The 115343-nt window shown below is 71.1% G+C and carries 104 protein-coding genes and 1 tRNA gene (1 of these 105 running past the window's edge); 60 read left to right on the top strand and 45 right to left on the bottom strand.

All coding sequences use genetic code 11. The features are described 5' to 3' along the window. From Vse01_RS07595 to Vse01_RS07585, 3 genes are all read left to right on the top strand, one after another. Positions 1–2207, top strand: partial view of a DUF4132 domain-containing protein gene (locus Vse01_RS07595; RefSeq protein WP_093408273.1) — the 3' portion only. Its footprint begins 217 nt before the window's first position; 2207 of the gene's 2424 nt are visible here — the last part of the coding sequence; the start codon falls outside the window, past its left edge; its stop codon occupies positions 2205–2207. 48 nt (positions 2208–2255) lie between these two features. Beyond that, on the top strand, positions 2256–2681 hold the full coding sequence (locus Vse01_RS07590) for a DUF6153 family protein (protein ID WP_093408270.1): 426 nt from the start codon (positions 2256–2258) through the stop codon (positions 2679–2681). Positions 2682–2759: 78 nt separating this feature from the next. Beyond that, the gene (locus Vse01_RS07585) at positions 2760–3389 is read left to right on the top strand and encodes a DUF305 domain-containing protein (RefSeq protein ID WP_093408267.1); all 630 of its coding nucleotides are present in this window, start codon (positions 2760–2762) and stop codon (positions 3387–3389) included. 130 nt (positions 3390–3519) lie between these two features. On the opposite strand, the gene Vse01_RS07580 is transcribed toward Vse01_RS07585, so the two are convergent. From Vse01_RS07580 to Vse01_RS07570, 3 genes are all read right to left on the bottom strand, one after another. Next, complete coding sequence (locus Vse01_RS07580) at positions 3520–4311, bottom strand: peptidase (protein ID WP_093408265.1); 792 nt, start codon at positions 4309–4311, stop codon at positions 3520–3522. Positions 4312–4314: 3 nt separating this feature from the next. Further along, complete coding sequence (locus Vse01_RS07575; protein ID WP_093408262.1) at positions 4315–5607, bottom strand: vWA domain-containing protein; 1293 nt, start codon at positions 5605–5607, stop codon at positions 4315–4317. A 95-nt stretch (positions 5608–5702) separates the two neighbouring features. After that, the gene (locus tag Vse01_RS07570) at positions 5703–6359 is read right to left on the bottom strand and encodes a 4'-phosphopantetheinyl transferase family protein (RefSeq protein ID WP_093408260.1); all 657 of its coding nucleotides are present in this window, start codon (positions 6357–6359) and stop codon (positions 5703–5705) included. 233 nt (positions 6360–6592) lie between these two features. On the opposite strand from Vse01_RS07570, the gene Vse01_RS07565 reads away from it, so the two are divergent. Beyond that, positions 6593–6898, top strand: a complete 306-nt coding sequence (locus tag Vse01_RS07565; RefSeq protein ID WP_232511366.1) for a hypothetical protein — start codon at positions 6593–6595, stop codon at positions 6896–6898. A 346-nt stretch (positions 6899–7244) separates the two neighbouring features. Here the strand turns inward: Vse01_RS07565 and Vse01_RS07560 are convergent, their stop codons facing one another. Next, positions 7245–8933: a dolichyl-phosphate-mannose--protein mannosyltransferase gene (locus Vse01_RS07560; protein WP_093408257.1), complete on the bottom strand. Its 1689-nt coding sequence runs from the start codon at positions 8931–8933 to the stop codon at positions 7245–7247. A 66-nt stretch (positions 8934–8999) separates the two neighbouring features. On the opposite strand from Vse01_RS07560, the gene rsmI reads away from it, so the two are divergent. Next, positions 9000–9866, top strand: a complete 867-nt coding sequence (gene rsmI, locus Vse01_RS07555; protein WP_373870655.1) for a 16S rRNA (cytidine(1402)-2'-O)-methyltransferase — start codon at positions 9000–9002, stop codon at positions 9864–9866. Positions 9867–9875: 9 nt separating this feature from the next. Here the strand turns inward: rsmI and Vse01_RS07550 are convergent, their stop codons facing one another. Then, complete coding sequence (locus Vse01_RS07550; RefSeq protein WP_373870654.1) at positions 9876–10814, bottom strand: hypothetical protein; 939 nt, start codon at positions 10812–10814, stop codon at positions 9876–9878. A 159-nt stretch (positions 10815–10973) separates the two neighbouring features. Between Vse01_RS07550 and metG the strand changes: the two genes are divergently transcribed. Beyond that, positions 10974–12776: a methionine--tRNA ligase gene (metG, locus tag Vse01_RS07545; RefSeq protein ID WP_093408253.1), complete on the top strand. Its 1803-nt coding sequence runs from the start codon at positions 10974–10976 to the stop codon at positions 12774–12776. Positions 12777–12885: 109 nt separating this feature from the next. Here the strand turns inward: metG and Vse01_RS07540 are convergent, their stop codons facing one another. Together Vse01_RS07540 and Vse01_RS07535 are read right to left on the bottom strand one after the other, a co-directional pair. Beyond that, a complete protein-coding gene (locus tag Vse01_RS07540; protein ID WP_093408251.1) occupies positions 12886–13737 on the bottom strand; it encodes an alpha/beta fold hydrolase in 852 nt (283 codons plus the stop codon). Positions 13738–13821: 84 nt separating this feature from the next. Beyond that, entirely contained in the window at positions 13822–15078 is a 1257-nt protein-coding gene (locus Vse01_RS07535) for a hypothetical protein (RefSeq protein ID WP_093408249.1), read from the bottom strand. A gap of 89 nt (positions 15079–15167) precedes the next feature. Between Vse01_RS07535 and Vse01_RS07530 the strand changes: the two genes are divergently transcribed. The 4 genes from Vse01_RS07530 to Vse01_RS07515 are packed head-to-tail and all read left to right on the top strand — an operon-like array spanning position 15168 to position 18168. Continuing rightward, the gene (locus Vse01_RS07530) at positions 15168–16076 is read left to right on the top strand and encodes a TatD family hydrolase (RefSeq protein ID WP_093408246.1); all 909 of its coding nucleotides are present in this window, start codon (positions 15168–15170) and stop codon (positions 16074–16076) included. Between the two features lie 18 nt (positions 16077–16094). Beyond that, positions 16095–16967, top strand: coding sequence for a 16S rRNA (adenine(1518)-N(6)/adenine(1519)-N(6))-dimethyltransferase RsmA (gene rsmA, locus Vse01_RS07525; RefSeq protein ID WP_093408243.1), 873 nt, complete (start codon positions 16095–16097; stop codon positions 16965–16967). Between the two features lie 32 nt (positions 16968–16999). Further along, a complete protein-coding gene (locus tag Vse01_RS29270; RefSeq protein ID WP_093408240.1) occupies positions 17000–17224 on the top strand; it encodes a hypothetical protein in 225 nt (74 codons plus the stop codon). Further along, positions 17221–18168 carry a 4-(cytidine 5'-diphospho)-2-C-methyl-D-erythritol kinase gene (locus Vse01_RS07515; RefSeq protein ID WP_093408237.1) on the top strand — a complete coding sequence of 316 codons (948 nt, stop codon included), beginning with the start codon at positions 17221–17223 and terminating at the stop codon, positions 18166–18168. Before Vse01_RS29270 ends, Vse01_RS07515 begins: the two co-directional genes overlap by 4 nt. A gap of 24 nt (positions 18169–18192) precedes the next feature. Here the strand turns inward: Vse01_RS07515 and Vse01_RS07510 are convergent, their stop codons facing one another. Beyond that, the gene (locus Vse01_RS07510) at positions 18193–19152 is read right to left on the bottom strand and encodes an NAD-dependent epimerase/dehydratase family protein (RefSeq protein WP_093408235.1); all 960 of its coding nucleotides are present in this window, start codon (positions 19150–19152) and stop codon (positions 18193–18195) included. A gap of 108 nt (positions 19153–19260) precedes the next feature. On the opposite strand from Vse01_RS07510, the gene Vse01_RS07505 reads away from it, so the two are divergent. The 4 genes from Vse01_RS07505 (at position 19261) to Vse01_RS07490 (ending at position 23182) form a co-directional block, all read left to right on the top strand. After that, on the top strand, positions 19261–19962 hold the full coding sequence (locus Vse01_RS07505; RefSeq protein WP_093408232.1) for a TetR/AcrR family transcriptional regulator: 702 nt from the start codon (positions 19261–19263) through the stop codon (positions 19960–19962). A gap of 100 nt (positions 19963–20062) precedes the next feature. Then, positions 20063–21865: an ABC-F family ATP-binding cassette domain-containing protein gene (locus Vse01_RS07500; protein WP_093408230.1), complete on the top strand. Its 1803-nt coding sequence runs from the start codon at positions 20063–20065 to the stop codon at positions 21863–21865. Positions 21866–21989: 124 nt separating this feature from the next. Then, on the top strand, positions 21990–22445 hold the full coding sequence (locus Vse01_RS07495) for a DUF4383 domain-containing protein (protein WP_093408227.1): 456 nt from the start codon (positions 21990–21992) through the stop codon (positions 22443–22445). A gap of 260 nt (positions 22446–22705) precedes the next feature. Continuing rightward, a complete protein-coding gene (locus tag Vse01_RS07490) occupies positions 22706–23182 on the top strand; it encodes a DUF4383 domain-containing protein (protein WP_093408571.1) in 477 nt (158 codons plus the stop codon). Positions 23183–23197: 15 nt separating this feature from the next. Here Vse01_RS07490 and Vse01_RS07485 read toward each other — a convergent pair whose 3' ends face one another. Further along, the gene (locus Vse01_RS07485) at positions 23198–23884 is read right to left on the bottom strand and encodes a TetR/AcrR family transcriptional regulator (RefSeq protein WP_093408225.1); all 687 of its coding nucleotides are present in this window, start codon (positions 23882–23884) and stop codon (positions 23198–23200) included. Between the two features lie 169 nt (positions 23885–24053). Then, positions 24054–25007: an acyl-CoA desaturase gene (locus tag Vse01_RS07480; RefSeq protein ID WP_093408223.1), complete on the bottom strand. Its 954-nt coding sequence runs from the start codon at positions 25005–25007 to the stop codon at positions 24054–24056. Between the two features lie 132 nt (positions 25008–25139). Here Vse01_RS07480 and Vse01_RS07475 point away from each other — a divergent pair, with 132 nt between their 5' ends. The 9 genes from Vse01_RS07475 to cysN all read left to right on the top strand — a co-directional run bounded on the left by Vse01_RS07475 (position 25140) and on the right by cysN (position 33710). Continuing rightward, positions 25140–25991 (top strand): helix-turn-helix domain-containing protein, encoded by an 852-nt coding sequence (locus tag Vse01_RS07475; RefSeq protein WP_093408221.1) that lies wholly within the window; start codon positions 25140–25142, stop codon positions 25989–25991. A gap of 45 nt (positions 25992–26036) precedes the next feature. Further along, positions 26037–26107: transfer RNA gene (locus tag Vse01_RS07470), tRNA-Gln, on the top strand. 73 nt (positions 26108–26180) lie between these two features. After that, entirely contained in the window at positions 26181–27716 is a 1536-nt protein-coding gene (gene glmU / locus Vse01_RS07465; protein WP_093408217.1) for a bifunctional UDP-N-acetylglucosamine diphosphorylase/glucosamine-1-phosphate N-acetyltransferase GlmU, read from the top strand. A gap of 62 nt (positions 27717–27778) precedes the next feature. After that, on the top strand, positions 27779–28759 hold the full coding sequence (locus Vse01_RS07460; protein WP_093408215.1) for a ribose-phosphate diphosphokinase: 981 nt from the start codon (positions 27779–27781) through the stop codon (positions 28757–28759). A gap of 257 nt (positions 28760–29016) precedes the next feature. Further along, positions 29017–29706, top strand: a complete 690-nt coding sequence (locus Vse01_RS07455; RefSeq protein ID WP_093408212.1) for a 50S ribosomal protein L25/general stress protein Ctc — start codon at positions 29017–29019, stop codon at positions 29704–29706. Between the two features lie 117 nt (positions 29707–29823). After that, on the top strand, positions 29824–30414 hold the full coding sequence (gene pth / locus Vse01_RS07450) for an aminoacyl-tRNA hydrolase (protein ID WP_093408210.1): 591 nt from the start codon (positions 29824–29826) through the stop codon (positions 30412–30414). A 178-nt stretch (positions 30415–30592) separates the two neighbouring features. Next, a complete protein-coding gene (locus Vse01_RS07445) occupies positions 30593–31426 on the top strand; it encodes an inositol monophosphatase family protein (RefSeq protein ID WP_093408207.1) in 834 nt (277 codons plus the stop codon). 74 nt (positions 31427–31500) lie between these two features. After that, complete coding sequence (gene cysD, locus Vse01_RS07440) at positions 31501–32409, top strand: sulfate adenylyltransferase subunit CysD (RefSeq protein ID WP_093408204.1); 909 nt, start codon at positions 31501–31503, stop codon at positions 32407–32409. After that, positions 32409–33710 (top strand): sulfate adenylyltransferase subunit CysN, encoded by a 1302-nt coding sequence (gene cysN / locus Vse01_RS07435; protein ID WP_093408202.1) that lies wholly within the window; start codon positions 32409–32411, stop codon positions 33708–33710. Before cysD ends, cysN begins: the two co-directional genes overlap by 1 nt. A 92-nt stretch (positions 33711–33802) precedes the next feature. Here cysN and galK read toward each other — a convergent pair whose 3' ends face one another. Together galK and galE are read right to left on the bottom strand one after the other, a co-directional pair. After that, positions 33803–34972 carry a galactokinase gene (galK, locus tag Vse01_RS07430; RefSeq protein WP_093408199.1) on the bottom strand — a complete coding sequence of 390 codons (1170 nt, stop codon included), beginning with the start codon at positions 34970–34972 and terminating at the stop codon, positions 33803–33805. After that, on the bottom strand, positions 34969–35952 hold the full coding sequence (gene galE, locus Vse01_RS07425; RefSeq protein ID WP_093408197.1) for a UDP-glucose 4-epimerase GalE: 984 nt from the start codon (positions 35950–35952) through the stop codon (positions 34969–34971). The genes galK and galE overlap by 4 nt, the downstream gene beginning before the upstream one ends. Positions 35953–36030: 78 nt before the next feature. Between galE and Vse01_RS07420 the strand changes: the two genes are divergently transcribed. The 5 genes from Vse01_RS07420 (at position 36031) to Vse01_RS07400 (ending at position 40192) form a co-directional block, all read left to right on the top strand. After that, positions 36031–37029 (top strand): hemolysin family protein, encoded by a 999-nt coding sequence (locus Vse01_RS07420; RefSeq protein WP_093408194.1) that lies wholly within the window; start codon positions 36031–36033, stop codon positions 37027–37029. 32 nt (positions 37030–37061) lie between these two features. Beyond that, on the top strand, positions 37062–38087 hold the full coding sequence (gene trpS / locus Vse01_RS07415; RefSeq protein ID WP_093408192.1) for a tryptophan--tRNA ligase: 1026 nt from the start codon (positions 37062–37064) through the stop codon (positions 38085–38087). Between the two features lie 36 nt (positions 38088–38123). Continuing rightward, the gene (locus Vse01_RS07410; protein ID WP_093408189.1) at positions 38124–38693 is read left to right on the top strand and encodes a 2'-5' RNA ligase family protein; all 570 of its coding nucleotides are present in this window, start codon (positions 38124–38126) and stop codon (positions 38691–38693) included. 63 nt (positions 38694–38756) lie between these two features. Beyond that, complete coding sequence (locus Vse01_RS07405) at positions 38757–39680, top strand: YihY/virulence factor BrkB family protein (RefSeq protein ID WP_093408187.1); 924 nt, start codon at positions 38757–38759, stop codon at positions 39678–39680. Between the two features lie 74 nt (positions 39681–39754). After that, on the top strand, positions 39755–40192 hold the full coding sequence (locus Vse01_RS07400) for a hypothetical protein (RefSeq protein ID WP_093408568.1): 438 nt from the start codon (positions 39755–39757) through the stop codon (positions 40190–40192). 156 nt (positions 40193–40348) lie between these two features. Here Vse01_RS07400 and Vse01_RS07395 read toward each other — a convergent pair whose 3' ends face one another. Beyond that, entirely contained in the window at positions 40349–41980 is a 1632-nt protein-coding gene (locus Vse01_RS07395; RefSeq protein WP_093408184.1) for a glycoside hydrolase family 13 protein, read from the bottom strand. Positions 41981–42134: 154 nt separating this feature from the next. Further along, a complete protein-coding gene (locus Vse01_RS07390) occupies positions 42135–43220 on the bottom strand; it encodes a LacI family DNA-binding transcriptional regulator (RefSeq protein WP_170863543.1) in 1086 nt (361 codons plus the stop codon). 329 nt (positions 43221–43549) lie between these two features. On the opposite strand from Vse01_RS07390, the gene Vse01_RS07385 reads away from it, so the two are divergent. From Vse01_RS07385 to Vse01_RS07375, 3 genes are all read left to right on the top strand, one after another. Beyond that, entirely contained in the window at positions 43550–44854 is a 1305-nt protein-coding gene (locus tag Vse01_RS07385; protein WP_093408182.1) for an extracellular solute-binding protein, read from the top strand. 105 nt (positions 44855–44959) lie between these two features. Beyond that, on the top strand, positions 44960–45976 hold the full coding sequence (locus Vse01_RS07380) for a carbohydrate ABC transporter permease (protein ID WP_093408179.1): 1017 nt from the start codon (positions 44960–44962) through the stop codon (positions 45974–45976). Between the two features lies 1 nt (position 45977). Beyond that, positions 45978–46892 carry a sugar ABC transporter permease gene (locus Vse01_RS07375; protein ID WP_093408177.1) on the top strand — a complete coding sequence of 305 codons (915 nt, stop codon included), beginning with the start codon at positions 45978–45980 and terminating at the stop codon, positions 46890–46892. A 56-nt stretch (positions 46893–46948) separates the two neighbouring features. Here Vse01_RS07375 and Vse01_RS07370 read toward each other — a convergent pair whose 3' ends face one another. Then, a complete protein-coding gene (locus Vse01_RS07370; RefSeq protein ID WP_198413224.1) occupies positions 46949–47545 on the bottom strand; it encodes a TetR/AcrR family transcriptional regulator in 597 nt (198 codons plus the stop codon). A gap of 102 nt (positions 47546–47647) precedes the next feature. Here Vse01_RS07370 and Vse01_RS07365 point away from each other — a divergent pair, with 102 nt between their 5' ends. The 9 genes from Vse01_RS07365 (at position 47648) to Vse01_RS07325 (ending at position 58150) form a co-directional block, all read left to right on the top strand. Then, the gene (locus tag Vse01_RS07365) at positions 47648–48619 is read left to right on the top strand and encodes a hypothetical protein (protein WP_093408174.1); all 972 of its coding nucleotides are present in this window, start codon (positions 47648–47650) and stop codon (positions 48617–48619) included. An 18-nt stretch (positions 48620–48637) separates the two neighbouring features. Then, positions 48638–48979 (top strand): hypothetical protein, encoded by a 342-nt coding sequence (locus Vse01_RS07360; RefSeq protein ID WP_093408563.1) that lies wholly within the window; start codon positions 48638–48640, stop codon positions 48977–48979. A gap of 276 nt (positions 48980–49255) precedes the next feature. After that, positions 49256–50320: a BMP family lipoprotein gene (locus Vse01_RS07355; RefSeq protein WP_093408172.1), complete on the top strand. Its 1065-nt coding sequence runs from the start codon at positions 49256–49258 to the stop codon at positions 50318–50320. 161 nt (positions 50321–50481) lie between these two features. After that, positions 50482–52212 carry an ABC transporter ATP-binding protein gene (locus Vse01_RS07350; RefSeq protein ID WP_307818564.1) on the top strand — a complete coding sequence of 577 codons (1731 nt, stop codon included), beginning with the start codon at positions 50482–50484 and terminating at the stop codon, positions 52210–52212. 61 nt (positions 52213–52273) lie between these two features. Beyond that, positions 52274–53599, top strand: coding sequence for an ABC transporter permease (locus Vse01_RS07345; RefSeq protein WP_093408165.1), 1326 nt, complete (start codon positions 52274–52276; stop codon positions 53597–53599). Between the two features lie 3 nt (positions 53600–53602). Continuing rightward, the gene (locus Vse01_RS07340; protein WP_093408163.1) at positions 53603–54883 is read left to right on the top strand and encodes an ABC transporter permease; all 1281 of its coding nucleotides are present in this window, start codon (positions 53603–53605) and stop codon (positions 54881–54883) included. 264 nt (positions 54884–55147) lie between these two features. After that, positions 55148–55852: a cytidine deaminase gene (locus Vse01_RS07335; protein WP_093408160.1), complete on the top strand. Its 705-nt coding sequence runs from the start codon at positions 55148–55150 to the stop codon at positions 55850–55852. 230 nt (positions 55853–56082) lie between these two features. After that, positions 56083–57363, top strand: a complete 1281-nt coding sequence (locus tag Vse01_RS07330; RefSeq protein ID WP_093408159.1) for a thymidine phosphorylase — start codon at positions 56083–56085, stop codon at positions 57361–57363. A gap of 106 nt (positions 57364–57469) precedes the next feature. Next, a complete protein-coding gene (locus Vse01_RS07325; RefSeq protein WP_093408157.1) occupies positions 57470–58150 on the top strand; it encodes a DUF4272 domain-containing protein in 681 nt (226 codons plus the stop codon). Here Vse01_RS07325 and Vse01_RS07320 read toward each other — a convergent pair. Further along, positions 58147–59076, bottom strand: coding sequence for a putative RNA methyltransferase (locus tag Vse01_RS07320; RefSeq protein ID WP_093408561.1), 930 nt, complete (start codon positions 59074–59076; stop codon positions 58147–58149). The two genes, Vse01_RS07325 and Vse01_RS07320, sit on opposite strands and share 4 nt — an antisense overlap. Before the next feature lie 144 nt (positions 59077–59220). Here Vse01_RS07320 and Vse01_RS07315 point away from each other — a divergent pair, with 144 nt between their 5' ends. Next, a complete protein-coding gene (locus tag Vse01_RS07315; protein WP_093408154.1) occupies positions 59221–60300 on the top strand; it encodes an adenosine deaminase in 1080 nt (359 codons plus the stop codon). Positions 60301–60318: 18 nt separating this feature from the next. Here the strand turns inward: Vse01_RS07315 and Vse01_RS29265 are convergent, their stop codons facing one another. Next, positions 60319–60690, bottom strand: a complete 372-nt coding sequence (locus Vse01_RS29265; RefSeq protein ID WP_232511365.1) for a hypothetical protein — start codon at positions 60688–60690, stop codon at positions 60319–60321. A gap of 433 nt (positions 60691–61123) precedes the next feature. On the opposite strand from Vse01_RS29265, the gene Vse01_RS07305 reads away from it, so the two are divergent. The 4 genes from Vse01_RS07305 (at position 61124) to Vse01_RS07290 (ending at position 66083) form a co-directional block, all read left to right on the top strand. Then, entirely contained in the window at positions 61124–64609 is a 3486-nt protein-coding gene (locus Vse01_RS07305; RefSeq protein ID WP_093408149.1) for a sensor histidine kinase, read from the top strand. Further along, positions 64606–65010: a roadblock/LC7 domain-containing protein gene (locus tag Vse01_RS07300; protein ID WP_013731521.1), complete on the top strand. Its 405-nt coding sequence runs from the start codon at positions 64606–64608 to the stop codon at positions 65008–65010. The genes Vse01_RS07305 and Vse01_RS07300 overlap by 4 nt, the downstream gene beginning before the upstream one ends. Positions 65011–65110: 100 nt before the next feature. Further along, on the top strand, positions 65111–65488 hold the full coding sequence (locus Vse01_RS07295; RefSeq protein ID WP_091634396.1) for a DUF742 domain-containing protein: 378 nt from the start codon (positions 65111–65113) through the stop codon (positions 65486–65488). A gap of 1 nt (position 65489) precedes the next feature. Continuing rightward, positions 65490–66083 (top strand): GTP-binding protein, encoded by a 594-nt coding sequence (locus Vse01_RS07290; RefSeq protein ID WP_091260490.1) that lies wholly within the window; start codon positions 65490–65492, stop codon positions 66081–66083. A 96-nt stretch (positions 66084–66179) separates the two neighbouring features. Here the strand turns inward: Vse01_RS07290 and Vse01_RS07285 are convergent, their stop codons facing one another. The 3 genes from Vse01_RS07285 to Vse01_RS07275 all read right to left on the bottom strand — a co-directional run bounded on the left by Vse01_RS07285 (position 66180) and on the right by Vse01_RS07275 (position 70946). Continuing rightward, positions 66180–67397: an ABC transporter substrate-binding protein gene (locus Vse01_RS07285; protein ID WP_093406171.1), complete on the bottom strand. Its 1218-nt coding sequence runs from the start codon at positions 67395–67397 to the stop codon at positions 66180–66182. A 149-nt stretch (positions 67398–67546) separates the two neighbouring features. After that, the gene (locus tag Vse01_RS29920; protein ID WP_093406174.1) at positions 67547–69892 is read right to left on the bottom strand and encodes a transposase; all 2346 of its coding nucleotides are present in this window, start codon (positions 69890–69892) and stop codon (positions 67547–67549) included. 40 nt (positions 69893–69932) lie between these two features. Then, complete coding sequence (locus tag Vse01_RS07275; protein ID WP_093406176.1) at positions 69933–70946, bottom strand: SatS C-terminal domain-containing protein; 1014 nt, start codon at positions 70944–70946, stop codon at positions 69933–69935. A 79-nt stretch (positions 70947–71025) separates the two neighbouring features. On the opposite strand from Vse01_RS07275, the gene Vse01_RS07270 reads away from it, so the two are divergent. Continuing rightward, positions 71026–71367: a PadR family transcriptional regulator gene (locus Vse01_RS07270; RefSeq protein WP_093406179.1), complete on the top strand. Its 342-nt coding sequence runs from the start codon at positions 71026–71028 to the stop codon at positions 71365–71367. Positions 71368–71370: 3 nt separating this feature from the next. On the opposite strand, the gene Vse01_RS07265 is transcribed toward Vse01_RS07270, so the two are convergent. From Vse01_RS07265 to deoC, 10 genes are all read right to left on the bottom strand, one after another. After that, on the bottom strand, positions 71371–72042 hold the full coding sequence (locus Vse01_RS07265; RefSeq protein WP_093406181.1) for a permease prefix domain 1-containing protein: 672 nt from the start codon (positions 72040–72042) through the stop codon (positions 71371–71373). A gap of 65 nt (positions 72043–72107) precedes the next feature. Further along, a complete protein-coding gene (gene cydC, locus Vse01_RS07260; RefSeq protein WP_093406184.1) occupies positions 72108–73877 on the bottom strand; it encodes a thiol reductant ABC exporter subunit CydC in 1770 nt (589 codons plus the stop codon). Continuing rightward, the gene (gene cydD, locus Vse01_RS07255) at positions 73874–75547 is read right to left on the bottom strand and encodes a thiol reductant ABC exporter subunit CydD (RefSeq protein ID WP_093406186.1); all 1674 of its coding nucleotides are present in this window, start codon (positions 75545–75547) and stop codon (positions 73874–73876) included. Before cydD ends, cydC begins: the two co-directional genes overlap by 4 nt. Next, the gene (gene cydB / locus Vse01_RS07250; RefSeq protein WP_093406640.1) at positions 75544–76551 is read right to left on the bottom strand and encodes a cytochrome d ubiquinol oxidase subunit II; all 1008 of its coding nucleotides are present in this window, start codon (positions 76549–76551) and stop codon (positions 75544–75546) included. Before cydB ends, cydD begins: the two co-directional genes overlap by 4 nt. Positions 76552–76561: 10 nt before the next feature. Continuing rightward, positions 76562–77815 carry a cytochrome ubiquinol oxidase subunit I gene (locus Vse01_RS07245; RefSeq protein ID WP_093406189.1) on the bottom strand — a complete coding sequence of 418 codons (1254 nt, stop codon included), beginning with the start codon at positions 77813–77815 and terminating at the stop codon, positions 76562–76564. A gap of 113 nt (positions 77816–77928) precedes the next feature. After that, positions 77929–78834 (bottom strand): M56 family metallopeptidase, encoded by a 906-nt coding sequence (locus tag Vse01_RS07240; RefSeq protein ID WP_093406191.1) that lies wholly within the window; start codon positions 78832–78834, stop codon positions 77929–77931. A 9-nt stretch (positions 78835–78843) separates the two neighbouring features. Then, a complete protein-coding gene (locus Vse01_RS07235) occupies positions 78844–79329 on the bottom strand; it encodes a BlaI/MecI/CopY family transcriptional regulator (protein ID WP_093406193.1) in 486 nt (161 codons plus the stop codon). A gap of 556 nt (positions 79330–79885) precedes the next feature. After that, the gene (locus Vse01_RS07230) at positions 79886–80710 is read right to left on the bottom strand and encodes an aldehyde dehydrogenase family protein (protein ID WP_093406195.1); all 825 of its coding nucleotides are present in this window, start codon (positions 80708–80710) and stop codon (positions 79886–79888) included. Beyond that, positions 80703–82160, bottom strand: coding sequence for an aldehyde dehydrogenase family protein (locus tag Vse01_RS07225; protein WP_093406198.1), 1458 nt, complete (start codon positions 82158–82160; stop codon positions 80703–80705). Before Vse01_RS07225 ends, Vse01_RS07230 begins: the two co-directional genes overlap by 8 nt. Before the next feature lie 5 nt (positions 82161–82165). Continuing rightward, complete coding sequence (gene deoC, locus Vse01_RS07220) at positions 82166–83155, bottom strand: deoxyribose-phosphate aldolase (protein WP_093406201.1); 990 nt, start codon at positions 83153–83155, stop codon at positions 82166–82168. A gap of 133 nt (positions 83156–83288) precedes the next feature. Between deoC and upp the strand changes: the two genes are divergently transcribed. Further along, positions 83289–83921 carry a uracil phosphoribosyltransferase gene (gene upp / locus Vse01_RS07215; RefSeq protein ID WP_093406203.1) on the top strand — a complete coding sequence of 211 codons (633 nt, stop codon included), beginning with the start codon at positions 83289–83291 and terminating at the stop codon, positions 83919–83921. A 75-nt stretch (positions 83922–83996) separates the two neighbouring features. After that, positions 83997–84686: a GOLPH3/VPS74 family protein gene (locus Vse01_RS07210; RefSeq protein ID WP_093406206.1), complete on the top strand. Its 690-nt coding sequence runs from the start codon at positions 83997–83999 to the stop codon at positions 84684–84686. 50 nt (positions 84687–84736) lie between these two features. On the opposite strand, the gene Vse01_RS07205 is transcribed toward Vse01_RS07210, so the two are convergent. After that, entirely contained in the window at positions 84737–86428 is a 1692-nt protein-coding gene (locus Vse01_RS07205; RefSeq protein WP_093406210.1) for a phospho-sugar mutase, read from the bottom strand. Between the two features lie 47 nt (positions 86429–86475). Next, positions 86476–88611 carry a serine/threonine-protein kinase gene (locus Vse01_RS07200; protein ID WP_093406213.1) on the bottom strand — a complete coding sequence of 712 codons (2136 nt, stop codon included), beginning with the start codon at positions 88609–88611 and terminating at the stop codon, positions 86476–86478. A gap of 215 nt (positions 88612–88826) precedes the next feature. Between Vse01_RS07200 and Vse01_RS07195 the strand changes: the two genes are divergently transcribed. Together Vse01_RS07195 and Vse01_RS07190 are read left to right on the top strand one after the other, a co-directional pair. Next, positions 88827–90410, top strand: a complete 1584-nt coding sequence (locus tag Vse01_RS07195) for an acyl-CoA mutase large subunit family protein (RefSeq protein ID WP_093406216.1) — start codon at positions 88827–88829, stop codon at positions 90408–90410. 522 nt (positions 90411–90932) lie between these two features. Next, positions 90933–92192 (top strand): amidohydrolase, encoded by a 1260-nt coding sequence (locus Vse01_RS07190; protein ID WP_093406218.1) that lies wholly within the window; start codon positions 90933–90935, stop codon positions 92190–92192. Here Vse01_RS07190 and Vse01_RS07185 read toward each other — a convergent pair. Next, the gene (locus Vse01_RS07185) at positions 92149–93135 is read right to left on the bottom strand and encodes a DUF4349 domain-containing protein (RefSeq protein ID WP_093406221.1); all 987 of its coding nucleotides are present in this window, start codon (positions 93133–93135) and stop codon (positions 92149–92151) included. The genes Vse01_RS07190 and Vse01_RS07185 overlap by 44 nt on opposite strands. 114 nt (positions 93136–93249) lie before the next feature. On the opposite strand from Vse01_RS07185, the gene Vse01_RS07180 reads away from it, so the two are divergent. The 3 genes from Vse01_RS07180 (at position 93250) to Vse01_RS07170 (ending at position 95634) form a co-directional block, all read left to right on the top strand. Continuing rightward, positions 93250–93882, top strand: a complete 633-nt coding sequence (locus tag Vse01_RS07180) for an MBL fold metallo-hydrolase (RefSeq protein ID WP_093406642.1) — start codon at positions 93250–93252, stop codon at positions 93880–93882. A 4-nt stretch (positions 93883–93886) separates the two neighbouring features. Next, positions 93887–94810: a hypothetical protein gene (locus Vse01_RS07175; RefSeq protein ID WP_093406223.1), complete on the top strand. Its 924-nt coding sequence runs from the start codon at positions 93887–93889 to the stop codon at positions 94808–94810. 86 nt (positions 94811–94896) lie between these two features. Next, a complete protein-coding gene (locus Vse01_RS07170) occupies positions 94897–95634 on the top strand; it encodes an SCO6745 family protein (protein WP_093406225.1) in 738 nt (245 codons plus the stop codon). Positions 95635–95726: 92 nt separating this feature from the next. Here the strand turns inward: Vse01_RS07170 and Vse01_RS07165 are convergent, their stop codons facing one another. Then, complete coding sequence (locus tag Vse01_RS07165) at positions 95727–96182, bottom strand: gamma-glutamylcyclotransferase (protein WP_093406228.1); 456 nt, start codon at positions 96180–96182, stop codon at positions 95727–95729. A gap of 106 nt (positions 96183–96288) precedes the next feature. Here Vse01_RS07165 and Vse01_RS07160 point away from each other — a divergent pair, with 106 nt between their 5' ends. Then, positions 96289–97692 carry an NAD(P)H-quinone dehydrogenase gene (locus Vse01_RS07160; protein ID WP_093406644.1) on the top strand — a complete coding sequence of 468 codons (1404 nt, stop codon included), beginning with the start codon at positions 96289–96291 and terminating at the stop codon, positions 97690–97692. Here the strand turns inward: Vse01_RS07160 and Vse01_RS07155 are convergent. Both Vse01_RS07155 and Vse01_RS07150 read right to left on the bottom strand, forming a co-directional pair. Continuing rightward, the gene (locus Vse01_RS07155) at positions 97626–98351 is read right to left on the bottom strand and encodes a DUF998 domain-containing protein (protein ID WP_093406230.1); all 726 of its coding nucleotides are present in this window, start codon (positions 98349–98351) and stop codon (positions 97626–97628) included. The two genes, Vse01_RS07160 and Vse01_RS07155, sit on opposite strands and share 67 nt — an antisense overlap. A 106-nt stretch (positions 98352–98457) precedes the next feature. Beyond that, on the bottom strand, positions 98458–99072 hold the full coding sequence (locus tag Vse01_RS07150) for a DedA family protein (RefSeq protein WP_093406233.1): 615 nt from the start codon (positions 99070–99072) through the stop codon (positions 98458–98460). A gap of 485 nt (positions 99073–99557) precedes the next feature. Between Vse01_RS07150 and thrS the strand changes: the two genes are divergently transcribed. Then, on the top strand, positions 99558–100778 hold the full coding sequence (thrS, locus tag Vse01_RS07145) for a threonine--tRNA ligase (RefSeq protein ID WP_093406235.1): 1221 nt from the start codon (positions 99558–99560) through the stop codon (positions 100776–100778). 132 nt (positions 100779–100910) lie between these two features. On the opposite strand, the gene Vse01_RS07140 is transcribed toward thrS, so the two are convergent. Continuing rightward, positions 100911–101357, bottom strand: coding sequence for a DoxX family protein (locus Vse01_RS07140; RefSeq protein WP_093406238.1), 447 nt, complete (start codon positions 101355–101357; stop codon positions 100911–100913). An 86-nt stretch (positions 101358–101443) separates the two neighbouring features. Between Vse01_RS07140 and Vse01_RS07135 the strand changes: the two genes are divergently transcribed. Then, positions 101444–102028 (top strand): TetR/AcrR family transcriptional regulator, encoded by a 585-nt coding sequence (locus Vse01_RS07135; protein WP_093406240.1) that lies wholly within the window; start codon positions 101444–101446, stop codon positions 102026–102028. Between the two features lie 28 nt (positions 102029–102056). On the opposite strand, the gene Vse01_RS07130 is transcribed toward Vse01_RS07135, so the two are convergent. Further along, positions 102057–103496, bottom strand: coding sequence for a GuaB1 family IMP dehydrogenase-related protein (locus Vse01_RS07130; protein ID WP_093406243.1), 1440 nt, complete (start codon positions 103494–103496; stop codon positions 102057–102059). A gap of 14 nt (positions 103497–103510) precedes the next feature. Beyond that, a complete protein-coding gene (locus tag Vse01_RS07125) occupies positions 103511–104107 on the bottom strand; it encodes a LysE/ArgO family amino acid transporter (protein WP_093406245.1) in 597 nt (198 codons plus the stop codon). Between the two features lie 71 nt (positions 104108–104178). On the opposite strand from Vse01_RS07125, the gene Vse01_RS07120 reads away from it, so the two are divergent. After that, the gene (locus tag Vse01_RS07120) at positions 104179–105075 is read left to right on the top strand and encodes a LysR family transcriptional regulator ArgP (RefSeq protein WP_093406248.1); all 897 of its coding nucleotides are present in this window, start codon (positions 104179–104181) and stop codon (positions 105073–105075) included. A gap of 17 nt (positions 105076–105092) precedes the next feature. On the opposite strand, the gene Vse01_RS07115 is transcribed toward Vse01_RS07120, so the two are convergent. Further along, entirely contained in the window at positions 105093–106844 is a 1752-nt protein-coding gene (locus Vse01_RS07115; RefSeq protein ID WP_093406250.1) for an acetyl/propionyl/methylcrotonyl-CoA carboxylase subunit alpha, read from the bottom strand. A gap of 185 nt (positions 106845–107029) precedes the next feature. On the opposite strand from Vse01_RS07115, the gene Vse01_RS07110 reads away from it, so the two are divergent. Then, on the top strand, positions 107030–107989 hold the full coding sequence (locus tag Vse01_RS07110; protein WP_093406253.1) for an ATP-binding cassette domain-containing protein: 960 nt from the start codon (positions 107030–107032) through the stop codon (positions 107987–107989). 17 nt (positions 107990–108006) lie between these two features. Then, positions 108007–108762 carry an ABC transporter permease gene (locus tag Vse01_RS07105; protein ID WP_093406255.1) on the top strand — a complete coding sequence of 252 codons (756 nt, stop codon included), beginning with the start codon at positions 108007–108009 and terminating at the stop codon, positions 108760–108762. Between the two features lie 182 nt (positions 108763–108944). On the opposite strand, the gene Vse01_RS07100 is transcribed toward Vse01_RS07105, so the two are convergent. The 5 genes from Vse01_RS07100 to Vse01_RS07080 form a co-directional block, all read right to left on the bottom strand. Further along, positions 108945–109598, bottom strand: a complete 654-nt coding sequence (locus tag Vse01_RS07100) for an O-methyltransferase (RefSeq protein WP_093406257.1) — start codon at positions 109596–109598, stop codon at positions 108945–108947. A 9-nt stretch (positions 109599–109607) separates the two neighbouring features. Continuing rightward, complete coding sequence (locus Vse01_RS07095) at positions 109608–110264, bottom strand: Maf family protein (RefSeq protein ID WP_093406259.1); 657 nt, start codon at positions 110262–110264, stop codon at positions 109608–109610. 104 nt (positions 110265–110368) lie between these two features. Then, a complete protein-coding gene (locus Vse01_RS07090; protein WP_232511301.1) occupies positions 110369–111547 on the bottom strand; it encodes a S8 family serine peptidase in 1179 nt (392 codons plus the stop codon). Positions 111548–112898: 1351 nt separating this feature from the next. Continuing rightward, positions 112899–113405 carry a hypothetical protein gene (locus Vse01_RS07085; RefSeq protein WP_093406264.1) on the bottom strand — a complete coding sequence of 169 codons (507 nt, stop codon included), beginning with the start codon at positions 113403–113405 and terminating at the stop codon, positions 112899–112901. A gap of 110 nt (positions 113406–113515) precedes the next feature. Further along, positions 113516–113728 (bottom strand): acyl-CoA carboxylase subunit epsilon, encoded by a 213-nt coding sequence (locus Vse01_RS07080; protein WP_093406267.1) that lies wholly within the window; start codon positions 113726–113728, stop codon positions 113516–113518. Positions 113729–113819: 91 nt separating this feature from the next. On the opposite strand from Vse01_RS07080, the gene Vse01_RS07075 reads away from it, so the two are divergent. After that, on the top strand, positions 113820–115343 hold a 1524-nt coding region (locus tag Vse01_RS07075; RefSeq protein WP_239104270.1), incomplete at its 3' end, for a serine/threonine-protein kinase.

Below are 115343 nucleotides of genomic sequence, written 5' to 3'. Positions count from 1 at the left end.
TCTGGCCGCCGCGCGACCTGATCGGGCAGCTGGCCCGCCGGCTGCCCACCGAGCTGGCGCCGGGGCAACTTCAGGAGCTCGCCGCGTTCGCCGTCGAGGAGCCGTACGCGTTGTCACCGACCGCGCTGGAGACGGTGGCCCGGGGCCTGGCCGCCACCGGCCCGATCTCCGCCGACCTGATGGAGGTGCTCGTCGACCGCTCCGACGAGAGCCAGCGGCTGCGGCAGTTCATCGCCGAGGTGGCCGGGCCACGTCTCGACCCGGACGATCCCTGGGCCCGGCAGATTCTCAGCGAGCTACCCACCCTCGACACCTCGTGGCGGCAGCTGGTCGCCCACGCCAGCACCGCCACCACGCCCCGTCCGTCGGCCGGCTGGTCGGCCGAGGCGACCCGACTGCTCGCCGAGGTCGACCTGAGGGCGGCCGGGCAGCTCTTCGACCGGTGGCTGGCCACCGCCGCCCGCGCCCCGCACCAACAGCCGACCTCGGTCAACGCCGACCTGCTGCGCGGCCTGCTCTGGCTGGTCGAGCGGACCGGACCGACACCGGAACAGGTACGCCGCGTCGGCGGTCTGGTCGAGGCGATGCTGCGTCGCCTGCCCGGCGTCGGGCCGGCCTGCCCGAAGGTGGCAAACGCGGCGGTCGGGGTGCTCGGCCGGCTCGACGGCGAGCCAGCGCTGGCGCAGCTCGCCCGGCTCTCGGCCCGGGTCACCTACAAGGGCACCCGCAAGGAGATCGACAAGGCGCTCGACGCTCGTGCCGCAGCCCTCGGCATCAGCCGGGACGAGATCGAGGAACTGGCCGTTCCGGACTACGGCCTGACCGGGGTGGGGCGGCACGAGGTGCTCCTGGGCGGTTGCCGGGCCGAACTGTCGATCGCGTCCACAAGCGTCGCTCTGGTCTGGCACACGGAGGCCGGCCGGCAGGTGAAGAGCCCACCGGCGGCGGTACGCCGGGACCACGCGGCGGAGTTGGCCGACCTGAAGGGCCTGGCCAAGGAGATCACCGGCATGCTGACCGCCCAGGTGGCCCGGCTGGACCGGCTCTTCCTGGCCCAGCGCAGCTGGACGCTGGCCGTATGGCGGCAGCGCTACCTCGATCATCCGTTGGTCGGCGCACTGGCCCGTCGGTTGCTCTGGCAGGTCGACGGAGTGCCCTGCGGTTGGGCTGACAGTGCGCTGCGCACCGTGGACGACACTCCGGTGTCCGCTGGCGACGACGCCGAGGTGCGGATCTGGCACCCGATCGGTCGGCCGGTGCCGGAGGTGGTCGGTTGGCGGGAGTGGTTGGAACGGCACCGGATCGTCCAGCCGTTCAAGCAGGCACATCGGGAGGTCTACCTGCTGACGCCGGCCGAGGAGACCGCCGGCACGTACTCGAACCGGTTCGCCGGGCACATCCTGCGTCAGCACCAGTTCCACGCCCTGGCCGCGGTCCGGGGCTGGACGGACCGGCTGCGGTTGATGGTCGACGACTCCTACCCGCCGACCTCGCGGGAGTTGCCCGGGTGGGGGCTGCGGGCCGAGTACTGGGTGGAGGGGATCGGCGACGACTGGACGGCCGACACCACCGACAGCGGGTCGTACCTGCGGCTCGTCACCGACCAGGTGCGCTTCTATCCGATCGCCGCCGCGCAGAACTGGTCGCATGCCTCCGGCGGCGGCTACTCGGCGCAGCGGTGGACGGACGCGCGACCCGGGGACCCGCTGCCGCTCGACCGGATTCCGCCACTGGTGTTCAGCGAGATCATGCGAGACGTCGATCTCTTCGTCGGGGTGGCCAGTGTCGGCAACGACCCGACCTGGTCGGACGGCGGCCCGCAGGGCCGTTTCCGGGACTACTGGTCGTCGTACAGCTTCGGGGAGTTGTCCGCCACCGCCGAGACCCGGCGCGAGTTGCTGGCCCGGCTGCTGCCCCGACTGGCGGTGGGCCGGCGGGCCCGCATCGACGGCCGCTTCCTGGTGGTCGACGGTGACCTGCGCACGTACCGGATCCACCTGGGGTCGGGCAACATCCTGATGAGCCCGAACGACGAGTACCTCTGCATCGTGCCGGACCGGGGCGCGGGCCGGACCGGGGAGCAGCAGTTCCTGCCGTTCGAGGGGGACGGCCTGCTCGCGGTCATCCTCAGCAAGGCGATGCTGCTGGCCAGGGACGCCGAGATCACGGACGTGTCGATCACCCGCCAGATCAGACCGGCCGGGTAGCCGCCGGGAAAGCGGTGCTGGTGGTTTGCCGCGCGATATCGTGATCGAGTGCGCGGCGAGGCGGCAACCAACGGGCGATGGCTCCGGTTCGTGCTGCTGGCGTGCACCCTGTTCGGGCTGGCCGTGATGCACAGCCTGGGCCACGATCCCGCCCTCGGCGCGCCCGGCCACGGCAGCCATGCCGCACCGACCTTGCCAAGTCACGTCGATGGCTGCCACACCGAGCAGTGCGTGGCACCGGCCGCTCACCCCATCGAGGAGCCGGGGCACGGTCACCCCTCAGGCTGGGCGGTCTGCGTGGCGCTCGTCGCCGGCTTCGCGCTCGCCGTCGCGCTCGCTGTCCGCCTCCTCCGGCGAACGCGGAGCGTGCTGCCACGGGATCGTCGGCTCACCCGAGCCCTGGGCGGCCGTGCCCCGCCCGCCTTTCGCCTGATCGGCCTGACCACGGCCGCTGTGTCGGTACTGCGGATATAGGAGCGACCAGCGGTCACCCCTGGTGGGTGGCCGCGCCGACCCGCTTCTGTCCACCGACTCCGAAAGGCCCTGTCAACCATGAATCGCACCCGTACACGCCGTGCCGTCTGGGCCGGCGTGAGCCTCAGCGTGGCGATCGTTCTTGCCGGCTGCGGCTCCGACCATCCGGCCGGCGCTGGCCACGACATGCCGGGTAACCCGTCCGCCAGCGCGATCAGCGGCGAATCCGCCACCAGCAACGCGGCCGACGTGATGTTCGCGCAGATGATGATTCCGCACCACGAGCAGGCGGTCGAAATGTCCGACCTGGCCACCACCCGCGCGTCCGACCCGGAGGTGAAGCAGCTCGCCACGCAGATCAAGGACGCTCAGGCGCCCGAGATAGCCCAACTGCGGGCCTGGCTCACGTCCTGGGGGGCGCCGATGCCGATGGCCAACGGCGACGGCCACGGCATGCCCGAGATGGACCACGAGATGCCGGGCATGATGTCCGAGGCCGACATGACCCGCCTCGCGGCAGCCTCCGGCACCGAGTTCGATCGACAGTTCCTCACCATGATGATCGATCATCACGAGGGGGCCGTCACGATGGCCGAGGAGGAGACAGCCCAGGGTGTCAACCCGGACGCCAGAGCGTTGGCGCAGCGGATCGTCACCACGCAGCAGGCCGAGATCGACACCATGAGGAAGATCCTCGCCCGGCTCTGACACCGACCGGTGCCCGGGCGCTCCCGCCGCCCGGGCACCCGGTGGCGCTGATCGGCTGCCGCCAACGGCCGCATGCGCGGGGACCGCCGGCAGGTCGGGTGGGCACCTCAGCACGACCTGCCGGCGGGGCTCATCTGGTGGCGGGACGCCGAGTGAGGGCGAATCCGACCACGCCCGCGACCGCGGCCAGCATTCCGCCGCCGGTGGTCCAGATCCAGCGGGAGCCGGCCTCGGGCAGCCAGCCGGTGAGGCTCAGGTCCCAGCCGTCGTCCCCGTCGCCCTCCGGTGCGACCGTCGGTTCGGCGTCCAGAACGGTGCCGGCGTTTGTCGGTGGCACCAGTGCCGCCTCCAGTCTGCCGTCGTCGGCGGAGCTGCCGGCGTCGTCGGTGGTCGAGACCAGCAGGTCCACGTCGATCGGCAGGCCGAGGTCGGGCTCGGGCACGTCGACCACGGCCAGTCGCACGTAGTAGGTGCCGGGCAGCGGGTCGCCGGACCATGGTTCGGCCCAGGGACGCACCCGCCGCATCGTGCAGCTGATGCCGACGGTACGCGCCGCGGCGTCGGCGGTCGGCGTCTGCGCGCCGGCCGTGCACGCCTGCCGGCGGCGCAGCCCGTCGAAGACCTCCACGGTCCAGGTGGATCGGCCGTTGCGGTTCTGCGCGAGGGTGACCGCCGCGGTGATCTCGTGGACCTCACCCGCGGCGGCTGGGAACGACCAGTAGAGGTGTTCACCCGTCGAGGCGGCGACCCGGACGGGTTGGCCGGCGGCGACCGGGGTGGCGGTGAGGTACGAGGTGCCGGCCCTGGTGACGGTGACGGCACCGGGGGAAGGGGTGGGGGTGGGCGCGGCGAGCGCCGTGCCGGGGGTCAGGGCGACACCGGCGGCGATCAGGGCGGCGGCGGTTGCCCAACGGATACGCATCTGTCAGTTCCTCCAGGTGGCTACCCACCAACGGGTGAGCAGGCCGGTGACGAGCCCGGTGAGCAGGCCGGCCAGGGTCAGCAGGAGCAGCAGCACCCAGCCGCGGCCCAGGTCCGGCCCGTCCGGAGCGGACGATGCGGCGACCACGTCGATGGTCAACTCGACGGGCATGCCCGGGTCCGCGGCGGTATCCGCTCGGGGTGAGAACATGTTGCTGACCACCAGGCAGACGGTGGTGACGGCCGAGGACGCGCTGGCTTCCGGCGTCGGGTCGCTGGCCTCGGGCCGCTCGACGTCGTCCCCGGCCGACCAACGCAGGCCGGTGGAGACCACGTCGGTACGTCCGCTGCCGGCGTCCACCCCGCGGACCAGTTCCCGGCCGTCCGCCGTGGTGGCCCGCAGCAGCACGCCGTGATCGGGGTTGACGGGGCGGTCGAGCGCGATGCTGACCGAGGCCCTCAGCTCCTGTCCCGGCCGTACCGGCACCCGGTACCAGCGATGCTCGGAGAAGCTCTCCCGGTCGGTGTAGACGCCGGGCGAGAGCAGGGGCGCACCCGGGCAGGCGTTCGTCCCGTCGACCTTCGCCGGGGTGGTGGCGTACGTGTCGCGGGCCCGGTCCACCAGTTGCTTCAGCCGGTCGGTCAGATCCTCGGCGCTCTGCGCGGCCGTGTAGGTACCGCCGGTCGCGGCGGCGATGCAGAGCAACTGCCGGCGCACCTTCTCGTCCGGTGCGAGACCGAGGGTGTCCACCACCAGCGTGGTGCCCTTGGCGGCCAGTTCCCGGGCCACCTGGCAGGGATCCGGTGGGGCGCAGGTGTCCTCGCCGTCGGTGATCAGCACGATCCGGCGTGCGGTGGTGCCGGCACCGAGATCCTTGGCGGCTTCGCGCAGGGCGAGCCCGACCGGAGTGAAGCCGGTCGGGCGCAGGGTCGCCACGGCGGCCTTGGCCTGCGTCCGGTCGACCGGGCCGACCGGCACGATCTGCTGGGTGTCCAGGCAGCCCTGCTGCTTGTTCTTGCCCTGATAGGTGGCGCCCAGCACCCGGATGCCCAGCTGGGTCTCGTCGGGTAGGGCGTCCACCACCTCGCCGAACGCCTGCTGGGCCACCGAGATCCGGCTCCGTCCGTCGATGTCGGTGGCCCGCATCGAACCACTCACATCCAGGACGAGCTGGACCCGGGGTGGCTCGCTTGGCGGTTCCGCTCGGTCGTCGGCGAGTGCCGGCACCGGGCCGGCCAGCGTCGTCGCCGTCAGCAGCCCCAGGAGGGCGGCTGACGACCATCTCTTGTTGATCACCGAGCGGAGTGTAGACAAGTCCACTCAGGACAGATCAGCCGGTCGCCGGTCGCCGGTCGCCGGTCGCGGTGCGAGCGGTGCCGCCGTGCCGTTCGCTACCGGGGGGTGAGCGTGGCGGCCGTGCGTACGAGGTCGGTGTCGACAGCGAAACGGCCGCTGATCAGCGTGGGCGGGTGGTCGACCGGAGCCTCGGCGACCCGCGCGGGGGAGATTCGCGCGGTGAACGTCCCGGCGTCGGGATCGAGACGTACCAGGGCGTCGTGGAAGTCGAGCCAGTTGCCGACGACCGGGTGCCACACCTTGTAGACGGTTTCCTTCGCACTGAAGATCACCGCCGGCCAGTGGATGCCCGGTGGTAGTTGTGCGACCTGCTCGTCCTCCTCGGGCAGGCAGATCAGTCGGCGTACCCCCGCACTGAGCTCGCGGTGTTGCTCGGCATCCATGCCGACTGCCCGGATCTCGTCGCTGCGGGCGACGGCCGCGGCGCAGTAGCCCCGGGTGTGCGTGATGGTGCCGACCAGCCCGGCCGGCCACACGGGTGAGCGGTCGGCGGCAGCCGGTACGGCGGCCGGTGGCAGACCGAGTGCGGCCATGGCGCGGCGGGCGCACATCCGGCCAGCGGTGAAGTCGCGGCGGCGGCTCTCCACCGCGCGGTCCCCGAGACAGGCCGCCTCGGCCGCGTGCAACCGTCCGGACCAGTCGTCCGGACCCGCCACGGCCACCGCGACGGCGGGCGGGAGCAGATCACGCACCTGCGGCTCCGGGGTAGTGCTTTCGACAAGTGTTGCCGGTACCAGCGACCGGCGACGATGGATACCTACGGTTGATGCAGTTCCTGGGGCGGGTCGCGGCGGCCATGGTTGGTCAACGTACCGCAACGGCGTAACGCCGCAGCGTTCCCGGACGCTGTAATTGAGCACGGGCACGTTCGAAGCGGCGGTGGGCGGCAGGCCCGCCGTCACCGGTGGAGGCGGAGAGGAGCGCGATGACGGGTGTTACGGATCGCTCGGGTGTCACCGTGGCGGAGGCGGGCGGAGCCGCGTCGCCCGGGCGGGTGGGCGAGCACGCCCCGGTGACCCCCGAATGGACGTGTGGCACCTGTGGCGCCGAGTGGCCCTGCGCCCGGAAACGGGAGCAGTTGCTGACCGAGTACGGCGTGGATCGACCGATGCTCAGTGTCTACCTGGGGGCCTGTCTCGCCGCCGCCGCCGAGGACCTGCATCTCGCCGGGTCGACGTCGTTGCAGGACAGGTTCTTCGGCTGGTTGCCGCGGCGCCCGAGGCGACACTGACTCGCTCGTCCGGACGATCGTCCAGACCGGACCCGGCTTCGATGTCGGGCTATGCCATGGGAAGCTGCGTGGCTGGACGTAACGGTTCAGCCATCCGCCGGACGGTGGCTCCGGGCGGCGCAGAGTCCGCGACGAGTCACGCTGTGGCAACAGTGGCCGCAACTTCTTGTCGCATTCAGCATTCGTCGGAAATCTGACCCACGCCGCCCCGTTGTGCCCTCGGTCGCGGGTGGTTAAGCTGCTGGTGCGCGCCCCAATCGCCCGCTTCCCCCGTGGCAGGCGATCGGGGCGCGTCCTATTTCCGAAGGAGGGCCCGTACGCCGAGGCGTACGGGCCCTCCTTCGGGTCAGATCCAGCGGCCGTCCAACCACATCCGCGCGGACCAGTCCTCGTACGGCAGCACCAAGCCCACGAAGATCGGATAGAAGTACGCGAAGCAGAGGACGACAAGCGCCACGTACGCACCGGCGATCACCCCGCCGACCAGCCGGCGGTCCCGGCTGGCCTCCTCGTCAGCACCGGTCACGGCCAGGGTGCCACTCGGCCCGGCCGGCGAGGCGATGGCGCCCAGCACGTAGACCACGGCGAGCACCAGGAACGGCAGCGTGGGCGCGGCGTAGAAGGAGAACATCGTCCGGCCGTCGAGGGCGAACCAGAACCAGGGCAGCAGCCCCGCCGCCACGGCGAGCAGGATCGCTCCGGCCCGCCAGTCCCGCCGGGCCAGGCCGAGCCAGACCAGCGCCACCAGCGCTGGCAGGAACGACCACCACAGCAGCGGGGTACCCAGCAGCAGGACCTCCTCGGCGCAGCTCGCCGCGCCACAGGGGCCCTCGCCGGTCCAGTGGAACGCCACCGGCCGACCCAGCAGCAGCCACTGCCACGGCCACGACTGGTACTTGTGCGGATCGTCGAGCTGGCTGTGGAAGCCCAGCGCCGCCTGGTGGTACTGGATCAGGTTCCACAGCGGGCCGACGACGGGCGCATCGCTGAGCCCGGCGTCCGGGTACCGCTCGGCGAGCCGGTAGTAGCCCTCCTGGCTGAACAACCAACCGGACCACGTCCCGACGTAGGTCACCGCCATCAGCAGACCGGCGAGCACCATCCACGGCACGCCGTCGAGCAGGGTGTCCCGCCACGGCCGGGGTACCCCGGCTGAGCGTCGGGCACCGACGTCCCAGAGGAACATCAGCAGGGCGAAGACGGGTACGAAGAACAGCGCGCTCCACTTGACCGCGAAGGCACAACCGAGCAGCACCCCGGTCGCCAGCCGCCACCAGGGCCAGTTCCGCCAGCCGCCGGGCGGGCGACCGGCCCGCCCCCGGGCGGCCGGATCCAGCCCGGACTCCAGCGCCCGGGCCCATCGGCGGCGAGTCGCGTCCCGATCCAGCACCAGCGCGCCGAAGGCGGCCAGGATGAAGAAGAGCAGAAAGATGTCGAGCAGCGCGGTGCGGGAGAGCACCAGGTGGAATCCGTCGACCGCGAGCAGCAGGCCGGCGGCGCAGCCCAGCACAGTGGAGCGGAACATCCGGCGGCCGATACGGACCAGCAGCAGCACCGACAGGGTGCCCAGCAGCGCCGCCGAGAAGCGCCAGCCGAACTCCGGCGCGGTGGTGAACAGGTGGCCGGGCACCGAGATGCCGTGCTCGGCGTCGCTGTAGCCGAAGGCCCACTCACCGAAGCCGATCAACCACTTGCCCAGCGGCGGGTGGACCACGTACGACGGGGCGTTGTTCGTGTAGTTCCACTCCACGCCCTTGTCGATCAGCCCCCAGCCGTCCCGGGCGTAGTAGACCTCGTCGAAGATCTTGCCGGGCGGATGGCTGAGGTTCGCGAACCGGAGAACCGCCGCGATGACCACGACAACCGCCGTGGCCAGCCACGAACGGTCGTCCAGCCCGGCCTCGACGGTGGCCAGCCGGCGGCGGATCATCGCCGGTACGCCACCCCCCGCCGGGCCGGGGGCGGTGGCTGTGGTGGCTCCCGGCTCCGAGGGCTGGTCGGAACTCGCGCTCTGTGCTGTCGACGCACTCGTCACCCGGCGATCGTAGGCTGCCAAGGGGGTCGGTGGTGCCTGTCGTCCCCATATCCGGTACGCCCATCGATGAAGGAGCGCGCTGCTGTGGGTGGAATGTCCGAAACCGGTCGCCTGATTCTGCTCGGCGCGCCGCTCGGCAACCCCGCCGACGCCTCCACCCGGCTGCGGGACACTCTCGCCGCCGTGGACGTGGTCGCCGCCGAGGACACCCGCCGGCTGAACCGGCTCGCCCGCGACCTCGATGTGACCATCCCCGGCCGGATCGTCTCGTACTTCGAGGGCAACGAGGAGCGGCGCACCCCGGAACTGGTCGAGGTGCTCACCGAGGGATACGTGGTAGCGCTGGTCACCGACGGCGGCATGCCAAGCGTCTCCGACCCCGGCTACCGGTTGGTCCGCGCCGCCCTGGACGCCGGGGTGCCGGTAACCGCCGCGCCCGGTCCCAGCGCCGTCACCACCGCCCTGGCGCTGTCCGGGCTGCCCAGCGACCGGTTCTGCTTCGAAGGGTTCCTGCCGCGTGCCCCCGGTGCCCGGCGCGCCCGGCTGCGGGCCCTGGCCGCCGAGGAACGGACGTTGGTTCTCTTCGAAGCGCCGCACCGGATCGCCGCCGCACTGACCGACCTGGCCGACACGTTCGGCGCCGACCGGCCCGCCGCTGTCTGCCGCGAACTGACCAAGACGTACGAGGAGGTGCTACGTCGTCCGCTCGGCGAGTTGGCCCGGTGGGCCGCCGACGGCGACCCGCGTGGCGAGATCACTCTCGTGGTGGCCGGGGCGCCCGCCGTGCCCGGCGTCCGCCCCGACGACGACGCGTTGCGCGCCGCGGTGGCCGAGCGGGAGGCGGCGGGCCGGAGCCGCCGGGACGCGATCACGGACGTGGCGGCCGAGTACGGGTTGCGCCGGCGCGACGTCTACGCGCTGGTGCACAAGTGAGGGCGGGTGCTACCAGGCGGCGATCAGGAAACCGAGGGCGGTCAGCAGCGGGCCGCCCAGCGAGGCGGCGATCGCCCAACGCCGCTCGGTCGGATCGGGTAGCCGGGTCGCACCGGTCCAGCGGGCGATGCCCACCGCGCAGCCGAGCACCCCGAGCACGCCGAGCAGCCAGCGCAGGTGAGCACCCACCCCACCGTCGGCGTACGCGACGTGACCGTCCGGGCCGGTCACCCGGGCGGGTAGGGCCGAGCCGGGCACCGCGCGGTCCCGGGACACCCCGCTGACCCGTACGCCGTGGATCCGGAACTCCTCCTCCACCGCCGTGAAGATGCCTCGGCACCGCTGGGTCAGGCCGTCGCCGGTGCACCTGGTGACAACCACCGTGCCGGAGGTGGCGTGCCCGACGGCGAGCCAGAGCGGACCGGCGCTGACCCAGGCGAAGAAGGCCGCCGCGAGGCTCAACCCGATCAACGCGGACAACCCCGCCAGGGGATCCGGCGGGTGACTGCTGCGTTCCCGACGCCGGTGCACCGGCCAGAACCGCCGCCACCACGGCTCGACGTCGCCGGGCTCCTCCTGCCGCACCGGCGTGCCGTCCCAGTGCACCTGCTCGATCGGTGCCCAGAAGGTGTCCTCGTCCGGCGTACCGTCGTCAGGTGATCGGCCCCGACGGCCCCGACGTCCGGGCGGCCGGACCGGAACCCGTCGCGGCAGCGTGTCCACCGGCGCGCCGGTCGTCGGCTCCACCTCGACTCCGGTGGGTGACTCGACCGTGGCGGGGTCGGCCCGCTCCGGACCGGCCGCGCCGGTCTCAAGCTCCGGTGCCGCCGAGGGCACCGCGCGGGGCTGAGGTGCCACCGTCTGGGTACGCGGCGACGCGGTGGAATCCACCCCCGGGTCGGAAAAAGGGCCGTCGGAGTGGTCTCGGGCGGCTCGGCTGCCAGTCACGCGTTTCATTTGACACCGGCGAGCGGGGTTGATCGGGCAGCTCAGGCAGCGTGTCGATGACAATTCGGACTATTTGCCGAGGGGCGTTGGCCCATCGTGCCGACCAGGGACCCCTATTGGTTCGCGGTCACCTTCCGGGGGTCACTAGGCTTTCTGTCCATGAGTCACGTTCTCGCGGCAGTGGCCTGGCCGTACGCCAACGGCCCGCGCCACATCGGCCACGTCTCCGGTTTCGGCGTTCCCTCCGACGTCTTCGCCCGGTACATGCGGATGGCCGGCCACGACGTGCTCATGGTCTCCGGCACCGACGAGCACGGCACCCCGATCCAGGTGCAGGCCGACGCCGAAGGACTGAAGCCACGGGAACTGGCCGACCGGTACAACCGGGTGATCGTCGAGGATCTGCACGGCCTCGGCCTCTCCTACGACCTGTTCACCCGCACCACCACCGGCAACCACTACGCCGTCGTGCAGGAGTTGTTCGAGGGGATGTACCGCAACGGGTACATCGTGCCGAAGACCACCATGGGGGCCATCTCGCCGTCCACCGGGCGGACCCTGCCCGACCGGTACATCGAGGGCACCTGCCCGATCTGCGGCTACGACAGCGCCCGAGGCGACCAGTGCGACAACTGCGGCAACCAGCTCGACCCGATCGACCTGATCAACCCACGGTCGAAGATCAACGGGGAGACGCCGGAGTTCGTCGAGACCGAGCACTTCTTCCTCGACCTGCCCGCCCTGGCCGACGTGCTGCGGCAGTGGCTGGACACCCGGGAGGGCTGGCGCCCGAACGTCCTGCGTTTCTCCAAGAACCTGCTGGACGACCTGCACCCCCGGGCCATCACCCGGGACCTGGAGTGGGGGGTACCGATCCCGCTCGACGGCTGGCGGGACCGCACCGACAAGCGGATCTACGTGTGGTTCGACGCCGTCATCGGCTACCTGTCCGCCTCCATCGAGTGGGCCCGCCGCACCGGCGACCCCGAGGCCTGGCGGAAGTGGTGGTCCACCGACGGGGAGGGGAAGGACTCGCAGGCCTACTACTTCATGGGCAAGGACAACATCGTCTTCCACTCGGTGATCTGGCCCGCGCTGCTCGCCGGCTACTCGGGCGAGGGCGATCGCGACGGTGAGCCGGGTCGGCTCGGACGGCTCAACCTGCCCACCGAGGTGGTCTCCAGCGAGTTCCTGACCATGGAGGGACGCAAGTTCTCCTCCTCGCGTCGGGTGGTCATCTACGTGCGCGACTTTCTCCAGCGCTACGACGCCGACGCGTTGCGCTACTTCATCGCGGTCGCCGGGCCGGAGAACAACGACACCGACTTCACCTGGGCCGAGTTCCTGCGCCGCAACAACGACGAACTGGTCGCCGGCTGGGGCAACCTGGTCAACCGGTCCATCTCGATGGCGGCGAAGAACTTCGGCGAGATCCCACCGATCGGCCCGGACGGGCTCACCGAGGCCGACGAGGCGCTGCTGGCCGTGGCGCGCGCCGGCTTCGGCACCGTCGGCGACCTGATCGCCCGGCACCGGCAGAAGCAGGCCATCGGCGAAGCGATGAAGGTGGTCGCCGAGGCCAACAAGTACCTCTCCGAGCAGGCGCCGTGGAAGCTCAAGGACGAGGCCGCCAAGCCCCGGATGGGCACCATCCTGCACGTCGCCCTCCAGGTGGTCAGCGACGCCAACACGCTGCTCACCCCGTTCCTGCCGCACTCCGCGCAGAAGATCCACGAGCTGCTCGGCGGCACCGGGGTGCACGCGCCGATGCCGGTGATCGAGGAGGTCGCCGACCTCGACGCCGGGCCCGCGTACCCGGTGCTGACCGGGGACTACACCCAGGGCGCGCGATGGGAGTCCGTGCCACTCGTGGTGGGCCGGGCGCTCGCCGCGCCCAAGCCGGTCTTCCGCAAGCTCGATCCCTCGATCGTCGAGGAGGAGCTGGCCCGGCTCGAAGGCTGACGCTCCGGCCGTCCGCGACGGGCGCGACCCGTTCGGGGTCGCGCCCGTGGCGTGACGTGTCCGGCCGCCCGTCCGGCGCGGCGTGCGCCGGACGTCGGCCCGGCCCGCATCAGGCGCGGGCCATGGCCGGGGAGCCGATGAACTCCATGATCGCCTTGTTCACCTCGTCGGCGTTGGTCCACGGGGTGCCGTGCGGCGCGCCCTTGAGGGTGACCAACCGGCTGTCGGCGAGCATCGGCTGCAACCGCTGGCCCGTCTTCGGGTACGGCAGCACGTTGTCCTTGTCGCCCTGCACGATCAGCACCGGCACGTCGATCCGGGACACGTCGGCCCGGAAGTCGGTGCCCCAGGCGTCCACGCTGTCGTGCGTGGCCTTGGCGGAGGCCATCGCCCCGATGTTCCAGTGCGCCCGGTACGCCTCCTCGCTGACCAATTTGCCCTTGTTCTCGTCGTAGTTGAAGAAGTTGTTGCAGAACTGCGTGAGGTAGGCGAAGCGGTCCTGCGTGATCGCCTGCTTGAACCCCTCGAAGAGGCTCGCCTCGACACCTTCGGGGTTGTCCGGCGCCTGCCGCAGATACGGCGCCAGCGGCGCCAGCAGCACCGCCCGGTCCACCCGATCCGAGCCGTACGCGCCCAGGTAGCGGGTCACCTCGCCGGTACCCATCGAGTGGCCGACCAGGATCGTGTTGCGCAGGTCCAGCTCGGTCATCAGCACGTCGAGGTCGGCGGCGAAGGTGTCGTAGTCGTACCCGAACGCCGGTTGCGCCGAGTTGCCGTAGCCGCGCCGGTCGTAGGTGATCACCCGGTAGCCGGCGTCGAGCAGCGGTCCGGAGACCTTCTCCCAGGTCGCCCCGTTGAACGGGAAGCCGTGGATCAGCACGATCGGCTGACCCGACCCATGGTCCTCGTAGTACAGGTCGATGGGCGCGGAGTTCTCCGTGCCGACGGTGATGAAGGGCATCTCGTCCTCCTGTCAGGGTGGGAAACCGAGGCTTCCCCGGCGGGCATCCGATATTCCTGCCCCACCCCGCCCGACAGGACCAGGTCAGAGGAGATACGGGTGGTCCACCACCTGGTCGTCGGTGACCTCACCGCCCGGGGCCCACGTCTCGTAGACGCCCCGTTCGTGGCACTGTGCGCCGGTCACGGCGACCGCGTCCGGATCCGGGCGTCGCAACCGCAACCGCAGCCAGCCCGCCTCCTCCCGCAGCACCAGACACGGCACCCCGCGCCAGGCGGCCAGGCGCAACCGTCGGCTCACCCCGTCGACCGGGTACCGGGCGGCCCGGGTCAGCGCCAGCACCCGGAAATCACCGGGCAGGTCGGCGACCGCCTCGTACTCCCCGCCCGCGTACGTGCCCACCAGGCGGGTCGACCGTGGCGCCTCCCCGGTCGGCACGTACTCCTGATCCGGGGACAGACCCGGCACCGCGGCGAGCAGGTGTCGCCACTGCGGCCCGACCATCCGCAGCCAGCCCCGCTGCTCGGCCTGGTAGGCGTAGAGCACCACCTCCAGGCCCTCCGCCGGGTAGGCCAGCAGGGTGGCGTTCGCGGGCATCGGCAGGTCGGCGAAGTCCCGGGTGACGAACTCGGGGAGCAGGTGGTGACTGCTCGGCGTGAAGCCGGTACCCAGCACCGCCGGACCCAACCGGTCCCGGGCGCCCAACGCCGTCAGCCCGCGGTACGCCGCGCCCGCCGGCACGTCGTAGTCGCCCGGGTCGGCCGCACGCCAGCGCAACGCGTACGTCACGTCCGCACCGTCCCGGCTGTCCTCGCCGTCGGTACGCAGCACACTCGTCGTCATCGGGGTGCGCAGGTGCGCCACGTCGTGTTCCCGGTAGCAGAAACCGTGCGGCAGCCAGCCGCGTACGTATCCGGCGAGCTGCCGAGCGGAGAGGATCTTCATCATCCGGGTGCCACGCCGTACGCCGGCCGAGGCGCGTACCGCCGTGATCAGCGGATCGTCCGCGGCGGCCGGCTGCTGGGCGAGCCGGTGCACCTCCGCCCAGCCCCGCTCGCGGTGCAGCGGCACCAGCAGGGGAGTCTCCGGGTCCTCGGCCTGTTCGGTCGCCCCGTACACGGTGCCGACCTCGGTGACGTGCACGAACCGTCGCCACGGCAGCGCCGAGTTCACCCGGGGCGCCCACTCGAAACCGGCCACCTCGTCGGCGCTGAACAACTCGTACGCCGCGCCCCGGGCGATCTCCTCCGCCGGGTACACCGCGCCGCCGAACGCCACCCGCAGACCGGTCCGCTCCGGCACCGCACCTCCGGCCCGGAAAAGCTCGCTTCGCGCGTCCACGTCGCGACGGTAGGTGCGCGGGGCGTAGCCGAGGTGAACTCCGGGTGGCCTCCGGATGGACTCGTCAGGTGTGTGATCCTGTCGAGGAGATGAGCGAATCGACCGAGTCCCGTAGCCAGCGTGCCGCCCGCCGCGCCGGAGAGTTCCCACCCGTACCCGAGCCGCTGCCCCGACCGGTGCTGGACAGCCACACCCACCTCGACATCACCGTAAGCGAGGCCGGGGTACCCGGTGGCGGCGATCCCGCCGACCCGGTCGCCGCCGCCATCGACGTCGCCGCCGCCGTGGGGGTGGACCGGCTGGTGCAGGTCGGGGTGGACGTCGCCTCCTCCCGCTGGGGCGCCGAGGTGGCCGGCAGCTACCCGGTGGTGCTGGCCACGGTCGCGCTGCACCCCAACGAGGCGCCCCGGCTGGCCGACCTCGACGGTGCTCTGCGCGAGATCGAGGCACTGGCCGGTCAGGAGCGGGTCCGTGGTGTCGGTGAGACCGGAATGGACCGCTACCGAACCGGCGACGAGGGCCGCGCCGCGCAGGAGGAGAGCTTCCGGGCGCACATCGCCATCGCCAAGCGGTACGGCCGGACGCTTGTGATTCACGATCGGGACGCGCACGCCGACGTGCTGCGCATCCTCGACGACGAGGGCGCACCGGACACGGTGGTGATGCACTGCTTCTCCGGCGACGCCGAGTTCGCCGCCGAGTGCGTCCGCCGGGGCTACCTGCTCAGCTTCGCCGGTACGGTCACCTTCGCCAGCGCCGGGGCGCTGCGGGAGGCCGCCGCGCTGACCCCGCTGGATCAGATCCTGGTGGAGACCGACGCGCCGTACCTCACTCCCGTCCCGTACCGAGGTCGGCCCAACGCCTCCTACCTGATTCCGCTGACCGTCCGGGCGCTGGCCGCCGCCACCGGCGCCGACCTCGACGAGCTCTGCGCCGCCATCTCGGCCACCGGGGAACGGGCCTTCGGTCCCTGGCACCCGGCCGGCGTCGGCGGCTGACCCGTACTCTGTCGGGTTATGGCCGCAGACCTGCTCGGCCCGGCGGAGATCCGGGACCTCGCCGCCCGGCTCGGCGTCGCACCCACCAAGAAGCTCGGCCAGAACTTCGTGCACGACCCCAACACGGTCCGCCGGATCGTCGCCACCGCCGGTCTCGCTCCCGATGACGTGGCGTTGGAGGTGGGCCCCGGACTGGGTTCGCTCACCCTCGCCCTGCTGCCCGCTGCCACCCACGTGCACGCCGTCGAGATCGACGCCACGCTGGCCGCCGCGCTCACCGGCACCGCCGCCCGGCATGCCGGCCCGGCCGCCGACCGACTCACCGTGCACCACGCGGACGCCCTGCGGATCACCGCCGCCGACCTGGCCGACCCGGCACCCACCGCGCTGGTGGCGAACCTGCCCTACAACGTCGCCGTACCAGTGGTGCTGCACCTGCTCGCCGCGTTGCCCAGCCTCCGGCACGGACTGGTGATGGTGCAGAAGGAGGTCGCCGACCGGCTCGTCGCCGGTCCCGGCTCCAAGGTGTACGGCATACCGTCGGTCAAGCTGGCGTGGTACGCCCACGCCCGGGCCGCCGGGAAGGTGCCGCCGAACGTGTTCTGGCCGGTGCCAAACGTCGACTCCGGTCTGGTCGCCTTCACCCGCCGCGAGCCGCCCCGCGCCGATGTACCCCGCGACCAGGTCTTCGCGGTGGTGGACGCCGCTTTCGCGCAGCGGCGCAAGACCCTGCGCGCGGCCTTGGCCGGCTGGGCCGGCGGCGCCGACCGGGCCGCCGCCGCGCTCACCGCCGCCGGCGTCGACCCCGGCGCGCGCGGTGAGTCACTCACCGTCGCGCAGTTCGCCGCGGTGGCCGCGTCGGCCCCGAGCCGTACGCCGGCAGCCCAGTAGGCTGAGCCCGTGCCCGCCGAGGAGGTGTACCAGTGACCGCCCAGCCGATCGATCCCGACGTGTCCGGCATGTGGGGCCCGGACCCGCTTCGGCAACGCCTGGCCAACTACACCATCGAGGACGTGCTGAATCCCGTGCACGTGAACGCGTACGACCTTGTCGACGGCCGCTACGAGCTGGTCGCCGACTCCGCCGAGGAGCTGATCGTGACCAAGCCGTTCGACGTGCGGCTGCCCGTCCGGGACATCGCCCCGTGACCGAGGCCTGGCGACCGGACGACGACGAGCCGCGCGGGGCGACCGGTCCGGTTCGGGTACGGGTGCCCGCCAAAGTCAACCTGCACCTGGGGGTCGGTCCGCTGCGCCGGGACGGCTACCACGAGCTGAACACCGTGTACCACGCGATCTCGATCTACGACGAGCTGACCGCGCGGCGCGGCGACACGTTGACCCTCACCATGGAGGGCGAGGGCACCGGGGAACTCGCCCTCGACGACTCCAACCTGATCATCCGGGCGGCGCACGCCCTCGCCGGGTACGCCGGGGTGATGCCGCACGCCCGGCTGCACCTGCGCAAGCAGATCCCGCTGGCCGGTGGGCTCGCCGGCGGCAGCGCCGACGCGGCGGCCGCCCTGGTCGCCTGCGACGCGCTGTGGGGCACCGGCCTGGCCCGTGACGAGTTGGCGAGCATCGCCGCCGACCTCGGCTCGGACGTGCCCTTCCTGATCCACGGCGGCACCGCGTTGGGCACCGGCCGGGGCGAGGCGGTGAGTCCGGTGCTGGCCCGGCCCACCTCCTGGCACTGGGTGGTCGCCATCGCCGACGGCGGCCTGTCCACCCCACAGGCGTACCGGGAACTCGACCGGCTCCGCGAGACCGGCGCCGCCGGGCCGCCCCTGGGCAGCACCGACGGGCTGCTCGCCGCGCTGCGGCAGCGCGACCCCCGGGTGCTCGCCCCGACCCTCGGCAACGACCTTCAGGACGCCGCCCTGGCCATGCGGCCGTCGCTGGCGAACACCCTGAAGGCCGGCGAGGCCGCCGGGGCGCTGGCCGGCATCGTCTCCGGCTCGGGGCCCACCTGCGTGTTCCTCACCGCCGACGCCGCCGACGCGGAACGCGTCGCCGCCGAGTTGGCGGCGGCCGGGGTGTGCCGGCAGGCGCGCGTCGCCCACGGCCCGGTACACGGCGCCCGGATCACCTGACGGCACCCACCGACCCGGGGCGGGTCAGGTGATGCTCGGTTGCGTCCGCCGGTGCCCGCTGCCCGGGACGCCGCCGAGCAGCGCAGCCGTCTCGCGTAGCGCCTCGTCCAGCGGCTGCGGACGAAGACCGAAGGTGGCGGTGGCGGCGGTGGAGCCCATGACGAACGGTCGGGCGAACTGGTACGCCGTGGTCTGGAACTCACGAAGCATCGGGGAGAGCAGCCCACCGGCGCGGAAGAGTGCGCCGGGAATTGTGGTGAGCTTCGGGGCGGGCGCGCCGGCCACCTCGGTGAAGCGGGTGGCGAGTTCCCGAACCGTCAGCGGTGACGCGCTCGGCACATGCCAGGGCCGGTTCCAGGCCCGCTCGTCGGTTGCGGCGGTGACCAGCATCGCCGCCATGTCGTTGATCGACGTCCAGGTGTGCGGCACGTCGAGCGGAGCAGGGACGAAGGTGCGACGGCCGGCGAGCAGCGGCTTACCGATGAAGAAGCTGAAGATCGACTGCGCCTGGAGGTAGTCGCTGCCGCGTACCTCCGTCACGGCGCGGATCCGACCGGCACGCTGGGCGGCGAGGGCGGCACGCCAGATGTCGGCGCGCATCTTCAGCTTCGGGTGGGTGGCGGCGAGCGGGTTCTCCTCGGTCATCGGGCCGGTGATCTCGCCGTAGCCGTAGATGCAGCCGGCGATCACCAGCGGTGCGCCGGAGCGTTCGGCGGCGGTGAGCAGCGCGGCAGCCATCGGCGGCCAGTCGGTGAGCCACCGGTGATAAGCCGGGTTGAGGCAGTTGTAGATGGCGGTCACACCCTCGGCGAGTTCACCCAGCCGGTCGGCGTCGCTCGCGTCGGCGGCGATCCGCTCGACCCGTGGGTGGGCCGGTCCACGCCCGGAGCGGCTGACGATCACCACCTGCTCACCGCGCTCGGCTAGCTGTCGCGCGGTGGTCGAACCGACCATCCCGGCACCGACGATCAGATGTGTGGCCATGACAAACCCCCTGAATGAGAGCGGCGCTCTCTGTTGAGACCAATGCTCACTCACTTGGGTGCCCGTCGTCAAGAGCAGTGCTCTCGAATGTGTGCGACAATCGCTGGCATGCCCGCCGCCGCCATCCGGGCCCGGGCCCGGGCCGAAATGATCAACGAGATCAAGACGATCGCCCGCCGACACCTCGCGGCGGAGGGGGCAAACCTGTCCCTGCGCGCAGTCGCCCGGGAGATGGGAATGGTCTCCTCGGCGATCTACAGGTACTTCCCAAGCCGGGACGAACTGCTCACCGCGCTGATCGTCGACGGCTACCACGCCCTCGGCGACGCCGCCGAAGCCGCCGACACCGAGGTGGCCGACCGGGCCGACCTGCGGGGCCGGTGGCTCGCCGTCTGCCAGGCGATCCGCCGCTGGGCGCTGTCCAACCCCGCCGAGTACGCCCTGCTCTTCGGCAGCCCGGTGCCCGGGTACGCGGCCCCGCAGGAAACCACCGCCGCGGCGGCCCGGACCCCGGCCGTCCTGATCGGCATCCTCGCCGACGGGCTCGCCACCGGCGCGTTGGCCCGTCCCGACCCGGGAGAGCTGCCCGGTCCCGTCCGATCCGACCTCGCCACCGTCCGCGACCGGCTCTTCCCCGGCCTGCCCGAAGCGCTCCTGGCCCGGGGTGCCACCGCCTGGATCCACTGCTTCGGAGCTGTCAGCTTCGAACTCTTCGGCCAGCTCAACGGCGTGATCGAGGCCCGGGAGGAGTACTTCGACCACCAGACCCGGCAGATGGCCGACCTGATCGGCCTGCCCGACGCGGGATAGCCGACCCGCAGCACCGGCGACCCGCCCGCGTACCCTGGAACGACAGGCGTCCCCAGGTGCCCCCGGCACCCGGGACGCCTTGATCATGAAAGGTGGGTACGTGGCCAACATCGTCAACCTGGACCGGGTGTCCAAGGGCTACGGCGCGGCCGGGCCGCTGCTCACCGAGGTCTCGCTCGGCCTGGAGGACGCCGACCGGATCGGCGTCGTCGGGCTCAACGGCGCCGGCAAGTCCACCCTGCTACGACTGCTGACCCGTACCGAGCAGCCCGATGACGGCCGGGTCACCCACCGCCGCGACCTGCGCGTCGCCTGGCTGCCACAGAACCTCACCCTCAGCCCCGAGGCCACCGTCCGGGACGTCGTGCTCGGCACCGAGTGGCTCGCCGAGAGCATGGGCGCGGAGCACGAATGGGCCGGCGACGCCGGCGTACGCGCCATCCTCGACGGGCTCGGCATGCCGCACCTGGGTCTCGACGCCCCGGTCGGGCCGATGTCCGGTGGTGAGCGCCGCCGGGTGGCGCTCGCCGCCCTGCTGGTCCGCGACGCCGACCTGCTCATCCTCGACGAGCCCACCAACCACCTCGACGTCAGTGGCGTCGACTGGCTGGCCCGGCACCTGCTCAGCCGCAAAGGCGCTCTGGTCGTGGTCACCCACGACCGCTGGTTCCTCGACGCCGTCTGCACCACCACGTGGGAGGTCGCCGACCAGACCGTGCGGGCCTACGAGGGTGGCTACGCCGCCTGGATCCTCGCCCGCGCCGAGCGGGAACGAATCGCCGCCGCCACCGAGGCGCGCCGGCAGAACCTGCTCCGCAAGGAGATCGCCTGGCTGCGCCGTGGCCCCCCGGCCCGCACCTCGAAGCCGAAGTTCCGCATTGACGCGGCCAACGCCCTCATCGCCGACGTGCCGCCGCCGCGCGACACCATGTCGCTGCAACGACTGGCCACCGCCCGGCTCGGCAAGCAGGTCTACGACCTGGAAAACGTCCGGCTGCACGCCGGCCCCAAGACCATCCTCGACGACGTCACCTGGCAGGTCGGCCCCGGCGACCGGGTCGCCATCCTCGGCGCCAACGGCGCCGGCAAGACCACCCTGCTACGGATGCTGGCCGGCGTCACCCGCCCCGACAGCGGACGAATGGCCACCGGCAGCACCGTACGGCCCGCGTTCCTCTCCCAGGAACTCGCCGAGCTGCCCAGCGACCTGCGCGTTCTCGAAGCAGTCGAGGAGGTCGCCCGGCGGGTCCGCCTCGGCGATCGGGAGATCTCCGCCGCCCAGCTCGCCGAGGTGTTCGGCTTCGACGACCGGCGCCTCTGGACTCCGGTCGGTGACCTCTCCGGCGGCGAGCGGCGTCGGCTCCAGATGCTGCGCCTGCTGGCCGGCGAACCGAACGTGCTGCTGTTCGACGAACCCACGAACGACCTCGACACCGACACCCTCGCCGCGCTGGAGGACCTGCTCGACTCCTGGCCCGGGACGATCGTGGTGGCCAGCCACGACCGCTACCTCATCGAGCGGGTCACCGACTCGGCGTACGGCATGTTCGGCGACGGCCGGCTGGTGCACCTGCCCGGTGGTGTCGACGAGTACCTCTCCCGCGCCAACGACCGGCCGGGGCTCGGGCGTACGCCGGCAGCTTCGGCACCAACCACCGCACCCGTCGACGGCGGGATGAGTGCCGCCGAGGCCCGGCAGGCCCGCAAGGAACTGGCCCGTCTCGAACGGCAGGTCGGCAAGTTGGAACAGAAGGAGGCCGCCCTGCTGGACCAGCTCGCCGCCAACGCCACCGACTACACCCGGGTGGCCGAGCTGGACGCCCAGCTCACCCAGGTACGCGGTGAGCGGGAGGAGGTCGAGCAGGCCTGGCTCGCTCTGGCCGACGAGATCCCCGCGAGCTAGACCGTCCCACTCGCCGCCGACGCTGCTTCGACGTGGCGTTCGTGGTACCCCGTGTGCGGCGTCACAGGGTCGGATGCGGGAGAATCGCCGTCGACCCTCACCCAACGGCGTTGGAGACACAGACATGGCCCACACCCCCGTCAACCACCCCGCGCGGCCGATCTACCGGGCGATCGGCGGGCTGATCGGTCTGTACCTGGTGGCCTTCGGTGTGATCGGGCTCCTGACCAGCACCGGCGAGCCCTTCTTCAGCCAGGGCGACACCCAGATCCTGGGGCAGGGCACGAACCTCGGCTTCTCCCTGTTCAACATCGTGGTCGGCGCGATCGTGCTGGCCGGCACCGCGATCGGGCGCAACCTCGACGTGCTGGTCAACCAGTGGTCGGCGTACCTGATCATGGTGGTGAGCCTGGCGGGCCTCGCCTTCATCCGGACCGAGGCCAACATCTTCAACCTCAGCGTCGCCACGGTGATCGTCCAGATGGTGCTCAGCCTGGTGCTGCTGATGGCCGGCATGTACGGCAAGGTCGGTAGCGACGAGGAGCACGAGGCGTGGCAGAAGGCTCGGCTCGTGCTCTGAGGTATCGCTTTTTGGTTCCGGTTGGGGTCTTCGCCGGAGCCCGACCCACTCCGGGCGGTCAGGCTTGATCCCTGCGCGGGTCGGGCTCCGGCGAAGACCTGTCGGGGTTGCGCATCCGTCCGGAGGGCCCGGCCGGGGCGGGGGATCTTGAGGCTGGTTGCGCCTCAGCCAGCCTCGCGGCCGGAGTTGGCGTTTGAGGGACGCGAACCGCGTGGTTGCGGGACAATGTCGTTATTGTTCCGCTTTGCGTGGAGGAACCGATGCCGCACTTTCCGGTCAACCATCCGGCGCGGCCGTTCTACCGGGCGCTGTCCGGTCTGGTCGGGCTCTACATCCTGATCTTCGGTGTCTGGGGGACCGCGCTCACCTGGGGCGACCCGCTGTTCGGTCGGAACGGCAACTGGGCTCTGGGCCTGCGCACCAACCTGGCCTTCTCACTGGCCTCCATCGCCTTCGGGATCGTGCTCATCATCGGCGCGTCCCGGCGAACCAACCTCGGTCACTACATGAATCTCACCGCCGGAGCCGTCTTCCTGGTCACCAGCATCCTGATGATGTCGGTGCTCCAGACCGACGCCAACTTCCTGAACTTCTCCATGTCGACGGTGATCGTCTCGATGCTCTTCGGGCTGATCCTGCTCGGCACCGGCCTCTACGACAAGATCGGCCCGCACGAGGACGCCGAGGCCGAGCGGAACCGCCGGAACCACCCCGTCGCGGAGATCCACCGCCGCTGACGGGTGCGCCGGCGGTCAGCGTCCGGACGCGGTGATCAGGCCCGGCTTGGCCTCCAGATGCGACAACCCGTTCCAGGAAAGATTCACCAGGTGCGCGGCGACCGTCTCCTTGCGCGGCTTACGCACCTCCAGCCACCATCGGCCGGTCAACGCGACCATCCCCACCAACGCCTGCGCGTACAACTCGGCTAGCTTCGGGTCGTAACCGCGGCTGGAGAACTCCGCGCCGAGAATGTGCTCCACCTGGTGCGCCACGTCGTTCATCACGCTGCTGAAGTTTCCGGTCGCCGAGAGCACCGGCGACTCCCGTACCAGCACCCGGAACCCGCTGGTCTCCTCCTCGATGTAGCCGAGCAGGGCCAGCGCGGCCTGCTCCAGCAACTCCCGCGGATGACCTGCGGTAAGTGCCGTGGTGATCCGGTCCAGCAGGGATCGGACCTCCCGGTCCACCACCACCGCGTAGAGCCCCTCCTTGCCGCCGAAGTGCTCGTAGACCACCGGCTTGGAAACCTTCGCACGCGACGCCACCTCCTCGATGGAGGTGGCGTCGAAGCCACGCTCGGCGAAGATCTGCCGACCAATCGAGATCAACTGCTCGCGACGCTGAGCGGCGGACATGCGTACCCGGGACGTCGGCTTGGCCGCTGCGGCGGGCACCGGCCGCCGTCGTTTGCCGCCCTCCACGTGGGAAGTCTCGGCCATCTCGTCACCTCGCTGGCGCTCAGTGACGCCCTGTCGTGGGATGCTGCCTGTTTTCCGCCCGGTCACCCGAACATACTGCCAGGTAACTTGCGGGTTGGCCGCCCGGTTACCGTCCGGGTGGTGGTGGGAAGTCACGATCGCTGCCCACCACAAACGCCAAGCGAGCGTCTCAGGCCGCCGGCTTGGCCAGCTTCGCCGCGATCCGTTCCGGCTTCGGCCAGCGCACGTCCCACGCCGCCCCGACCTTCTCGAACAGCCAGATCACCCGGGCCGAGATGTCGATCTGCCCCCGCAGGACACCGTGCCGGGCACTCGTCGGATCGGCATGGTGCAGGTTGTGCCAGCTCTCCCCGAAGGAGAGCAGCGCGAGGGGCCAGAAGTTCGCCGCCCGGTCGCCGTGGCGCATCATGAACGGCCGCTCCCCGTACACGTGACACACCGAGTTGATCGACCAGGTGACGTGGTGCAGCAACGAGATGCGGACCAGACCGGCCCAGAACAGCGCACTCAACGCGCCCTGCCAGGACCACGTCAGCAACCCGCCCATCAACGCCGGCCCGAGCACCGACACGATCACCAGCACCGGGAAGAACCGGTCCATCCGCCGGATGTCCCGGTCGGCCAGCAGGTCCGGGGCGAAACGCTCCCGGTTGGACAGTTCCCGGCCGAACAGCCAGCCCATGTGCGCGTGGAACAACCCCTTGATCAGACCCCGTACGGTGGTGCCGAACCGCCACGGCGAGTGCGGATCCCCCTCCAGGTCGGAGAAGGCGTGGTGCCGCCGGTGGTCGGCCACCCACTGAATGATCTCGCCCTGCACGGCGAGTGAGCCCGAGGCGGCCATCGCGATGCGCAGCCACCGCTTCGCCTTGAACGAGCCATGGGTGAAGTAGCGGTGGTAGCCGACCGTGATGCCCAGGCCGGACAGCACGTACCAGAAGGCTGAGATGCCCACGTCGACCCAGCTGAGCCAGCCACCCCAGGCCACCGGCACGGCGGCGATCAGCGCCGCGAACGGGATAACCACGAAGGACCACAGCGCGATCAGAATGCCGCGTGACTGGGTGCCCTGGGTGAGGGGCTTCGGACTGGTCGGCTGCGGGCCGAGAACGGCGGCGGACATGGCACCTCGCAGGGGACGATCGGTTCGCAATCTACGCCTACGTCACCGTAACTTAAGGGCCCGGTAGATCACATCAGACAGGGACACGAATGGATGCCTGATGTGTCGTACGTTCGTCCTAACCTGCACCCCATGACTGGTTTCGACGCCACCGAAGTGCGCCGACTGCGCACCGAGGAGCAGCTGTCGGTCCGGGAGATCCGGGCTCGCACCGGCCTCGGCCGTAACCGGATCTACGAGATGCTGCGGGGCATCCCCGCGCCGGACCGGGTCCGACGCCCCAGGGCAAAGGACGACCTGCGCGCGGAGGCGGTGGCGCTGCGCTCGTCGGGCCGTCCGGTGCCGGAGATCGCGCGGCAGCTCGGGGTGAGCCGGTCGACGGCTTACCTCTGGGTCCGGCACCTCCCGCTCGAACGCGATCCCGAGGAGGAGCGCCAGCGCCGGCGTGCCCACTCGAAGTTGATGACTGATGCACAGTGGAATGAGCATCGTCGGGCCCGCGACGCCGCGCGGGCCGCGACGGTGGACGCCGCCGCCGCTTGGGTCAAGAACCTGCGCTACCGCGACCTCGTGCTGGTCGGCGCGGCCCTCTACTGGGCTGAGGGCAGCAAAGCCAAGCCCTGGCGGCCACACGACTGCCGGGTCCGTTTCGTGAACAGCGACCCCGTGTTGGTCACCCTGTTCATTGAGTTCGTGGAGGCATTGGGCGAACGGCGGGAGGCGCTGCGCTATCGGGTCGCGATCCACGAGTCGGCCGACGCCGCCGAGGCGGTCGGCTGGTGGGCCGACCAGATCGGTGTGTCGGCTGAGGTGTTCCAGCCCTCGACCATGAAGCGACATCGCCCGACAACCGTGCGCCGCAACACGGGAGAGTCCTATCGGGGTTGTCTGAGTGTCGAGGTGCCTCGGTCCCGCCGGTTGTATTGGAAGATCGAAGGGATCATGAAGGGCATGGCCGATGGCGTCCGGACGGCGGGACGCTAAGGTGTAGGGGTCCAGCTAGCGACAGCTTTTGTCCGTTTTAGCCCGTCCCGGGTCGTCTAATGGCAGGACGTCAGGTTTTGGTCCTGATTATAGGGGTTCGAATCCTCTCCCGGGAGCTTTTGCTGATCTGTGGCTGATGTCTGGTTAGCATGGCCGCGAGACTGTCCGCGTTCCGACGGGAGCCACGTCGTGCCCGAGCCCCACACCCGTACCGTCGTCGTACTCGCCGCCGGTGAGGGCAAGCGGATGAAGTCCTCGTTGCCCAAGGTCCTGCATCCGCTGCTCGGTCGGACGCTGGTGGGCCACGTGCTCAACGCCGCCGATCCGCTGGCTGCGGCGCGCACCCTGGTGGTGGTCGGGCACGGCGCCGACCAGGTCCGCGCCCACCTCGCCGGGATCGCCCCCGAGGCCACCGCGGTGCACCAGGCGGAGCAGCTCGGCACCGGGCACGCGGTGCGGATCGCGCTGGAGGCCGCCCCGGAGGTCACCGGCACGGTGGTGGTGCTCAACGGCGATGTGCCGTTGCTGCGACCCGAGACGGTCGGTGCGCTGGTGGCGGCCCACGAGAGCGAGGGCGCAGCGGCGACCGTGCTCGCGGCGGAGGTGCCGGACCCGACCGGGCTCGGACGCATCGTGCGGGACGCGGCGGGCCGGTTGGAGCAGATCGTCGAGCAGCGTGACGCCACTCCCGCGCAGCTGGCTGTCCGGGAGATCAACGCCGGGATCTACGCGTTCGACGCAACCCGGCTGCGGGACGTGCTCGGCAAGCTGTCGACCGACAACGACCAGGGCGAGGAGTACCTCACCGACGTCTTCAAGATGCTGGTCTCCGCCGGCGAGCCGGTGGGGGTGCACCTGGCGGTCGACCACACCGAGACGCTCGGCTGCAACGACCGGGTGGAGCTGGCGGCGCTGCGCCGGCTGCTGCGTGACCGGGTCAACGAGCGGTGGATGCGGGCCGGCGTCAGTCTGCTCGACCCCGACACCACCTGGATCGACGTGACGGTGGCCCTGGACCGCGACGCGGTGGTGGATCAGAACACCCAGCTACGTGGCGGTTCGGTGGTCGGGAGCGGCGCGGTGGTCGGGCCGGACGTGACGTTGATCGACACGGTGGTCGGGCCCGGCGCGACGGTGCTGCGCAGCCACGCGGTCGGTGCCGAGGTGGGGCCGGGCGCCAGCGTCGGGCCGTACGCGTACCTGCGGCCGGACGCACGGCTGGCGGAGCGGTCGAAGGTCGGCACCTTCGTCGAGGTGAAGAACTCCGAGCTGGGCGCCGGCGCAAAGGTGCCGCACCTGTCGTACGTGGGTGACGCCACGATCGGAGCGCGGGCGAACATCGGCGCGGCGACGATCTTCGTGAACTACGACGGGGTGAACAAGCACCGCACCGTGGTCGGCGAGGCGGCGTTCGTGGGCTGCGACACGAGCCTGATCGCACCGGTCGAGGTGGGTGCCGGGGCGTACGTGGCGGCGGGTAGCGCGATCAGCAAGGACGTGCCGCCGGGGGCGTTGGGGCTGACCCGGGCGCCGCAGCGCAGCGTCGAGGGCTGGGTGGCGCGCAAGCGCGCGGGCACTGCTTCCGCCGAGGCGGCCGAGCGTGCCCTTCGGGGTGGGCAGGGTGCTCCGGCCGCGACGCCCTCCGCAAGCGAAGGTGAGGCAATCCACGGCACCGCCGAGTCGGTGGGCGGTACGCCCGGGCCGGGAGATACTGCAACCGAATAGTCCCCGGCCGACCACCACCGCAGGCCGGGTACCGCCGACCGAATACGGGAGCAGACGGGCCCATGGGCAGCATCGTCGCCGAAAACCGCAAAAGCCTGATGCTCTTCTCCGGACGTGGTTTTCCGGAGTTGGCCAAGGAGATCGGTGAGGTGCTCGGCGTCGCGCCGACGCCGGCCGACGCGTACGAGTTCGCCAACGGCGAGATCTTCGTACGGTTCAAGGACTCGGTACGTGGTTCGGACGCCTTCGTGGTGCAGTCGGTCACGCACGGGGTGAACACGTGGGTCATGGAGACCCTGATCATGGTGGACGCGCTGAAGCGTGGTTCGGCCAAGCGGATCACGGTCGTCCTGCCGTTCTATCCGTACTCCCGCCAGGACAAGAAGCACCGCGGCCGGGAGCCGATCTCGGCGCGGCTGGTCGCCGACCTGTTGAAGACGGCCGGGGCGAACCGCATCCTCACCGTGGACCTGCACACCGCGCAGATCCAGGGTTTCTTCGACGGCCCGGTGGACCACCTCTTCGCGATGGACATCCTGGCCGAGTATGTGGAGCGCAAGTACGCGGGCCGGCCGATGACGGTGGTCGCGCCGGACTCGGGCCGGGTACGGGTGGCCGAGCGGTGGACGGACCGGCTGGGTGGTTGCCCGCTGGCGTTCATCCACAAGACCCGGGACCCGATGAAGCCGAACCAGGTGGTGGCGAACCGGGTGGTCGGTGAGGTCGAGGATCGGGTCTGCCTGATCGTCGACGACATGATCGACACGGGTGGCACGATCTGCCGGGCGGCGGACATCCTGAAGGAGTCGGGGGCGGCGGACGTGATCGTGGCGTCCACCCACGCGTTGCTGTCCGACCCGGCGACGGAGCGGTTGAAGAACAGCCCGATCAGCGAGGTCGTGGTGACCAACACGCTCCCGCTGCCGCCGGAGAAGCAGCTCGACAAGCTCACCGTGCTGTCGATCGCACCGCTGCTGGCCCGGGCGATCCGCGAGGTCTTCGACGACGGCTCGGTGACCACGCTTTTCGGTGGGCTGAGCTGAGCGCGATTCACGACTGAGTCGGCTGGGCGGGGTGTCCGGGCGGGTACGGGGACTGCCGGAAACCCGGGAAACCGCTCGGGTAGACTGGTGCGGTTGCCACGGCGAGGGTGCCCTGCGGGCTGCTGAGAAGCGCCGCACGGAGGCACCGTGATCGACGCGGTGCTCCGGGCAGTCTGCTGACGCATGAGCCCCTGCGAGCCCCCCGCCCAGCACCGCCAGACGACAAGCTGCCGCAGCGAAGCATCAGGAGTTTCCCCGTGTCCGAGGTAAAGATCAGCGCCGAGCCCCGCACCGAGTTCGGCAAGGGTGGTGCCCGCCGTACCCGCCGGGCCGGCATGGTGCCCGCCGTGCTGTACGGCCATGGCGAGAAGCCCAAGCACATCGCATTGCCGGCCCGCGAGTTCGCGGCGGCCATTCGTAACGGTGGTGCCAACCAGCTCCTCGCGCTGGACATCAGCGACGGCACGCAGGCGCTGGCGCTGCCGAAGGCGATCCAGCGGGACCCGATCAAGGACACCTTCGAGCACGTCGACCTGCTGCTGGTGCGTCGCGGCGAGAAGGTCACCGTGGATGTCCCGGTCCAGCTCACGGGTGAGGCCGCGCGCGACACGCTGATCGTGCACGACCACGACACCCTCTCGGTGAGCGCCGACGCGACCAAGGTGCCGGATCACCTGGAGGCTTCGATCGAGGGCGCCGAGCCGGGTTCCCAGGTCACCGCCGCTGACGTGACGCTGCCGGCGGGTGTGGAGCTGGCCGGTGACCCGCAGATGTTGATCGCTTCGATCACCGCCGCGCCGACCGCCGAGCAGCTGGAGTCGACGCTGCCCGAGGTCGAGGAGGCCACCGAGGAGGCCGAGGCCGAGGTCGGCGAGGTCACCGAGGGCGCTGCCGAGGCACCGTCCGCCGAGGGCGAGGCGGGCACCGAGGCTCGTACCGAGGCCTGACAGCCTCTCAGTTCTGCGGCAGGCGTCCCCGGGTTCTTCGGGGGCGCCTGTCGGCGTATCGGATGATCGGCGGCGTGGGCGGTGGTTGGCCGCCGGCGCGAGCGGGAGGGGCGGGCGGTGACGGACGAGACCGGGCCGTGGCTGGTGGTCGGCCTGGGTAACCCGGGTCGGGAGTACGCGGGCAACCGGCACAACGTCGGGTTCATGGTCGCAGACCTGCTGGCTGGTCGGCTGGCTGGGAAGTTCGGCCGGCATCGGCGGGCGGTGGCGGAGGTCGCGGAGGGGCGGCTGGGGTTGGGCGGGCCGAAGCTGGTGCTGGCCAAGCCGCTGACCTACATGAATCTGTCCGGCGGGCCGGTGGCCAGCCTGGCGCAGTTCTACAAGGTGCCGCCGGGTCGGGTGATCGCGGTGCACGACGAGCTGGACATCGGCTACGGCCAGGTGCGGGTCAAGTGCGGCGGTGGTGAGGGCGGGCACAACGGCCTGCGGTCGATGTCGAAGTCGTTGGGCACGAAGGATTACGTGCGGGTGCGGTTCGGGATCGGTCGACCGCCGGGGCGGCAGGATCCGGCGGACTATGTGCTGTCGGATTTCGGCACGGCGGAACGCAAGGAGTTGGACTTTCTGGTGGACCGCGCCGCGGACGTGGTGGAATCCGTGGTCAGCCGGGGTGTGGAGCCGACTCAGAACCTCTATCACGGGGTCTAGCGCAGGTGCCGGGGAGCTCGCTCGACGTCGGCCTCGGCGTCACGGAGGTTCCGACACACGTTTCGGGGGCGAACTGCGGCGGTCGGGTCCGCCGGTGGCCCGGTAGTCTGCGGGTTCGGCGGTCGGGGCGGGGGCCGGCCGCTCGGCGTACGCGGATCGTGGCGACGGGAGCGGAAGCATGAGCGGTCCACCGATGATCGACGGGGCGTTCGCGCGGTGGCTGGCGGATCGTGCCGGGCAGGCGCTGCTGGGCCTGCGGGCGGAGATGGGGTTCGCCGATGCCGGTGCGTTGAAGTCGGCGGGAGACAAGGTCTCGCATGACCTGATCCGTACCGAATTGGCGAAGTGGCGCCCGGGTGACGCGGTGCTCTCCGAGGAGGACGAGGGTTCCCGGCTGGCGTGGGCGGCCGAGGTGAACACCGGCGCGGTTTCGCGGTTGACCGCCGACCGGGTCTGGATCATCGACCCGTTGGACGGTACGCGGGAGTTCAGCGAGGAGGGGCGCGCGGACTGGGCGGTGCACGTGGCGCTCTGGGCGCGTAACGCCACCACCTCGCATGGTCTGGTCGCCGGCGCGGTCGGGCTGCCGGCGCAGCATCGGGTGCTGGGTACGGATCTGCCCCCGGCCTATCCACCGATGACGCCGGAGGCGGCGACGGCGGGCGGTGCGGGGCGGTTGCGGTTGGCGGCCAGCCGCAGTCGGCCGCCGGTGTTCCTGACCGATCTCGCGGAGGAGGTCGGGGCGCAGTTGGTGCCGATGGGCTCGGCCGGGGCGAAGATCGCGGCGGTGGTGACAGGTGAGGTGGATGCGTACATCCATGCCGGCGGGCAGTACGAGTGGGATTCGGCGGCGCCGGTCGCTGTGGCGACGGCCACCGGACTGCACGCTTCCCGGATCGATGGTTCTGCGCTGAAATACAACGAGGCGGATCCGCGCCTGCCGGACCTGTTGGTGTGCCGTAAGGATCTCGCCAGCCGGTTACTTGCGGCGTTGCATCGGCATTGCGGGTAGCCTGTCGCTACTTCCTGACATCCCCGACCGGAAAGGTCTGGAAAGCGGATGACCGAGCGAATCGAGCCGGTGTCATGACCAGCGCTGCGTACCAGGTCACCCATCTCGACGCGCTGGAGGCGGAGAGCATCTTCGTGATGCGCGAGGTGGTCGCCGAGTTGGAGCGGCCGGTGCTGCTCTTCTCCGGTGGCAAGGACTCGATCGTCATGCTCCGGCTGGCGCAGAAGGCGTTCGCGCCGGGTCACATTCCGTTCCCGGTGATGCACGTCGACACGGGTCACAACTTCCCGGAGGTGCTCGACTACCGCGATCGGCGGGTGGCCGAGCTGGGCCTGCAACTGGTGGTGGCCAGCGTGCCGGAGGCCCTGGCCAGTGGTCTGGTCCGGGAGTCCGCGGACGGGACGCGTAACCGGATCCAAACGCCGGTGTTGCTGGAGGCGGTGGAGAAGCACCGGTTCAACGCCCTCTTCGGCGGGGCACGGCGGGATGAGGAGAAGGCCCGGGCGAAGGAGCGGATGTTCAGCTTCCGGGACGAGTTCGGCCAGTGGGATCCGAAGAACCAGCGGCCGGAGCTGTGGGCGCTCTACAACGGCCGGCATCATCCGGGCGAGTCGATCCGGGTGTTCCCGCTGTCCAACTGGACGGAGTTGGACGTGTGGCACTACATCGCCCGCGAGCGGATCGAGTTGCCGTCGATCTACTACGCGCACGAGCGTGAGGTGGTCGAGCGTGACGGGATGCTCTACGCGGTGAACGAGTTCCTGCCGGCGCGGGCCGGTGAGGAGCGGTTCAAGGCCCGGGTGCGGTACCGCACGGTGGGCGACGCCTCCTGCACGGCGGCGGTGCGCTCGGACGCGGACACGGTCGAGAAGGTCATCGAGGAGGTCGCCGCGACCCGGATCACCGAGCGTGGCGCGACCCGGGGTGACGACCGGGTCAGCGAGGCCGCGATGGAGGACCGCAAGCGGGAGGGCTACTTCTGATGAGCACCGAGACCCTGGACGCCGCTCCCGTGGCCGAGGGCCGACCGATGGATCTGTTGCGTTTCGCCACGGCCGGGAGTGTGGACGACGGCAAGTCGACCCTGATCGGTCGGCTGCTCTACGACACGAAGTCGCTGTTCACCGACCAGTTGGCGGCGGTCGAGGCGGTCAGCGCGGCCCGCGGTGACGAGTACACCAACCTGGCGTTGCTCACCGACGGCCTGCGGGCCGAGCGGGAGCAGGGCATCACCATCGACGTGGCGTACCGCTACTTCGCCACGCCTCGGCGCAAGTTCATCATCGCCGACACCCCCGGGCACATCCAGTACACCCGGAACATGGTCACCGGGGCCTCCACCGCCGACCTGGCGCTGATCCTGGTGGATGCCCGCAAGGGGCTGGTCGAGCAGTCCCGCCGGCATGCCTTCCTCTGCTCGCTGTTGCGGGTGCCGCACCTGGTGCTCTGCGTCAACAAGATGGATCTGGTCGACTACTCGCAGGAGGTCTTCGAGCGGATCGCCGACGAGTTCACCGCGTTCGCCGCGAAGCTGGACGTGCCGGATCTGACGGTGGTGCCGATCTCCGCGTTGCGGGGCGACAACATCGTCAGCCGCTCGGAGAACATGCCCTGGTACGAAGGCCCGGCATTGCTGCATCACCTGGAGCGGGTGCACATCGCCAGCGACCGTAACCTGGTCGACGTCCGCTTCCCGGTGCAATACGTCATCCGCCCGCAGTCGACCACGGTCACCGATTACCGGGGTTACGCGGGTCAGGTGGCCTCGGGGGTGCTCAAGCCGGGTGACGAGGTGATGGTGCTGCCCTCGGGCTTCACCAGCCGGATCGCCGCGGTGGAGACCGCCGACGGGCCGGTCGCGGAGGCGTTCCCGCCGATGTCGGTGACGGTACGCCTGGAGAACGAGATCGACATCTCGCGTGGTGACATGATCTGCCGGCCGAACAACGCGCCGGCGGTGGCGCAGGACATCGAGGCGATGGTCTGCTGGATGGACGAGACGCGTCCGTTGCAGGTGGGCGGCAAGTACTCGATCAAGCACACGACCCGTGCGGCGCGCGCCATCGTGCGGGGCCTGCACTACCGTCTCGACATCAACTCGCTGCACCGCGACGAGTCGGCCAACGAGTTGCGGCTCAACGAGATCGGTCGGGTCCGCCTGCGGACCACCATCCCGCTGCTGGCCGACGAGTACCGCCGTAACCGCACCACCGGCGGGTTCATCGTCATCGACGAGGCCACCAACCGCACCGTCGGCGCCGGCATGATCGTCGAAACCCCCTGACCCGAACCCGGTGACTCTCTAGTTGATCAAGAAATTTTGGTCGGGATCGCGCGCGATCCCGACCAAAACTTCTTGATCAACGCGTAGTGGGGTCAGTGCAGGCGGGTGGCGCCGGAGGCGGGGGTGGCGGGGGTGACGGTGGGGGTGGTGAAGGCGCGGTTGGCGTAGGCGGCGGTGATGGCGGCGGCGACCCGGTCGGACTGGTCGGCCTCGACCAGGGCCAGCACGCAGCCGCCGAAGCCACCACCGGTCATCCGCGCGCCGAGCGCCCCGGCGGCCAGCGCGGCCTCGACCGCGACGTCCACCTCGGGGACGGTGATGGCGAAGTCGTCCCGCATGGAGGCGTGCGAGGCGGTGAGCAGCGGCCCGATCTGCCGGACCTGCCCGTCGCGCAGCAGCGCCACGGTGTCGAGTACCCGCTGGTTTTCGGTGACCACGTGACGAACCCGGCGGCGGGTCTCGTCGTCGGGGAGCCGGGCGAGCGCGTCGTCGAGGTTGGCGGGCGGCACGTCACGCAGGGCGGGTACGTCGAGCAGCGCGGCTGCCTTCTCACAGCTGGCGCGGCGGGCCGCGTACTCGCCGTCGGCGTGCCGGTGCGGGGCTCGACTGTCGATCACCAGGATCGCGAGGCCGGCACCGTCGAGGTCGAACGGGATGTGTTCGACCTGCTCGGTGCGGCAGTCGAGGAAGAGGGCGTGTCCGGTCCGGCAGCGGATCACCGCCGACTGGTCCATGATGCCGGTGGGCGCGCCGACGTACTGGTTCTCGGCGCGCTGGGCCAGCCGGGGCTGCTGTTCGGCCGGCAGCGCCAACCCGCCCAGGTCGACAAGCGCCGCGAGCACAGCAGCCTCAAGTGCGGCCGAGGAGGAGAGCCCGGCGCCGAGCGGCACGTCGGAGGCGATGGCCAGCCGGGCGCCGGGCACGGGGTGTCCCGCCTCCCGCAGCGCCCACACCACGCCGGCCACGTACGCCGCCCAGCCGGTCACTCCGCCGGGGCGGGTCACCTCGTCGGTGCCGAAGCTGACCGTCTCGCCGGTCAGCTCGGAGCAGACCGTCCAGCTGCCGGTCGGCTGCGGCGAAGCCGCGACGACGGTACGCATCGGGAGCGCGAACGGCAGCACGAACCCGTCGTTGTAGTCGGTGTGCTCGCCGATCAGGTTGACCCGGCCGGGAGCCGCCCAGCGGCCGGCGGGTGCCCGACCGTACGCGTGCTGGAAGCAGGTGGTGGCGCGGTCGGCCACCTCGTCGGGGTGGATGGTCACGGGCGGTCCAGAACCTGCGCGCGGTAGAAGGCCCAGGCGTCGGTGACCATGTCGTGCAGGGTGGGTTTGCGGGGTTCCCAGCCCAGTTCGGCGCGGGCCAGGGCGGAGGAGGCGACCAGTTCGGCCGGGTCGCCCTCGCGGCGGGGCGCCACCTCGACCGGCACCGGGTGCCCGGTGACCTCGCGGACGACCTCGACCACCTGCCGGTTGGTGAAACCGTTGCCGTTGCCGAGGTTGTAGATGCGGTGTTGTCCGCCGGTCGCCGCGTCCAGGGCGAGCAGGTGGGCCCGGGCCAGGTCGGAGACGTGGATGTAGTCGCGGACGCAGGTGCCGTCGACGGTGGGGTAGTCGTCGCCGAAGAGTTGCAGCTTGTCCCGCCGGTCGGCGGCCACCTCCAGCGCGATCGGGATGAGGTGGGTCTCGGGGTCGTGTCGTTCGCCCAGTACCACGTCACCGTCGAGGTGAGCACCGGCGACGTTGAAGTAGCGCAGCGAGACGGCGGCCAGGCCGTGTCCGATCGCCTCGGCGGTGAGCATCATGTCGGCGGCGAGCTTCGTCGCCCCGTACGTGTTGGTGGGGGCCTTGACGGCGGTCTCCGTGATGGGCAGTTCGGTGGGATTGCCGTAGACGGCGGCGGTGGACGAGAACACCAGCCGCGGCACGCCGGCGGCCCGCACCGCGTCGATAAGCGCCAGGGTGCCGACGGTGTTGTTGTGCCAGTACCGCTCGGGGGCGACCATCGACTCGCCGGCGGCGATCAGCGCGGCGAAGTGCAGTACCCCGTCGAAGCCGGCCTGCGGGGTGAGCACCCTGGCCGCGTCGTGGATGCCGGCCTCGACGTGGGTGGCGTCGGGGGCGAGCGCGGCCCGGTGACCGGTGCGCAGGTCGTCCAGCACGACCACCTCGTGCCCGGCGTCGAGCAGCATCCGGGTCACCACGCTGCCGATGAAACCGGCCCCGCCGGTGACGAGCAGTTTCACGTCGTTCCTCCCGCCTGGCCAACACGGTCGCGGCCTTGGTGGTCACCCTACGGCCCGGGGCTGGCTACCATCACTCCCATGCGGGCCTCGCGTCGGCGCATACCCCGACGGCGTGGCCACGACCCGCACCGCCGTCAGCCGGGACCTGTGGCCAGAGCGGTCGCCCGGGTCGTGGTCCGGGCCGCCGACGGTGCCCTGCGGCTCGTCACCGACCTGCTCGGTGCCGGCCCGACCGCCGGCCGGGAACGGATCAGTATGGCGGAACTGCGGGACCTGGTCGCCGCCAACACGGTCCTGGATCCGGTGGAGCAGCGCATCATCGACGACGTGCTGGTGGCCGGTGCGAGCCTGGTACGCGAGGTGATGATGCCCCGCACCGAGGTGGTGTTCCTCTCCGCGGCGCTGACGATCGCCGAGGCGGAGCCGCTGGTGCGGGCCGGTCCGCACACCCGCTACCCGGTGGTCGACGGCACCCACGATGACGTGGTCGGTGTGGTGCATCTGCGAGACCTGCTGCTCGGCCCGGACCGGGCGCCGGGCACCACGGTCGGTCAACTGGCTCGCGAGGTCAAGCGGCTGCCGGCCAGTAAACGGGTGCTCGCCGCGTTGACCGAGATGCGACGGGAGGGGCATCACCTGGCGGTGGTGGTCGACGAGTATGGCGGCACCGCCGGCATCGTCACCTGCGAGGACCTGATCGAGGAACTCGTCGGTGAGATCCATGACGAGTACGCGGACGTCCCCGAGCCCGCGTACACCGGGCTGCCGGCGGTGGTGGACGGTCGGCTCAATCTCGCCGACTTCGCCGAACGCACGGGCGTTGCCCTGCCGACGGGTCCGTACGAGACGGTGGGCGGGTTCGTGATGGCCGCGCTGGGACGGCTGCCGGCGCCGGGTGACGAGATACCGGTCCCCGCCGAGTCGGCGCAGACGTCGGCCGGCGGCTGGCTGCTCCGGGTGTTGACCCTGGAGGGTCGACGGGTGGCCCGGCTGGCGGTCACCGTCGCGCGCCTGCCCGAGCAGCGGCGCGAGGTGGTCCCGGCGGCCGACCGGGCCCGACCCGCCGGCCCGTCATGACGTACGCCGGGCCAGCTGACAGAATTGCCGGCATGTCCGACGTTCCCGTCCGCCCCCGCGTCTTTTCCGGCATCCAGCCGACGGCCGATTCGTTCCATCTCGGCAACTACCTCGGCGCGGTGCGGCACTGGGTGGCGTTGCAGGAGTCGCACGACGCTTTCTACTGCGTGGTCGACCTGCACGCCATCACCGCCGGGCACGATCCGAAGGTGCTGCACCAGCGTTCCCGGGTGGCCGCCGCGCAGCTGCTCGCGGTCGGCCTGGATCCGGAACGCTGCACCCTGTTCGTGCAGTCCCAGGTGCCCGAGCACGCCCAGCTGGCATGGGTGCTGGGCTGCATCACCGGGTTCGGCGAGGCCAGCCGGATGACCCAGTTCAAGGACAAGTCGCAGAAGCAGGGCAACGAGCGGGCCAGCGTCGGCCTGTTCACCTACCCGATCCTGCAGGCCGCCGACATCCTGCTCTACCAGGCCAACGCCGTACCGGTCGGCGAGGACCAGCGCCAGCACCTGGAGCTTTCCCGGGATCTGGCGCAGCGGTTCAACTCGCTGTTCGGCCGGACTTTCACGGTCCCGGCACCGCACATCGTCAAGGCCACGGCGAAGATCACCGACTTGCAGGACCCGACCGCCAAGATGTCGAAGTCCTCCTCCTCGCCGGGCGGCATCGTCGACCTGCTTGAGGACCCGGCGCGTTCGGCGAAGAAGATCCGGTCGGCGGTCACCGACACCGGCCGGGAGATCGTCTTCGACGAGGCCACCAAGCCGGGTATCTCAAACCTGCTCACCATCTTCTCGGCGTTGAGCGGTCGGGGCATCGACGACCTGGTCGCGGCGTACGACGGTAAGGGCTACGGCGACCTGAAGAAGGACCTCGCCGAGGTGGTCCGGGAATTCGTCAGCCCGATCCAGCAGCGCACCCGTTCGTATCTCGACGACCCCGCCCAGTTGGACAAGCTCCTCGCCGCCGGCGCGGAGAAGGCCCGCGCGGTGGCGGCACCGACATTGCGGACCGCGTACGAGCGGGTCGGTTTCTTTCCACCCGTACGCGGCGAGTGAGCGTCCGAGCGGGGGCGGCGGTGCGGGCAGGGGCCGATGGCCGGAGGGGTGGCGTGCAGCGTGGAGCAGGGGACCGAAGCGCCAGCGGTCGGTGACAGCGTCCAGATCGGCATCGCGGTCGACATTCCGGAGCCGTGGGGCAGTCTGCTGACCCGGCGTCGGCTGGAGGCCGGTGACCCGAACGCGGTGCCGGCCCACGTCACCCTGCTCGGGCCGACCGAGATCCCGGTGAGCGGGTTGCCGGCCGTGGAGCGGCACCTCGCCCGGGTTGCCGCCGCTCATCTACCGTTCAGCCTGCATCTGCGCGGCACCGGTACCTTCCGGCCGGTGACCCAGGTGGTGTTCGTCGCGGTCGCCGCCGGCATCAGCGAATGCGAACTGCTCGCCGCCGCGATCAACGCCGCCCCGCAGCTACGCCGGGAGCTTCGGTTTCCCTACCATCCGCATGTGACGGTCGCTCAGGACGTCGCGCCGGAGGCCCTGGACAAGGCGTACGAGGACCTGGCGGACTTCTCCGCGATGTTCGAGGTGGACCACTTCACCCTCTTCTCGCACAGCGGGCAGGCGCGCTGGCAGCCACGCCGGGACTTCCGACTGGGCGGCTGACCGCCCCGGCCGGCACGTCGGGTACCTCTGACACGGCGACGACGGATCGGTGAGGATGACGACGTGAACGTTCTGGGGCGGGTCGAGGCGGCCGTCGACAGTCGGCTGACCGCCGCGCGCCGCCGCTCCCCTGCCTTCGGTCACCTGTGGCGTGCCGGGGTGCTCTACACCGATCTCCAGGGCGGCCGGCTGGCCGCCGCGATCGCCTACTACGGCTTCTTCGCGGTCTTCGCGCTGGCCCTGGTCGCGTACGCGATCTTCGGCGCGATACTGGAGGACAACTACGAGGTGAGCGCGGCGGCGGAGGAGTTCCTCGGCGAGAACCTGCCGTTCCTCGATCCGGCCCAGGTCGCCGACAGCAGCGGCACCGCCGGGGTGGTCGGTCTGTTGATCCTGGTGTTGACCGGGATCGGCTGGGTGGAGGCGATCCGTTCCTCGCAGCGGCTGATCCACGGGCTCAACCAGCACCCGGGCAACCTGGTCGTGCGCCGCCTGGTCGACCTGGGTGTGCTGTTGGTCGTCTTCGTGCTGCTTGGCCTCTCGGTGGCGGCCGTGGACGCGTTGGAGACGCTGCTGCGGTTCCTGTTGCGCAGCACCGGCTCGTTTGCGCTCACCACGGTCAGTGCGCTGCTCAGCGTGCTGGTCAACGCGGTACTGGCCACGCTGCTGCTGGTTGCGGTCCCTCGGGTGCGGATGAGTCGGTCCCGGCTGCGGCCGGTGGTGCTGATCGTCGCGGTCGGCATCACCCTGCTCAACACCGTCGGCCGGTTCTGGGTGGGCCGGGTAGAACACAACCCCGCGTACACGGTGGTGGCCACCGCCGTCGGGCTGCTGGTCTATCTCTACCTGCTCAACCAGCTGGTGCTCTTCGGCGCCGCGCTGGCGGCGACGAGCCGGCGCGGGCGGACGGTGGACCTGGCCGGTCGACGTCCGCCGGTCGACCTTGACGTGGACACCGATCCCGGCACACCCGGCGGGGCGGGCTGAGCCGCTGATCCGGCCGGCTGAACGTTCCGCCGAACCCACCCCCACCTGCCCGGACACCGACGATGATGGGGATCGTGGGGGCACTCGTGACGTTGGACCTGCCGGCCGACTCGCCGATGCTGGAGCTGCCGTGGATCATCACGTTCGGTCCGCTCAGTGACGCCGACGAGTGGGAGCCGGTGGTGTGCGGCCCGTACGAGCGACCGCACGCGTTGGCGTTGGCCGAGGCGGTGGTCGCCGACGAACAGCTGATGGCGGTGGTGGAACCGCTGGTGCCGGCGGTGTCGCTGGAGCAGATCCGGGGCGAGATCGCCGCCGCGCAACTCGCCGCGCAGGACGAGGTGGCGCGGGTGGACCAGGCCGACCTCTACGGCGACTACGAGGACACCATCGACGAGGAGGAGTTGGAGGCGGCCGAGCACGACCGGGCCGCCGGCCCGCTGGCGGTGCCGGACGCGGCCGAACTGCGTGCCGGGCTCGCCCGGATCGCGGCCCAGCTCACCAGCGGCTGAACCGGTCGATAGGTGGCCGAAACACAGGTGCCGGTGCCCCGGGGGATCGCCCCGAGGACACCGGCACCGTCGCACCCCCCACCACAAGGGGTCGTGCCCAGCCGCCCGGCGGCGCGGAGCACGCCGGACGGCCGAGTCGATGGCGGGCTTACCCGGTCAGTTCCGCTCGAACCAGACCGCCGCGTCGACCGGCAGCAGGTGGCCGCCGTCGCGTTCGGTGAGCGTCGCGCTGGCGACGAGCGGCGTGCCGTACCCGTCGATCACCACCGGCGCGTCGCTGATGTTGACCACGCAGGTCAGTACGGTGTCGCCGGCCTCGCGTTGGAAGGCGAGCACCCCCGGGCCGGACTCCAGCCAGGTGATGCCCCCGAGGCCGGCCAGCGCCGGATGGGTGTGGCGGATCCGTAGCGCCGCGCGGTACAGCTCCAGTGTGGAACCGGGCGTGCCGGTCTGCGCGCCCACCGAGAGGGCACGCCAGGTCGTCGGGGCGGGCAGCCAGCTCAACTCGCTGCCGGCCGGCCCGAAGCCGTACGGCGCCAGGTCGCCGCTCCACGGGATCGGAACCCGGCAGCCGTCCCGGCTCTCGCCGGTGCGCAGGAAGGCCGGATCCTGTCGCAGCTCGTCGGGTAGGTCGAGCACCTCGGGCAGGCCCAGTTCCTCACCCTGGTAGAGGTAGGCGCAGCCGGGCAGGGCGAGCATCAGCAGCGCGGCGGCCCGGGCGCGGCGCAGCCCGATCTCGCCGTCGCCGTAGCGGGTGACGTGCCGCTGCCGGTCGTGGTTGGACAGCACCCAGGTGGTCGGGGCGCCGACGATCGTCGACTCGGCCAACGCCGTGTCGATCACCTTGCGGAACGAGTCGGCCGACCAGGTGGCGTCGAGGAAGTCGAAGCTGAAAGCCTGGTGCAGTTCGTCCGGGCCGATGTAGCGCGCCAGCCGCTGCGGCGTCTCGGCCCACGCCTCGGCGACGGCCATCCGGCCGCCCGGGTAGCTGTCCAGGATGGGTCGCCAGGCGCGGTAGATGTCGTGCACCTCGTCCTGGTCGAAGTAGGGCAGCCGACCCTTGCCGAGCAGTTCGGACTGGCGCTGGCCGGTGGTCATCGAGTTGAACCCGACGTCCGGCAGGCCCTCGGCCTTGATCATGCCGTGGGCCACGTCGATCCGGAATCCGTCGACGCCCCGGTCCAGCCAGAAGCGGAGGATGTCCTCGAACTCGGTGCGTACCTCGGGGTGCCGCCAGTTCAGGTCGGGCTGGGCGGGGTCGAACAGGTGCAGGTACCACTGGCCGTCGGGGACGCGGGTCCAGGCCGGGCCGCCGAAGATGCTCTCCCAGTCGTTGGGGGGCTGCTCGCCGTCGTCGCCCTTGCCGTCGGCGAAGAGGTAGCGCGCCCGTTCCGGCGACCCGGGGGCGGCGGCCAGTGCCGCGGCGAACCAGGGGTGCTGGTCGGAGGTGTGGTTCGGCACGATGTCGACGATGATCCGCAGGCCGAGCGCGTGGGCGTCGGTGATCATCGCCTCGAAGTCGGCGAGGTTGCCGAACATCGGGTCCACGTCGCGGTAGTCGGCGACGTCGTAGCCGCCGTCGACCATGGGCGAGGTGTAGAAGGGGGTCAGCCAGAGCGCGTCGACGCCCAGCTCGCGCAGGTAGGGCAGGCGTTCCCGGATGCCCTGGAGGTCACCGATGCCGTCGCCGTCGGAGTCGGCGAAGCTGCGGACGTAGACCTGGTAGACGACGGCGGATCGCCACCAGTCGGCGTCGGAGGTCAGCGGCGAGGGGGTGCTGACGGTCATCGGGTGTTCCCCGTTCTGTGGCGCGGGACGGCGGTCACCCGGCGTTGGCGAGGTGGGGACGCACGGGTGTCTGAGCAGAATGCCGCGCCAGCTCTGCAAGAGTCAAGCATTTCTTGCGCAAGAAAGGTTGGTGATGCTGTTGCTGCGGGCTACGTCACGCCGGGACGGCGAGTGCGGACGGCGTCGGCCGCTGCCGGCCCGGGCCGCTCTGCGTGGACGCGGCGTCCTGCCGGGCCACCGCCGTCGACCCCCGCACCACCAGCTCCGGCCGGAACAGGTACTCCGAGTGCGGGGCGCCGTGTCCGTTTATCTCGTCGACCAGGGCGCGCACCGCGGCGACCGCCATCGCGGCCACCGGCTGCCGCATCGTGGTCAGCGGCGGATCGGTGAAGGCCATCAGTGGCGAGTCGTCGTAGCCGACCACCGAGAGGTCTTCCGGTACGGACATGCCCCGCTGCCGGGCGGCCCGGATGGCGCCGAGTGCCATCAGATCGGAGCCGCAGACGATGCCGGTGGCGCCGCGCTCGATCAACCGACCGGCCGCCGCCTCGCCGCCCTCGACGCCGAACAACGACAGCTCGGTCAGCTCGGCCAACTCGTCGTCGTCGACACCGGCGAGGCGCTCCATCGCCGCCTTGTAGCCGCTGACCTTGCGCTGGACCGGCACGAAGCGGTCGGGGCCGGTGATCAGGCCGATCCGCCGGTGGCCCAGGGCCACCAGGTGGGCCACGGCCAGCTCGGCGGCCTCCCGGTCGTCACAGGAGACGAAGGGCGCCGGGATGCCCGGCGCGTACCCGTTGATCATTACGATCGGCAGCGGGCGGGCGAGCAGGGTCCGGTACCGGTCGTGGTCGGCGGCGGTGTCGGCGTGCAGGCCGGAGACGAAGACGATCCCGGAGACCTGCCGGTCCAGCAGCATCTCCACGTACTCGTCCTCGCGTACGCCGCCGGGGGTCTGGGTGCACAGCACCGGGGTGTAGCCGGTGGGGGCCAGGGCCGACTCGATGATCTGGGCGAACGCCGGGAAGATCGGATTGTCCAGCTCCGGGACCACCAGACCGACCAGTCCGGCGCTGCGCTTGCGCAGCCGGGCGGGACGCTCGTACCCGAGCACGTCGAGGGCGGTCAGGACGGCCTGCCGAGTCTCGGGTGCCACGCCGGGGCGGTCGTTGAGCACCCGCGACACCGTGGCCTCGCTGACGTCGGCCTGCTGGGCGATGTCGGACAGGCGAGCGCGCATGGCGGCACTGTAGCTCACCGCCAAGTTCTTGCGCATTAGTCAGCAAGAACTTGCAGAATCGAGCAGCGTCCGTCGGGAGCGTTCCCATAGCGTCGGCCCGGGTCGAGCCCTGACGGGACGATGGGTGGTCGCAAGGTATGCGCAAGGTGACGCTGGTTGGGAGTTCGGTCACCTCAGTCGGGGGCAAAATGCCCAGATGGCGGCAGTTGTCAACTGCTGAAGTTGCGGATGGGGCACGGTTGTTGCAGGGGTGTTCGCAAGGGGTTTCTAGTTACGAAAGTTCTTGCTACTGTCCCCGCCGTTACCCGGCAGGCAATTTAGGAGCGAACATGCGCCGCACAGCCAGGGGGACCGCCGTACTCGCCGCTGCCACTCTCGCCCTTTCCGTCGCCGCGTGCGGCGGAGGGGACGACAAGGCGGCCGAGGAGCAGCCGGCGGTAGACCCCGCTTCCCTCACCGCAGAACTGACCTGGTGGGACACCTCGGACCCGAAGAACGAGGGCCCGGCGTTCCAGGAGCTGATCGCCAAGTTCAACCAGACCTACCCGAACGTGAAGATCAACTACCAGTCGGTCCCGTTCGGTGAGGCGCAGAACAAGTTCAAGACCGCCGCCCAGGCCAACAACGGTGCCCCGGACATCCTGCGGGCCGAGGTCGCCTGGGTGCCCGAGTTCGCTTCGCTGGGCTACCTGTACGCGCTGGACGGCTCCGAACTGCTCGCCGACGAGTCCGACTTCCTGGAGACCCCGCTCGCCTCCAACAAGTTCGACGGCAAGACCTACGGCGTTCCCCAGGTCACCGACAGCCTGGCGCTGATGTACAACAAGGAACTGCTGAGCCAGGCCGGCATCAGTGCGCCCCCGAAGACCTGGGCCGAGCTGAAGACCGCGGCGCAGACCATCAAGGAGAAGACCGACGCCGAGGGTGTCTACATCAACCCGGCCGGCTACTTCCTGCTGCCGTTCATGTACGGCGAGGGTGGCGACCTGGTCGACACCGCGAGCAAGAAGATCGTCATCAACTCGGAGCAGAACGCGGCCGGACTGGCGATCGCCAAGGACCTGATCGACAGCGGTGCGGCCGCCAAGCCGTCCGCCAACGACGCCTACGGCACCATGATGACCCTCTTCAAGGAGAAGAAGGTCGCCATGATCATCAACGGGCCGTGGGAGGTCAACAACGTCCAGCAGGCACCGGGCTTCGGTGGCCTGGAGAACCTGGGTATCGCGCCGGTGCCGGGTGGCTCGGTGAAGGCCGGTGGCCCGGTCGGCGGCCACAACTACGTGATCTGGTCCGGCATGCCGCAGGAGAAGGTCGACGCCGCCGTCGCGTTCGTCAAGTTCATGAGCTCCGCCGAGTCGCAGGCGTTCCTCTCGGAGAAGCTGGGCCTGCTGCCGACCCGCACCTCGGCGTACGACCTCGACGCGGTCAAGAACAACGCGACCGTGGCCGCGTTCCAGCCGGTCGTGGAGGCCGGGGTGGGTCGGCCGTGGATCCCCGAGGCCGGTCAGTTCTTCGGCCCGCTCGACCAGATGGCCACCGAGGTCCTGATCCAGGACAAGGACCCGAAGGCCGCGTTGGACACCGTCGCCAAGAAGTACAAGGCCGAGGTCGTCCCCACCTACGAGAACTGATCTCACCGCCGGCTCTCCGCCGGTGACCTCTCGGCACCCGGCAGGGTCGCGTGACCGTACCCGATCGCGCGGCCCTGCCGGACCTCCCCTCATGGAGCGCAGCTGATGACCACCGTGACAGCCGATCCGGCGCCTCCCTCGACGCCGTCCGGCCGATCCGCTCGTCCCTCCCGGCTGCGCCGCAGCTGGGAGAAGCACTGGTACGCCTGGGCGATGGTGCTGCCCGTCGTCATCGTCCTGGCGATTCTGATCTTCTACCCGCTGTTCCGCGGGATCTGGCTCTCCCTCACCAACCTCACCGAGGCCAACCAGGCCGCGGAGATCTGCACCAGGTCGATCACCGGTGGTGAGGTCTGTGCCGAGAACCCGAACAGGTGGGAGTTCGTCGGCCTCGACAACTACCTGAACGTGCTCAGCGGCAACGTCGGCGACTTCTGGCAGTGGACCGGCATCACGCTGATCTGGACCCTCGGATGCGTCGTGTTCCACTACGGCCTGGGCCTCGGCCTGGCCGTGATGCTCAACCGCCCGATGTGGGGCCGCGGCCTCTACCGGGTGCTGCTGGTGCTGCCCTGGGCGGTGCCGGCCTTCGTCAGCGCCTTCGCCTGGAAGTTCATCTTCAACGAGCGCTTCGGCCTGGCCAACTCGCTGCTCACCTCGCTCGGCATCGACCCGGTCGACTGGTTCGCCAACCAGTGGACGTCGCTGTTCACCGCGATCATCACCAACATCTGGCTCGGCGTGCCGTTCATGATGGTCGCCCTGTTGGGCGGGATGCAGACGATTCCCGGCGAGCTGTACGAGGCCGCCGAGATCGATGGCGCGTCCGCCTGGCAGCGGTTCCGCAACATCACCCTGCCGGGCCTGCGCCCGGTCAGCATGACGGTGATCCTGCTCGGCACGATCTGGACGTTCAACATGTTCCCGATCATCTTCCTGGTGACCGAGGGCCAGCCGGCAGGCGGAACCGAGATCCTGGTGACCGGTGCCTTCCGGGCGGCGTTCGAGGGCATCCGCAACTACTCGCTCGCGTCCACGTACGGCGTGCTGATCCTGTCGATCCTGCTGGTGTTCTCGATGTTCTACCGGCGGGCGCTGCGCAAGCAAGGCGAGGTGTGGTGACATGAGCCAACTGACCACTCCCGCAGCCGCGACGCCGGCTGCCGCCGTCCCGGCCGCCCCGGCGAAGACCGCGAAGCGGCCCGGCCGCAGCCGGCGCAGCCCGGCGAAGTCGCTGCTGCTGCACGGCACGCTGATCGTCGCCTCGCTTATCGCGCTCGGCCCGATCGTCTGGGTGCTGCTGTCCTCGTTCAAGCCCGGGTACGCGGTGCAGAGCAGCGACCTGACGCTGGTCAAGGACCCGACCCTGGCCAACTACAGCTACGTGCTGTTCGACACAAACTTCCCGAAGTGGCTGCTGAACTCGGTGATCGTCGCGGCGTTCACGATGCTCATCGGCATCTTCCTGTCGGCCACCACCGGGTACGCGGTCTCCCGGTTCAACTTCCCCGGGCGTCGCCCGTTGATGATGACCTTCCTGATCACCCAGATGTTCCCGGCGGCCATCCTGATCGTGCCGATCTACACGATCATGGCGCGGTTCGGTCTGATCAACACGCTGCCGGCGCTGATCATCGCGTACCTGACCATCGCGGTGCCGTTCTGCGCCTGGATGCTCAAGGGCTACTTCGACTCCATCCCCACCTCGCTCGACGAGGCGGCGGCGCTGGACGGCTGCGGCCCGTTCGCGATCTTCTGGCGGGTGGTGCTGCCGCTGGCCCGGCCGGCCATCGCGGTCACCGCCTTCTACACCTTCCTCACCGCGTGGGGCGAGGTGATGTACGCGTCGGCGTTCATCCAGACCGACAACAAGTTCACCCTGGCGTACGGGCTCCAGCAGTTCGTGCCGCAGTTCAACCCGCAGTGGGAGTACCTGACGGCGGCGGCGGTCCTGGTGACCGTGCCGGCGGGCGTGGTGTTCATGATCGCCCAGCGGCACCTGGTCTCCGGGCTGACCGCCGGCGGCACGAAGGGCTGACCGGCCGGGCGCGGGTGGGCGCAGTTGACAGCGCCCACCCGCGCCGACGGTGGTCGTCAGCGCTGCCGGCCGAACAGGACGCGGACGCCGGACAGATAGGTCGCCACATCTGGACCGCCGGTGATGATGCGCTGCAGGAACCAGCCTGGCAAGAGGCCGAACAGGGCCGCGGCCACGGCCGCCGGGTCGGCGTCGGCGGGTAACTCGCCGGCTTCCTGAGCCCTTCTGACCAGCACCTCGAAGTGACCGCGAAGCTTGGTGTATCTGCTTGCCGCGAACTCGCCAAGTGCCGGATCCCGTTGGGCCTCGCCCCACACCTGGATCGCGATCCGCAACATCCCCTCGTCGCCGGCCTGGTTCTCCATGTACGCGAGCGCGTACTCCAGCGCCTTGTCCAGCGGTAGCGGCGGATCCTGCCGGGCCAACTCGTCGAGAACCTCTTCGGCGCCGCCGATGGTCTCCTCGGCGATCGCGCTGATCAGGGACGCCTTGCTCGGGAAGTAGCGGTAGACCGCGCCTACCGAAAGCCCTGCCTCGGCAATCACGTCCTGCATCGTCGTGCGGTGGAAACCCTCACGCAGGAAGCAACGGCGTGCCGCCTCGACGATCTGACGGCGACGGGCGGCGAGGTGTTCCTCCGAGACACGTGGCACGGGTTACATCGTAAGACGAGCGTTCGTTCTTGACAGGAATCGATGGGCGGGAGGAGTCTGGGACGCATAAAAGAACGAGCATTCGTTTTGGAGAGTGGAGCGATGTCGACCAGGAACCGGTCACCCCTGCTACTAGCCGTCCTCGTCGCCGCCCTCGCGGTCGCCGGGCAGGCACTGCTCGTACCCCTGTTCGCGGCTCCGGCGGCGAACCTGGCCCCACGCGACCTGCCGGTCGCCGTCGCCGGCCCGGCGCCCGCCGTGGCCGAGGCGGCCGGGCGGCTCGCCGCCGCGCGCCCCGGCGCCTTCTCGGTGACCACGCTGCCCGACGCGGAGGCGGCGGACCGGGCGCTGCGCGACCGGGAGGTCTATGGCGCATTCGTGATCGGAGCCGACGGCGTCACCCTGCACACCGCGTCGGCGGCCAGCCCCACGGTTGCCGCACTGCTCACCGAGGCGGCCGGCCAGTTGGGCGGAGGGCGGCCGGTGCCCGTGGTCGAGGTGGTGCCCACCATCGCCGACGATCCTCGGGGAGCCGGCTTCGCCGCCGGTTTCCTGCCCCTGGCGATGACGAGCCTGCTCGCCGGTGCATTGCTCGTCCTGCTGGTCGCCGGTGGCCTGGCGCGCCTGGTCGGGTTGGCGGCGACCGGCGTACTGGCGGGTCTGGTGGGCGTGGTGGTCCTGGATGGCTGGCTGGGCGTCATCGCCGGGGACTGGCTCGCCGAGGCTGCCGCCATCGGCCTGTTCGTCCTGGCCGCGTCGGCGGTGGTGGCCGGTCTCGGTGCACTCCTCGGGCGACCCGGCATCGGACTGGGCGCGCTGCTGGTCTTCCTGATCGGCAACCCGCTCTCCGCGGTCGGCGCCGCGCCGGAGCTGCTGCCCCAGCCGTGGGGCGCGCTCGGCCAGTGGCTGCCGGTGGGCGCTGGCGGCACGCTGCTGCGCTCGGTCGCGTTCTTCGACGGTGCCGGCGCCGGTCGCCCGATCGCCGTACTGGCGGGCTACGCGGTGGTCGGACTGGCGCTGGTGCTGGTGGCATCCCGGATTCGCCGAGATGCCTCTACTACGAACCGTCGTTGATAGGGCAGGATGGGTCGGGTGGAAGCACTTCGACTCATCCTCCTCTACGTCCATCTGATCGGGTTCGCGTTGCTGCTCGGCGGCGCGATCGCCCAATATCTCACTGGCAAGATCCGGATCAACGCCGCCATGCTGTGGGGTTCGGTGATCCAGTTGCTGACCGGCATCGGCCTGAGCGCGCCACTGCGCGACGGTGACGAGCCGGCACCGGCGAAGCTTGTGACAAAGCTGGTGCTCGCCCTGTTGATCTTTGTAATGGTGTTCTTCTCCCGTAAGCGGGCCGAGGTCAACCGGGGGCACTTCCTCGCCATCGTGGGATTGACCCTGGCCAACGCGGCCGTTGCGGTCTTCTGGCGATAGCCGGCGAACCATCGGGCCGCCGGGTAAAAAGGGCTTTTCCGGCGCGAGTGCGCCCGCCTGCCGGCACCCTGAGTGATGTGCCCCACCCAAGCATTACGTAGGGGTAACAGGGCTCCAACAGTCCTGCACGATTGTCGGTCGGCAGGTGGGCGCGGGCGTACGCTCTGCTCCCGTAACGTGGGACGCCGGCGGCAAGGCGCAGGCCGGCTCAAGGGCTGCCACCGCGTACCCCGCGGTGTGCAATGGGAAGGAGACGTCTTGCGCTCGGTGCGTGGGATGCGGATCGCCTCGATCATCGCGGCGGGTGGGCTCGTGCTGAGCGCCGCCGCCTGTGGCGAGGCCCCGGATGAGGACAACAACGCCGGCTCCGGCGGCGAGGCGTACACCGCCTGTATGGTCACCGACGTCGGCGGCATCGACGACAAGTCGTTCAACGCCTCCGCCTGGAAGGGCCTGGAGGACGCCAAGGCGGAGAACGACAACATCGACATCAAGTACGTCGCTTCCAAGGCCGAGGCGGACTACGAGCCGAACCTCACCCAGTACGTCAACCAGGACTGCGACTTCATCCTGGCGGTTGGTGGCCTGATGGGCGACGCGACCAAGGCGATCGCCGAGGCGAACCCGGACCAGCAGTTCGGCATCGTCGACGCCGACCCGGGGGTGGCCAACGTCTACCCGATGCAGTTCGACACCGCCCAGGCTGCCTTCCTGGCCGGCTACGTCGCCGCCGGCATGAGCGAGAGCGGCAAGGTGGGCACCTACGGCGGTCTGAAGATCCCGCCGGTGACCATCTTCATGGACGGCTACGCCGACGGGGTCGCCTACTACAACGAGGCCAAGGGCAAGGACGTCCAGGTCCTCGGTTGGAACAAGGAGACCCAGAACGGCTCCTTCACCAACGACTTCGTCAAGCAGGACGAGGGCAAGAAGGTCAGCGACGCGTTGGTCGCCCAGGGCGCGGACATCATCATGCCGGTGGCCGGCGGCGCCGGCCTCGGCACCACCGGTGCGGCCCAGGCCTCCAACGGCAAGTACAACACCATCTGGGTGGACGTCGATGGCTGCGAGAGCACCCCGAACTGCCCGGCGATCATCACCACCGTGGTGAAGAACATCCCGGGCGCGGTCAAGGAGGCCGTGCTCAAGGCCGCCGGTGGCGAGCAGCTCCAGGCGGACCCGGGCTTCATCGGCACCCTGGCCAACGACGGCGTCTCGATCGCCCCGTACCACGACTTCGACAGCAAGGTCCCGGCCGAGCTGAAGGCCGAGGTCGACAAGCTGAAGGCGGACATCGCCGCCGGCACCGTCAAGGTCGAGTCGGCCGCCCAGCCGAAGTGACCCGTCGCCGGCCGTCCCCGGTGAGACGATCACCGAGGGCGGCCGGCGCGCAGAGCCACACCTGATCCGGCCGCTGCGGCACGGGGGAGACCCGCCGTGCCGCAGCGGCCGATCCGCGCCACCGGTCCGGCCGACGCCAGGCCCGCCCGCCAGCAGCTACGCTGCACCATCGCTTCGCACTCCAGGAGGTTGCGCTGAGACTCGAACTGCGCGGCATCACCAAGCGGTTCGGTGATCTGGTCGCCAACGACCACATCGACCTGACGGTGGAGCCTGGAGAGATCCACGCCCTGCTCGGCGAGAACGGCGCGGGCAAGTCGACCCTGATGAACGTGCTGTACGGGCTCTACCAGCCCGACGAGGGCGAGATCCTGGTCGACGGCAAGCCGCTGCGGCTGCGCGGCCCCTCCGACGCGATCGCGGCCGGCATCGGCATGGTGCACCAGCACTTCATGCTGGTGCCCGTCTTCACCGTCACCGAGAACATCATGCTCGGCGCCGAGCAGGTACGCGGCGGCATCGCCGGCTTCCTGGACCGGCGTCGCGCCCGGCGCGAGGTCGCCGAGGTGTCCGAGCGGTACAACCTGCGGGTCGACCCGGACGCGGTGATCGAGGACCTGCCGGTCGGCATCCAGCAGCGGGTGGAGATCGTCAAGGCGCTCACCCGGGACGTCGACCTGCTCATCCTGGACGAGCCCACCGCCGTGCTCACCCCGCAGGAGACCGAGGAACTGCTCACCGTGATGCGGTCGCTCAAGGCCGCCGGCAAGTCGATCGTCTTCATCACCCACAAGCTCGGCGAGGTCAAGGCGATCGCCGACCGGATCACGGTGATCCGACGCGGGAAGACTGTGGGTACGGCCTCGCCCGAGGCCAGCCGGGACGAGCTGGCTGCGCTGATGGTCGGCCGCACCGTCCGGCTCACCGTGGACAAGGCCCCGGCCACCCCGGGCGAGCCGGTCCTGGAACTCTCCGGCCTGGTGGTCGACGACGACCGTCAGGTGCGGGCGGTGGACGGCGTCGACCTGACCGTACGCGCGGGCGAGGTGCTCGGTGTCGCGGGTGTGCAGGGCAACGGACAGACCGAGCTGATCGAAGCGATCATGGGGCTGCGTCCGGTGCTCGCCGGCACCATCACCCTGAACGGGCAGCGCATCGACGGCTGGTCCACCAAGAAGGTACTCCGGGCGGGCGTCGGCTACGTGCCGGAGGACCGCAGCGTCGACGGCCTGGTCAAGGAGTTCACCGTCGCCGAGAACCTGGTGCTGGACATGTACGACCGGCCGCCCTTCGGCCGGGGACTGTCCCTGCGGCCGGACGAGATCAACAGGTCGGCGCGGGAACGGATCGAGCAGTTCGACGTGCGTACCTCGTCGGCCGATGCGCCGGTCGGCACTCTCTCCGGCGGCAACCAGCAGAAGGTGATCGTGGCTCGGGAACTGTCCCGGCCGCTGAAGCTGTTCATCGCCGCCCAGCCGACCCGGGGGGTGGACGTCGGCTCGATCGAGTTCATCCACAGCCGGGTCGTCCACGAGCGCGACGCCGGCACCGCCGTGCTGGTGGTCTCCAGCGAACTCGACGAGGTGATCGGGCTGGCCGACCGGATCGCGGTGATGTACCGCGGGCGGATCATCGGCGTGGTCGGCCCGGACACCCCCCGCGAGGAGATCGGCCTGCTGATGGCCGGCATCACCCCGGACGCGACGGGTGGTTCCCCGCAGGACGGGTCCGCGCCGACCGCGACCACCGACCCGGACGTGGTGGCCACCACCGACGCGGACGTCGTGTCCGACGCGGGTACCCCGGCAACCACCGACCGGGACGTCCCGGCCACCACCGACGGCGTGGTGTCGGCCGAGGGGCCAGGCAGCGAAGACGAGAAGGACCGATGAGCGAGCGAACCATCAGGCACGGCGGCCCTGCGGCGGCACGGAGCGGAGCGGAGTTGCCGGCATGAGTGACCCCAACGCCCAGCCGGGTTCCCCGGACAAGGAACCGGCGAGTGAGGACCAGGCCGCCCGGACCGCGGTCGGCAACACCGAACGCGCGGAGGCGGCCACCACCACCGGTGGGCCGGGACCCCGCCCCACGCTGGGGCGGCTCTTCCTGGAGAACCTGTGGGCCGCCAACACCTTCACGGTGACCCTGCTCTCGCTGGTGCTGGCGATGGTCGTCGGCGCCGTCCTGATGATCATCTCCGACCCGGAGGTGCTGGCCACCTACAGCTACATCACCGCCCGTCCCTCGGACGCGATAAACGCCAGTTGGACGCTTGTCAGTGAGGCGTACGCGAACCTGTTCAAGGGCTCGGTCTTCGACCCGGCCGCGAGCAGCTTCAACGCGGCGTTGAGCCCCATCTCGGAGACGCTCACCTACACCGCGCCGCTGGTCTTCACCGGTCTCTCGGTGGCGCTGGCCTTCCGCGGCGGCCTGTTCAACATCGGCGCTCAGGGGCAGGCGACGATGGGCGTCATCCTGGCCGCGCTGGCCGGCTTCCTGCTGCCGCTGCCGCCGGGCCTGCACCTGCTGGTCGCCGTCCTGGCCGGCGCGCTCGGCGGGGCCATCTGGGGCTTCATCCCGGGCATCCTCAAGGCACGGACCGGCGCCCACGAGGTGATCAACACGATCATGCTCAACTACATCGCGGTCTACTTCCTCACCTGGCTCATCGTCCAGAACGGGGTGCAGGACCCGAACCGTACCGATGCGATCAGCCGGCCGGTGGACGCCTCCGCGCAACTGCCGCGACTCTTCGGTGACGGGCTGCGGGCCCACGCCGGCATCATCCTGGCCGTGCTCGCCACCTGGGCGGTCGCCTGGCTGCTCAACCGCTCCACGCTCGGCTTCGAGCTGCGGGCGGTGGGCGCCAACCCGGACGCCGCCCGCACCGCCGGCATCAGCGTCACCCGGACGTACGTCTTGATCATGGTCTTCGCCGGGGCGCTGGCCGGACTCGGCGGCTCGCAGATGGTGCTCGGCACCACCGCCGCGGCCCTGACTCCCCTGGTGGTCGCCCAGATCGGCTTCGACGGCATCCTGGTCGCCCTACTCGGCCGGGTGAAACCGTGGGGGGTGGCGCTGGCCGCGCTGCTCTTCGGCGCGTTGCAGGCCGGCGGCAACCGGATGCAGTCGTACTCGGGGATCTCGCTGGAGTTGGTCACCGTGCTCCAGGCCCTGATCGTCATCTTCATCGCCGCGCCGGCACTGGTGAAGGCGATCTTCCAGCTCCGGGCCGCGCGGGCCGCCCGGTTGCAGACGAGCCTCGCGAAGGGCTGGTGAGGCATGTCCACCACGGCTGTTCCCGACGTCGCTGTCGCGTCGGTAAACGAAGGCTTCTGGACCCGTACCCGCAAGGTCGGCCTGGTGCTGGTGGCGCTGGGCCTGCTGGCCACCGTGCTGTTCGGCGCGCTCGCCACCGGCGAGCAGGCCCGCTTCACGCTCAGCGAGGATGCCGCCGGCGCCGCGTTGGAGATCAACGGCACCGTCGGTGCGATCGTCTTCGGCCTGATCGCGCTCGCGGCCGGCGGCTCGATGCTCGCCGGGCTGCCGAAGCGCTGGTTCGTACCGGTGCTCGCCGTCGGCCTGGTCGCCTTCGTGCTGTCGTTCCTGTGTTGGCAGGTCTCCGCCGCACCGACCGGCCAGAACTTCATGCCGCTTGTCAACATCGTGCGGGGCACCTTCCTGCTCGCCCTGCCGCTGATCTTCGGCTCGCTGGCCGGCGTGCTCTGCGAGCGCTCCGGCGTGGTGAACGTCGCCATCGAAGGGCAGCTGCTGATGGGTGCCTTCAGCGGCGCGCTGTTCGGCAGCATCTCCGGCAGCGTCTGGGTGGGACTCGTCGCCGCCGCCATCGGCGGCTCGCTCATCTCGCTGCTGTTGGCCGTGTTCAGCATTCGTTACCTGGTCGACCAGGTGGTCATGGGCATCGTGCTGAACCTGCTGGCGCTCGGCATCACCGGCTTCCTCTACGAGCGGCTGATGCAGACCGACGCCGCCCGATACAACAGCGCGCCGCGGTTCAGCAACTGGGAGATCCCGCTGCTGTCGGACATCCCACTGCTCGGGCCGGCGCTGTTCCGGGGCAACATCTTCCTCTACCTCGCCCTGCTCCTGGTGCTCGTGATCCACATCGCGCTGTTCCGGACCCGGTGGGGCCTGCGGACCCGGTCGGTCGGTGAGCACCCGACGGCGGCGGACACCCTGGGTGTGCGGGTGCTCGGCCTGCGCTACCGCAACGTGATCATGGCTGGTGCCGTCGCCGGCATCGGTGGCGCCTCCTACACGCTGGCGCTCTTCTCGTTCACCAAGAACATGATCGGTGGCAAGGGCTTCATCGCCCTGGCGGCACTGATCTTCGGCCGGTGGAGCCCGACCGGTGCGCTGCTCGCCGCGCTCTTCTTCGGCTTCGCCGACCAGTTGGCCACCTACCTCGGCGCGATCAACAGTGTGATCCCGGGACAGTTCCTGGCCATGCTGCCCTACCTGGCGACGATTCTGGCCGTGGCCGGGCTGGTCGGTCGGGTACGGGCACCGGCCGCCGACGGCAAGCCGTACATCAAGGGCTGACCGTGCTCTTATTCCCTCGACGAGGTCGTCAGGTGCCGCCGTCCAATATCCACGCAACTTCCCCGATACTGCTGCCTCGGCCGGAGCTGGCGCAGCAGTATCCCTGAATCTGTGCGGATCTTGGGAGCGTGATCGGGCTGGGCCTTTGCCTCCCGGGCGTCGCGGTTTTTGCCTTCCGGGCGTCGCGGTTCAGGAGGGTCGGTGCCGCTGCCGTGGGTGATGCCGCGTTAAAGCTGGTCAGCAGCCATGCGGCAGAATGTCGGGATGAGTGAGATCGACTGGGAGCGGCTGCGGGCCGCCGCCACCGAGGTGATGCGGCACGCGTACGTGCCGTACTCGAAATTTCCGGTCGGTGCCGCGGCGCTCGTCGACGACGGCCGGGTCGTGGTCGGCTGCAACGTCGAGAACGCGGCGTACGGCGTTGTGCTCTGCGCCGAGTGCGGGGTGGTCTCCTCACTGCACGCCACCGGCGGCGGTCGGATCGTCGCGCTGTCCTGCGTCGACGCCACCGGCGAACCGCTGATGCCGTGCGGGCGCTGCCGGCAGTTGCTCTGGGAGCAGGGCGGGCCGGAATGTCTCGTCGAGGCCAAGGGCGGCCCGCTGCGGATGGCCGAACTGCTGCCGCACGCCTTCGACGTGGCCGACATCGAGGCGGTCACCGGGGAGCGGCCGGTGCCGGTGGTGCCCGACCGGTTGGCCGCCTGGCGTGGCCGGGGCACCGTCTTCGTGCACCCGGACCTGTCGGACGGCCAGCAGGTCTGGACGGCCTACTGGGAGCGCTCGGCCGGTGACGACGCGGGTGCCGAGACCGGGGTGCTTGAGGAGGGGCCGAGCTGGGACGACCCGGCGGAGGCGATCGGCTGGGGGCTGGCGCGTACGCCCCGGGTGGTGGTGGTCGACGCGTCCGGCACGATCTTCTGGGCTGGTGAGGGCGAGCCGCCGTCGGAGATCCCGGTTCGCTGGGGTTGAGCTTGTCGTTGGTTGCGCTTGGGGCCGGGGCCGACAGTGCGACCGCGGTTGCGGTTGGGGCCGGGGGCCTGCCGTACCCGGCTCCGGGCGGTCAGGCTTGATCCCTCCGCCGGGCACGGCAGGCCCCCGGCCCGTCGTGTTCACCGGCCGTGCGACGGTCACGGCGCGCTTGCCCGGCGGTGGGCACGGTGCGCGAATCTTGCATTGCAGACGACTAGGAAGATCCTTTGATGAGTGGTTTTGCGGCGGTTGATGTGATTCGGGTCAAGCGGGACGGGGGGGTGTTGTCGGACGGGCAGATCGACTGGGTGGTGGACGCGTACACCCGGGGGGTGGTCGCCGACGAGCAGATGTCGGCGCTGGCCATGGCGATCCTGCTGAACGGGATGACCGGCCCGGAGATCGCCCGCTGGACGGCCGCGATGATCGCCAGTGGCGAACGGCTCGACCTGTCCTCGGTGACCCGGCCGACCGTCGACAAGCACTCGACCGGTGGGGTCGGTGACAAGATCACGCTGCCGCTCACCCCGCTGGTGGCCGCCTGCGGGGCGGCGGTTCCGCAGCTGTCCGGGCGCGGTCTCGGCCACACCGGCGGCACGCTGGACAAACTGGAGTCGATCCCGGGTTGGCGGGCGGCGCTGAGCAACGAGGAGTTCACCGCTCAACTGCGGGACGTCGGTGCGGTGATCTGCGCTGCCGGCTCCGGGCTCGCCCCGGCCGACCGCAAGCTCTACGCGCTGCGTGACGTCACCGGCACCGTCGAGGCCATTCCGCTGATCGCCAGCTCCATCATGAGCAAGAAGATCGCTGAGGGAACCGGCGCGCTGGTGCTGGACGTGAAGGTGGGCTCCGGCGCGTTCATGAAGTCGGTCGACGACGCCCGGGAGTTGGCCCGCACCATGGTGGAGCTGGGTGGCGCGCACGGGGTGAAGACCGTCGCCCTGCTCACCGACATGTCCACCCCGCTCGGTCGGGCGATCGGCAACGGCATCGAGGTGACCGAGTCGGTGGAGGTGCTCGCCGGCGGCGGGCCGGCCGACGTGGTGGAGCTGACCCTGGCGCTGGCCCGGGAGATGCTCGACGCGGCCGGGCTGCCCGATGCCGACCCCGCCGCCGCTCTGCGCGACGGGCGGGCGATGGACGTCTGGCGGTCGATGATCCAGGCACAGGGCGGGAACCCGGACGCTCCGATGCCCCGGGCACCCGAGGTCGAGGTGGTCCGCGCCGACACGGACGGTCACGTCGCGGCGGTCGACGCGTACGCCATGGGGGTGGCCGCGTGGCGGCTCGGCGCGGGTCGGGCGCGCAAGGAGGACCCGGTCAGCGTGCCGGCCGGCGTGCTGCTGCACAAGCGTCCCGGCGACCCGGTACGCGCCGGGGAACCCCTCTACGAGCTGCGGGCCGAACGGGCGGAGCTGATCCCGGCGGCGTTGGCGGAGGCCGCCCCGGCGGTGACCGTCGCCGCCCGGCCACCCGTCGCGGTGCCGCTCGTCATCGAGCGCGTCGAGTGACGAAACCCCGGTCCCGGCCATGGTGTCGGAGCGTGAGGGCCGCTATTCTCGCAGGCCAGGGGGGACCGTCGGCGCCGAGACATCGTGATCAGACAGGGATGTTGCCGTGATCGTGCCTGCCCCCGACCCCCGTGAGGTGCGTGAGGCGAGCCTGGACGAGCTGTCCCGGTTGCGGCTGCCGTTGCCCCCGCCGCAGTTTCCGCTGGTCTGGGAGCCGGGCGATGACATCGAGCTGCGGCCGACGGCGGAGATCGAGGCGCGGATCGCGGTGCTGCACCTGATCCTGGCCCGCTGTTTCGGCATGCCGCCCCAGGCCGCGATGAGCTGGCTGCTCGCCTCGCACCTGGTGGAGATGGTCACTCCGCCGGAGTTCCACTTCGTCACCGGGGCCAAGGGCGACCACCGCTCCTTCGTGCTGCACCATGACGCGCTGTTCTCGCTGGCCTGGGTGCTCGGCCTGACCAAGCAGCTGGATCCCACAATGCCGGCCGACGACCGGCTGGTGGAGCGGCTGCCGCACATCGCCGAGGGGGAGACCTTCCGGCAGTGGCGGTCCCGGATCCTGGCCGCGCCGCAGCATCCGGCGGACGCGGCTGCCCTGCTCGACCTGCACTACTGCCTGGACTGGTCGTACCTGGAGGTGAGCCGCGCCGGCCGGAGCCTGCCGGGGCTGGTGGACGCCAACGCGATAGGTCAGCGGCGGTGGGCGCTGGAGTGGGCGGTGATCCTGCGCGGGCCGTACCACGACGAGCCCCCGGGTTGGGAAGAGGTCGACCTCTCCACCTAGGCCGGGTCTCCGGGAGACGCGCCCTGAAGTCGGTACGTCCCGAGCCGCACCGCGACGGTCACCCGGACCGGCTCGCCGAGGGTTTCGACCCGGGCGGCCAGCCCCGCCGGATCGGTGTGCCAGGCGCTCGGGCCCATGCCGACCAGGGTGGCCACCTCCGGGCCGGAGAGCGTCAGCTCCTGCCGGTGCACGGTCGTCGACTCCTCGGTGAAGTGCCCGGTCAGACTGGCCGCCACCCGGTCCGCCTTGGCCGGGTCGACCCGCAGCAGGCCGAGTGCGGCGACCAGTTCGGTGAGGTGGTCGGCGGCCGGGGTCACCACCAGCAGCCGCCCGCCCGGGGCGAGCACCCGGCGGAACTCGGCGCCGTTCCGGGGTGCGAAGACGTTGAGCAGCAGCGCCGTCGAGGCGTCCGCCAGCGGTAATCGCTGCCAGGTGTCGGCCAGCGCGGCGGTGACCCGCGGGTGGGCGCGGGCGGCCCGACGGAGCGCCGGTTTGGAGATGTCCAGCGCGAGACCGACGGCCGCGGGCACGGCCGCCAGCACCGCGGCGAGGTGCCGGCCGGTACCCGCGCCCGCGTCCACCACCAGCGGGTGCGCGCCGGGGGCAGTCGGGTCGGCGGCGGCGAGGGCGGTGTCGGCGGCGAGGGCGGTGTCGGCGGCGAGGGCGGTGTCGGCGGCGTCCGCCAGGGCGGCGGAGATCACGTCGTAGTGACCGGCGGACAGGAAGTCCGCCCGGGCGCTGACCATCTCGGCGGTGTCACCGCTGTGCGGGGCGCGGCCGGTGAGCAGGTTGACGTAGCCCTGCCGGGCGATGTCGAAGCTGTGTCGGCGCGGGCACCGCAACGCCCGGGATCCACCGGTGACGACCTCGGCGAGCGGGTCCTGGCAGACGGGGCAACGCAGCCGCGCCACGACGCGGGAAGGCATCACGGCTGTCTCACGCGTCGAGTCTAGGGCGGGCATCGGAGCCATCCTGGCCTACGGAGGGCCTCGACACACGCCCTGCGCGGGCACTCGGCCGGACGCGCGGACTAGGGTCGGGAGCATGGGCTGTGAGCGGGGCGAGGGGCGATGAGCACGGATATCGGGTACGAGGACATCGTCAGGGCGCCGAAGGCGTTGTTGCACGATCACCTGGACGGCGGCCTGCGCCCCGCGACGATCGTCGACCTGGCCGCGGAAATCGGTCATGAACTGCCCACCACCGACCCGGCGGAGCTGGGGCGCTGGTTCGTGGCGGCGGCCGACTCCGGCTCCCTGGAGCGCTACCTGGAGACCTTCGCGCACACCGTCGCCGTGATGCAGACCGCCTCCGCGCTGCGCCGGGTGGCCCGGGAGTGTGCCCTCGACCTGGCCGCCGACGGGGTGGTCTACGCCGAGGTCCGGTTCGCTCCGGAGCAGCACCTGGAGCAGGACCTGACCCTCGACGAGGTGGTCGAGGCGGTGCTGGCCGGTTTCGTGGAGGGCAGCACGCTCGCGGCCGAGGCCGGTACGCCGATCCGGGTGGGCACGCTGCTCACCGCGATGCGGCACGCGGCTCGTTCGCAGGAGATCGCCGAGTTGGCCGTACGGCACCGCGACCACGGCGTGGTGGGCTTCGACATCGCCGGTGCGGAGGCGGGTTTTCCACCCACCCGGCACCTGGACGCCTTCGAATACCTCCAGCGGGAGAACTTCCACTTCACCATTCACGCCGGCGAGGCGTTCGGGCTGCCCTCCATCTGGCAGGCGATCCAGTGGTGCGGCGCCGACCGCCTCGGCCACGGAGTCCGCATCGTCGACGACATCACCCCCGGCCCGCAGGCCCAGCTCGGCCGGTTGGCCGCGTACGTGCGGGACAAGCGGATCCCGCTGGAACTGTGCCCGTCGTCGAACGTGCAGACCGGTGCCGCCGCGTCCATCGCGGAGCATCCGATCGGGCTGCTGCGGGATCTGCGTTTCCGGGTGACCGTCAACACCGACAACCGGTTGATGAGCGGCACCTCGATGTCCCGGGAGATGGCGTTGCTGGTCGACGCGTTCGGCTACGGCTGGCGCGAGCTTCAGTGGTTCACGATCAATGCGATGAAGTCCGCCTTCATCCCCTTCGACGAGCGGCTACGGATCATCGACGAGGTGATCAAACCGGCGTACGCGAAGCTGCTCGGCTGACCGACGTCCGGTCGGCGGTCAGCCGATCTGCGGCGGGTGGCCGGCGGCGAGCAGACCGGCCACCCGGCGTAGCACGTCCCGGCCACGGGCGGCCTCCGCACCGAGACCGGTCTGCCGACGCAGCACGGCCGGTTCCGCGCGCAGCAGCGCCAGGCCGCGCAGCAGCAGGACCCGTGGGCCCTTGCGCTGCTCGGCGAGATCCCGGGCGAGCCGACGGAGGAAGGTCGCGCTGCGCGGCCGGCGCAGGGCGTACGCCCCGGCGAGGAGCCCGCGTCGCCGGCACTCCCCGACGATCTCGGCGGCGAAGATCCCTTCGGCTACGAAAAGTGGCGAACTGGCCAGCTCGAAGCGCCGAGTGGCTACCCGGCGATCCTCATTGATGGCGTACACCGGCACGTCCGCCCGGCCGTGTCGGACCAATTGGTCAATAACCTCCACCGCTGCCTCGGCGTCCCACGAATCGGGCGACTCCCAATCGATCTGACCGTTCCGTATCGGTAACGTTGGGTCATCGCCGTCCTTGTAGAAATCGTCCAAACAGAGCACTGGCAGCCCGGATTGCTGCGCTATATACGACTTTCCGGAGCCGGAGGGGCCGGCGAGGAGGACGACTCGGTGCGGGTTGCTCATTACTTCAAGTAACTCCGAACAGACGGACCGCGATCAAATTGCATCAACATCTCATCACACCTCCGGCTGCGGCCAACCTGGGCTTTCTCTTTCCGTGGCGGCGTGATGGAATCTCGGATGGTCCGACCCGCCGGGTCGGCTGCTGGGCGTTGTCCGGGGGCAACGCGGACGCTGCAATCACGAGGGCGGTGACGTGAGCAAACGGCCGAAGACGGCAGGTTCTCTCCTGTCGCGTCTACGCCGGCCGGCAGGTCGGCTCCGCGACATGCCGATCTGGTCCAAGCTCGGTCTCATCATGATCGTGCCGACCATCGCCACGGTCGTCGTGGGTACCAGCGGTCTGGTCGACCACCTGGACGCGCTCAACGACGCCAACCGGGCCGGCGACCTCGCCGAACTCATCAGTCACTCCGGTGACCTGGTGGACGGCTTGCAGGACGAGCGGACCGCGGCGGTGCTGCTGCTGGGCCTGGACCCGGAGAAGGCCACCGCGGCGCAGAAGGAGGCGGCGGCCACCCGCTACAACGACGTCTCGTCGCGGGTCGACCAGGAGAAGGCCCCCTACTCGCAGCAGCGGTCCGACCTCAGCGATCTGCCCGTCAGCCTGAACGGGCTGCTCGAACAGATCGACGAGGGTCTCGGTGACCTGCCCGGCGCCCGCAGCCAGGTGTTGAACGGCAAGTTCCGGATCACCGACGCGATCCAGTCCTACGACGAGCTGATCAATCAGCTGCTCACCGTTCGCGACTCGGCCAGCCAGCTGGCCGGTGACAACGACCTGAGCGACCGGATGCGGGCCGCCGCCGCGGTGGCCCGGGAGAAGGAGTGGCTCTCCGTCCGCCGGGTGGTCGTGCACCGGGCGCTGATCCTGGGCGGCATGAGCTCGACCCTGCGGACCGACTACATCTCCAGCGAGACCGGTCAGCAGCAGGCGCAGCAGAGCTTCGACGCGGTGGCCACCGAGGCGGAGGCCGAGTTCCACGCCCAGACCATCGGCGGCGGTGACCGCCGGCAGGCAACGATCTACATCAGCCAGGTCAACGCCGACAACTCGCAGAACCTCGCCGGCATCTCGTTCACCCCTGAGCAGTGGGACGCCGCGCTTGTCGCCAACGGCCAACTGATCCGCTCGGTCGAGTCGAAGTTCGACTCCGACGTGGTGGAGCAGGCCGGCGAGCTGCGCTCCGAGGTGCAGCGCACGGTGTTCCTGGAGACCGGCCTGCTGCTCACGATGCTGCTGCTGGCCATCTTCCTGGCGTTCCTGGTGGCCCGCTCGATGGCCCGCTCGCTGCGTGAGCTGCGTCAGGGTGCGCTCTCCATCGCCCAGTACGGGCTGCCCCAGGCAGTGGCCCGACTGCGCGACCCGCAGGTCACCGGACAGCTCTCGCCGGTGCAGCTGGCCAACCAGATCGCCGAGCCGCTGCCGGTACGCAGCAAGGACGAGTTCGGCCAGGTGACCGAGGCGTTCAACGCGGTCCACCTGGAGGCGGTCCGTACCGCGGCCGAGCAGGCCGCGCTGCGGTCGTCGGTCGCGACGATGTTCGTCAACCTGGCTCGCCGGTCGCAGATCCTGGTCGACCGGCTGATCGGCCACCTCGACCGGCTGGAACGCGGTGAGGAGGACCCGGACCGGCTGGCGGAGCTGTTCCAGCTGGACCACCTCGCCACCCGGATGCGCCGCAACGACGAGAACCTGCTGGTCCTCGCCGGTGCCGACTCGACCCGCGTGCAGCGCGAGCCGGCCGCACTGATCGACGTGCTGCGGGCCGCCCAGTCCGAGGTCGAGCACTACACCCGGATCGAGTTCGGGGTGATCGACCGGGACATCGAGGTCGCCGCGCACGCGGTCAACGATCTCGTCCACCTCGTCGCCGAGCTGTTCGACAACGCGACAGCCTTCTCGCCACCGGACTCTCAGGTGCTGGTGGAGGCTCGCCGGGTCGGCGACCGTGCCTCGCTGTACGTCGAGGACCGGGGTATCGGCATCAGCGGCGAGCAGCTGGCCGAGCTGAACGAGCGACTGGCCACGCCGCCGCAGGTGGACGTCGCCGTCTCCCGGATGATGGGCCTGGTCGTGGTCGCCCGCCTGGCCTCCCGGCACGGCGTGAAGGTCGAGCTGCGGCCCGGCGGCGACCGGGGCACCGTCGCCGAGGTCACGCTGCCGCCCACCGTGCTGGTGCCTCGGGCACTGTCCGGCCGGGGGCAGCAGCCTCCCGCACTGCCGGCCGCGGCCGGCCCGTCGTCCGGGCCGACTCCGGCGTTCGGCGCGCTGGCCGCGCTCGGCAACGGCGCTCACCCACCGGCCCCGCCCGCCGCGCGTACCCCGGGCAGCTCGGGCAACCAGGTGACCCTCGGCGGTCGGCCCTTCGACCCGGCCAGCCGTAACGGCTCCGGTACGCCGACCACCGTGGGTAGCGGCGGCAACCTGCCCGCCTGGTCGGATCTGACCGGTGCCAGCGGCGCCAGCAACGGCAACGGCAACGGCTTCGCGCCGCTCACCTCGAACGGTCACCCGATCGATCCGCTGCCGCAGCGCCGGTCCACCGACGAGCCGAGCGGTCAGCCACCGGCCATCCCGCGTCAGCTGCCGAGCAGCCCGGAGACCGGTTCCTACGCTCCGCCGGCGGTGTCGGCGCCGCCGGTGCCCCCGGTGTCGTCGCCCCCCGTCTCCGGCACGCCGTACTCGGCCCCGCCGGTCTCGGCGGCCCCGGTCTCCGGTCACCCCGTGTCGGCTTCGCCCGTCTCCGGCTCACCCGTCTCGACTCCGCCCGGTGGTCCGCTGCCGCAGCGGCCCGTCTCGGCGGCGCCCAGCGCGGGTGCGCCCTCGGCACCCCCGGCCTGGCCGCCGGTCGCCGGAGAGCCGGCCGCACCGCCCGTGCCCGAGCGGCTGGCCGCCGCCCTGGACATGACCACCGAACTGCCCCGGGTGCAGCGTCAGACCCCGGCAGCCCGGCCCGCTCCCGCGCAGCACCAGCCGACCGCACCCACGCCGCCGCAGGCCCAGAACCGGCAGCGGTACGCCGACGAGACGATGGAACTGCCGATCTTCCGGGAGCTGGAGTCGGCGTGGTTCCGCACCCGCCGGCCGGGTCCGGAGGAGTCGGCCGGCGCGCGTCAGTCCGCCACGGCCGCCGCGACGACCCAGCAGCTCTCCACGGTCGACGTCGTCAATCGGCCGGCCCAGCAGCAGACCCAGACCGGGACGACAGGTAACGCACCGATGGCACCAAAGACTCCGACGGGGGCGGGCGCTTCCGGCGGGAACGGCGCGCCAGCGAGTGGCGGGCCCCGGCCCGGCGCTGCCGACAGCGCGCCCTCGCACCGCCCGACACCTCAGGAGAACATGTGGCGGACCGCGGCCGACGACGGTTGGCGCGCGGCAAGTGCCGCCAGCCAGGCGCCGGCGGCCGGCACCACCGAGACCGGGCTGCCGAAGCGTACGCCGATGGCACAGCTCGTGCCGGGGGCGGTGGAGAAGCCCACCACCTCGGTGCAGCGTCGTAACCCGGAATCGGTACGCGGTCTGCTGTCCGCCTACCACCGGGGTGTCCAACGGGGACGTAGTCACCCCTCGGACAGCAACCCGACCGGCCCGGACGGAACTCCGGGCGGGCAGCAATCCTCGCAGTCTGGCTCTGGCCCGGTGGCCGGGAGCGGGCAGAAGGAGCAAGAAGGATGACTAGTACGCAGGATCTCGGTTGGCTGCTGGCCAACTTCGCCGATCGGGTACCCGGTGTCGCGCATGCGGTCGCCGTCTCCGCGGACGGCCTGCTCCTGGCGTCGTCCCGAGACCTCCCCCGGGACCGGGCGGACCAGCTGGCGGCGATCGCCTCCGGCCTGGTCAGCCTGACCCAGGGCGCGGCCCGTTGCTTCGAGGGAGGCGCCGTGCTGCAGACGGTGGTCGAGATGGACAATGGCTTCCTGTTCCTGATGTCGATTTCCGACGGCTCGTCGTTCGCGGTGCTCGCCGCGCGTAGTTGCGACGTGGGACAGGTCGGTTACGAAATGGCCCTGCTCGTTGACCGGGTGGGCGACGCCCTGACCCCGCAGCCGCGTACGGCTGTGGGGATGATGGGCTGATCGTCGCGCCGGCCGGTGGGGGCAGGCGGGGCGACAACATTGCATACGACGGGTAGCACCGGTCCAACCGGTGCCGGGTACGAAGGAGGTGAGCGGCAACATGGCTGATCGTGACGAGCCGACCGGCGCGCTGGTCCGTCCATACGCCGTGACCCGCGGTCGTACCCGTCCCCGCCTCGACATCGCCCTGGAGGCGCTTGTCGAGACGACGGTGCGCGGTCGGGCCGCTGCCACTGGCAATGGTGGCCAAGGCCGTGAGCACCAGTACATCGCCGCGCTGTGTGACGGACGCGTGCAGTCGCTCGCGGAGATCGCGGCGCGGATGCAGCTTCCGCTCGGCGTGGCCCGGGTGCTCATCGCCGACATGGCGACGGACGGCCTGGTCGCGGTCCACGAGCCGACCATCCTGGACGACTCGGACGACGCGGTGGGCACTGAATTGCTGGAGAGGGTGCTGAGTGGACTTCGCAGGCTCTGACATGTCGCACCGGCCGCCGGCCCCGAGCGGGCGCGTGACGTCGGCGAAGATCGTTATCGCCGGTGGATTCGGCGTCGGCAAGACGACGCTGGTCGGCTCGGTCTCGGAGATCACGCCGCTGACCACCGAGGCCATCATGACCTCCGCCGGAGTCGGCGTCGACGACACCCGGCAGGTGCCGGGCAAGACGACGACCACGGTGGCCATGGACTTCGGCCGCATCTCGATCGATCGAGACCTGATCCTGTACCTGTTCGGTACGCCGGGTCAGACCCGTTTCTGGTTCATGTGGGATGAGCTGGTGCGGGGAGCGATCGGCGCGGTCGTGCTGGTGGACACCCGCCGGCTGGCCGACTGCTTCGCGGCGATCGATTTCTTCGAGCACCGGCGGCTGCCGTACCTGGTGGCCATCAACTGCTTCGACGGGATGCAGTACCACGATCCGCAGGACGTCCGGGATGCGCTCGCCATCTCCAGCGACGTGCCGGTGGTGGCCTGCGACGCCCGGAACCGGGAGTCGACGAAGCACGTACTGATCTCGCTTGTCGAGTACGTGCTCACGATGCGTCGCTCCCGGGCCGTCGCGCCCGCCTGATGTTCGGCACCAGCGTCCGGTGACGGCCACCGCCGACACCGGGCGCTGGTTGGTGCCCCGGTGACGTGGGTAGGTGCCCCAGGGCACCCACCGTCGTCAGCTGAGCCGGTTCCAGGCACCGCCGTCGACGCGGTACACCCCGAGGGAGTGGCGGTCCATGCCACTGTGCCGGATCGGCGTGAACGAGTACATCCCGGCCAGGCCATCGGTGACCTGGTTCTGCAGGTACGCCCGTAGTCGACCACGGTCCACGCTGTCGGCCAACCGGGCCGCCGTGCTGATGAGCAGCAGCGCGTCGGAGGCGTACGGGGCGAAGCCACGGTAGGCGCCGTGCGCGCGGATGTACGCCGAGACGAGGTCGCGGTAGGCGCGTCCGGCGGCGCTGCTGTTGGCGATGGTGGAGCCGCCCAGCGAGGACGGATGGACCGCGTAGGAACCCTCGACGGCGGGCAGATTGGGACGGTCAAGGGTCTCCTCGGCCACCGCCCCGGCGTCGAAGAACAACTCGCCGTCATGTCCGGCCGCGCGTAGTGCCCGTGCGGCGGCACCGGAATGGGGTGCGGTGGCCCAGACCACCACACCGTCCGCGCCGGCCGCGACGGCCTGTTCGGCGGCGCGGGCCATGCCGGCCCTGCCGGCCGGCAGCCGCACGGTGCTGGCCAGACCGACCTCTGCGGTGCGCAGCGCGCCCCGCATGGCCCGGACACCCGAGTCGCCGTGCAGCCCGTCCTCGGCCAGCACCACGACCCGGCGTAGCCCTTCGGAGCTGATCAGCTGGGCGAGCCGCCGTGCCACGTCGCCCGCGTCCGGGGTGACCTTGTAGACGTAGGCCCGCTGGGCCAGCGGCACGGCGATGGAGTCGCCGAACGCCAACGACACGAACGGCAGCCGGAGCTTCTGCGCCACCCCGATGACCGACATGGAGGTCTCCGCCAGGGTGGCACCGAGCAGGGCGTGCACGTCGTTCCGGCGGCCCAGCTCGGTCGCCTGCCGGGCGGCCAGTCGGGGATCGCTGCGGTTGTCCAGCACCTCGACGCGTACCCGCCGGCGGAGGTTGCCGACCGCCACGCCCTTTTCGTTGAGAGCCGCCGCACTGATTGCCAGCGCCCGTTGTTGGAGCACGCCCAGCGCCGCACCGGGGCCGCTCAGCTCCAGCGTGGCGCCGATGACCAACTCATGACCGGGGGTGGGCCGGGCGACGGCGTCCTCCCGTCCGCCGTCGCGCCCGCAGGCGCTCAGCAGCAGGGTGCTCGCCGCCGCAGCCAGTACGCCGCGTCGAGTGACCACGGATGGGCCGGTTACCGGTGTCGCCATGAGTCGCCTTCCCGCCCGGCGAACTGCCGCCGGATGTTCCGCGGGTATGCTCCCGGCCCTGCCGACCCGGCGTCAAATTATCCGGGTGTGGGCAGAAACACGCAGGTGAACGGCCTTGAAGAGGTCAATCGGCAGCACTGCGGCGCGGGTCAGGAGCGGTAGCCGGCGGAGCGGTACTCGTACTCCCGATCGTCGTCGCGGTCACCTGTGTCGCGGCTGAAGTCCCAGCCGCCAGCCGATTCCCGCCCGGGACGCCCGCCGACCGCGAACCCGCCGATCTCCTGCCCCCGACGCCAGCCACGGAAGTATCCGGTGGTGTTCTCGGCCAGGCTGGCGGCGTCACGCACTATCCGCAGCGGGCGCTCCTCCCGTAGCGGCGAACCGGGCACCAGGTTGGCCTGCGGTACGCGCTTGGGCAGCCCCGCGTTCGTCTCGGCACCCACTGCGGGACGGGCCGCCTGCTCGGCGGCCTGCCATCCGGTGTCGGCCGTGGTCGACCAGTCCAGGTCGGCCTCTTCGCCGTGCCCCACGAACCAGGCGGAACGGGCCTGCGCGAAGATCAGCAGATCGCCGTCGCCCTCGTCGGAGACCGGCGGCGGCCGGTGCTCGACCGGCGGTTCCGCCGCACGGCGGGCCGGTAGCTCCAGTCGCTCGTCCCCCCGGTTGCCGCGTTCGGTGCCGCTGCGGTCGACGAGCCGTAGCGGCGGCGTCTCCGGTGACGGCTGAGTACCGTTGCGCAACGCCCGGTCGGCCAGTGGCGGCGGCTCGACCAGCCGCAGCACGGGCGGTTCCGGCGGCAGATCGTCGGCGAGCCACGGCGGGGTGACCCGGCGCTCTGCACCCTGGTCGGTGGGAGGCTCGGGAGCACCGCGCCGGCCACGGTCGTCGTACGATCCGACGACCGGATTGCGGGGTGAGGTGTCGGCCGGGTTTTCCGGATTGTTGACCAGGGGCCAGTTCGAGCGGGATCCCGGGGGAGCGGTCTTCTCCTGCTCCGGGCGGGGTGCGGGCACCGGGACACTGAGGTCGGTGGCGCTGAATCCGCCGGTCGGCGGCGGTGGCTCGCCGTTCGTTTTCGGCCGGGGCGGGATGACGGTGCGCTGGCGCTCGGCGCGGGCGTTGTTGATCGCCGCCGTGGTGAGGGTCGGTCGGAACGGCTCGCCCGCTTCGGCGGGCGGGATCGAGCCGCGCTGCGTCGGTGCGATCGGCGTGATGCCGGGCGGCGGCGGTGGCGGCGCGGAGATCGGCCGGTTGGTCGGGCCGTCCACCCGGGACGGGTGCGACTCGGCCCGCGACGGCGAGGCGGGCGGCCCGGCCACAGCGGCCGGCGTCACCGGCGCGGGCGCGACCGGTGGGGGAGTCATCGGCGGGGGTGCCACCGGCGGGGGGCCGAGTGGACGCGGAGCGGCCGGCTGGGCATTGCCCGGCACCGGCTCCGGCCGACTGCGACGGCCACCGGCCGGCTCGGGGCCGCCGGGGCGCACCGACCGCAGGCCGGTCTGGGGGCCGGGAGTGCTCGCCGACAGTTCGCCGACCTGTTCGCCGCGTCGCGCGGCGGCTCGCCGGCCGGACGCCGCCGTTGGTCCGGCGGTACGGGCGCGCAGCGCACCGACGAGCGCCTCGCAGCCGGCGTCGCAGGCGCGGACCGAGGCGACCGCCTGTCGGATGGTCTCCGCGGCGGCTGAGGTGAGGGCCCGGTTGACGGTGGCCCGCCGTGGGGTCTCGGAAATGGCGACGCGTAGCGCGGTGACCGCCTCGTCGATCGCCTCCGCGTCGCCTGCCCCGTCGGCGGTGAGTTGAGCGGTGACGGCGTCCGCGGTGACCGCGGCGTCGCGGCCCCGGCCGGCCGCGTCGGTAAGCATGCCCGGCTCGGGCAGCGCGTCCAGTACGGCAAGCGGGATCGACTCGGCCGGGTCGGGGTAGGCGCGCAACGCGGCCGGGTAGAGCTCGCGGAGCACCTCGCGCAGCGCGACCGCGGCGGAGTGCCGACCGCTGGCCAGCGCGGCGTGTGCGGCGAGGACCTGCTTGTACCCGGCGAGTTCACGGGGAGCCGGCAGGGTCACCGCCGACAGTGCGCCGGCCTGCAACGCCCGGGCGAGACCGACGGCGCGCCGGACGGCCGGCGGCGATTGCATCTCCTCCAGCGAGTCGTCGTCGGCGAACCGTTCGGCGAAGTCGTCGACCGAGTCGTCGTCGGCGATCGCCAGCGGGCGACCGGCGGCGCTGAGCAGAGAGGTGATGGTGTGGTCGTCGCTGTCGGCGGCTATCGCCGCTCCGCTCGGCCCGCCCGAGCGTTCCACGAGCAGCGTGACCAGCCGGGCGTAGCCCGTCGGGTCGTCGCCGATCTCGCAGACATGCAGCAGACGGCCTGCGTCGTCGACCACAGCGGACGTCAGCGCCGATCCGGTCGAGACCGGTCGGTCGGCCGGGTCCGCCGAGGTCAGACCGCAGTACACGCGCACGAGCGCCACGGCGTCGTCCTCCTCCCGGGACACAGGGCTTTCTCTGCCAGAGACTGATGCTCCCTGGTGTGGGTCAGTCGCGCCAGTCCACGACCGCAGAGATCTTTCCGACAATGGTCCGCCAACCCAGACTTGCGGTTTGTGCCCCGATTTTCTTCAGCCTACGCCGTCCCATGAAGCCGCCGATGCCGCCGCCGACCGATGCCCGTAGCGCCTCGTCCAGGTCGTCGAGACTGGAGCCGGTGGAGAGCATGTCCAGCACCGCCGGCAGTCGCAGGGCGTACGCCAGGTCGCGGGCTACCTCGCCGGCCTCGATGAGCAGCGTCGGGTCCCAGGTGTCGTGCCCGCCGCGGAGGTTCTCCACGACGAGGTCGAGTTCGTAGACGTCATCGTCCAGCGGCGCGATGTCGGCCGGTTCCACCCGTTCGGACAGTTCATCCCAACTGTCCAGCTGAGACAGATCGTTGGGTGCGCCGGAACGGACGAAACTGACAAGCGACTCGGGCGTCTTGAACAGCAGCAGCCGACCCTTGTGGGTCAGGAAGACCGGCACTTCCTCGTCACCGGCCTCGTCGGCGGTGACCTCGTCGGCGTCTTCCTTCCCGTCTTCGGCGGCGTCGCCGCGCTGCGCCTGCTTCTCCTCGTCCTCGCTCTCGGCGAACTCGCGGGCGACGTCCTCGTCGAGGATGACGACGTCACCCTCCTCCTCGTCGTCGCTCTCGGTCGGGCTGACCTGCCGACGGGCGAGGAAAGGGTCGTCGGCGTCGCGCTCGGCAACGTCGGTCGGGGTCAGCTCACGGGCCGACCGGTACGCGCGCAGGGTGAAGCCGGTGCCGGCCGGCAGGGCGATCTCCACCGGATCGATCCGCAGCTCGTCCCAGAGTGCGCGGTTCGCGGTCTCCGCCGCGGCGACGTCGGGCGCGGCGTCGGCCGGCTCGGCGACGTCCGGCTCGCTGGTGCCGGTCGTGTCATCGAGCTCGGGCTCGTCGGCGTCCGGCCGTTGGGGCGACTGGCGTGCCACGGTGACCTCCGTGTGCGTCGGGCTACCACCCCCGGCGCTGATGCCGGTGAGTGACTCTGGGCACATACCCTAGTTGGCTGCGCTCGGTAACCGCTGGCCGCACCCCGATGGCTCGCCACGCGGATAACAAGTAGCGTGTCTACGCATGAACGCCCAGGCGCTGCACGGACACCTCGACGCCCTGCTCCTGGCCGTGCTGGAGCGGGGGGCCCTGCACGGCTACGCGATCATCGAGGCCCTGCGGGCGCGCAGTGACGGTCGACTCGACCTGCCTACCGGCACCGTCTACCCGGCGCTGCGACGGCTGGAGCGGGCCGGACACGTGGTCAGCGCGTGGAGCACCGTCAACGGGCGGGAACGGCGGACCTACGAGCTGACCGACACCGGCCGGCGGGCGCTGGCCGACCAGCGGTCGGGGTGGCGTGAGTTCAGTTCGACGGTCGGCCGCTTTCTGGGCCCGGGCACCACACCCAACCCGGCGGGCTGACCGTCAGCGGGCGGCCAGCAGCCAGGTACGGGCGGCGCTGCCCAGCCACAGGTGGGCGGAGACGCCGACGGCCATTCCGATGATCATCGGTGGCCAGGTGAGGGCCGCATCCCACAGCACTATCGACCAGGAGAACAGCCCGGCTCCGGCCACCGCGCCCAGCAGAGCGGTCCCGGTCAGCGCGACACCGGCGCTGCGCGCCAGCGCGGTCAAGGCGGGACGCGCCGAGCGGGCGGTGGCCGCGACCAGCACGAGCCCGGCCAGACCGAGCAGGAAGGCACCCGCCCAGATCCACTCCACCGACTGCGACAACAGCAGGTAACCGGAGGGTGGTCGTGGTCCGTTGCTCCAGCTTGATCCGTGCCAGGTCAGGTCACCGGCGATCGAGCCGATCGCGGCGATGGCGACCACTCGCAGAGACAACCCGCGCAGCGCGGCCACCGCGAGTTCGGCCTGGTAGGCCGGGGCGAGCTGATCCGGCGTACCGAAATCGGCGACCGCCTGGCGCGACGCCTCACCGGCCGGTAGGCCGCTGTCCCGGTACGCCTCGGCGGCGTCGAGCAGCCCGTGCCGCGCCTCGGTGATCAGATCGGCCCGCAGCCGGCGTGGCCCACGGAGCCGACCGGCGAGCTGCCGCAGGTGCTCCTCGACCAACACGTCATCCCCGACCGGCATGGCCCAACCCTGCCATGTCGCTGGTGTCCCGGCCTCGGGGACATCCCGGAGGCGGCCCCGACGGATCAGCCCGACAACGCGAGGTAGCCGTGCTCGGCGGCCTGCTGCAACACCCACTGCTCCCGATACCAGCCGGGCGTCGCCACGAGCGCCGCGTGTCGGCCCCGCTGCACGACCCGGCCGGCGTCCAGCACCACGATCTCGTCGAGTTCGGCGAGGCCGCTGAGCCGGTGGGTGATCAGCAGCACCGAGTGCCCGACGGTGGCGGCCAGCGCGCTGGCCAGCACCTGGTCGGCGGCGGTCGGGTCGAGGCCCTCCGTGGGTTCGTCGAGCACCAGGACGCCCGGCGCGGCGAGCAGGGCGCGGGCCAGCGCGAGACGCTGCCGTTGACCACCGGAGAGCTGTCCGCCCTCCTCGCCGACGACCGTGTCCCAGCCGTCCGGCTGGGCCCGGACCCAGTCCGCCAGCCCGGCGGCGGTGGCGGCGGTGAGCAGCGCGTCCTCGTCCGCATTCGGACTACCGAGCAGCATGTTGTCCCGGACGGTGGCGTGGAAGACGTACGCCTCGGCGAGCAAACCCCCGACCAGGTAGGGCAACTCCTGGGACGGGTACGCAGACACGTCCCGCCCGTTCAGGGTGACCCGGCCGGCGGTGGGGGAAACCGCGCCGGTCAGCACGGCGGCCAGGGTGCTCTTGCCCGCGCCACTCGGACCGACGACCGCGACCCGACGTCCGGGTGGCAGCTCCAGGTCGACGCCGTCGAGCGCGGCGGCAGCACCGACCCGGTATCGAACCGTCACCGCTTCGAACCGGACCGACGGTGCCGGGGCGACCGCAGGAGCGCTGACGGAGTCCCGGGGGGTCTCGGAGCTGGCGTCGCCGGGTGCCAGGAGATGGGCGACCCGGGCCAGGCCGGACCGCAGTCCGGTCCATTGACGGGCCGCGCCGACCAGCGCGAGGGCGATCTCCACGGCGGCCAGGGTGCCGACGGCCAGGACGCCGACCAGCACCCCGTCCACATCGGCGCCGAGGGCCACGTACACCACCGCCCCGGCGGTCAGACCGGCCACCAGCACCCCGGCCGCGTCGACGGCGAAGCCGAGCGCCGCGAGTCGCCGCTCCAGCCGCGCCAGTCGGCGGGCCCGCCGCCCGGCGGCCGCCAGCGCGTCCGAGGTCGCCCCGAAGGCGGCCAGGTCGGCGGCGCCGTGGGTGAGATCGACCGCGTCGGTGGCGAGCGCTCCGCGCAGGGGCGCCACCTCCGCGCCGGCCCGTCGGGTCAGCGCGGTCGCCAACGCCGGCAGGGCAACGGCGGCCACCAGCAGCCCGACGGCGAGCGCGAGCGCGGCCGGCAATGAAACCAGTGCGGTCAGCCCGACGGCCAGTACGCTCACCAGCCCGGCCGCCGCAGCCGGCACGAGCACCCGCAGCAGCAGGTCCTGTACCGCGTCCACGTCGGAAACCAGTCGGCTCAGCGCGTCCCCACTGCGGGGCGGGTCGCCGCGCCGCGTCGCCAGGGTGGCGAAGACCCGGGCCCGTACGTCGGTGATCAGACGCAGCACCGCGTCGTGCCCGGCCAGGCGTTCGGTGTAACGCAGCACGCCCCGGCTCACCGCCAGCGCCCGTACCGCCACGATCGCCACGGTGAGCCGATCCAGCGGCGGCTGACCGGCGGCGGTCATCAGCAGCCAGGTCGCGGTCGCCATCAGGGCCAGCCCGGCGAACTCGGTGGCCGCGGCGAGCAGCCCGGCACCGATCAGGCGTCTCAGGTACGGCCGGGCCAGCCGCAGCACGATCCGCTCGTTCATCGCGCGGCGCCAAACGATCCGCTCGCTCATGGGCGCTCACCGGCCGGTACCGGAGTCAGTTCGGTGACCCGCCCGTCCTCGACCCGCAGGATGCGGTCGACGTCGGTGAGCAGCGCTGGCCGGTGGGCCACCAGAAGGGCGGTACGGCTGGCGACCAGACTGCGGGTGGCCGACAGCACCACCGCCTCGGCTGCGGCGTCGAGGCGCGCGGTGGGCTCGTCGAGCAGCACCACCGGCGCGTCCCGCAGGAAGGCCCGGGCCAGCGCCACCCGTTGCCGCTGGCCGCTGGAGAGGCCGTACCCCCGCTCGCCGAGCAGGGTGTCCAGCCCGTCGGGCAGGGTGGCGACCACCTCGTCCAGCGCGGCGGCATGGACCGCGGCGGAGAGGGCGGCGGGCGTGGCATCGGTGGTGCCGAGCCGGATGTTGTCGGCCAGCGACGCCGCGAACAGGTGGGCCCTTTGCGGCACCCACGCCACCTGTCGCCGCCAGCTGTCGAGGTCGATCTCGGTCAGGTCGATCCCGCCGACGGTGACCCGGCCGTCGGTCGGGCGCACGAAGCCGAGCAGCAGGTTGAGCAGGGTGCTCTTGCCGGCGCCGCTCGGCCCGATGATCGCGATGCGCTCGCCGGGTCGGATGGTCAGCGTCACGTCGCGCAGCGCAGTGGTGCGCTCGTACGCCACCGTCACCGATTCGAAGCGGATCTCGGCGGGCCCGTCCGGTTGCGCGCTCGCTCGACCCGCCGGTGCCGGCGGCGCCGAGCCGGAGAGCGTGAGCGCCTCGTCCAGCGCGGTGAGCCCTTCCATGCTGGCGTGGAAGCGGCTACCGGCCGCCCGCAGCGGCAGGTACGCCTCCGGGGTCAGCAGCAGCACCAGCAGCGCGGTCTGGAGGGCCAGCCCGCCGCCGAGCAGCCGGATGCCGACCGGTACGGCGACCAGCGCCACCGACAGGGTGGCGACGAGTTCGAGCACCAGCGCGGAGAGGAAGGCGATCCGCAGCGTCTTCATGGTGGCGATCCGGTGCCCGTCGGCCATCCGTCGTACCGCGTCGGTCTGCGCTCGGGCCCGACCGAACGCGCGCAGTGTGGGTAGCCCGGCCACCATGTCCAGGAAGTGCCCGCCGAGCAGGGAAAGCCGTCGCCACTGGCGCTCGGTGGCGGCCTGGGCCTGCCAGCCGAGCAGCGCCCCGAAGATCGGAATGAGCGGCAGCGTCAGCGCGATGATCAACGCCGAACTCCAGTCGGCGAAGAGGACTCGGCCCAGCACCGCGACCGGCACTGTCACGCTCAGCACGAGTTGTGGCAGGTAGCCGGTGAAGTAGGCGTCGAGTGCGTCCAGACCTCGACCGGCGAGCGTGGCCAGTTGGCCGGCTCGCTGTCCGGCCACCCAGCCGGGTCCATGTTGGGCGACGGCACCCAGCAGGTCGGCTCGCAGCGCCGCCTTGACCGTGGCGGCCACCCGCGCGGACACCGCGCCCTGCGCCCAGACCACCAGCGAGCGGGCCGCGACCGTGGCCAGCAGCCCGACCAGCGCGGCGCGGTCCAGTTGCCCGGTGAAGGCCGTGGCCAGCAGCACGGCCAGGGCGGTCGCCTGCGCCACGACCAGCCCGGCGGCGAGTACGCCGAGCAGCGCGAGCAGGGCGAGGTCGCGTCGGGCAGCAGGAACCCGGCGCAGCAGCCGCGGGTCGAAGGGGCGGCGGTTCACCAGTACACCGGTGCCCTGCCGTCAGTTCGTCCTCGAAAAATCCACAAGCACATCGCCTGGAAGCCTAGTAGGGCCGGCAGCAGCGGCACCGCCAGCCAGCCCAGCAGCCGCAGGGTTGGACCACTGGCGGCGGCGTCGGTCACTGTCAGTGACGCGCTCGGTTCCACGGTCGACACCAGCACGTACGGCCAGAGCGTCACCCCGACCAGCAGCACCGGCAGCGCGAGCGCCGTCGCGGTGGCGGCGAAGGCCACGCCGGGCCGTCGCCGCCCGAGCGCCACCCGCGCCGCGAGCAGGGCCGCCACCAGCAACATCGCCAGCAGTACGCCGGCCGCGGGGCGCTGTGCGGCGGTGCGTACCCGGTCGGAGAACAGCGCGACGACGGCGGCTGCGCCGACCGCGACGGTCGCGGTGAGGAGCAGCCGGTGCGCCAGCGGACGGAGCCGGTCGCTTTCTACGGTGGGTAGCCGGAGGGTGAGGAAGGTCGCACCGTGCGCCACGACCAGTGCCAGCACGGCCAGCCCGGTGGCGGCGGCGAACGGGGTGAACAGGTGCGTCACCCCGGCCACGTGTCCGTCGGCCCGCAGCGGTACCCCCTGGAGCAGTCCGGCGAGCACCACGCCCCAACCGAGCGCGGCGAGCAGGCTGCCGACCACGATCACCCGCTCCCACGCGGTTCGGGCCGATCTGCCGCCCGGCCGGCTGCGCAGCTGCACCCCGGCGGTCACCAGGATCACCCCGGCGAGCGCGGCGGCCACCGCTGGGTAGCTGCCGGCGAGCAGTTCGCCCTCCAGTACGGGGAACGCGCCGAACAGGATGCCGACGGCGGCGACCAGCCACACCTCGTTGCCGAGGAAGAAGGGTCCGATCGCGTTGAGGGCGGCACGTCGGCGTGGCGCGTCGGCCCCGCGGGCGAGCAGCAGACCGACGCCGTAGTCGTAGCCGCCGAGCACCAGATAGCCGGCGAAGAAGAGGCCGAGCAGGGCGTACCAGGCGAGTTCCATCTCCGGCTCCTCAGGCGAACGCGGGTTCGGGGCGGGGGTCGTCGGCCGGCGGTTGGGCCGGCGGGCGGCCGAGAGCGGGGTCGGCGGCACCCCGGGCGGCGTGCCGGGCGAGCAGCGTCCAGTTGGTGACGGCGAGCGTGCCGAGCAGCAGGGTGAAGCCGATCAGCGAGGTCGCCATCAACCACGGACTGATCGGCGAGACCGCCTGGTCCACCGGCAACAGCCCGTACGCCACCCAGGGGTGGCGGCCGACCTCGCGGGCGATCCAGCCGAGGATCAGCGCCACGAACGGCAGGGGCAGGGTGAGCATGATCAGCCAGAGCGGGAACCGGAGGCGGATGATCCAGTCCCGCCAGAGCAGCGGGACGAGCAGCCAGAGCAGGCCGAGGGCGAAACCGATGAGGATCATGAAGCCGAGCCCGACGTTGGACAGCGTGGGAGGCAGGTAGTCGCCGGGGCCGAATCTGGCGGTCCAGTCGGCGATCAGCGCGTCGGCTTCGGGGTTGCCCCCGAACTTGGTGGGTTGAACGCCGCCCACCGGCCCGAACTGGGCGAAGCCGAACCCCTGCACGAGGGTGATCGCCAGCGCGGCGGTGACCAGGCCGATCCGCAGCGAGGTGCGGAACAGCGCATGGTCGGTGGTACGCCGATTGAGGTGCCAGGCGCTGACCGCCGCCATCAGCAGGCCACCGGTGAGCAGCGCCGCCGACACCACGTGCCCGAGCGCCATCCACAGGGCCGGATTGGTCAGCAGCGCCGCGAAGTCGGTCAGGTGGGCGACACCGTCGCGTACCTCGTAGCCGACCGGGTTCTGCAACCAGGAGTTGGCCACCATGATCCAGAAGGCCGAGGCGTACGCGGTGATTGCGACCCCGTAGAGCAGTGCGAGGTGCGCGCCGCGACGTAGCCGGTGCCAGCCGAAGATCCACATGCCGAGGAAGGTCGACTCCAGGAAGAAGGCGACCAGGGTCTCGATCGCCAGCGGCGCGCCGAAGACGTTGCCGGCGTAGCGCGACAGCCCGCTCCAGTTCAGCCCGAACTGGAACTCCATCACGATGCCGGTGGCGATGCCGAGCACGTAGTTGATCACGTAGAGCTGGCCCCAGAATCGGGTCAGTCGCTCCCAGCGATGGTTGCCGGTCAGCACCCAGGCGGTCTGCATCCCGACCAGCAGGGTGACCAGCCCGAGCGTGACAGCCACGAAGAGGAAGTGGATCGAGGCGGTCGTGGCGAACTGTAGGCGGGCGAGGAGCAGGGTGTCCATGTCGGCTCTCCCGGGGCGGGGTCGTTGCGGATAGGGAGACTACACGTAGCGACGCTACATATAGGTCCGCAGTGCGAGTCGGGCCGACATCATCAGGGTTAGTTCAGGGTCCGTCAGCTGAGGAAGAGTGAGACGGGCAGGGCGGCCACGGTCGTGGTCACGGACAGCGCAATGGCACCGAGCAGCCGAGGCGGGCGTGCGGTGACCAGCAGCCGCTGCACCCGTACGTCCAGATCCCGGTCGCCCATGCCGAGCGCGCCGGCCGGCGTGATCCGATTCCCGGCGGCGGCGAACCGGCGCAGCGCACCGGCCAGCGGGGCCTCGGCGTGCAGCTCACGGGCCTTGTCGTCGGCGCGCATCTCGACCAGCAGCGAAACCCGCTCGTGTGCCTCCCGGACCCAGCGGAACCAGGGCAGCGCCCGACAGAGCGCGGTGAACGGCAGCAGCACCAGATCGTGCCGCTCCTGCGCGTGCGCCCGCTCGTGGGTCAGCACCGCCGCCAACTCGGCCCGGTCGAGCAGGCTGAGGGTGCCGGCGCTGACCACCACCCGGGGCTTCACCCCCGGAAGGCAGTACGCCGCCGCACCCGGATGGTCGAGCACCAGCGCGCCCGGCACGGTCGGATCCCGTCGGGCGACCAGGGTGAGCAGATCCCGGTGCCGACGCTGAGCGCGTACCGCGCCGTGGATGCTGCGTACCGTGGTGGTCAGCAGCACCGCCCCGATGCCGAGACCGACGCCGACCAGCCCCAGGTGCACGGCACCGAGACCGGCCGGCAGGGTGCCGTGCCAAAGGTCGTCAGCGAGCGCCAGCAGTGCACTGCCGGTGCCCCGCTGGTACGGGGCGAGACCCAGCGCGATCGGCAGCCCCATCGCGGAAAGACCGACCCCCAGACCGATCGCCTGCCAGCACAGGATCGCCACCCGAGGGCTGCGCCACGTCCAGGTGGAGCGGGCCAGCACCTGGGCGAGCAGCCAGCACGCCACCATCGAGGCGGCGAAGTGCAGGGTGTGCGCCACGGCCTCGCCCTACCGCTCCGCGGCCTCGTCGGCCAGGCCGGCGCGCGACGCCCGGTCTGCTGACGACTCGACCCGGTCGGTCAGCCCACGGTCCGGGCTCTCCGCCGCCTGCCCAGGTGTGTCGGATGCCAACCCGGCCTGCGCCGAGAGCGCGGCGCGCAGCACGTCGGCCTCGGTGCCGGTCACCGAGCGGGCGAATCGGACCAGCGCCGCGTCCCGGCTGCCGCCCAAATCGAGCGCATCGAGCATGAGCTGGGCGATGTACGCCTCACGGCTGGCCGCGGCGCGGTAACGCCACGCCCGCCCTTCCCGCTCGCGCTGCACCATGCCCTTGCCGGCCAGCCGGTCCAGCACGGTCATCACCGTGGTGTACGCCAACTCGCGTCCGTCCAGGGCCTCGGCCACCTCGCGCACGGTGACCCCATCGGACGTGGCGGGAACCGTGTCCCACAGCACGTCCATCACCGCACGCTCAAGATCCCCCAGCCGAGTCACCCCGCAATCCTACCCCCCGTAGTAGACCCACCCCCACCCCGGACGTCCCACCCCACCCCGCACCCCGCCCACCCCACCCACCCCCGCACCCACCCCCACCTCCGCCGCGACAACTTCGGGGATAGTGCGGCTTCGTCACCACTCGACCCAGCAGTTTCCGAGAAGTTGTCCGGATCTTGAGCGAGCACCCAGGGCGACAGGCGACAGAGGGCGGAAGGGGAAGGGGCGAGAGGGGAGCCGGCAGGCCGGGGAGACGACGGAGCGGGGGGAGACGACCGAGCGGGAGACGGCAGGCCGGGCAACCGACGCTGGGCAGCCCCCCGTAAGCCGTGACCCACGGACTGCCGCGCCCAGGTCCGGGTTTCCGGGGAGCCCCGCCCGCGCAGGGATCAAGCCTGACCGCCCGGAGCGGGTGGGGCTCCCCGGAAACCCCAGGAGCGGAGGCCCCCCGGAAGGAAACCCCACCCAAGCGGGGCTCCCCGGAACCCACTCAAGCGAAGGCTCCCCGGAACCCACTCAAGCCAAGGCTCCCCGGAAATCCCGAGAGCAGGGAGAGTCAGACCCCCTTGGGGTGCCAGACGGTCTTCGTTTCCAGCAGGGCCGTCATCCGGCCGAGCCCGGGATCCGCCGACCAGTCGTGACCTGCCGCTACCGGCCGCAGCACCCGCTTGAGGTTCTCCGCGGCCTTGACCTCCAGGTCGGCGGCCAGCTCCGGGTCGGTCACGCCGGTCAGGTCGATGGCGTTGACGTCCATGTGCGCGGCCAGCGTGGGTACGGTCTCCGACAGCCGGCCGGTGAGGATGTTGACCACGCCGCCCGGCAGGTCGGAGGTGGCCAGCACCTCGGCAAGGGTCACCGCGGCCAGTGGCGCCGTCGGTGAGGCGGCCACCACCACCGTGTTGCCGGTGACGATCGCCGGGGCGATCACGCTGACCAGCCCGAGCAGGGCCGGTGTCTCGGGGGCGACCACCGCCACCACACCCGTCGGCTCGGGCGCCGACAGGTTGAAGTACGGCCCGGCGACCGGGTTCGCGCCCCCGTACACCTGCGGAAGCTTGTCGGACCAGCCGGCGTACCAGACCCAGCGGTCGGTCGCCGCGTCCACCTCGTCGGCGGGCACGCCGAGCGCGACGAACTGCTCGCGTCGGCCCTCCAGCATCTCGGCGACCCGGTAGAGGATCTGACCCCGGTTGTACGCGGTCGCCCCGGCCCACCCCTTTCCGGCGGCGCGGGCGGCCACCACGGCGTCCCGCGCGTCCTTGCGGGAGGCCAGCGACACGTTGGAGTCCTGCACGAGATACGACCGTCCCGACTCGCTACGCGGGAACTTCCCGCCGATGAAGAGCTTGTACGTCTTGCGTACCGCGACCCGCTCAGACATTGAGGTACGCCTCCAGCCCGTGCCGGCCGCCCTCGCGACCGTAGCCCGACTCCTTGTAGCCGCCGAACGGCGAGGTCGGGTCGAACTTGTTGAACGTGTTGGCCCACACCACGCCGGCGCGCAGCCGGTCGGCCGTCCACAGGATCCGGGAACCCTTCTCGGTCCAGATCCCGGCCGACAACCCGTACGGCGTGTTGTTTGCCTTCTCCACGGCCTCGGCCGGGGTGCGGAAGGTGAGTACGGACAGCACCGGGCCGAAGATCTCCTCGCGGGCGATCCGGTGTGCCTGGGTGACCCCGGTGAAGATGGTCGGCGCGAACCAGAAGCCCCGCTCGGGCAGCTCGCAGGGTGGCGACCACTGCTGCGCGCCCTCGGCGGCGCCGGCTTCGGTCAGCTCCCGGATGCGGGAGAGCTGGGCGGCGGAGTTGATGGCACCGATGTCGGTGTTCTTGTCCAGCGGGTCACCGAGGCGCAGTTGGGCCATCCGCCGCTTGAGTGACTCCAGCACCTGCTCGGCGACGGATTCCTGAACCAGCAGCCGGGAGCCGGCGCAGCAGACGTGCCCCTGGTTGAAGAAGATGCCGTTGACGATGCCCTCGACCGCCTGGTCGACCGGGGCGTCGTCGAAGACGATGTTGGCGGCCTTGCCGCCGAGTTCCAGGGTGAGCTTCTTGCGGCTGCCGGCGACCGCGCGGGCGATGGCCCGGCCGACGTCGGTGGAGCCGGTGAAGGCGACCTTGTCCACGTCGGCGTGCTCGACCAGCGCCCGGCCGGTCTCGCCGGCGCCGGTGACGATGTTGACCACACCGGCCGGCAGGTCGGCCTGCTGGCAGATCTCGGCGAACAGCAACGCGGTCAGCGGGGTGGTTTCGGCCGGCTTCAACACCACGGTGTTGCCCGCCGCGAGGGCGGGGGCGATCTTCCAGGCCAGCATCAGCAGCGGGAAGTTCCACGGGATGACCTGCGCCGCCACGCCGAGCGGCTGAGGATACGCACCGCTGTGCTGGCTCGTCGGCCTCCGGCCGAACCCGGCGTACTCCAGCTTGTCGGCCCAGCCGGCGTAGTAGAAGAAGTGGGCGGCGACCAGCGGGAGGTCGACGTCGCGGGACTCCTTGATCGGCTTGCCGTTGTCAAGTGACTCCAGCACGGCCAGCTCACGCGAGCGTTCCTGGATGATGCGGGCGATCCGGAACAGGTACTTGGCCCGGTCCCGGCCCGGCATCGGACCCCAGACCTTGTCGTACGCCTTGCGGGCCGCCCGGACCGCCCGGTCCACGTCCTGTGCGCCGCCCTCGGCGATCTCGGCCAGCACCTCCTCGGAGGCCGGGTTGATCGACTTGAAGCTGCCGCCGTCGGCCGGGTCGACGAACTTACCGTCGATGAAGAGCCCGTACGAGGGCTTGAGGTCTACCACCGAGCGTGACTCGGGGGCGGGTGCGTATTCGAACATCGCGGTCAGTCCAGGGTGAAGTAGTCGGGGCCGGCGTACACGCCGGTCGTCAGCTTGGTGCGCTGCATCAGCAGGTCGTTGAGGAGGCTGGACGCGCCGAAGCGGAACCAGTCCGGGTGCAGCCAGTCCGGGCCGACGGTCTCGTTGACCATGACCAGGTACTTGATCGCGTCCTTGGTGGTCTTGATGCCGCCGGCCGGCTTCACGCCTACCTGCCGCCCGGTGGCGGCCCGGAAGTCGCGTACCGCCTCCAGCATCACCAGGGTCACCGGCAGGGTGGCGGCGACGGGAACCTTGCCGGTGGAGGTCTTGATGAAGTCGGCGCCCGCGAGCATCGCCAGCCAGGAGGCGCGGCGCACGTTGTCGTAGGTGGCCAGCTCGCCGGTCTCCAGGATCACCTTGAGGTGGGCTCGCGGTCGCCCTTGGCGACCGGCATCAGCACTGCCGCAGGCTTCCTTGGTGGCGACGATCTCGTCGTACACCTCGGCGTAGCGGCCGGCCAGGAAGGCGCCCCGGTTGATCACCATGTCGATCTCGTCGGCGCCCGCCTCGACGGCGGCGCGGGTGTCGGCGAGCTTGATCTCCAGCGGCGCCTGACCCGACGGGAAGGACGTGGCCACGCTGGCCAGGTGCACCCCGGATCCGCGCAGCACCTCGGCCACGTACGGGACCATCGAGGGGTAGACGCAGACCGCGCCGACGTGCGGGCAGGACGGGTCGGCCGGATCGGGCCGCAGCGCCTTCGCGGCGAGCGCCCGTACCTTGCCCGGGGTGTCCGCGCCCTCCAGCGTGGTCAGGTCGACCATCCGGATGGCGAGGTCGATCGCCTCGGCCTTGGCGGTGGTCTTGATGGATCGGGTGCCGAGTTGGGCTGCCCGCTGCTCCGCGCCGACCTGGTCCACGCCCGGTAGGCCGTGCAGAAAGGTCCGCAGAGCGGTCTCGGATCGTCCCAACTCGGAGAGGTCCGAGCGGGCCGACGTCGCTGTCGCCGTCATGTCTCGAAGTCTACGCAGGTTGACACCGAGTGATCTTGGTCACCGCGGTCGACGAGCGCGCACGGGTGAGCGAAGTCGCTGGTCGCGGCCGGGGCCCGCGCGCCGACATTCCGGGCGGGTAGGTTGAGCGATCGTGGACGTACTCGTCATTGACCACCCGCTCGCCCAGTCCCGGCTGACCGCCATGCGGGACGAGCGCACCGATTCCTCGACATTCCGGGCGGCGCTGCACGAACTCACCACAATGCTGGTGTACGAGGCCGCCCGCTCCTTCCCGGTGGAGACGTACCCGGTGCAGACGCCGGTGACCGCCACCCAGGGCACCCGGCTGGCCAACCCGCCGCTGCTGGTGCCGGTGCTGCGGGCGGGTCTCGGCATGGCCGACGCCGCGCTGGGGCTGCTGCCCGAGTCCTCGATGGGCTTCGTCGGCCTGGCCCGCGACGAGGAGACCTTCGAGCCGCGCGCCTACATGGAGTCGCTGCCCCGGGACCTCGCCGGCCTGCCCGTGCTGGTCCTCGACCCGATGCTGGCCACCGGCGGCTCCCTGGAGCACTGCTGTCGACTGCTGGCCGAGCGGGGCTGCACCGACATCACCGTGCTCTGTGTGCTCGCCGCGCCGGCCGGCATCCAGCGGTTGGAGCGCTCCGGACTGCCGCTGCGCCTGGTCACCGCCGCCATCGACGACGGCCTCAACGACAGCATGTTCATCGTGCCGGGCCTCGGCGACGCCGGTGACCGGCAGTTCGGCGGCATGCCCCGCTTCTGAGCAGGACGACGGCCGCTGACCCCGGCGGCGGTTTGTGCTGCGGGCGGTGGCGTTCAGCGGCTAGCGTCTCGGGCCATGACTGGTGTGCCACTCGCCGAGGAACTGCTCCTGCTCGCCTACGACGACGAAACGGGTAAGGCGACCCTGCCGCGGATCAGCCTCGACCTGGGCATGGCCGCCGCCGTTCTCATCGAACTGGCCCTGGCCGGGCGGATCGCGTACACCGACGGCGCCTTGACCGCGGTGGACCCGACGCCGACCGGCGAACCGGTCACCGACGCGGTGCTGGCCAAGATCGTGGCCGACACGCCGCACAGCCCCTCCTCCTGGGTGCAGCGGCTCCGGCACGGCCTGCGCGACCGGATCCTCGGCGACCTCTGCGAGCAGGGCGTCGTCCGGGACGTCGACGAGACCGAGTTGGGCTTCATCCACGTCCACCGCTACCCGGTGGTGGACCCGTCGGTGGAGGAGGAGACCCGGCAGCGGCTCGCCGTGGTGCTCACCGGCGCCGCGCCGGACGAGCGGACCGCCGCACTCGCGACCCTGGTCGCCGTGCTGCGGATGGAGTCCGCACTCGGGGTCACCGGCGAGGACGCCGACGCCGCCCGACGCCGGCTGGAGGAGATCGCCAGCGGCGCCGGCTTCTCCGGCGAGGTCAACCTGGAGGACAGCGTGATCCGCCCGTCGGTGGCCCTGGTGGTGGCTGCCCTCGGCCGCGCCGTCGAGCACGCCCTCGGCCCCCGCCGCCCGCCCGAATCGCGTTGATCATGAGGTCTGGCGGCACTCCTGGATCAACTTCGCCGCTAACCTCATGATCAACCGGGTGGGATGCCGAGGGCGTGGGCGATTTCGGTGCGGAGGGTGGTGATGGCGGCGGTCGCGCGGGTACGGGCCGCGGCTATGTCGCCGTTGGTGGGGGGTTCCACCACTTCCAGGTACGCCTTGAGCTTTGGTTCGGTGCCGGAGGGGCGGATCACCACCCGGGCCGCTGCGGTACGCAGGATCACCACGTCGGCGTCGGGAAGCAGGTCCTGCGTCTCGGTGACCGGCTGACCGAGCAGGGTGGTCGGGGTGGCGGCGCGGATCCGGGCCATCGCGTCGGCGATCAGGCGCAGGTCGTCGACGCGTACCGAGAGCTGGTCGGTCTGGTGCACGCCGAACTCGGCGGCCAACTCGTCGAGGCGGTCGACGAGCGTGCGCCCCTGCGCCTTGAGGCCGGCGGCCAGCTCGGCCACCGTCAGCGCGGCGGTGATGCCGTCCTTGTCGCGTACGTGCTCCGGGGCGACGCAGTAGCCGAGCGCCTCCTCGTAACCGAAGACCAGTGGTTCACTGCCGTCACCGGCCCGGACGATCCACTTGAATCCGGTGAGCGTCTCCCCGTACGGCAGCCCGCGCGCGGCGCACATCGTCCGCAGCAGCGACGACGAGACGATTGTGGTGGCGTACCGGCCGGTGACCCCGCGTCGCATCAGGTGATCGGCGAGCAGCACACCCACCTCGTCCCCGCGCAGCATCCGCCAACCCGAACCGTCGGACTTGCCGGCAGCGTCGCGGACCGCGACGGCGCAGCGGTCGGCGTCGGGGTCGTTGGCGATGGCCAGGTCGGCGTCGGTGCGCTCGGCGAGCGCGACCAACCGGTCCACCGCGCCCGGCTCCTCCGGGTTCGGGAAGCTGACGGTGGGGAAGTCAGGGTCGGGCTCGGCCTGGTCGGGCACCACGCCGGGCGTCGGAAAACCGGCGGCGGCGAACGCGGCGGTGAGCACCGCCGCACCGACACCGTGCAGCGGGGTGTACGCCACGGTCAGCTCCCGGGGACCGCCCGGGGAGACGACACCGACCGCCCGCGCCACGTACGCGGCGACCAGGTCGTCGCCGAGCACCTGCCCGGCGGGGCCGAGCGGCACCTGAGCCAGCGGGCCGACCGCGCGGATGGCGGCCTCGATGCCGGCGTCGGCCGGCGGCACGATCTGCGCCCCGGCGCCCAGCTCCCCACCCAACTCGGCACCGAGGTACACCTTGTAGCCGTTGTCCTGCGGTGGGTTGTGGCTGGCGGTCACCATCACCCCGGCCACCGCCGACAGGTGACGCACCGCGTACGCGAGCACCGGGGTGGGCAGGGGGCGGGGGAGCAGCAGCGCGGGGCGGCCCGCCCCGGTGGCCACCTGGGCGGTGCGTTCGGCGAACTCGCGGGAGCCGCGCCGGGCGTCGTACCCGATCACCAGCGGGCCGGTGCCGCCCTGGGCGGCGAGCCAGGCGACCAGCCCGGCGGCGGCCTGGGTGACCACCGCGAGGTTCATCCCGTTGGGGCCGGCGCGCAGCGGCCCGCGCAGGCCGGCCGTGCCGAAGGTCAGCGGCCCGGCGAACCGGTCGGCCAGCTCCGGCGCGCTGCCCGGCAGCTGGTCGAGCACCGCCCGCAGCTCCGCCCGACCGGCCGGGTCCGGGTCGTCGGCGAGCCAGCGTTCGGCCCGCTCGCGGATGGTGTCGAGGTCAGTGGTCTCCGCCGCCATGGCCTCTTGATAGCACGGCGCGGATCTCCACGGGCGTGTGCCCTGGCTCAGCCGGCCGCCGTGAGCTGGAACGACTTGAGCATCTCCGCGTAGATCGGCTTGCTCTCCTCGAAGCGGGCGTCGGTCGAGGTGAGGTAGAACGAGTAGAGCCGGCCGTCGTGGGCGACCCCGTGCCAGATGCCGTGCCGCATCTCGTCGCCCTCGCCGCAGGTGTACTCGAACTCGGCCGAGGGCTTACCGGCCAGCTCTTTCTCGGCCATGGCGACCTGGGTGTACGGCTTGGCGCAGGAGGCCGAGCGGGTCTTCAGCCCGTTCTCGGCGACCTCTGCCCAACGGGCCGAGGTGCCGCTCCACTTCTCGTTGAGGATGCGTACCCGACGACCGCTGTCCTCCGGGTCGGTGTAGTCGATGTAGACCCCACCGGCCGGCGCGGCCCGTTTCCAGCCCTTGGGCACCAGCACCTGCACCCCGCGTGCCGAGTGCTCCTGCATCTCGAGGCCGGGGCCCTCGTCCGCGGAGCTGGACGGCTCCGCGACCGGGGTGGTGGGCGTCTCGTCGCCGCCGCTGGAGAAGGCCACGATGCCGATCAGCAGCAGCACCGCGAGGCCACCGGCCGCCGCCAGCTGCATCTTGCGTGGCCAGCCCTTCACGGTGTCGACCACCCGGGTGCCGGCGGCCTTCGCCCGGTCGACCGGGCTGCTGCCGCCGCCCGGAGCGGCTGCCGGCGTGCCGTACGGCTGGTTCGGCGCGGCCGGCCACTGCGCGGCACCGTAGGCGCCGACCTGCTGCGTCGCGTCGGGCTGGGCACCGCCGTAGCCGCCGACCCGCTGGGTCGCCTCGGGCTGGGCGCCGTAGCCGCCGAGCTGCTGGGTGGCGTCCGGCCCGGCGCCGTAGCCGCCGATCCGCTGGGTCGCGTCGGGCTGCCCGCCGTAACCGAAGATCTCCGGCCCGACCCGCTGGGTCGTGTCCCCACCGACCCGCTGGGTCGCCTCGGCGCCACCGTAGGTGCGGCCGGCGGGCGGGGACATCGCGGCACCCCGCTGCCCGGGACGGGCCAGGGCGTCGGCGCTGGTGTCCTCCATCGCGGCGGCGCCGGCCGCAGCAGCCTGGCCGGGGCGCTCGCCCCGGCGCAGCGCGGCCAGCCGGTCGGTCAGCGACTCGCCGGGGCCAAGCATCGCCCGGCCGCCGATCTGCCCGGACGGGACCGGCTTCGCCGGCGCGGCCGGCGCGCTGATCGGTGCGGGCAGCGGCACCGGCATCACGGAGTACTGGTCGGTCATCGAGTTGACCCCGGCGGCGCTGCTGCTCAGCGGGCCGGCCAGCAGCTCGCGCAGCATGGCGCGGGCGGTGTGCACGTCCAGCCGGCGGGCCGGGTCCTTCTCCAGCAGACCCATCAGCACCCGGGTCAGCGGACCACTGCGCTGTGGCGGGGCGGGCGGATCCTCGACCACGGCGTGCATGGTCTCGATCGGGTCGCCCCGGTCGAAGGGCGGGCGGCCCTCCACGGCCGTGTAGAGCGTCACCCCGAGGGAGAACAGGTCGCTGGGCGGGCCGAACTCCTGCCCCATGGCCCGCTCTGGCGAGATGAAGTGCGGTGAGCCCAGCACCATCCCCGGGGTGGTGAGCTGCACGTCGGTGGGCATCCGGGCGACACCGAAGTCGGTAAGCACGCAGCGGCCGTCGGAGCAGATCAACACGTTGGCGGGCTTGACGTCGCGGTGCAGCACGCCGATCGCGTGCGCCACCTCGAGCGCGCCGAGCAGCGCAATGCCGATCTTGGCAACCACGCGCTGGGCGATCGGCCCGTCCTCGATCACCATGTCGGCGAGGCTGCGGGCGTCCAGCAGCTCCATCACGATCCAGGGGCGGCCGGCCTCGGTGACCACGTCGTACACCTGGACCACCGCCGGATGGGCGATGGCGGCGGCGGCGCGGGCCTCGCGCAGGGTGCGTTCGTACATCGCGTCGCGGTCGCTCGGCGCCAGGCCGGGCGGGAGGACGACCTCCTTGACCGCCACGTCACGGCGCAGCAGGGTGTCCGTGGCCCGCCAGACCGTACCCATGCCACCGTTGCCCACCGCCGAGCGCAGCGAGTACCGGTCACCGATGACGGTGCCGGGTGTCGCGCGTCCGTTGGTGGGAGTGCTGACTGGTCCGCCGCTCCACGTCGGGATCTGAGTCACAGAAAAGCCACCGGGGGAAGTCGAGAGGGCTGGGACACAACCCCCCTATCTTGCTGGTTCAGACGCCCGATGCGAAAGCCGGCGCGGCGGACGTTTCCAGTACTCGACGGTACGTGTGCAGCCACTCACCTCTTGTCGTGCCTTGTCGCGGCCAGGCGACGCGGTGTGCGGTATCCCTCACCCGCCACCCGTTCCACCCGTCCTACCATCCGGTGATGAGCGAACGGCGGTCAAGCGAGTCCGGTTTCCCGATCAAGGGCGTCTACACGGCCGACGACCTTCCCGGCGACCTGGACTCCCGCCTCGGCGGGCCGGGCGAGTTCCCGTACACCCGTGGGGTCTACCCCACCATGTACACCTCCCGCCCGTGGACCATGCGTCAGTACGCCGGCTTCGGTACCGCCACCGAGTCCAACGCGCGTTACCACCAGTTGTTGCGGGCCGGGACGATGGGCCTGTCGGTCGCCTTCGACCTGCCCACCCAGATGGGGTACGACTCCGACGACCCGATCGCGCACGGCGAGGTGGGCAAGGTCGGCGTGGCCATCGACTCCATCGAGGACATGCGACTGCTGTTCGACGGCATCCCCCTGGACAAGGTCTCCACCTCGATGACGATCAACGCGCCCGGCTCGGTGCTGCTGTTGCTCTACCAACTCGTCGCCGAGGAGAACGGCGTGCCGGGTTCGGCACTCAACGGCACCATCCAGAACGACATCCTCAAGGAGTACATCGCCCGGGGGACGTACATCTTCCCGCCGAAGCCCTCGTTGCGGCTGGTCGCCGACACCTTCGGCTACTGCCGTAGCGAGGTGCCGAAGTGGAACACCATCTCGATCTCCGGCTACCACATGGCCGAGGCCGGCGCCTCGCCCGTGCAGGAGATCGCGTTCACGCTGGCCAACGGCGTGGAGTACGTCCGGGCCGCGATCGCCGCCGGGCTGGCCGTGGACGACTTCGCCCCCCGGCTGTCGTTCTTCTTCGTCGCGCGTACCACCCTGCTCGAAGAGGTGGCGAAGTTCCGGGCGGCCCGGCGGATCTGGGCCCGCCTGATGCGCGACGAGTTCGGGGCGAAGAACCCGAAGTCGATGATGCTGCGCTTCCACACCCAGACCGCGGGCGTGCAGTTGACCGCCCAGCAGCCCGAGGTGAACCTGGTCCGGGTGGCGGTGCAGGGGCTCGGCGCGGTGCTCGGCGGCACCCAGTCGCTGCACACCAACAGCTTCGACGAGGCGATCGCGCTGCCCACCGAGAAGGCGGCCCGGTTGGCGCTGCGTACCCAGCAGGTGCTGGCGTACGAGACGGATCTCACCGCCACTGTCGACCCGTTCGCCGGCTCGTACGTGGTGGAGGCGATGACCGCCGAGATCGAGACGGCGGCCGACGCGCTGATGGCCCGGGTCTTCGAGCACGGGTCGGCGGTGGACGCGATCGAGGTCGGCTTCCAGAAGCGGGAGATCGAGCAGTCCGCGTACCGGATCGCGCAGGAGATCGACTCGGGCGAGCGGGTGGTGGTCGGGCTCAACCGCTTCGCGATCGACGCCGAGGAGCCGTACGAGCCGCTGCGAGTGGATCCGGCGATCGAGGCGGCCCAGGCCGAGCGACTGGCGAAGCTGCGGGCCGAGCGGGACTCCGCCGCCGTGGAGCGGGCGCTTGTCGAGTTGCGGGAGACCGCTTCGGGCACCGGCAACGTGCTCCACCCGATGAAGGCGGCGCTGCGCGAGCGGGCCACCGTCGGTGAGGTGTGCGGGGCGCTCCGCGAGGTCTGGGGCCGCTACCAGCCCACTGACCGGTTCTGACCCCGGTCGGGTCGTCACGGCAACGCACGGTCCGCCGTCGCCGGGCGTGCGGCAGTCGTCGCGGGGACGTCATGGCCGAGTCGTCGCGCAGCGTGTCGAACCGGCGTTGCCCGGGTACTCCGCTCGCGGTGATCACGTGGACGCACACGGTGTGCGGTCGGACGGCTGCCCTGCGTGTGAACGTCCACGGGTGATCGTTGCCGATGGTGGTCGGGTAATTGTCGTACGGTCAGTTCATCGGCGCGACTAATGCGACAATTCGGAACGGCGACGATGGTTTCGGGAAGATTCTCAGTGTCCGGCGAACGATTACGCGTTGTAGGAGGTGAGGGGCGGATGAGGGCTCATGACCACGATCTACCTGCTGTCCCGCTCACCTACGGACGCTCTCAGCAGGGCATACGTGACGCTGCGCGGTCCGATCATCACCGGAACGAGGTTGCGCAGAGTTACCGTCGGGGGTCTACGCTGTCTGCTGTTCCCGATGATCCATCCATTTCTAGTGATCGAAGAGAATTCGACGTGACGAGTGCGTTGACGATGCCGACCGGTCACCAACTGGCGCCGTCCTGGCCGGATGCGCCGACCGGTTCCCAGCCCTTGCCCTTCGAGTTGGACCACCTGCTCGCCCTCCGGGTACCGGGCCTGATCGCCACGCGCCGTCACATCCACTCGCACCCGGAGCTGTCCGGCGCGGAATTCGAGACCGCGGCCCTGATCGCCCGGGAACTCTCCCTGGCCGGGCTGCAGCCGCGAATGCTGCCCAAGGGCAACGGGGTGATCTGCGACATCGACGGCCGCCCGGACGGTCCGGTGATCGCGCTGCGCGCCGACATCGACGCGTTGCCGCTGACCGATGTCAAGGACGTGCCGTACCGCTCCACGGCCGACGGGGTCTGTCACGCCTGCGGCCACGACGTGCACACCACGGTCATGTTGGGCGTCGGCATGCTGCTCGCGCAGCTGGCCGACCTGGGCGAACTGCCCGGCCGGGTCCGGCTGATCTTCCAGCCCGCCGAGGAGATCCTGCCCTGCGGTTCGCTGGAGGTGATCGAGGCCGGCGGCCTCGACGACGTGGTGCAGATCTTCGCGTTGCACTGCGACCCGAACCTGCCCGTCGGTCAGGTGGGTCTGCGGGTCGGCCCGATCACCGCCGCCGCCGACAACGTCACCGTCCGGCTCACCGGCCCGGGTGGCCACACCGCCCGCCCGCACCTGACCGTGGACCTGGTGGACGCGCTCGGTCGGCTGATCACCGAGGTCCCGGCACTGGTCAGCCGCCGGGTGCCGGCGAACAGTGGACTGCTGCTCGTCTTCGGTCACGCCTCCGCGGGCACCCGGTACAACGTCATCCCGTCCGAGGCGTCCGCCTCCGGCACCCTGCGGGTGATGGACCGCGACACCTGGGAGCTGGCCCCGAAGATCGTTTCTCAGGTGGTCCGGGACGTCATCGCACCCACCGGGGCCACCGTCGACCTGGAGTACCTGCGCGGTCGTCCACCGGTCTGCAACGACGCGCGGGCCATCGGGGTGCTGAACGCGGCCACCGCAGCCGCGCTCGGCCCGGAGGGCATCGCGGAGACCCCGCAGAGCATGGGCGGCGAGGACTTCTCCTGGTATCTGGAGTACGTCCCCGGCGCCCTGGCCCGACTCGGGGTCGGCCGCTCCGGGCCGAACGTCGATCTGCACCGGGCGTCGTTCGACGTGGACGAACGGGCCATCCCGGTGGGCGTACGGCTCATGGTGCAGACCGCGCTCCAGGCACTGGCGGCGGCGCGCTGACACCCGGCGGTGGCGGGGTGCCGCTCGGTGCGACCAGGGCCGGCACCCCGGGTCGGTTCCTGCGGCGACGGCGGGCCAGCCACCACAGCGCCCCCAGCGGTACGCCGAAGACCAGCAGCCACGGCAGGATCGCACCCAGCACGGTGAGCAGGACGGTCATCGAGGACAGGAAGACCTGCCAGCCGCCCTTGAGCCCCACCAGGAAACCGATCTCGGTCTCCTCCTCGGGGGTCGTGACGCCGGGCCCCACCAGGGTGACCGTGATGGTGGACAGCGCGGTGAGGTCGCTCAGCCGCCGCTTCTTCGCCTCCAGCGAGGCGAGGTCGGCCTCCCGCCGGGCCAGTTCGTTCTCGATGCTCACCAGGTCGCTTATCGAGTTGGCCTGGGCGAGCAGTCGTCGCGCACTCTCCACCCGGGCCCGCTGGCTGGCGATCCGAGCGTCGAGGTCGATGGTCTCCTCGGTGACGTCCTGCGTACCGATCTCCCGGCGCTCCTGGGTGCCGAGACCCGCCAGTTCCTCCACGACCGCGTAGAACCGCTCCGCTGGCACCCGCAGTTCGAGGTCGGCCACCGCGTCGGCGTCGGAGCTGCGGCGTTGGTCCCCGCCGACGAAGCCGCCGGCCCGGGTGGCCGCCGCGACGGCGTCCCGGGCGGCGACGTCCACATCGTTCACCTGCACCCGGATCGATCCCGTGTAGATGATGGACCGCTTGTCGACCCGGGTGTCCGTCGCCGCGCCGGCACCGCCCTGGGCGTTACCGGGCGCGGCGGCCTCGCCGGGCGCAACGGCGGCACCCTCCCGGGCCGGTGCCTCGGCGTCGGCCGCGGTGCCGGCCGCCCCTGAGTCGTCTCCGCCGCCACTTCCGCAGGCGGCGAGCATCAGCAGCGCAGCAAGTGTCGCCACCGCCGTGGTCCCGTGCCGGCGGGCTCTTCGCATTCCCATCCCCGTTCCCCTCTCTGCTGCCCGAACAGGCAATGGCTCGGACGCCACACACCACCGCACGGGTTCCGGCAGACTGCGCTCAGGACGTCACGAATCGATATGGGAGGGATCACGATGCGGCTCACCAAGTACGCCCACTCGTGCCTGCGGGTCGAGCACGACGGGGGAGTGCTGGTCATCGATCCAGGAATGTTCAGTGAGCCGGCGGTGGCGTTGGACGGAGCCGACGCGGTGCTGATCACCCACGAGCACCCGGATCACCTCGACGTGGCGGCGGTGAACCGGCAGTTGGCGCGGCGTCCCTTCGTCATCCACGGTCCGGCGTCGCTGGCCGGCGCGCTCGGCGACGCGGCCGACGTGCTGCGCCCGGTGACCCCGGGGGAGTCCTTCACCGCCGCCGGGATCCCGGTACGCGCCCACGGTGGCCGGCACGCGGTGATCCATCCCGACATCCCCGTGATCGACAACCTCGGTTATCTGCTCAACGACGTCGTCTACCACCCGGGCGACGCGCTGTTCGTCCCGGACGACGTCCAGGTCGACACCCTCTTCGCCCCGATCCACGCCCCCTGGTCGAAGTTCTCCGAGGTGGTCGACTTCATCCGGGCGGTGGCCCCGCGCCGGGTCTTCGCGCTGCACGACGCCCTGCTCAACGACAACGGTTACGCGGTGCTCGACCGGCAGTACACGGCGCTGTCCGGCAGCGAGTACCAGCGGCTGGAGCCGGGCAGCCGGATCGACGGCTGAGCCGATGCCCGGCCCCCCATCCGACCTCGTCGAGCAGCTGTACCGCACGCCGCCGGACCGGTTCGTCGCCGCCCGGGACGACGCCGCCGCGCAGGCCCGCCGGGCCGGTGACCCGCGTACCGCCCGGGAGATCGCCCGGCTGCGCCGGCCCACCGTCGCCGCCTGGTTGGTCAACCTGCTGGCGCTGGAGCGACCGGAGCTGGTGGCCGAGCTGGCGGAGCTGGCCGAAGCGCTGCGGGAGGCCCAGCGCGAGCTGCGCGGCCCGCGCCTGCGCGAGCTGTCCGCGCAGCGGCGGGCGGTGGTCGGCGCGCTGGTCGCCGAGGTACGCCGGCTCGCTGCCGGCGTCGAGGGTGCCCCGTCGGGCGGGAAGCTGCCGCTGGCCGAGGTCGAAGCGACACTCAACGCCGCGCTCTCCGACGTCGAGGTGGCCGAGCAGGTGCGTTCCGGGAGACTGCTGCGCCCGGCCCACTACGCCGGGTTCGGCGAGGTGCCCCGGCCACAGTTGCGTCTGGTGACCGGCGGCGAGGAACCGCCGCCCGCCGCCCCGGTCCGGCAGCGTCCGCCGGACCGGGGAGCGTTACGGGCCGAACAGGCACAGCGGGCCGCCCGCGCCGAACGCTCCCGTCGCCGCAAGGCGTTGGAGAAGGAACTGGACCGGGCGCGTACCGACCAGGAACGGGCCGAGACGGACCTGGCCGGCGCGGTCGCGGCCGAACGCGACGGGGTGGCCGCGTTGGACGCCGTCGAGGCGGAACTGGCTGAACTGGAACGTCGCCGGGCCGTCGCCGAGCAGGAACTCAGCCGGTCCCGGCTGGCCCGTCGGGCCGCCGAACGGTCGGTCAGCACCGCCCGGCGACGGGCCGGCGAGGTGGAGGCCGCAATGGAGGCGTTGGACGCCGAGGAGGGGGATGCCGACTCCAACGGTTGACCGGCAGACTGGTCCCCCATGGACGGACCTTCGGGCGGATCCTTCACGTACGGACCTTCGGGTGGACCCCTCCCGGGCGGGTCGGGATGACGCCGGAGCAGGTCGCGGCGGCGAGCAAACCCTCGGTGCTCGCCCTCGGCGAGGCGTACACCCGGTGCCCCACCACGCTGCGTCGGGCCCGCCTGCTCGGCATCTCCGGGTGGGCCTTCTACGTCACCGGGCGGGCCGGCGCGCTGGGTGACGTACGGGCCGAGACAGTCGCGGCTGCCCTCGGCTTCATCGCCCCCGACGCCGTGGCCGACGGCTGGGACGCCGCCGCCCGTGCGGTCCGCCCGTCCGAGGTGGCCACCGCCAGCCTCGCCGAATGTTGCCGGTGGGGCGAGGAGGTCCTGGGTGACCTGCCCCGCGTCGACCGACTCGCGGTGCTTGTGGAACGGGCCGTCGCGGCGGCCGATGCCAGCGCGATGCCACTGTTCGCGGCGTGGCGGGCCATGCCGTCGGACGCGGCGACCACCGGTGCCCGGGCCGCCGCCGGCCTACGCCTGCTGCGCGAACATTTCACCGGTGCGCACCTGGTGGCCGTACGCGCCAGCGGGATGACCCCGCTGGAGGCGGTGCTGGCCGGGCCCGAGGGGGCCAGCGGCGCGATGGCCTGTGGCTGGCCACCGCCGTACCCGCCGGTCGGACCGTTGGTGCGGCGGCGGCTGTGGGCCGAGGCGATGACCGACCGGCTCGTCGCGCCCGCGTTCACGGCGCTCGGCCCGGCCGACGGTGCGGAACTGGTCGAGTTGCTGACCCTTGCGCGGACCCACACGCAGGGTTGAGACCCGCCCATCCTGGGACGATCTCCCCGCAACCCGGGGTCGCCGCCCGCGGCCACCACGCCCGGTAGCAGACTGGGGAGGTGGGAGACGAGCTACGCCGAGGCGGTACCGGTGGGTCGGGACCGCAGCTCGATGACGTAGTCGTCCGGCGCGCCCGCCTTCTCGGCGGCGTTGGCGATCTCGGAGAGATACCAGGACGTGGGCAGGCCGCCCTCGTAACCGTCGAAGACGTAGACCCAGGCGGTCACGTCGCCGTCGAGGGTCGAGACGCGGACGGTCAGCTTCCGGTACGTGCCGGAGGTGACGCCCTCGATCTCGTCCAGCTGAGCCGCGTCGTACGGGTGGATGTCGTAGAGCGCCACGAACACCCGGTCGCCGGGAGACTCGACCACGGTGCTGACCGCGCCCTCCCAGCCGATGACGTCCTCGCCGGCGAAGGTGAGCCGCCAGCCTTCCAACCAGCCGATGCCCACCATCGGGGAATGCGGGCAGTAGGCGCGCATTCGAGCGGGGTCCAGGTTCGAGCCGTAGGCGGCGTAATGACGCACGGCGATGACGATAGCCCGGTCGGCGCGTGGGGGAGAATACGACGGTGCGTGTCGGACGCGTCGGGGAGAAGAAAGTCACTGTGAGCATGGAGGAAGGGCGGTCGTGGTGAGCCGGATCGTGATCATCGGCGGGGGGCCGGCGGGCTACGAGGCGGCACTGGTGGCGGCGCAGTTGGACGCCGACGTGACGGTCGTGGAGGCCGAGGGCGCCGGCGGCGCCTGCGTGCTGTCGGACTGCGTGCCGTCGAAGACCTTCATCGCCAGCTCCGAGGTGGTGACCGGCTACCGCGACACCGAGGTGTTCGGGGTGCACTCCGACGGCCTGGAGGCGGTCACCGTCGACGCCCAGGCGGTCAACGACCGGGTCAAGCGGCTCGCCCTGGCACAGTCCGCCGACATCCACGCGAAGCTGGTCAAGGCCGGGGTCACCTTCGTGTCCGGGCACGCCCGCCTCGGCGAGGACACGCTCGGGCACACCCACCGGGTGATCGTCACGCCGGACGGTGCGGAGGCCGCGTACGCCGTCGACGCCTCCACCGTGCTGATCGCCACCGGTGCCACCCCGCGCCAACTGCCCACCGCGCTGCCCGACGGCGAGCGCATCCTGACCTGGCGACAGGTCTACGACCTGCCCGAGCTGCCCGAGCACCTGATCGTGGTCGGTTCCGGTGTCACCGGTGCCGAGTTCGCCAGCGCGTACCTCGCGATGGGGGTCGAGGTGACCCTGGTCTCCAGCCGCGACCGGGTGATGCCGCACGAGGACGCCGACGCCGCGCAGGCGATCGAGCGGGTCTTCCGGACCCGGGGCATGAGCATCCTGAACAACTCCCGAGCCGAGAGCGTCCGGCGCACCGGCGACGCTGTCGAGGTCGAGCTCTCCGACGGTCGGACGGTCTCCGGGTCCCACGCGTTGATCGCGGTCGGATCGATCCCCAACACCGCCGAGCTGGGCCTGGCCGAGTACGGCGTCGAGCTGGCCCGGGGTGGCTACGTGACGGTGGACCGGGTCTCCCGGACCAACGTGCCCGGCATCTACGCGGCCGGCGACTGCACCGGGGTGCTGCCGCTGGCCAGCGTCGCCGCGATGCAGGGCCGGATCGCGATGTGGCACGCGCTCGGTGAGGCGGTCCGGCCGCTGCGGCTGCGTACCGTCTCCGCGAACGTCTTCACCGACCCGGAGTTGGCCACGGTCGGGGTCTCGCAGGACGAGGTGGACGCCGGCAAGGTGCCGGCGCGTCAGGTGATGCTGCCGCTGGGCGGCAACGCCCGGGCGAAGATGGACGAGATCCCGGACGGTTTCGTGAAGCTGTTCTGCCGACCGGCCAGCGGCCAGGTGATCGGCGGAGTGGTGGTCGCACCGAAGGCCAGCGAACTGATCATGCCGATCACGCTGGCCGTGGAGAACAACCTCACCGTCAACGAACTGGCTCAGACCATCACCATCTACCCCAGCCTCTCCGGCTCCGTCACCGAAGCGGGTCGCCAACTGATGCTCCACGAGCTGGAGTAGGCGGCGACCACGGTGAGCAGGCCCACCTCGGCGACGATGAGGGCTCGTTCGATCAGCCCGTAGTAGGCGCGGTCGCCCGGGTAGGCGGACCAGGCCATCGCGACGGCCAGCAGCAGGCTGGTCACGGTCAGGGCGCGCAGCCAGCGCCCGGCACGGGTGCCGGCGGGCAGCCGGGCGGCGAGCAACCAGCCGGCGATCGGCAGCGCCAGGAACGCGACCACCGAGGCGTACCGGTGCACGTAGGCGGCCGTGTCCATCTCGGTACCCGGCGGGTTGGTCGGCACCAGGCCCGAGACCAGCAGCCCGCCCGCCCAGACCGCCAACAGCCACTCGGCGGCCCGACCCCGGCCACCGTCGCTCGTCGCGGTGCCGAACGCCCTGCCCGCCTTCGGCCCGACGGCCCGCCGCGTGGCGGTGACGGATCGCGGACCGCCCGGCGGGCTGAGCCGACCGAGCGTCGGGATGAGCACGGCGGAGGCGGCGGCGAGCAGCAGCATGGCGATGTGGATGATCTCGCCGGAGTCGGAGACGGCGTAGTCACTGACGGTCAGGCTGACCGGGTCGAGGTCGCTGACCCCGGCATGACCGATGACGGTGAACACCGCCGCGAGGACGATTCCACCGAGGGCCAGTGCACCGCTGTTCCGGATTGCAGGCATGCTTCAGCCTGTCGCCGCGGGCACCTCAGGCGGATCCGGGACGAGCACCGAAATCCGACCCCGGGACCACCCCGACCGCCCATCCGGATTTCCCCGGGTGTCCGCACTAGTCGACGGGCGTCTCGGCCGGGGTCGAGTTCAGCCGTGCGGTGACGGACGCCAACGCCCAGCCGGCCAACGCGAAGCCGGCGGCGGCCACCGCCGCGACCACCACCATCCGCCAGCCGGAACCGGTCAACGCCGCCCCGCCCAGGTGCCCCACCAGCCCGCCGTAGGACGCCCAGCCTCCGGCCGCGATGCCGGCAGCGGGCAGAAAGTGCCGCACCGGGTACCGGCTGCGGCCGGCGGCGAAGCAGGCGGCCATCCGGCCACCCGGCACGAAACGGCAGAGCAGAATCATCATCGGCCCGGGACGGCGCAGGCCCCGGGTCAGGCGCCCGGCGATGCCGCGGGCTCGACCAGTCCCCACCGACCGAACCGGCCGGCGTCCCGACGCGTACCGACCGAGCAGGTAACAGGCCAGATCCCCGGCGAGTACGCCGAGCGCGCCGACGGCGACGGTCGTCGGCAGGTTCAGCCCGCCGTACACGGTGAGTGCGCCGCCGGTGAGCATCAGCAGCTGGGTGGGTACCACCGGCACGAAGGCGTCCACGGCCAGCAGGGTGAAGAGCGCGAGGTACGCCAGTTGGGGCGATGCCACCTGGGTGAGCAGTTCGGGCACCGGGCCACCTCGCGGAATTCTCCGAATGGACGTACCGAGCCTGACGCGGTGTCCGGGGTCACCCGCAACCGGCCCTGGCCGGCCGTGACCACTGACACCTCGCCCGGGAGGCGGCGGGCCACCGATCCCACCGCAGCATATCGATGAAGGTTGACGGCGAGGCGCGGTCGCCGAAATCTCCTCCAGCGGCGTACCGTTGTCGGCGCGCGGCCCGGCGAGCGTCGGGTCCCCCGTTCCTGACGCCCGGGCCGCCGCCGGGCCGCTGGCAGGTCCCGTGCCAGCGGCCCGGTCAAATGAGGTGCGGCGGCGCGCGGAGCGGGCGTACGCTCCGCGCATGTGCAGTGCGCTGCTGACGACGACGCCGGGGAAGCCTGGCGCGCCGCACTGACGTCTTCGTCTACCGAGTGCCCCGGGCGATCCGCCCGGGGCACTCGTGCGTCATGGGTCAGGGGTCGTGTCGGGGCGTACGACCAAGGAGCCCTGACATGATCGACCACCGCCGGCTGGGCCGGGACCTGGACCTGTTCGCCACCGACCCGCTCTCCGGTGCCGGCCTGCCGATCTGGCTGCCGGCCGGTGCCGCCGCCCGGCATGCCGTCGAGGAGTACCTGCGTGATCTGGAGCGCCGGGCCGGCTACCAACAGGTGTACACCCCGCCGCTGGGACGACGGGAGCTGTTCGAGGTCTCCGGGCATCTCGGTTACTTCGCCGCCGAGATGTTCCCGGCGATGCGACTGGGGGAGGGCGACGACGAGGTGATGCTCCGTCCGGCGCTCTGCCCGCACCACGCCCTGGTCTACCGGTCCCGTGGGCGTTCCTACCGGGAACTGCCGCTGCGCGTCTCGGAGATCGGGGGAATGTACCGGGCGGAACGCTCGGGAGTACTCGGCGGACTCTCCCGGGTACGCGCCATCACCCTCAACGACGCGCACAACTTCTGCGCCCTTGAGCAGGTCGGCCAGGAGGTGTCGGAGATCCTGCGGCTGATCCGGGCCGCGCACGCGGCGCTGGGCGTACGGCCGGCGGGCGTACGGCTGTCGCTGCGCGGGTCGGGGGAGAAGTACGTCGGCGACGACGCGCAGTGGGCGCGGGCCGAGGACCTGCTCCGCGCCGGCCTCGACGGGGTGCCGTACACCGAGGCCCCGGGGGAGGCCGCCTTCTACGGCCCGAAGATCGACATTCAGGTGCGGGACGCGGCCGAGCGTGAGTACACCCTCTCCACCGTTCAGCTCGACTTCGACAAGCCGGAGCGTTTCGACCTGTCGTACACCGACGCCGATGGTGAACGACGGCGTCCGGTGATGGTGCACCGCAGCCTCGCCGGCAGCATGGAGCGACTCTTCGCGTACCTGATCGAGGTGCACGGGGGCGCCTTCCCGCCCTGGTACGCCCCCGTGCAACTGGTCGTCCTGCCGGTCGGCGACGGTCAGGCCGACGCCGCGGCCGACCTGACCCGGCGGGCCACCGAGGCGGGACTGCGGGCCGAGGTCGACCACAGCGGGTCGCTCGGTGCCCGGGTACGCGACGCGGTGCGCCGCCGGATTCCGTACGTCGGCGTGCTGGGCGCCCGGGAGGCGGCCGACGGCCGGGTGGCGTTGCGGTTGCGGGACGGCCGCTTTTTGCCGCCGCAGTCGGCGGCCGAGGCGATCGGACTGATCGGCGCGGTGGTGGCCGCTCGCTCCGGAGACCTGCTGCCGGCCCGCTGAGACCGACGGTCGCGGTCGGATCCAGTTGACGGACCGACCGCGACCGCGACCGCGGCGGCGGGTGGCGGTGGGCGCCGGCTCACGGTCCGACCGCGACCGCGACCGCGACCGCGGGTGGCGGTGGGCGGCGGCTCACGGTCCGACCGCGACCGCGACCGTGGCGGCGAGGAACACCAGTTGCAGCGCGGTACGGACGCCGAGCGGAGTGACCGGGCGTCCGGCCAGGGTGAGCCGGCGGCGGGCGGCGGAGACGTTCGCCGGGAACATGGCCAGCAGCAGCAGGGCCAGCCCGGCGGCGGCCCAGCGGGCGGTGGCCGGCACGAGCAACCCGACCGCCCCCGCGAGTTCCAGCACCCCGGTCACCGTGACCAGCAACTCCGGGCGTGGCAGCCGGGGCGGCACCATGGCGATCAGGTCCTGCCGCCGAGGGCCGACGAAATGCACCATCCCGGTCATGACGAACATGAGCGCCAGCCCGACCCGCAGCGCCGGATGCCATCCGTCGAGCGCGGCGATCCCGGCCAGACCGACCAGCCGGGCGAGCGCGGTGCCGGCGACCAGAGCGATCAGCGGAGCCATCGATACCTCCCTCAACTGCAAATCTTGTCGGTGTCAAGATTGCCCCCGGACACCGTATCTTGTCAATGACAAGATAAGCTTGGGTGATGAGCGACACCCGCGGCTACCACCACGGCGACCTGCGCCGCACCCTGCTCACCGCGGCCGTGCAGGCGATCGAGGAGTCAGGTCCGGCGGCGCTGAGCCTGCGCGATCTGGCCCGCCGGGCCGGCGTCTCGCACGCCGCACCGGCACACCACTTCGGTGACCGTGCCGGCCTGTTCACCGCGATCGCGGTGCAGGGTTTCGACACCCTCGCCGACGCGCTCACCCGGGCCGGCGACGAGCTGCTGGATCTCGGCGTGGCGTACGTGAAGTTCGCCGTCGGGCATCGCGCTCACTTCGAGGTGATGTTCCACCCCGATCTCTACCGGACCGACGACGCCGAACTGCGGGCCGCCCGGGAACGTTCCGGCGCCGTCCTGCGCGCTGGACTGGCGCACCGGTCCGGCCGTCCCACGCCGGCCGCCGACGGGCCGCAGGAAGACGTGCTGGCGGCCTGGTCGATCGTGCACGGCTTCGCCACCCTCTGGCTGGCCGGTGCACTCCCCGCCGGGTTGGGCGAGGACCCGGGTGACGCCGCCCGGTCGGTGATCCGGCATCTCTTCATACCGGCCCCGGGCACCGACTGACGACGTTCAGTCGGTGCCCGCCCCGACCTCACCAACTGGTCGGCAGCGGCATTCCCTCGGTGTAGCCGGCGGTGCTCTGGACGCCGATCAGCACCCGCTCGTGGAACTCGTCGAGGGTGCGCGCACCGGCGTAGGTGAAGGCGCTCCGCACTCCCGAGATGATCTCGTCGATCAGGTCCTCCACGCCGGGACGGACCGGGTCGAGATACATCCGGGCCGACGAGATGCCCTCCTCGAAGATCGCCTTGCGGGCGCGGTCGTAGGGGCTGTCGTCGCCGGTCCGCGCGCTGACCGCCCGTGCCGAGGCCATGCCGAAACTCTCCTTGTAGCGCCGGCCCTCCTCGTCGGTGAAAAGGTCACCGGGGGACTCGTAGGTGCCGGCGAACCACGAGCCGATCATCACGTTGGACGCCCCGGCGGCCAGCGCCAGGGCCACGTCCCGCGGATGCCGCACCCCGCCGTCAGCCCAGACGTGGCGGCCCAGGGCCCGGGCGGCCGCCGCGCAGTCCAGTACCGCCGAGAACTGCGGCCTACCGACCCCGGTCATCATCCGGGTGGTGCACATCGCGCCCGGACCGACCCCGACCTTGATGATGTCGGCACCTGCGTCGACCAGATCGCGTACCCCGTCGGCGGTGACCACGTTGCCGGCCGCCACCGGCACGGCCGGGTCGAGACCGCGTACCGTCCGCAGGGCCGAGATCATCCGCTCCTGGTGGCCGTGGGCGGTGTCCACGACCAGGGTGTCCACCCCCGCCTCCAGCAGGGCCTTCGCCTTGCCCGCCACGTCGCCGTTGATGCCCACCGCCGCCGCGATCCGGAGTCGGCCGTGGGCGTCCACCGCCGGCCTGTAGAGCGTCGCCCGCAGCGCGCCGGGGCGGGTGAGTACGCCGACCAGCCGGCCCGCGTCGTCCACCACCGGCGCCAGCCGCCGCCGGCCCGCCGAGAGCCGGTCGAAGCCGGTACGCGGATCCGCGTCGACGGGCACGGTGTGCAACTCGGTCGACATCACGTGCCGCAGCTGGGTGAACCGGTCCACGCTGACGGTGTCGGCCTCGGTCACCACCCCCATCGGACGGCCGTCGTCGTCCACCACGATCACCGCGCCGTACGCCCGCTTGGGGAGCAGATGGATGGCGTCACCGACGGTGTCGTTCGGGCCCAGCGCGATCGCCGTGTCGTGCACCAGGTGTCGCTGCTTGACCCAGGCGACCACCTCCGCCACCACGTCGATCGGGATGTCCTGCGGGATCACCGCGATGCCGCCGCGTCGGGCCACCGTCTCGGCCATCCGCCGGCCGGCGACCGCCGTCATGTTCGCCACCACCAGCGGGATGGTGGTACCGGTGCCGTCGCCGGTGGCCAGATCCACGTCGAGCCGCGAACCCACCTCCGAGCGGGCCGGAGCCATGAAGACGTCGTTGTAGGTCAGGTCGTAGCCGGGATTCACACCGTTGAGGAACCGCACCCGGCCATCATTGCTCAACCGAGCACCAGTGCCACCGCCACTGCGATCATCACCACCGCGATCACGCCGTCGAGCACCTGCCAGACCCGCCTGCGTGCGAGCAGTGGCGCGAGCCGGTACGCGCCCGCACCGAGTGCCGCGAACCAGAGCACGCTGGCCGTTGTCGCGCCCACACCGAACAGCCACCGGTGCGGGTGCTGCTGGGCGATCCCGCCGAGCAGCAGCACCGTGTCGAGGTAGACGTGCGGGTTGAGGTAGGTGAAGGCGAGGCAGGCCAGCAGCGTCGGGCCGAGCCGGGCCGGTGGCCGGTCGGCCGGCGCGAGTACGGCGGGACGCAACGCCCGGCGGGCGGCGAGTGCCGCGTACCCGAGGAGGAAGGCCGCCCCACCCCAACGGATCGCGGTGAGCAGGACCGGACGTCCGGCCACGATCGAGCCCACCCCGGCGATGCCCACGCCGATCAGCAGCGCGTCGGAGAGTGCGCAGGTCAACACCACCGGCACCACGTGCTCCCGGCGCAGGCCCTGACGCAGCACGAAGGCGTTCTGCGCGCCGATGGCGACGATGAGGGCGATGGACAGGGAGAAACCGGCAACGACGGAGGTGAGCATGTGACCGACGGTAGAAGCGCCTCGTTTCCTGAGTCCAGCTAAAGATTCTTCATCTGATTAAGGTCAGCTACATGGACGGTCTCGACTCCACCCAGCTCCGTACGCTCGCGGCCATCGTCTCGGAGGGCAGCTTCGAGGCGGCGGCCCGGCTGCTGCACGTCACACCTTCGGCGGTCAGTCAACGGATCAAGGCGCTGGAGGAGACCGTCGGGCAGGTGCTCGTCCGCCGCCACCGGCCCTGCGACGCCACCGAGGCCGGCCGCCCGCTGTTGCGCCTGGCCGGCCAGCTCGCGTTGCTCGAACGGGAGGCGCTGGCCGACGCTCGGGGGCCGCTCGGCGGCGACCGGGGACGCACCCGGGTCGCCATCGTGGTCAACGCCGACTCGCTCGCCACCTGGTTCCCCGCCGCGCTCGCCCGGCTGCCCGACCAGCCGGAGTTGTCCTTCGACATCCGGCAGGACGACCAGGACCACACCGCCGAACTGCTGCGCGCCGGCACGGTCACCGCCGCGGTGACCGCCCAGCGCGAAGCGGTGCAGGGCTGCCGGGTACGCCGGCTCGGCGCGATGCGCTACCGCGCCCTGGCTGCACCCGCGCTGGCGGACCGCTGGTTCCCCGACGGGTTGACCCGGGCGTCGGCCGCCGCCGCGCCGGTGGTGGTCTTCGACCGCAAGGACCGCATCCAACACCGCTTCCTGCGTACGGTGACCGGTCGCGCCCTGGACCCGCCCGTGCACTACGTGCCGTCGGTGCCGGCCTTCAACGAATCGATCCGGCTGGGGCTCGGCTGGGGGCTGATGGCGGAGCAGCTCGCCGACGCCGACGTGGCCGCCGGGCGCTGCGTGGACATCGCCCCCGGCCGGGTGCTGGACGTCCCGCTGTACTGGCAGCACTGGCGGCTCGACTCGCAGGTGCTGACCGCGCTGACCGCCGCCGTCTGCGCCGTTGCCGCGGAAACCCTCCGCTGACCGCCGCCCGTCACACCTCAGGCGATGGTGCAGATCGCCGCGCCGGCGGTGATCACCGCGCCGACCTCAGCCGACAGGCCGCTCACCGTACCGGCCTTGTGGGCGTGCAGCGGCTGCTCCATCTTCATCGCCTCCAGCACCACCACCAGGTCACCCTCGGCGACCGTGTCGCCGTCGGCGACGGCGATCTTGACGATCGTGCCCTGCATCGGTGAGGTGAGCGAATCACCGCTCGCCGCCGCCCCGGCCGTGGTCCCGCCACCCCGACGGGCGGGCTTGCGCGCGGCTGGCGCGGCAGCGACCGTACCGGCGCCGAGACCTGCGGGAAGGCTCACCTCCAACCGCTTGCCGCCCACCTCGACCACGACGGTCTCGCGCTCCGCCGGGCCCGCAAGAGCCCCGGCTGCGGCGGTGAACGGCGGCACGGTGTTGTCGAACTCCGTCTCGATCCATCGGGTGTGCACGCTGAACGGTTCGGCGGTGAACGCCGGATCGCGCACCACCAGACGGTGGAAGGGCAGCGCCGTGGCCATCCCCTCGACCACCATCTCGTCAAGCGCCCGGCGGGCCCGCTCCAACGCCTCGGTCCGGGTTTCACCGGTGATGATGACCTTGGCGAGCAGGGAGTCGAAGTTCCCCCCGATCACGTCGCCGGCAGAGATGCCGGCGTCCACCCGTACCCCGGGACCGGTGGGCAGCCGCAGCGCGGTGACCGTACCGGGGGCGGGCAGGAAGTTTCGGCCGGGATCCTCGCCGTTGATCCGGAACTCGATGGAGTGCCCGCGCGGGGTCGGGTCCTCGGTGAACCGCAGCTTCTCGCCGTCGGCGATGCGGAACTGCTCGCGGACCAGGTCGATGCCGGCGGTTTCCTCGGTGACCGGGTGTTCCACCTGAAGTCGGGTGTTGACCTCCAGGAAGGAGATGGTGCCGTCGTTGCCGACCAGGTACTCGACCGTGCCGGCACCGTGATAGCCGGCCTCCCGGCAGATCGCCCTGGCACTGTCGTGGATCTGGGCCCGCTGCGCGGCGGTGAGGAACGGTGCCGGAGCCTCCTCGACCAGCTTCTGGTGGCGGCGCTGCAACGAGCAGTCCCGGGTGCCCACCACGATCACGTTGCCGTGCTGGTCGGCGAGGACCTGCGCCTCCACGTGGCGGGGCTGGTCGAGGTACCGCTCGACGAAGCACTCGCCCCGCCCGAACGCGGCGACCGCCTCCCGGGTGGCCGACTCGAACAGCTGCGGAATCTCCTCCATCGTGCGGGCCACCTTCAGCCCGCGCCCACCGCCGCCGAAGGCCGCCTTGATCGCCACCGGCAGGCCGTGGTCGACGGCGAAGGCCATCACCTCGTCGGGGCTGCCGACCGGGTCGGCGGTGCCGGGGACCAGCGGGGCGCCGGCCCGCTGGGCGATGTGCCGGGCGGTCACCTTGTCACCCAGGTCGCGGATCGCCTGCGGGGTCGGACCGATCCAGGTCAGGCCGGCATCGATGACCGCCTGGGCGAAGTCGGCATTCTCGGAGAGGAAGCCGTACCCGGGATGCACCGCGTCCGCACCGGAGCGGGCGGCAATGTCGATCAGTTTGTCGATGCGCAGGTAGGAATCCGCGGCGGTGTCACCACCCAGCGCGTACGCTTCGTCGGCGAGCGTGGCGTGCAGGGCGTCCCGGTCCGAGTCGGCGTACACCGCGACGCTGCCCAGGCCCGCGTCCCGGCAGGCGCGGATGACCCGGACGGCGATCTCGCCTCGGTTGGCGATGAGTACCTTGCGCACCTGGTGGCTCCTCCCGGCGGGTTACTGACCGGGAGTTTATCGGGCACCCCGATGGCCCTAACGATCGCTCAGTGTGGGATGGCGCACTGTGCGGGCGCGGTAATTGAGCGGCGTGGTGTCGTACCGATGTGGTCGAGTGCCGGTGACGATGATGGCCGACAACGGCCACGAGCGGGGAGCAGGACATGATCGAGACCAGAGGGCTGCGGAAGTCGTTCCGCAGCCGGGCCGGTCGGGAGACAAAGACCGTCGAGGCGGTACGCGGTGTCGACCTGGACGTCCCGGCCGGTGAGATCTTCGGGTTCCTGGGCCCGAACGGTGCCGGCAAGACCACCACGCTGCGGATGCTGGCGACACTTATCGAGCCGGACGGGGGCCAGGCCACCATCGCCGGTGCCGACCTGCTCAAGGACCCGGGCGAGGTGCGTCGCCGGATCGGCTACGTGGCCCAGGGCGGGAGCACCTGGGACGAATCCACCGGCCGCGAGGAACTGGTGCTCCAGGCCCGGATGTACGGCATCCGCAAGACCGAGGCGCAGCGGCGGGCCGCCCGGGCGCTGGAGGCGTTCCAACTTGTCGAGTTCGCCGACCGCAAGTGCAAGACGTACTCCGGCGGCCAGCGGCGCCGGGTCGAGATCGCGCTCGGCATCATCCACGAGCCGAAGATCGTCTTCCTGGACGAGCCCACCACCGGCCTCGACCCGCAGAGTCGGGCACACATGTGGGACGAGATCCGCCGGCTGCGCGCCGACGGGATGACCGTCTTCATCACCACGCACTACCTCGACGAGGCCGACGCGCTCTGCGACCGCATCGCGATCATGGATCACGGCGAGGTGGTCGCCGAGGGTACGCCGGCCGACCTCAAGCGGGAGATCTCCGGCGACGTGGTCCAGGTCGGCCTGGACGTCACCGCCACCGGCGAGGCTGAGAAGCTGCTCGACGGCGAGGAGTACGTGAACCGGTTGGAGCTGCTCGACGAGGGCGGGCTGCGGCTCTTCGTCGACGAGGGCGCCACCGCCATCCCGCGGATCCTGCGCCGGGTCGACGCGGCCGGGCTCGACCTCAGGTCGATCGAACTGCACCGCCCGAGCCTCGACGACGTCTTCCTCACCAAGACCGGCCGCTCGCTGCGCGAGTCCTGACCCCATCCGGAGATCTCATGAAGCTCGCTCGCGACACCTGGCTGATCTTCCAACGGCAGCTGAATCTGCTGCTGCGCAACCCCGTGTGGGTCTTCGTCGGCGTCTTCCAGCCGGTGATGTACCTGCTGCTCTTCGCCCCGCTGCTCAAGCCCGCGCTGGGCGCGCCCACCCAGGCCGAGGCGTACAAGATCTTCGTGCCTGGTCTGCTGGTCCTGCTGGCCATCTTCGGTGGCCTGTTCCAGGGCTTCGGCCTCATCGCCGAACTACGAGCCGGGGTCATCGAACGCTCCCGGGTCACCCCGGTCAGCCGGCTCGCCCTGTTGCTCGGCCGGTCACTGCGCGACGTGGTGTCGCTGATGACCCAGGCCGTCATCATCACGCTGCTCGCGCTCCTGTTCGACCTGCGCGTGTTCATCGGTGACCTGCTGCTGGCGTACCTGATGCTCGCCCTGATCGCGCTGATGACCTCGGCGGTCTCCTACGGCGTCGCGTTGAAGGTGAAGAGCGAGGACGCCCTGGCTCCGCTGATGAACACGGTGGCGCAGCCGGTGCTGCTGCTCTCCGGCATCCTGCTGCCGCTCGCGTTCGCGCCGGGCTGGTTGCAGGGCGTCGCCAAGTGGAACCCGTTCTCCTGGGCGGTCGACGGCACCCGCGCCCTGTTCAACGGCGACATCGGCGACGACCGGGTCTGGCAGGGGCTGACCATCATCGCGATCCTCGCCGCCGCCGGCGTCTACTGGGCCGCCCGCCAGTTCGCCCGCAGCGTCCGCTGACCCCGTCCGCCCTGCCCCGCCCGCCCTGGCGGGCGGGCGGCCTCGCTCGGCCGGCTCCGCGGGCAGAGGCGGCCTCGCTCGGCCGGCTCCGCGGGCGGGTTGCGGCATGTTGGGGTCTCCCGACGGCGGGATGCCCCGACATGCCGCAACCGGAGCGCACTGACGCCCTCCGTCGTCGGTTGTCAGTGCACGTGGGCGAGGGTCAGCCCGTCGGCGATCGGCAGCATCACGGCATCCACCCGTACATCGGCCAGCACGTCCTCGTTGAACGCTGCGATCGCCCGGTCGTCGGCACTCTGCGGTGCCACCACCCGACCGTTACGCAGCACGTTGTCCACGGCGATCACCCCACCGGACCGCATCCGAGGCACCAACTCGGCCCAGTAGACTGGGTACCCGGTCTTGTCGGCGTCGATGAATGCGAAGTCCAGGTACCGTTCGTGCGGCAACTCACGCAGCGTGTCACCGGCTGGACCGATCCGCAGGTCGATCCGGTCGTCGACACCGGCCCGCGCCCAGTACCGGCGGGCAACGCTCGTGTACTCCTCCGAGATGTCGAAGCAGGTCAACCGCCCGCCCTCGGCCAGCCCCCGGGCGATCGCCAGCGACGACAGCCCCGTGAAGGTGCCTACCTCCACCGCCTGCCGGGCACCGAGCAGCCGGGTCAGAAACGTCAGAAAGGCAGCCTGTTCCGGCGCGACCTGCATCGACGCGTGCTCGGGAAGCAGCGCCAGCGTTTCCCGAGCCAGGTCGCTGATGACCTCGTCCGGCGGGGCGCCGTGCGCCACGAGGTATTGGTGCAGGTCGTCGGTGAGCGGAATCGACTTCAGCGTCATGCTCGGAACCTAACCGAGAGGATCGACGATCTGGTTACCAGGCGCGACCTTGGTCCACAGATCGGTGATCCGCAGATCCAATTCGGCTAGCAGATTCCGCAGCAGAGGCAGGGAGAGCCCGACGACGGTCCCTGGATCGCCCTCGATCCGCTCTACGAACGGCCCGCCCAATCCGTCGATCGTGAACGCCCCGGCCACCGCCAGCGGTTCACCGGTGGCGACATAGGTGGCAATCTCGTGGTCGCTGATGTCGGCGAAGTGCACCACAGTGGAGGCCACTGCCTCCGCGCGTCGCCCGGCCACGATGTCGACGAGACAGTGACCGCTGTGCAGCACCCCGCTACGCCCGCGCATCCGCTCCCACCGCCAGGTAGCGTCAGCCTCGTTGTCGGGCTTGCCGAGAATCTCTCCGTCGAAGGCGAGCACCGAGTCGCAGCCGAGCACAAGGGTGCGCTCATCGTCGGTCGGACGCAGCCGACCCAGTACGGCCTGCGCCTTGAGCCGAGCCAATTCGAGGCAGAGATCCTCCGCTCGTTCGGTCACCACGAGCGATTCGTCGACTCCGCTGACCAGCACGTCCGGTTCGATTCCGGCAGACTGGAGAGACTTGCGGCGGGCAGGGCTCGCCGACGCGAGCACAAGGCGAAGCGGCAGGGCATCAAGCACCCCGTCGACGTTACCGCCTGCCGGCGTACGCCACCCCACGCACCACCCGCCCACCCCCGGAGTCCGCTCGCGTGGGGTCCTTCCTAGCCACCCACGGCGACGTATCAGCGGGTGATCCGAGGCGGCGGATCATCGGAGCGGCGCCGATGACGAATCACCAGCGCCCAAGCGCCGCCCGCCGCGATCAGCACCCCCAGCGTGACCAGGCCGCGGACAGTCGCCGCCCGCCCCTCGTCAGCCGGCGGCCCATCAGCGGCCGCCGTGGTAGAGCCAGCTGCGTCCGGCGCGGCCGTCCGCACCGACCCAAAACCCCTCGGCGGTACGTCTGCCGTCAGCGCCGCCACCAGATCGATGACTCCGTAGCCGTACTGGTCATCCCGCCCCGGCGGCCCCTTGTCGATCGCAGTCGCAGTCAGCCGATGAGCCACCTCGTCAGCCGGCAGATACGGATACTTAGCCCGAATTAAAGCTGCCGCCCCCGCCACAATCGCCGCCGCCCCAGAAGTCCCTGTGCCTCTCGAGTAATGGCCGTCATAGCTCGTGCTGTATAAGTTGGCACCTGGTGCCGCCAAGGTTATCTCCGGGCCTGCGGCTGAGATAGAGTGGTGATTACCGTCCTGATCGATTCCGGCGACCGCAATGACGGCGGGATGCGAGGCCGGATAGCCCACTCTTGAGTCGCCAGGCTTATTTCCGACACTTGCTATGACTACTATATCTGCCGCAATGGCGGCCTCGATTGCCCGAATTAGCTTCGCGCTGGTGCCGCCTACGCTGGAGATGCTGATAATGTCGACTCCTTCGTCGACTGCAACATTGATCGCCTCGGCAAGTGCGTCTGGCTGGCCCGCTCCGTGTGCTGGCATGCAGAATATAGGGAAAATCTTGGCTTTCGGGGCAACGCCAAGGGCGCCGGTTTTGGTGCCCTTGCCGTGAGCTGCAATCAGCCCAGCCATTGCTGTTCCATGGCTGTCTCGATCCTGCCTGCCGTCGCCCTTTCCTCCGGGGATGACATCTGCGCCTATAAGCAGATTGTTCCGTAGATCGGGATGAGGAAATACTCCCGTGTCGGGTACGGCGACGACGGCACCTGCACCCTGGTTGATTTTGTGCGCCTTTTGGACCTCCAGATACCGAAGGTGCCACTGGTCATTTCGGATACGATCGGCGCCATCTAGTGTCGGCACCTCTTTTAAACCGAACGAGGGTGCGATCGGTGCCTGTAGAGTGCAAACTGTCGTGAAGAGCGATAGTACCTTGGTGAAGGAAGAGTAGCTTTTCACCGGTTCAGGCCGATGGCCGGGCCGGGATCGATCGGTCCATCGTCTTTTGGCGGCGTTACTATTGGTTCAACTCCACTTGCAGTTGCCCACGGATTGTCCGGATCCCACGATCGGGCACCGGTGTCGCCAGGGGTTGGTCGTGCCGATCTCCCCTGTCGTTCACTCATGCCTGTTACCTGGAGGGTGCCGGGTGGGCTACCGATGGGCGGAGGCAAAGGCACTCCCCCTAAACTTCTGCCTCCGCCTGGTCTGGAACCGGCTCCCCCGGTGGGGGCCGTTCCTGCTGCTCCACCGCCGATCAATCCACCGAATGGGGGAGTTGGCCTAGCGGGTGCATTGGGTGACGTCGGATGACCAATACCCGCGGCAGGTGAACCGCCGATTAGGCCGCCGGTTGGTGTCCCACGTGTCGAGTTTGATCCACCAGTTCTTGGTGGCTGTCTATCCGAAGTTATCTGAGTAGGTCGGCCATTCTCTAAGGGGTGGCCGTTGACACCCCAGAAGGGCGTCGGCCGCGGATCGGTGCCGGCTGTGAGGTTCGGCGGCGGTTCAGCAGTTAGGTTGGTAGGCGGGGAGTAATTTGAGGATGTCGAAGCTAAGACTGCCGAACCCAGGATGGGACCCGTTGTATGGGTTGCTCTAGCTTTCAAAGGGGGTGAACGAAATTGGCTTATGGCAGGCGACGCTGCCTTTGGGGGCGACATCGGAACAATTGGAGGAATGGCGGGGGGCTGGATGCCTGTCGCATACACATCAGGATCGCTCGTCTGGACGCTGGCCCGGGGGGTGGGGGGTGGGTGGCGGAGTTGGGTTTGGGCTTGTTGGAGTTCGGTGCTGAGGCCGTACATGATGTTGCGGGCTTGTGCGTTCAGCCGCTCCAGGTCGGATTCACTCACCGGGGGGTGGATGGCTCGGCTGGCGGCGGCGGCTTTTGGGTCGGCGGCGGTTTGTTCCCAGGATCGCTTCTGTTGCAGCTTGTCGGCGTACTCTTCGTGGATCTTTTGTAGTTTGCTTCGGCTGCTGGTGAGGGCCTGGGTGGCGGCGGACAGCGCGGTCTGGTTGGCGGTAGCGGCGTCGTGGGTGCGTTGGACCTGACTGATCAGCTCGTCGAGTTTGACGAGGTAGGCGTGGGAGGCGGCGTTGGTCTCGGGCGGCCATACCTGGGCCAGGCGTTCGCGGTACGTTCTCAGCCGGCCGAGATGCTGGCCGGCCAGCTCGGCGATTTTGCGCCAGCCGGCGACGTGTCGCCAGTGGTTGTCGGTGTGGTGGCCCTGGAGGCAGGCCCACATGTCTGCCACGTTCATCAGCTGCCACTCCGTCAGGCCGCCGCTGCGGCCGACGCCCGGTTCCCTCACGGCACCACCACCGGGCCAGTGTTGTCGGTGCCGGTCGGGTCGGCGAGCGATGGCGACGCCGCGACTGCCGGTGGCGGCGGGTCGGTCTGCCTGTGCGTCTCGTCAATGTTCGGTGCAAGCGGCAAACCATGCTGCTCGAGTGCTCGGTGGACGTCGGCGACGCGGGCGGCGGAGAAGGCGTCGGTGTCGGCGTACTGCTCGGCCACGAGCTTGGCGGCTTCCGCGAGGTGGCCGGTGGCGTCACCGACGCCCCAGACCGCGTTGGTCGTCGCCTGTTGGGTTTCCCAATGGGTACGCATGAAGTGCACCAGCTCGACGAACGCGTCGGCCGGGTTGGGCACGGTGGTGAGCATGTCGTCTGCGATGTACCGCAGGTACGGTGCGTAACTGCCTTCCACCTCGGCGCGGAGTTGCTCGGCGAAGTCTCGTAGCTGACGGATGTCGGCCTCGACGCCTGCGGAACCGCGTAGCCAGGACGCTTGTCGATCCTCCTCAGGGATCATCGGCCCTCCCAATCTGTCACGGGCTCGCTCCCCTGAGTGAGGTTAGACGGTGAACGCCCCTCCGGCAGCCCTGCCGCGTCCAGCAGCGCTGCCGCTGACCAGAGGTGGGTTCAGCGAGGCAGGCCGGAGTTGCGCCACGCGCCGGCACCGGGCGTCAGCGCCGCAACCGCCGGACGGCCGCTGCGCGTCCAGGCGGACGCCGGGGTCGGCGCGCGCCGGACCGTCGGGCGCGACCGCACGGCGATCACGCCGACCAACGCGGCCAGTTCCTCGGCGGTCGGCACGCCACGCACGACCCGGAACAGCGGCTCTTCGACAGACATGACCTCAGGGTACGCGGGGAGAAGCCGACCTTCGTCGCACAGTGGCGTGCCGGCGGTGTGACCGTCTGCGCTGCCGGGTACCGTCTCAGCGATGTCAGAAGCTGCCCCCCAACTCGTCGCCGACCGGTACCGGCTGCTCTCGCCGCTCGGTCAGGGCGGCATGGGTCGGGTATGGAAGGCACGCGACGAGGTGCTGCACCGCGACGTCGCGATCAAGGAGCTGGTTCCGCCGCCGGGCCTGACCAGCGACGAGCGCCGCGAGATGCGCGAACGTTCACTGCGCGAGGCACGCGCCATCGCCCGGCTCAACAACATCAACGTGGTACGCATTTTCGACGTGCTCCGCACCGACGGTGACCCGTGGATCGTCATGGAGTACGTGGCGTCCCGGTCGTTGCAGGACACCATCGCCGAGGACGGTCCGGTGTCACCGGCGCGTGCCGTGGAGATCGGTCTGGGCGTGCTGAACGCGTTGAAGGCCGCACACAAGGCCGGCATCATGCACCGCGACGTCAAGCCCGGCAACGTGTTGCTCGGCACCGACGGTCGGGTGGTGCTGACCGACTTCGGCCTGGCCACGATCCCCGGCGACCCGAATGTCACCCGTACCGGCATGGTGCTCGGCTCGCCCGCGTACATCGCGCCGGAGCGGGCCCGCGACGGCACCTTCGGCCCGGAGGCCGACCTCTGGTCGCTCGGTGCCACCCTGTACGCCGCCGTGGAGGGCAAATCCCCCTTCGCGCGACCCTCGGCGATCAGCACCCTGGCCGCGCTGGCCACCGAGCCGGTGCCGCCGGCCCGCAACGCCGGCCCGCTCAAGCAGGTGCTCGCCGGGCTGCTGCGCAAGGACCCACAGGAGCGGATCACCGCCGAGTCCGCCGAGCGCATGCTGCGCCGGGCCAGCGGCCGCCGGGCCCGGGGCATCTCACTTCTCGACGGCGTACGCCGGCCGGGGCCGAACGGACCGCGCGAGCCGCGCCCACCGCTGGTCCCTGCGCCACGCCCCTCCGGTGAGCGGCCGTCGACCCCGGTAACCCCACCCGCGCCTCGCACGCCAACCACGTCAGGGCTACTGGCCGGTGGTGCGGCGGCAACCGGTGCCGCAGCCGACAGTTCGACAGGTACCCAGCCCGGCTCGGACGCCGACCCGACGACGAAGGTCGCCGGTGCCGATGCCGCGCCGACGGCCAAGGTCGCCGGTGTGAGCGGTAGCTCCGGTGCCGACCCGACGGCGAAGGTCTCGCCGACCAGCCCGGTGGACGCCGCTCCGGACGACCTGGACAGCGGCCGGTCCGGTACCGCCACGTCGAACCCGGCCGGCGAACGGGACACCGCCCTGGCCGCCGCTGCGGGTACCGCCTCGACCGCTGGTGGAGCAGCCGGAGGGCCGGGGGAAGGCACCGCCGACGGGCAGGCCGTGCCCCCGAACGACCACACCGGATCGGACGCCACAGTCGGCGAGCGGACCGACCCGAGCCCGACGGGCCCGGGCGTCGACGCGACGGAGACCGGCGTAACGGCTGGCGAGGCTCACCCTGGGGACGCCGCGCCGGCAGGCCCGGCCGCGACGAACACCGACGCCACGGAGAGCACCGGCACGGCGGGCGAGCCCGCC

The sequence above is a fragment of the Micromonospora sediminimaris genome, from assembly GCF_016863575.1.
Taxonomy (GTDB): Bacteria; Actinomycetota; Actinomycetes; order Mycobacteriales; family Micromonosporaceae; genus Micromonospora; species Micromonospora sediminimaris.
Note: the sequence above shows the minus strand (reverse complement) of the source record. Positions and strands in the feature narration are given on the sequence as shown.

What these genes read in the sequence shown, in the direction of transcription:
- Vse01_RS07585 (WP_093408267.1), top strand. Translation starts at nt 2,760, where the DNA reads ATGAATCGCACCCGTACACGCCGTGCCGTCTGGGCCGGCGTGAGCCTC.
- Vse01_RS07580 (WP_093408265.1), bottom strand. Translation starts at nt 4,311, where the DNA reads ATGCGTATCCGTTGGGCAACCGCCGCCGCCCTGATCGCCGCCGGTGTC.
- Vse01_RS07565 (WP_232511366.1), top strand. Translation starts at nt 6,593, where the DNA reads ATGACGGGTGTTACGGATCGCTCGGGTGTCACCGTGGCGGAGGCGGGC.
- rsmI (WP_373870655.1), top strand. Translation starts at nt 9,000, where the DNA reads ATGAAGGAGCGCGCTGCTGTGGGTGGAATGTCCGAAACCGGTCGCCTG.
- metG (WP_093408253.1), top strand. Translation starts at nt 10,974, where the DNA reads ATGAGTCACGTTCTCGCGGCAGTGGCCTGGCCGTACGCCAACGGCCCG.
- Vse01_RS07540 (WP_093408251.1), bottom strand. Translation starts at nt 13,737, where the DNA reads ATGCCCTTCATCACCGTCGGCACGGAGAACTCCGCGCCCATCGACCTG.
- Vse01_RS07530 (WP_093408246.1), top strand. Translation starts at nt 15,168, where the DNA reads ATGAGCGAATCGACCGAGTCCCGTAGCCAGCGTGCCGCCCGCCGCGCC.
- rsmA (WP_093408243.1), top strand. Translation starts at nt 16,095, where the DNA reads ATGGCCGCAGACCTGCTCGGCCCGGCGGAGATCCGGGACCTCGCCGCC.
- Vse01_RS07510 (WP_093408235.1), bottom strand. Translation starts at nt 19,152, where the DNA reads ATGGCCACACATCTGATCGTCGGTGCCGGGATGGTCGGTTCGACCACC.
- Vse01_RS07505 (WP_093408232.1), top strand. Translation starts at nt 19,261, where the DNA reads ATGCCCGCCGCCGCCATCCGGGCCCGGGCCCGGGCCGAAATGATCAAC.
- Vse01_RS07495 (WP_093408227.1), top strand. Translation starts at nt 21,990, where the DNA reads ATGGCCCACACCCCCGTCAACCACCCCGCGCGGCCGATCTACCGGGCG.
- Vse01_RS07490 (WP_093408571.1), top strand. Translation starts at nt 22,706, where the DNA reads ATGCCGCACTTTCCGGTCAACCATCCGGCGCGGCCGTTCTACCGGGCG.
- Vse01_RS07485 (WP_093408225.1), bottom strand. Translation starts at nt 23,884, where the DNA reads ATGGCCGAGACTTCCCACGTGGAGGGCGGCAAACGACGGCGGCCGGTG.
- Vse01_RS07480 (WP_093408223.1), bottom strand. Translation starts at nt 25,007, where the DNA reads ATGTCCGCCGCCGTTCTCGGCCCGCAGCCGACCAGTCCGAAGCCCCTC.
- Vse01_RS07475 (WP_093408221.1), top strand. Translation starts at nt 25,140, where the DNA reads ATGACTGGTTTCGACGCCACCGAAGTGCGCCGACTGCGCACCGAGGAG.
- Vse01_RS07460 (WP_093408215.1), top strand. Translation starts at nt 27,779, where the DNA reads ATGGGCAGCATCGTCGCCGAAAACCGCAAAAGCCTGATGCTCTTCTCC.
- Vse01_RS07445 (WP_093408207.1), top strand. Translation starts at nt 30,593, where the DNA reads ATGAGCGGTCCACCGATGATCGACGGGGCGTTCGCGCGGTGGCTGGCG.
- cysD (WP_093408204.1), top strand. Translation starts at nt 31,501, where the DNA reads ATGACCAGCGCTGCGTACCAGGTCACCCATCTCGACGCGCTGGAGGCG.
- cysN (WP_093408202.1), top strand. Translation starts at nt 32,409, where the DNA reads ATGAGCACCGAGACCCTGGACGCCGCTCCCGTGGCCGAGGGCCGACCG.
- Vse01_RS07420 (WP_093408194.1), top strand. Translation starts at nt 36,031, where the DNA reads ATGCGGGCCTCGCGTCGGCGCATACCCCGACGGCGTGGCCACGACCCG.
- trpS (WP_093408192.1), top strand. Translation starts at nt 37,062, where the DNA reads ATGTCCGACGTTCCCGTCCGCCCCCGCGTCTTTTCCGGCATCCAGCCG.
- Vse01_RS07410 (WP_093408189.1), top strand. Translation starts at nt 38,124, where the DNA reads ATGGCCGGAGGGGTGGCGTGCAGCGTGGAGCAGGGGACCGAAGCGCCA.
- Vse01_RS07395 (WP_093408184.1), bottom strand. Translation starts at nt 41,980, where the DNA reads ATGACCGTCAGCACCCCCTCGCCGCTGACCTCCGACGCCGACTGGTGG.
- Vse01_RS07390 (WP_170863543.1), bottom strand. Translation starts at nt 43,220, where the DNA reads ATGCGCGCTCGCCTGTCCGACATCGCCCAGCAGGCCGACGTCAGCGAG.
- Vse01_RS07385 (WP_093408182.1), top strand. Translation starts at nt 43,550, where the DNA reads ATGCGCCGCACAGCCAGGGGGACCGCCGTACTCGCCGCTGCCACTCTC.
- Vse01_RS07380 (WP_093408179.1), top strand. Translation starts at nt 44,960, where the DNA reads ATGACCACCGTGACAGCCGATCCGGCGCCTCCCTCGACGCCGTCCGGC.
- Vse01_RS07375 (WP_093408177.1), top strand. Translation starts at nt 45,978, where the DNA reads ATGAGCCAACTGACCACTCCCGCAGCCGCGACGCCGGCTGCCGCCGTC.
- Vse01_RS07365 (WP_093408174.1), top strand. Translation starts at nt 47,648, where the DNA reads ATGTCGACCAGGAACCGGTCACCCCTGCTACTAGCCGTCCTCGTCGCC.
- Vse01_RS07355 (WP_093408172.1), top strand. Translation starts at nt 49,256, where the DNA reads ATGCGGATCGCCTCGATCATCGCGGCGGGTGGGCTCGTGCTGAGCGCC.
- Vse01_RS07345 (WP_093408165.1), top strand. Translation starts at nt 52,274, where the DNA reads ATGAGTGACCCCAACGCCCAGCCGGGTTCCCCGGACAAGGAACCGGCG.
- Vse01_RS07340 (WP_093408163.1), top strand. Translation starts at nt 53,603, where the DNA reads ATGTCCACCACGGCTGTTCCCGACGTCGCTGTCGCGTCGGTAAACGAA.
- Vse01_RS07335 (WP_093408160.1), top strand. Translation starts at nt 55,148, where the DNA reads ATGAGTGAGATCGACTGGGAGCGGCTGCGGGCCGCCGCCACCGAGGTG.
- Vse01_RS07330 (WP_093408159.1), top strand. Translation starts at nt 56,083, where the DNA reads ATGAGTGGTTTTGCGGCGGTTGATGTGATTCGGGTCAAGCGGGACGGG.
- Vse01_RS07320 (WP_093408561.1), bottom strand. Translation starts at nt 59,076, where the DNA reads ATGCCTTCCCGCGTCGTGGCGCGGCTGCGTTGCCCCGTCTGCCAGGAC.
- Vse01_RS07315 (WP_093408154.1), top strand. Translation starts at nt 59,221, where the DNA reads ATGAGCACGGATATCGGGTACGAGGACATCGTCAGGGCGCCGAAGGCG.
- Vse01_RS07300 (WP_013731521.1), top strand. Translation starts at nt 64,606, where the DNA reads ATGACTAGTACGCAGGATCTCGGTTGGCTGCTGGCCAACTTCGCCGAT.
- Vse01_RS07295 (WP_091634396.1), top strand. Translation starts at nt 65,111, where the DNA reads ATGGCTGATCGTGACGAGCCGACCGGCGCGCTGGTCCGTCCATACGCC.
- Vse01_RS07290 (WP_091260490.1), top strand. Translation starts at nt 65,490, where the DNA reads ATGTCGCACCGGCCGCCGGCCCCGAGCGGGCGCGTGACGTCGGCGAAG.
- Vse01_RS07285 (WP_093406171.1), bottom strand. Translation starts at nt 67,397, where the DNA reads ATGGCGACACCGGTAACCGGCCCATCCGTGGTCACTCGACGCGGCGTA.
- Vse01_RS07275 (WP_093406176.1), bottom strand. Translation starts at nt 70,946, where the DNA reads ATGTGCCCAGAGTCACTCACCGGCATCAGCGCCGGGGGTGGTAGCCCG.
- Vse01_RS07270 (WP_093406179.1), top strand. Translation starts at nt 71,026, where the DNA reads ATGAACGCCCAGGCGCTGCACGGACACCTCGACGCCCTGCTCCTGGCC.
- Vse01_RS07265 (WP_093406181.1), bottom strand. Translation starts at nt 72,042, where the DNA reads ATGCCGGTCGGGGATGACGTGTTGGTCGAGGAGCACCTGCGGCAGCTC.
- cydC (WP_093406184.1), bottom strand. Translation starts at nt 73,877, where the DNA reads ATGAGCGAGCGGATCGTTTGGCGCCGCGCGATGAACGAGCGGATCGTG.
- cydB (WP_093406640.1), bottom strand. Translation starts at nt 76,551, where the DNA reads ATGGAACTCGCCTGGTACGCCCTGCTCGGCCTCTTCTTCGCCGGCTAT.
- Vse01_RS07245 (WP_093406189.1), bottom strand. Translation starts at nt 77,815, where the DNA reads ATGGACACCCTGCTCCTCGCCCGCCTACAGTTCGCCACGACCGCCTCG.
- Vse01_RS07230 (WP_093406195.1), bottom strand. Translation starts at nt 80,710, where the DNA reads ATGTCTGAGCGGGTCGCGGTACGCAAGACGTACAAGCTCTTCATCGGC.
- Vse01_RS07225 (WP_093406198.1), bottom strand. Translation starts at nt 82,160, where the DNA reads ATGTTCGAATACGCACCCGCCCCCGAGTCACGCTCGGTGGTAGACCTC.
- deoC (WP_093406201.1), bottom strand. Translation starts at nt 83,155, where the DNA reads ATGACGGCGACAGCGACGTCGGCCCGCTCGGACCTCTCCGAGTTGGGA.
- Vse01_RS07210 (WP_093406206.1), top strand. Translation starts at nt 83,997, where the DNA reads ATGACTGGTGTGCCACTCGCCGAGGAACTGCTCCTGCTCGCCTACGAC.
- Vse01_RS07205 (WP_093406210.1), bottom strand. Translation starts at nt 86,428, where the DNA reads ATGGCGGCGGAGACCACTGACCTCGACACCATCCGCGAGCGGGCCGAA.
- Vse01_RS07195 (WP_093406216.1), top strand. Translation starts at nt 88,827, where the DNA reads ATGAGCGAACGGCGGTCAAGCGAGTCCGGTTTCCCGATCAAGGGCGTC.
- Vse01_RS07185 (WP_093406221.1), bottom strand. Translation starts at nt 93,135, where the DNA reads ATGGGAATGCGAAGAGCCCGCCGGCACGGGACCACGGCGGTGGCGACA.
- Vse01_RS07180 (WP_093406642.1), top strand. Translation starts at nt 93,250, where the DNA reads ATGCGGCTCACCAAGTACGCCCACTCGTGCCTGCGGGTCGAGCACGAC.
- Vse01_RS07175 (WP_093406223.1), top strand. Translation starts at nt 93,887, where the DNA reads ATGCCCGGCCCCCCATCCGACCTCGTCGAGCAGCTGTACCGCACGCCG.
- Vse01_RS07170 (WP_093406225.1), top strand. Translation starts at nt 94,897, where the DNA reads ATGACGCCGGAGCAGGTCGCGGCGGCGAGCAAACCCTCGGTGCTCGCC.
- Vse01_RS07155 (WP_093406230.1), bottom strand. Translation starts at nt 98,351, where the DNA reads ATGCCTGCAATCCGGAACAGCGGTGCACTGGCCCTCGGTGGAATCGTC.
- thrS (WP_093406235.1), top strand. Translation starts at nt 99,558, where the DNA reads ATGATCGACCACCGCCGGCTGGGCCGGGACCTGGACCTGTTCGCCACC.
- Vse01_RS07140 (WP_093406238.1), bottom strand. Translation starts at nt 101,357, where the DNA reads ATGGCTCCGCTGATCGCTCTGGTCGCCGGCACCGCGCTCGCCCGGCTG.
- Vse01_RS07135 (WP_093406240.1), top strand. Translation starts at nt 101,444, where the DNA reads ATGAGCGACACCCGCGGCTACCACCACGGCGACCTGCGCCGCACCCTG.
- Vse01_RS07125 (WP_093406245.1), bottom strand. Translation starts at nt 104,107, where the DNA reads ATGCTCACCTCCGTCGTTGCCGGTTTCTCCCTGTCCATCGCCCTCATC.
- Vse01_RS07120 (WP_093406248.1), top strand. Translation starts at nt 104,179, where the DNA reads ATGGACGGTCTCGACTCCACCCAGCTCCGTACGCTCGCGGCCATCGTC.
- Vse01_RS07110 (WP_093406253.1), top strand. Translation starts at nt 107,030, where the DNA reads ATGATCGAGACCAGAGGGCTGCGGAAGTCGTTCCGCAGCCGGGCCGGT.
- Vse01_RS07105 (WP_093406255.1), top strand. Translation starts at nt 108,007, where the DNA reads ATGAAGCTCGCTCGCGACACCTGGCTGATCTTCCAACGGCAGCTGAAT.
- Vse01_RS07100 (WP_093406257.1), bottom strand. Translation starts at nt 109,598, where the DNA reads ATGACGCTGAAGTCGATTCCGCTCACCGACGACCTGCACCAATACCTC.
- Vse01_RS07085 (WP_093406264.1), bottom strand. Translation starts at nt 113,405, where the DNA reads ATGATCCCTGAGGAGGATCGACAAGCGTCCTGGCTACGCGGTTCCGCA.
- Vse01_RS07080 (WP_093406267.1), bottom strand. Translation starts at nt 113,728, where the DNA reads ATGTCTGTCGAAGAGCCGCTGTTCCGGGTCGTGCGTGGCGTGCCGACC.